Source organism: Cupriavidus sp. KB_39 (assembly GCF_052114485.1).
GTDB lineage: Bacteria > Pseudomonadota > Gammaproteobacteria > Burkholderiales > Burkholderiaceae > Cupriavidus.
In genome coordinates this window covers 1-87197 of record NZ_JBFREV010000026.1, presented here as the reverse complement: position 1 = coordinate 87197, position 87197 = coordinate 1, and the positions used below count along the sequence as shown (strand labels likewise).

The following is an 87197-nucleotide window of genomic DNA, read 5'->3' as shown; positions in this document are numbered from 1 at the left end:
ACAAGGAAATGGTCATGCCGGGCGACAACGTGTCGATCACGGTCAAGCTGATCGCCCCGATCGCCATGGAAGAAGGTCTGCGCTTCGCTATCCGTGAAGGCGGCCGTACCGTCGGCGCCGGCGTCGTGGCAAAGATCCTCGACTAAGCAATTGTTCCTGGGACATGTCCTCGGGCATGTCCCCTTTTATCTGGGCGCACGCGCTCATCGCTCTTTCAAGGAAATATCATGCAGAACCAGAAGATCCGTATCCGCCTGAAGGCTTTCGACTATCGCCTGATCGACCAGTCGGCAGCCGAAATCGTGGATACCGCCAAGCGCACGGGCGCGATCGTCAAGGGCCCGGTGCCCCTGCCGACCCGCATCCAGCGTTTTGACATCCTGCGTTCGCCGCACGTCAACAAGACCAGCCGCGATCAGTTCGAGATCCGCACCCACCAGCGCCTGATGGACATCGTCGACCCGACGGACAAGACCGTCGACGCGCTGATGAAGCTGGACCTGCCGGCCGGCGTGGACGTCGAGATCAAGGTGTAAGCTTGCCTGACCCGGGCCGGTCCTCCGGCCCGCTGCAGCACAGAACGGCGGACGCAAGTTCGCCGTTTTTGCTTCCGGGCAACACGTGTTCTGCCCGGATGGCGCCTGCATCGGCCCGCAACGTGCCGAAATTTACCGGGAAGTGCGGAAATCGTCCCCTTCCCGGCAAAAAAGGGCCAGCACCCTCAAGAAAAGGCGCCGTGCATGTTGCCCTTTCCAAACTACTGCGATATAGTGTAAGGCTACCCGTTTATCCGGGTAGTGGGGRCCGTTTTGGTCGTGCGCAATCCTTTTCGCGCAACCCGCACATCGCACAGTTTTCGTGTATCAATCAGCCCCGGCCAATCGCAGCTGGGAATGGAGCAAACCATGAGCCTTGGCCTTGTAGGTCGCAAGGTTGGCATGACCCGTATTTTCACGGACGACGGTGATTCGATTCCCGTTACCGTGGTCGAGGTCGGCGACAACCGCGTGACGCAAATCAAGACGGACGAGACCGACGGTTATACCGCCGTTCAAGTCACCTTCGGCAGCCGCCGCGCAAGCCGCGTTACCAAGCCGCTGGCGGGTCACCTCGCCAAAGCCGGCGTGGAAGCCGGTGAAGTCATCAAAGAATTCCGCATCGATGCAGCCAAGGCTGCCGAGCTGCAAGCTGGCAGCTCGCTCTCCGTCGACCTGTTCCAGGTTGGCCAGAAGATCGACGTGCAGGGCGTGAGCATCGGTAAGGGCTACGCCGGTACCATCAAGCGCTATCACTTCGCATCGGGTCGTGCCTCCCACGGTAACTCGCGTTCGCACAACGTGCCGGGTTCCATCGGTATGGCGCAGGATCCGGGCCGTGTGTTCCCCGGCAAGCGCATGACCGGTCACCTGGGTGATGTCACCCGCACCGTCCAGAACCTGGAAATCGCCAAGATCGACGCAGAGCGCAAGCTGCTGCTGGTCAAGGGCGCCATTCCTGGCTCCAAGGGCGGCAAGGTCGTCGTTACCCCGGCCGTCAAGGCCAAAGCCAAAGCTTAAGGAGCGCATGTAATGGAACTCAAGCTCCTCCAGGACAACGGCCAGATCGGCGCCGGCGTTGCYGCGTCGCCTGAAGTGTTCGGCCGTGACTACAACGAAGCCCTCGTTCACCAGATCGTCGTCGCTTACCAGGCCAACGCGCGTAGCGGTAACCGTAAGCAGAAGGATCGTGAAGAGGTCAAGCACACGACCAAGAAGCCGTGGCGCCAGAAGGGTACGGGCCGTGCTCGTGCCGGTATGTCTTCCTCGCCGCTGTGGCGCGGGGGTGGTCGTATCTTCCCGAATTCGCCGGAAGAGAACTTCACCCAGAAGGTCAACAAGAAGATGTTCCGTGCCGGTATGCGCTCGATTTACTCGCAGCTCGCACGTGAAGGTCGTATCAACGTGGTGGACGGTTTCACTGTCGACGCGCCCAAGACCAAGCTCTTGGCCGACAAGTTCAAGGCCATGGGCCTGGACTCGGTGCTGATCATCACCGACAGCCTCGACGAGAACCTCTACCTGGCTTCGCGCAATCTGCCCCACGTGGCAGTCGTGGAGCCGCGCCAGGCTGACCCGCTGTCGCTCGTGCACTACAAGAAGGTGCTCGTGACCAAGGCCGCCGTCGCGCAGATCGAGGAGTTGCTGAAATGACGCAAGTAGCCAAGAACGATCATCGTTTGATGCAGGTGCTGCTCGCGCCGGTGGTTTCCGAAAAGGCAACCCTGGTCGCCGACAAGAATGAACAGGTCGTGTTCGAAGTGGCTCGCGATGCCAACAAGGCAGAAGTGCGCGCAGCCGTCGAACTGCTGTTCAAGGTCGAGGTGCAGTCCGTTCAGATCCTGAACCAGAAGGGCAAGCAAAAGCGCTTTGGCCGCTTCATGGGCCGTCGCAACCACGTAAAGAAAGCTTACGTGTCGYTGAAGCCGGGTCAGGAAATCAATTTTGAAGCGGAGGCCAAGTAATCATGGCACTCGTCAAGACCAAGCCGACTTCCCCGGGCCGCCGCTCGATGGTGAAGGTCGTGAACAACGACCTGCACAAGGGCGCCCCGCACGCTCCGCTGCTGGAAAAGCAATTCCAGAAGTCGGGCCGTAACAACAATGGTCATATCACCACCCGCCACAAGGGCGGTGGTCATAAGCACCACTATCGCGTGGTCGACTTCAAGCGCAACGACAAGGACGGCATCCCCGCCAAGGTCGAGCGCCTGGAATACGATCCGAACCGTAGCGCCAACATCGCGCTCGTGCTGTTCGCCGACGGCGAGCGCCGGTACATCATCGCCACGAAGGGCATGGTGGCTGGCCAGCCGCTGATGAACGGCTCGGAAGCGCCGATCAAGGCCGGTAACAACCTGCCGATCCGCAACATCCCGGTCGGTACCACGATCAACAACGTGGAAATGCTGCCTGGCAAGGGTGCGCAAATCGCCCGCGCTGCTGGTGGTTCCGCTGTGCTGCTGGCCCGCGAAGGCGTGTACGCCCAGGTGCGTCTGCGCTCCGGCGAAGTGCGTCGCGTGCACATCGAGTGCCGCGCCACCGTTGGTGAAGTGGGTAACGAAGAGCACAGCCTGCGCGTCATCGGCAAAGCCGGTGCGACGCGTTGGCGCGGTATTCGCCCGACCGTCCGCGGCGTGGTGATGAACCCGGTGGATCACCCGCACGGTGGTGGTGAAGGCAAGACCGCCGCTGGTCGCGATCCGGTTTCGCCGTGGGGTACCCCGGCCAAGGGTTACCGTACCCGCAGCAACAAGCGCACTGCCAGCATGATCGTGCAGAAGCGCCACAAGCGTTAATCGGTAGGTAGGAGCCTAGAACATGACACGTTCCGCAAAAAAGGGTCCGTTCTGTGACGCCCACCTGCTGAAGAAGGTGGAAACGGCTGCAGGCGGCAAGGATAAGAAACCCATCAAGACTTGGTCGCGTCGCTCGACCATTCTGCCGGAGTTCATTGGCCTGACGATCGCCGTTCACAACGGCCGTCAACACGTGCCGGTGTACGTTACGGAAAACATGGTTGGCCACAAGCTCGGCGAATTTGCGCTCACGCGCACGTTCAAGGGCCACGCGGCTGACAAGAAAGCCAAGAGGTAAGGTGCCATCATGGAAGTGAAAGCGATTCATCGCGGTGCCCGTATCTCCGCCCAGAAGACGCGTCTGGTTGCTGACCAGATCCGCGGTCTGCCGATCGAGCGTGCGCTCAACGTCCTGACGTTCAGCCCGAAAAAGGCTGCCGGGATTGTGAAGAAGGTGGTCGAATCGGCCATCGCCAACGCCGAGCATAACGAAGGCGCCGACATCGACGARCTGAAGGTCAAATCGATCTTCGTCGACAAGGCAACCTCGCTCAAGCGCTTCACGGCACGGGCAAAGGGCCGCGGCAACCGCATCGAGAAACAAACCTGTCACATCACTGTGACGCTCGGCAACTAAGGAGTCACGATGGGACAGAAGATTCATCCGACTGGCTTCCGTCTGGCCGTCAGCCGTAACTGGGCTTCGCGTTGGTACGCCAACAACACGAAGTTCGCCGGCATGCTGAAAGAAGACATCGAAGTTCGCGAGTTCCTGAAGAAGAAGCTCAAGAACGCATCGGTTGGCCGCGTCGTGATCGAGCGTCCTGCCCGCAATGCCCGTCTCACCATTTATAGCTCGCGTCCGGGCGTGGTGATTGGCAAGAAGGGTGAGGACATCGAACTGCTCAAGGCCGAGCTGCAACGCCGCATGGGTGTGCCCGTGCACGTGAACATCGAGGAAATCCGCAAGCCGGAAACCGATGCGCAGCTGATCGCCGACTCGATCACCCAGCAGCTCGAGCGCCGTATCATGTTCCGCCGCGCCATGAAGCGCGCGATGCAGAACGCGATGCGCCTCGGTGCCCAGGGTATCAAGATCATGAGCTCGGGTCGTCTGAACGGTATCGAAATCGCACGTACCGAATGGTACCGTGAAGGTCGTGTGCCCCTGCACACCCTGCGCGCCGACATCGACTACGGCTTCTCCGAAGCCGAAACCACCTACGGCATCATCGGTGTCAAGGTGTGGGTCTACAAGGGCGACTACCTGGGCCGCAATGACGCGCCTGTGGTGGAAGAGCCTCAAGAAGACCGTCGTCGTCGCCCGGGTCGTCCGGAAGGCCGTCGCCGTGAAGGCGAAGGTGGCCGTCCGGGTGGCAACCGCCGCGGTGGTGCAGGTGCTGGCGCTGGTCGCCGCGCTGCGCCTGGCGATGCGAAGAGTGGAGAATAAGAATGCTGCAACCGAAGCGTAGGAAGTATCGCAAGGAGCAGAAAGGCCGCAACACGGGTAAGGCTACCCGTGGCAACGCCGTGTCTTTCGGCGAATTCGGCCTGAAGGCAATGGGCCGTGGTCGTCTGACCGCGCGCCAGATCGAGTCGGCCCGTCGTGCGATGACCCGTCACATCAAGCGTGGCGGCCGCATCTGGATCCGGATTTTCCCGGATAAGCCGATCTCGAAGAAGCCCGCCGAAGTCCGTATGGGTAACGGTAAGGGCAATCCGGAATACTACGTGGCTGAAATTCAGCCGGGCAAGATGCTGTACGAAATGGATGGCGTGAGCGAAGAGCTGGCACGTGAGGCGTTCCGCCTCGCGGCCGCCAAGCTGCCGATCGCCACGAATTTCGTGGTGCGTCAGGTCGGGACGTAAGGAGAGCAGGGATGAAAGCATCCGAACTTCGCGGCAAGGACGCCGCAGGGCTGAACCAGGAGCTCTCCGAGCTTCTGAAGGCCCAATTTAGCCTGCGCATGCAAAAGGCCACCCAACAGCTGCAGAACACCAGCCAGCTGAAGAAGGTGCGCAAGGACATCGCGCGTGTGCAAACCGTGCTGAGCGAAAAGGCAGACGCGAAATGACTGAAGCTGCAAAGACTGAAACGTCGCTTCGCCGGACTCTCGTAGGCCGTGTCGTTAGCGACAAGATGGACAAGACCGTTACGGTCCTGATCGAAAACCGCGTCAAGCATCCTCTGTACGGCAAGTACGTGCTGCGTTCGAAGAAGTACCACGCACACGACGAAGCCAACCAGTACAAGGAAGGCGACAAGGTCGAGATCCAGGAATCGCGTCCGCTGTCGCGGACCAAGTCCTGGGTGGTTTCCCGGCTGGTAGAAGCTGCGCGCGTCATCTAAGAACAACAGTTCTTCGCTGACTTGCAAGTCCAGGGTTATGTTGCTATAATCCTGGACTTCCGCTTTGTAGCGTTCGTCGAAGCTTCACCAACACGGCGTACCTCCGAAGCGAGCCAAGGCCTGGTGGTCCTGGAGTTGTCCGGGCTGCCTGGTGACTACCGACTTCCAAGTTGATCAACCCAAGCGGTACTGGCGCAAAGCCGGGGCCGACGGGACCAAGACTGACCGGCGGACTTCCATCTTGAGAAATCCGGCGGATTAAGTTGGGAAGATAACACCATGATTCAGACAGAAAGCCGGCTCGAAGTGGCCGATAACACTGGTGCGCGCGAAGTGCTGTGCATCAAAGTGCTGGGTGGGTCCAAGCGCCGCTATGCGAGCGTKGGCGACATCATCAAGGTGACCGTCAAGGACGCAGCGCCGCGCGGTCGCGTAAAGAAGGGCGATATCTACAACGCCGTCGTTGTACGTACCGCCAAGGGCGTGCGCCGTGCAGACGGTTCGCTCGTCAAGTTCGACAGCAATGCCGCTGTCCTGCTGAACACCAAGCTCGAGCCGATCGGCACCCGTATTTTCGGGCCGGTGACTCGTGAACTCCGTACCGAGCGCTTCATGAAGATCGTGTCGCTCGCACCGGAAGTGCTGTAAGGAGCCGCCATGAACAAGATTCGTAAAGGCGACGAAGTCATCGTCCTGACCGGCAAAGACAAGGGCAAGCGCGGTACCGTGCAAGCCATGCTCGGCGACAAGGTCGTTGTGGAAGGTGTGAACGTTGCCAAGAAGCACGCTCGCCCGAACCCGATGCTGGGCACCACCGGTGGTGTGGTCGACAAGGTCATGCCGCTGCATATTTCCAACGTTGCGCTCGTGGATGCCAATGGCAAGCCGTCGCGCGTCGGCATCAAGGTTGAAGAGGGTAAGCGCGTGCGCTTCCTGAAGTCGACCGGCGCCGTCGTGGCCGCTTGATTCTGGGCACAGATAGGAGTTGAGCATGGCAGCACGTCTGCAAGAGTTTTACAAAGAGAAGGTTGTGCCGGCGCTCATGGAGCAGTTCGGTTACAAGTCGGTCATGGAAGTGCCGCGTATCACCAAGATCACCCTGAACATGGGTCTTGGCGAAGCCATCAATGACAAGAAGGTCATTGAACTGGCCGTGGGCGACCTGACCAAGATCGCTGGTCAGAAGCCGGTTGTGACGAAGGCCAAGAAGGCCATCGCCGGTTTCAAGATCCGCCAGGGCTACCCCATCGGTGCGATGGTGACCCTGCGTGGCGAGCGCATGTTCGAATTTCTCGATCGTTTCGTGACCGTGGCCCTGCCGCGCGTGCGTGACTTCCGTGGTGTGTCGGGTCGTTCGTTTGACGGCCGTGGCAACTACAACATCGGTGTGAAAGAGCAGATCATTTTCCCCGAAATCGAGTACGACAAGATCGACGCACTGCGTGGTCTGAACATCAGCATCACGACGACGGCAAAGAACGACGAGGAAGCCAAGGCTCTCCTGAACGCGTTCAAGTTCCCGTTCCGCAATTAAGGGGTTACCGTGGCTAAACTGGCTCTGATTGAACGTGAGAAGAAGCGCGCCAAGCTGGTGGCGAAGTACGCCGCCAAGCGCGCAAACCTCAAGGCCATTATTGACGACCAAGAAAAGTCGGAAGAAGAGCGTTATCTGGCGCGTCTGGAGCTGCAACAGCTCCCGCGCAACGCGAATCCGACCCGCCAGCGTAATCGCTGCGCGATCACCGGTCGTCCCCGCGGTACCTTCCGCAAGTTTGGCCTGGCGCGTAACAAGATCCGCGAAATCGCCTTCAAGGGCGAAATTCCGGGTCTGACGAAAGCCAGCTGGTAATTACGCACAGGCTACAGGAGAAACAGTATGAGCATGAGCGATCCTATCGCCGATATGCTGACGCGCATCCGCAACGCCCAAGGCGTGCAGAAGGCGTCGGTGGTCATGCCCTCGTCGAAGCTGAAAGCGGCGATCGCCAAGGTCCTGAAGGACGAAGGCTACATCGACGACTTCGCAGTGCAGGAAGAAGGCGGCAAGGCACAACTGAGCATCGGTCTGAAGTACTATGCCGGCCGTCCGGTCATCGAGCGCATTGAGCGCGTCTCGAAGCCCGGCCTGCGCGTGTACAAGGGCCGTAGCGAGATCCCCCAGGTGATGAACGGCCTCGGTGTTGCGATCATCTCGACCCCCCAGGGTCTGATGACCGACCGCAAGGCACGTGCCACCGGCGTGGGCGGCGAAGTTCTCTGCTACGTCGCTTAAGGAGCAAACATGTCCCGTGTAGGTAAGGCTCCCATCTCGCTGCCGAAAGGCGCGGAAGTGAATGTGGCGGCTGGCGTGCTCTCCGTGAAGGGCCCGCTCGGYACGCTGTCCCAGCCGATTCACAACCTGGTCAAGGTCAGTGTCGAGAAYGACACGCTGACTTTCGCGCCGGTTGACGAATCGCGTGAAGCAAAYGCCCTGCAAGGCACCATGCGCGCCYTGGCGGCAAACATGGTCAAGGGCGTGACCACTGGTTTCGAGCGTAAGCTGAACCTCGTTGGCGTGGGCTATCGTGCCCAGCTGCAAGGCGCTGCGCTGAAGCTCCAGCTTGGTTTCTCGCATGACGTGATCCATGAGATGCCGGAAGGCGTGAAGGCGGAAACGCCGACGCAGACCGAGATCATCATCAAGGGTGCGGACAAGCAGAAAGTCGGTCAGGTTGCCGCTGAAGTTCGCGCGTACCGTCCGCCTGAGCCCTACAAGGGCAAGGGTGTTCGCTACGCTGACGAGCGCGTCATCCTGAAAGAAACCAAGAAGAAGTAAGGGGTGCAATGATGAACAAGAAAGACGCTCGTTTGCGCCGTGCACGTCAGACCCGCGCCAAAATCGCGGAACTGAAAGTCAATCGTCTGACCGTGTTCCGTACGAATTCGCACATTTACGCTCAGGTGTACTCGCCGTGCGGCACGCAAGTGCTGGCATCGGCCTCGACCGCCGAAGCAGAAGTGCGCAAGGAACTGACCGGCAGTGGCGCGACTGTTGCCGCCGCCACCGTGGTTGGCAAGCGCGTGGCCGAGAAGGCCCGTGCAGCCGGCGTGGAAACCGTCGCGTTCGATCGTGGTGGCTTCCGCTTCCACGGCCGCGTGAAGGCCCTGGCTGACGCTGCGCGCGAAGCCGGCCTCAAGTTCTAAGCGCACAAAGAGAGATACGTCATGGCAAAGATGCAAGCAAAAGTCCAGCAGGACGAACGCGACGACGGCCTCCGCGAGAAGATGATCTCGGTCAACCGTGTCACCAAGGTGGTGAAGGGTGGCCGGATTCTCGGTTTCGCTGCGCTGACCGTGGTCGGTGACGGCGATGGCCGCATCGGCATGGGCAAGGGCAAGGCCAAGGAAGTTCCGGTGGCCGTGCAGAAGGCAATGGACGAAGCCCGTCGCAAGATGGTGAAGGTTTCGCTCAAGAACGGCACGCTGCAACACGAAGTCATCGGCAAGCACGGCGCTGCCAAGGTGCTGATGATGCCCGCCAAGGAAGGTACCGGCGTGATCGCCGGCGGCCCGATGCGCGCAATCTTCGAAGTGATGGGCGTGACGAACGTGGTGACCAAGTCGCACGGTTCGACGAACCCGTACAACATGGTTCGCGCCACCATCGATGGTCTGCAAAAGATGAGCACGCCGGCGGAAATCGCTGCCAAGCGCGGCAAGTCGGTTGAAGACATCCTCGGCTAAGGTGAACGAAATGTCGCAACAAACCGTAAAAGTGCAACTCGTGCGCAGCCTGATCGGCACGCGCGAGGATCACCGCGCCACCGTTCGTGGCCTGGGCCTGCGCCGCATCAACTCGGTGTCGGAGCTGCAGGACACGCCCGCCGTGCGCGGCATGATCAACAAGGTCTCGTACCTGGTGAAGGTTCTGGCCTGATCCCGCGGACTTGGAGAGCAACATGCAATTGAATAACCTGAAGCCGGCCGACGGTTCGAAGCACGCCAAGCGTCGCGTCGGCCGTGGTATCGGTTCCGGCCTGGGCAAGACCGCCGGTCGTGGTCACAAGGGTCAGAAGTCGCGTTCGGGCGGCTTCCACAAGGTGGGTTTCGAAGGCGGCCAGATGCCGCTGTATCGTCGCCTGCCGAAGCGTGGTTTTACCTCGCTGACCAAGGCGTTCAACGCCGAGGTGACCCTGCGTGACATCGAACGCCTGGAAGCTGCTGAAGTGGACCTGCTGGTCCTGAAGCAAGCTGGCCTGGTGGGCGACCTGGTCAAGAACGCCAAGGTCATCAAGGCTGGCGAACTGACCCGCAAGGTAACGATCAAGGGTCTGGGCGCCACCGCTGGTGCCAAGGCCGCGATCGAAGCCGCTGGCGGCCAGATCGCTGAGTAATTCTGCAGCAGTATTCGCAGCATAGGCGAAGTCACAGTCGGAGCATCGTTTGGCCACGGCGAAACCCAATGCAAGCGCGCAGGCTAGGAACACGGCGAAGTACGGCGATTTGAAGCGTCGGCTGATGTTCCTGGTGCTGGCCCTGATCGTCTACCGCATCGGTGCACATATTCCGGTGCCGGGAATCGATCCGGAACAGCTCGCGAAGCTTTTCCAGAGTCAGTCGGGTGGCATCCTCGGGATGTTCAACCTGTTCTCGGGCGGTGCGCTGTCGCGCTTTACCGTCTTCGCGCTCGGCATCATGCCGTACATCTCGGCGTCGATCATCATGCAATTGCTGACGATCGTGCTGCCGCAGCTGGAGACGCTGAAGAAGGAAGGGCAGGCAGGGCAACGCAAGATCACGCAGTACACGCGTTACGGCACGGTGGTTCTGGCCACGTTCCAGGCGCTGTCGATTGCGGTCGCGTTGGAGTCGCAGCCGGGTCTGGTCATCGATCCGGGCCTGATGTTCCGGGCGACGGCGGTGATCACGCTGGTGACCGGTACGATGTTCCTGATGTGGCTGGGTGAGCARATCACCGAGCGTGGTCTGGGCAACGGCATCTCGATCATCATCTTCGGCGGTATCGCGGCGGGCCTGCCCAACGCGATCGGCGGACTGTTCGAACTGGTCCGCACGGGGTCCATGAGCGCGTTCGCAGCGATTGTCATCGTAGCGATCGTGGTCGGTGTGACCTTCGCCGTGGTGTTTGTCGAGCGGGGTCAGCGCAAGATCCTGGTGAACTATGCCAAGCGTCAGGTCGGCAACAAGGTGTACGGCGGTCAGTCGTCGCACCTGCCGCTGAAGCTGAACATGGCAGGGGTGATTCCGCCGATCTTCGCATCGTCGATCATCCTGTTCCCGGCGACGATCGCGGGCTGGTTTACGTCCGAGTCGACGGGCGCGGTGGGACGGTTCATCAAGGACCTGGCCGCTACGCTGTCSCCGGGCCAGCCGGTCTACATCCTGCTGTACGCTGCTGCAATTGTTTTCTTCTGCTTCTTCTATACGGCTCTGGTGTACAACAGCCGGGAAGTTGCGGATAACCTGAAGAAAAGCGGTGCCTTCATTCCGGGCATCCGTCCGGGCGAGCAAACGACGCGCTATATCGACAAGATCCTGGTGCGCCTGACGCTGGCTGGTGCGATTTACATCACACTGGTCTGCCTGTTGCCGGAATTCCTGGTGCTGCGCTGGAACGTTCCGTTCTATTTCGGCGGAACCTCGCTGCTGATCATCGTGGTCGTCACGATGGACTTCATGGCCCAGGTACAGTCCTATGTCATGTCGCARCAGTATGAGTCGCTGCTGAAGAAGGCGAATTTCAAGGGTAATCTGACCTTGCGTTGATGCCGGGTCGGAACAGGCTCTAGGTATGGCAAAAGACGACGTCATCCAGATGCAAGGGGAGGTCCTGGAAAATCTCCCCAACGCGACGTTCCGCGTCAAGTTGGAGAACGGCCACGTAGTACTCGGGCATATCTCGGGCAAGATGCGAATGAACTACATCCGGATACTTCCGGGTGACAAGGTGACTGTCGAGCTGACCCCATATGATCTGTCACGCGCACGCATCGTCTTCCGGACGAAGTGAAGCGAACAGGAATTGAAGGAAAGAGGAAAATCATGAAAGTGCTGGCTTCTGTGAAGCGCATTTGCCGTAACTGCAAAATTATCAAGCGCAACGGTGTCGTGCGCGTGATCTGCTCGTCGGATCCCCGCCACAAGCAACGCCAAGGCTAATCGGAAAGAGGATTGACGAATGGCACGTATCGCAGGGGTTAACATCCCGAACCATAAGCATACCGAAATCGGCCTGACGGCTATTTACGGTGTTGGCCGCTCGCGCGCTCGCAAGATTTGCGAGGCCACCGGTGTTCCGTTTGACAAGAAGGTCAAGGACCTGACCGACGCCGACCTGGAAAAGCTTCGTGACGAAGTGGGCAAGGTCACGGTCGAGGGTGACCTGCGTCGTGAAACCACGATGAACATCAAGCGTCTGATGGACCTTGGTTGCTATCGTGGCGTCCGTCACCGCAGGGGCCTGCCGATGCGCGGCCAGCGTACCCGCACGAACGCCCGCACCCGCAAGGGTCCGCGTAAGGCCGGCGTGGCTCTGAAGAAGTAAAGCCGAAGGCATAGGAAGAAACTAATGGCAAAAGGTCCGAACAACGCCGCCCAGCGCGCGCGTAAGAAGGTCAAGAAGAACGTTGCCGACGGCATTGCGCACGTCCACGCTTCGTTCAACAACACCATCATCACGATCACCGACCGTCAGGGCAACGCCCTGTCGTGGGCGACCGCCGGTGGCCAGGGCTTCAAGGGTTCGCGCAAGTCGACCCCCTTCGCTGCCCAGGTTGCTGCCGAGAACGCCGGCCGCGTGGCGCAAGACCAGGGTATCAAGAACCTGGAAGTGCGCATCAAGGGCCCYGGTCCTGGCCGCGAATCGGCTGTCCGCGCACTGAACGCGCTGGGCATCAAGATCGCCGTGATTGAAGATGTGACGCCGGTGCCGCACAACGGCTGCCGTCCGCCGAAGCGCCGCCGTATCTAAGCGCCCGGTTGGTCCGGAGGCGAGCAGGGTTTCTCGCTCGTCCCCCGAGATGTGGTAATATCRCGCGTTGACCTGCTGCAATTCATTGCGGCAGGTTTTCGTTTTGCGTTCACGCTTTGCAGGGTGCCAGGTAACCGGCGCACTCGGTGTGGGCGATCGTCATGCTTTTGCGTTGCCTCCGCGTGGCCCAGGCCGCTGYGGATGAAGAACCATAAGCCCACCGTCCGTCACATGCAGATGACGGACTCGCGGCGCGTCCGAATGGCGTCGCGATCGATCAAAGGAAGATAAAGTGGCACGTTATACCGGCCCGAAGGCCAAACTTTCCCGCCGCGAAGGCACAGATCTGTTCCTGAAGAGCGCCCGTCGCTCGCTGGCCGACAAGTGCAAGCTGGACAGCAAGCCTGGCCAACACGGCCGCACCTCGGGTGCCCGTACGTCCGACTACGGCAACCAGCTGCGTGAAAAGCAGAAGGTCAAGCGTATCTACGGCGTGCTCGAACGTCAGTTCCGCCGCTACTTCGCCGAAGCCGACCGCCGCAAGGGCAACACGGGTGAAAACCTGCTGCAACTGCTGGAATCGCGCCTGGACAACGTCGTGTACCGCATGGGCTTCGGCTCGACCCGCGCTGAAGCGCGTCAGCTCGTGTCGCACAAGGCGATCCTGGTGAACGGCATTGCCATGAACGTGCCGTCGGCCCAGATCAAGTCGGGCGACATCATCACCGTGCGCGAACAGTCGAAGAAGCAAGTGCGTATCGCTGAAGCACTGTCGCTGGCCGAGCAGTCGGGTTTCCCCACCTGGGTGGCCGTGGATTCGAAGAAGTTCGAAGGCACCTTCAAGCAAGCTCCGGATCGCACCGATATTTCGGGCGACATCAACGAAAGCCTGATCGTCGAATTGTATTCGCGTTAATCGCCGAACCGATCATCGGACGATTCAGCGCTTGCCCCTACCGCAAGGCTTCGCTTTCAGCCCGACGCGCCGTTTGGCGCGCCGGGCTTATTGCCCATCGTGCGATGGGATTTTCGGGTTCCAAACGTCAGCCTTATCGGTGTAACGAGCCGAGGGTATTGAAAAGGACAACCTAATGCAAACAGCACTCCTCAAGCCAAAAATCATCGCCGTCGAACCGCTTGGCGACCATCACGCCAAAGTCGTGATGGAGCCGTTCGAGCGCGGCTACGGCCATACGCTCGGTAACGCCCTGCGTCGCGTGCTGCTGTCGTCGATGGTCGGCTATGCCCCGACCGAAGTCACGATCGCTGGGGTGGTCCACGAGTATTCCACCATCGATGGCGTGCAAGAAGACGTCGTCAACCTGCTCCTCAACCTGAAGGGCGTGGTGTTCAAGCTGCACAACCGCGACGAAGTCACGGTGTCGCTGCGCAAGGATGGCGAAGGCGTTGTCACGGCTGCCGATATCGAGCTGCCGCACGACGTCGAGATCATCAACCCGGGTCACGTGATCGCCCATCTGTCTGCCGGCGGCAAGCTGGACATGCAGATCAAGGTCGAGCAAGGTCGCGGCTACGTGCCGGGCAACGTGCGCAAGTTCGGCGACGAGTCGGGCAAGGTCATCGGCCGCATCGTGCTGGACGCGTCGTTCTCGCCGGTCCGCCGCGTGTCGTACGCCGTGGAATCCGCTCGTGTGGAACAGCGTACCGACCTGGACAAGCTGGTGATGAACATCGAAACCGACGGCGTGATCTCGCCCGAGGAAGCGATTCGTCAGTCGGCCCGCATCCTGGTTGACCAGCTGTCGGTGTTCGCCGCGCTGGAAGGTACCGAGTCGGCCGCCGAGGCCGCCTCGAGCCGCACGCCGCAGATCGATCCGATCCTGCTGCGTCCGGTGGACGACCTCGAGCTGACGGTGCGTTCGGCCAACTGCCTGAAGGCCGAAAACATCTACTACATCGGCGATCTGATCCAGCGTACCGAGAACGAACTGCTCAAGACCCCGAACCTGGGTCGCAAGTCGCTGAACGAGATCAAGGAAGTCCTCGCCTCCCGTGGCCTGACGCTCGGCATGAAGCTCGAGAACTGGCCGCCCGCAGGTCTGGAGAAGTAATTGGCGGCGCGGGATTCCGGCAACGGGGTCCCGCCTGTCATCGCGCCAAGGGCATGTTGCCTGCGGCATTGAAGCACTACCGGCCCGCGCCCGTGCCTTTGCATTGGCGATAGAAGAGCTGGTCAAACACTGAAATCGAAAGGAATCATCATGCGTCACCGTCATGGTTTGCGGAAACTGAACCGCACCTCGTCGCACCGTCTCGCGATGCTGCGCAACATGTCCAACTCGCTGTTCCAGCACGAGCTGATCAAGACCACCCTGCCCAAGGCCAAGGAACTGCGCAAGGTTGTCGAGCCGCTCATCACGCTGGCCAAGAAGGACACCGTTGCCAACCGCCGTCTGGCTTTCGCCCGTCTGCGCGACCGCGACATGGTCACCAAGCTGTTCACCGAACTGGGCCCGCGCTACAACGCTCGTCCGGGCGGCTACACCCGTATCCTGAAGTTCGGCTTCCGTCAGGGCGACAACGCGCCGATGGCGCTGGTCGAACTGGTGGATCGTCCGGAAATCACCGAAGCCCCGGCTGAAGAAGCTGCGGAATAAGTGATAGCCGTGCCCGTCCTCGCTGACGGGCAATCGAGCACCGCTTTACAATTGAGCCAGGCTTTTGCCTGGCTCTTTTGTTTTTGGCGACGTTTTCCGAGAATGACATGACCGTTTCAGAATCCGCTCATATCCAGCCGGCCGGCGAGGCGGCAGAATCGGTGCTCGTGGCGATGACGAACCTGCCAGACGAGGCCTCGGCGGCGCGCCTGGCACGGGCAGTGCTGGCGGCCCGCGTGGCGGCCTGCGTGAACCGGCTCGCGCCGTGCCAGTCCGAGTACTGGTGGCAGGGCAAGCTGGAGCAGGCGCAGGAATGGCCGTTGCTGATCAAGACCACGCGCGCCCAGTATGCGGCCCTCGAGGCGGTGATCCGCGCCGAGCATCCTTATGATGTGCCGGAGCTCGTCGCGTGGCCGGTTGGCGCAGGATTTGCGCCGTATCTGGCGTGGGTGCGGGAGGAAGCCAGCGGCATGCCCACTGGCGACGCCAACGCGCCGCGCTAACACTTTGAAGAATCGGAAAAGCGACATGGGATCGACGGGAACGGGCATCGGCATGGGGTGGAACGCCGTTGCGGAATGGCAAATGCAGGGTCGGCGGGTGCGGCAAATCGTCGCAATGCTGCTGATGCTGTGCGCCTGCCTGATGCTCGGGCGCGTGGCCCATGCCGCGACCGAGGAGGATTTCCTGCCGCCCGAGAAGGCATTCCGGTTCGCGGCGAAGCAGGTGGACCCGCAGACCATCGAAGTCCGCTTCGATGTGGCCGATGGCTACTACATGTACCGCGAGCGGTTTGCGTTCGCCACCCAGCCGGCCACGATCAAGCTCGGGCCGCCGGTGTTGCCGCAGGGCCAGGTTCATTTCGACGAAACCTTCGGCAAGGACATGGAGACCTATCGCGGCAGCGTGGTGGTGCGCGTGCCTGTGGTCCAGGCCCCCGCCGATGGCCGCTGGTCGCTGGTCGTGACCTCGCAGGGCTGCGCGGACAAGGGGCTCTGCTATCCGCCGATGGAGAGCATTTACAAGGTGGGTGGGTCGGTGCTCGGCAACCTGTTCGGCGACCGTACGACACCCGCACCTTCCACGCAGGCGCCGGCAACGCCCGACCAGCCTGCTGCATCCGCTAAGGCGCCGCCGGTCACATCCGGGGCCGTCGCACTGCGGGATGACAACGATCGCATTGCCGGGGCGCTGGCAAGCCGCAATCTGGGCCTCATCGCCGCGCTGTTCTTCGGACTGGGGCTCCTGCTGACCTTCACGCCGTGCGTGTTGCCGATGGTGCCTATCCTGTCGTCGATCGTTGTGGGCGAGCATGTGACGCGCGGTCGGGCGCTGCTAGTCTCTCTGGCCTACGTGCTGGGGATGGCGGTGGTCTACACCGCTGTGGGCGTGGCGGCCGGCCTCGCCGGCGAAGGGCTTTCCGCCGCGCTGCAGAACCCGTGGGTGCTAGGCGCATTCGCCGCGCTGATGGTGGCGCTCGCGCTGTCGATGTTCGGCCTCTATGAACTGCAACTGCCCCAGCGCTGGCAGACACGGCTCACGGCATCCTCAAACCAGCGCCAGAGCGGCCAGATTTTCGGCGCGGCGGCCATGGGGGCGATTTCGGCACTGATCGTCGGCCCGTGCGTGACCGCGCCACTGGCCGGTGCGCTGGCCTATATCGCCCAGACTGGCGATGCGTTCACCGGCGGTGCGGCGCTCTTCGCAATGGCCATTGGCATGGGGGTGCCCCTCGTGCTGGTGGGCGTGGGTGCTGGCAACCTGCTGCCCCGTGCGGGCAAGTGGATGGAGGCTACCAAGCGCTTTTTCGGATTTCTGCTACTTGGCGTCGCGCTCTGGATGGTGACGCCCGTGGCGCCGGTGTGGGCCGTGATGGTTGCCTGGGCCGCGCTGCTAATCGTGGCGGCGGTCTATCTGGGAGCTTTCGATGCGCTTGGCCCCGACCCGCGCGGACTGATGCGGCTGGGCAAGGGCCTGGGCCTGCTGGCCGCGCTGGCGGGTGCGATCCAGCTGGTGGGGCTCGCCTCGGGCGGACGGGATCCGTTGCAGCCGCTGTCCCACCTCGGGGTGGTGACTTCGGGTACCGCACCGCAGGCGCGTGCGGATCACATTCGATTCGAGCGCGTCCGTTCGGTGGCAGAACTCGACGCCCACGTGGCGCAGGCAGCCGCCAGTGGTCGGCCGGTGTTGCTCGACTTCTATGCCGACTGGTGCGTGAGTTGCAAGGAAATGGAGAAACTGACTTTTCCGGATGCGAAGGTGCGCGCCAGGCTTACCGACGTCGTTCTGTTGCAGGCGGACGTCACCGCCAACAATGCCGACGACCGCGCGCTGCTGAAGCGTTTCGGGCTATTCGGGCCCCCTGGGATCATCCTGTTCGGCCCTGATGGGCGCGAGCGCCCGGTCCGCGTGATCGGCTATCAGACGGCCACGCGCTTCCTGGACAGCCTCGAGCGCGCGCTCGGCCCCAAGACGCGTACCTGAACCAGCGTCAGCGGTCCAGCCAGCGGCCAATCGCCCAGATCGTGCCGATGGTGGCCACCACGCCGCCCATCAGGCCGATCGACCACCAGAACCCGTTCGCCTCCCGCAGCCACGGCATTCGATCGAAATTCATGCCGAAGACGCCGGTAATCAGGGTCAGCGGCATGAACAGCGCGGTGATGACGGTCAGCGTGCGCATGGTGCGATTGGTCCGATGGGCCACTGCCGAGAAGTGGATCTGCACTGCCGACTCGATCGAGTCCTCCAGTCGCCGGGCGTGGGCCAGTACGCGCAGGATGTGCTCCATCAGGTCCGCGATGCGGACCAGCAGGACCTCATCGCGGCCCGCCACCACCGTGCCTTCGCCGCCGTCGCCGACGGCAGGATCATTACTGCTGTAGCGATTGTCGAGCAGGCTGTCGCGGAATTCCTGGAGCGCGTCGCGCTGCTCCTCGCTCAGGTGCTCGAGCCGGCGCAATTGGATCCGGGCGTCGAGCAGACCTTCCCAGCTCGAGAAGTTCTTCTGGGTGCTGAGCAGGGCGCGTTGCCAGCGGTCCAGCTGGCGAGTGAGTGGCGCGCGCAGGTCGAGGTAGCGGTCCACCATCGCATTGAGCAGCCGCAGCATCAGGTCCTCGGGTCGCGTGGGCGGCCGCACGCCATGCACGAGCGGCGTCTGGCCATTGGCGCGCGCGGAGACGGGGCGAGGGGCGCCGCATAGTTCGAGCAGCCGCTGCCGGACCTGGTCGACGGTCCGGGAGGGCCCGGGGCGCACCGTCACCAGCACGCTGTCGAAGACGAAGAAGGTCACGGGYTGGGTGTCGATGCGGGCCAGCGCCGGCAGGAAGCCGGCCGGATACTTGCGCGCGGGCTTCTGCGGCGCGGCGGCGGGTGGCGCAGCAGGCGCCACTGGCACGGTTGCCGCAGGCGAGCCCGCCACGGCAGCCATCCCCGCCGCCGGCATAACCGAGGCTCCGGGCGTACTCACTGCTGCGCCCAATGCAACCCCGCCGGCGCCAGCGTGCGCAGCGTCRGCTTCCGCGAAGAGCCTGCTCGTTTCAAACGTGAGCTTGCGGAAGATCATCATGTCGTACGCATTGGTCGTGTCGAAGAACGACGGATGCGTGGGATTGATGGCATCGACCAGGTGCAGGTCGTGGATCGGCGAGCCGGTCAGGCCCGCCAGACGATCGCGCCACGCGGCCGGCGCCGGGCTGACTTCGTCGAAGAGAAAGTCGGCCCAGACAAAGCGCGCGGCGRCGTTGCCGGCCAGGAAGTCGTGGGCCTCGTCCAGCGTGGCCAGTGGATGGACCTGGCTGGCCGAGAAGCCAAGCAGTTGCATGCGAGGGGATCAGCCGGCCAGCAGCCGCGCGGCGTCGCGCGCGAAATAGGTCAGGATGCCATCGGCGCCGGCGCGACGGAACGCCAGCAGCGACTCCATCATGACCTTGTCGTGGTCCAGCCAGCCGTTCTGCGCCGCCGCCTTGAGCATGGCGTACTCGCCGCTCACCTGATAGACGTAAGTCGGGAAGCGGAACTCGTCCTTCACGCGCCGCACGATGTCCAGGTAGGGCATGCCGGGCTTCACCATGACCATGTCGGCGCCCTCCAGGATGTCCTGGGCCACTTCGCGCAGCGCCTCGTCCGTGTTGGCGGGGTCCATCTGGTAGGTCATCTTGTTGCCCTTGCCCAGATTGGCCGCCGAGCCCACCGCGTCGCGGAACGGGCCGTAGAACGCCGACGCATACTTGGCCGAGTACGCCATGATGCGCGTGTGGATGTGCCCGGCGTCTTCCAGCGCCGCRCGCACGGCGCCGATGCGRCCATCCATCATGTCGGACGGCGCGACGATATCCACGCCGGCCTCAGCCTGCACGAGTGCCTGCTTGACCAGGATCTCGACCGTAATGTCGTTGATCACATACCCGTTGTCATCGAGCACGCCGTCCTGGCCGTGGCTGGTGTACGGGTCCAGCGCCACGTCGGTCAGCACGCCCAGTTCGGGGAAGCGGTCCTTCAGCGCGCGCACCGCACGCGGCACCAGGCCTTCGAGGCGCGTGGCCTCGATGCCATCAGGCGTCTTGATCGACGGATCGATCACAGGGAACAGCGCGATCACCGGAATGCCGAGCTTCACGCAGTCTTCGGCGATAGGCAGCAGCAAGTCCACCGACACGCGCTCCACGCCGGGCATCGACGCCACTTGCTGGCGCTGGTTCTGGCCTTCCAGGATGAAAACCGGGTAGATCAGGTTGTCGGGCGAGAGACGATTTTCACGCATCAGACGGCGCGAAAAGTCGTCGCGACGCATGCGGCGGGGGCGGTACTCGGGGAAAGTGGACATGTCGGGATCGAGGCAGATTTCTGAACGGAAGCGGGACGAATGCGGGGCGCGCGTCACCGCGAAACCCCGCGGCCAGCCATCTCGATCGCGCGCCGAAAGAAAAACTAAACTTTTGTGCCTGCCCGCTATCATACTCGCGGACACCTTGTGTTGCTTCGCGCAGCGCGGGTGTCCCCCGCTACTCCTCCCTGAGCGGGTACCCGCCCTGAACCGGTGGGAAAGTTCGTCCCCGTTGCTTGCAACGGGGCTTTTTTTTGCCGGTTCGATGGCGGCCCGCCGGCTCAGGCGGCGGGCGCCTCCGGGGCCACGGGCGGCTGGGCCTCGGGCAAGGACAACCATCCGGCCACTACGCGCTGGGCTTCCTCGATGCCGCGACGCTTGAGGCTCGAGAACAGCTGGGCGCTCATCGGCGGGGGATTGTCCATCTGGGTCGAGTACTCGGCCAGGATACGACGCGTCTCGCGCAGGGCGTTGGCGTTTTCATTGTTCGTGAGCTTGTCGGCCTTGGTCAGCAGCACATGGATCGGCCGCCGCGTGGGCAGGAACCACTCCACCATCTGGCAGTCGAGATCCGTGAAGGGGCGCCGCGCGTCCATCATCAGCACCAGGCCGGCCAGTTGCTGGCGCGTCTGGACGTAGTCGGACAGCAGGCCCTGCCAGTGGAACTTGGCCGAACCGGACACCTCGGCGTAGCCGTAGCCGGGCAGGTCGACGAGGAAGGCCTGCGGGTCCGGTACCTTCACCGGCGCCACCGAGAAATAGTTGATGTGCTGCGTGCGCCCGGGCGTGCGCGAGGAGAACGCGAGCCGCTTCTGGTTGCACAGGATGTTGATGGCCGTCGACTTGCCGGCGTTGGAGCGGCCGGCGAAGGCCACCTCGGGGACGGCCGTGGCGGGCAGGTCGCGGAGGTGGTTGACGGTAATAAAGAAGCGAGCCTGGTGTAGGAGCGACATGCGGGTGGTGCGTTGAAGCACGGTGAGGCGTTGAGGCGGACGAGCGCGCGCGCCGTGGGCGCGCGGGCGGAATGCTCGCGCCGCGGGAAGGGGAGCCGGGACGGCTGGTGCGCCGGTGCCACACGGGCAGGGCCAAGACCTGAGCCAAGTCAATCCGGAAAGCGATTTATTGTACAATAACCCGGTTTACGGTCTCCTGAGCGGGTGACGTGTGGCATCCTTGCGGGTTGTAGTGCAGGGTGTCCTGTCCGGTCCGGGGCACCTTCGTGTATCCCGTTCCATCATGATCGGATGCACGATGCTCAGGCCCTTGCAATAAGGCGCGTCCTCACCGCCAGCAGGGGCAGATCGGCATGCATTACGGTGTTCATAACAATTCTGACAAGGTGTGTGCGAATGAACCGCATTGCGAAACTTCTGGGAGTCATGGCGCTGGCTGTTCCGGCCGCCGCGATGACAGGGCTGGCATCTGCCGCAGAGCAGGCCGCCGCCAAGGCTGATCCCGCCAAGGGCGAAACGCTGTACACCCAGGGCGCGCCCGATCGCAATGTTCCCGCATGTCTCTCCTGCCACGGCGCCGCCGGCAATAGCGGCGCGGCCGCCAATCCCAAGCTGGCAGGCCAGCAGGCTGAGTACACCCACAAGCAACTCTCCGATTTCAAGGCCAAGACGCGTACTAACGCCATCATGACGCCGTATGCCTCCGCCCTGAGCGATCAGGAAATGAAGGACGTCGGTGCGTACCTGGCCAAGCAGCAGCTGAAGCCGGCCACGGCGAAGAACAAGGATACGATCGAGGCCGGGCAGAAGATCTACCGCGGCGGTATCGCGGCCAAGGGCGTGCCCGCGTGCGCGGCCTGCCATGGCCCGACCGGCGCCGGCATCCCGGCCCAGTACCCGCGCATCGGCGGCCAGTATTCTGAATACACCGAAGCGCARCTGGTGGCGTTCCGCCAGGGCACCCGTAAGAATAATTCGGTCATGAGCACGATCACAGCCAGGATGTCGGATGCCGAGATCAAGGCCGTGGCGGATTACGTCGCTGGCRTCCGTTAAAGTCGTACCGGCCCACGCGCCACGGCRCCTCCAGCGGTGAACCGGACGCGCGGGCAACAATCGAAGAGGGTGGCCCTGCCTGCAAGCGGGACCACCCTTTTTTCATGTTTTTGCGACGTCAGCCGCATGCTGCACCGGCATTACCCAGAAACCTGTCACMGCCCATGTCCACCCCATCCACTTCAGGGCTGCACCTGAAGACCCCCCACCGTGTGCTGCGCGACGGCGTGGAACTGCTGTCCTCGATGCGCTTCGCCATCACGCTGCTGACGGTGATCGCCATCGCCAGCATCATCGGTACGGTGCTCAAGCAGAACGAGCCGTATCCAAACTACGTCAACCAGTTCGGGCCGTTCTGGGCGGACCTGTTCCACGCGCTGTCGCTCCAGAAGGTCTACAGTTCCTGGTGGTTCCTGCTGATCCTGGCGTTCCTCGTGATTTCCACGTCCCTGTGCATCACCCGCAACGGTCCGCGGATGATTGCCGACATGCGCTCGTGGAAAGACCATGTGCGCGAACGCAGCCTGCGCGCGTTCCACCATCGTGCCGAGTACGAGGCCCCGCGCGGCCGCGAGGAGGCGGTGGGCAGGCTGACCGCGCTGCTGCGCAACCGTGGCTACCGCGTGAAGCCGGTGGCACACGAGGGGGCCACGCTGCTGGCGGCCAAGGCCGGGGCAGCGAACAAGCTCGGCTATATCCTGGCGCACACGTCCATCGTGGTGATCTGCATCGGCGGCCTGCTCGATGGCGACATGCTGATCCGCGCCCAGATGTGGTTCGGCGGCAAGAGCCCAATCGACGGCAACGCCATCATCAGCGAGATTCCGGCCAAGCACCGCCTGTCGGCCAGCAACCCCGGGTTCCGGGGTAATGCCTTCGTGCCCGAGGGCGCCACGGTGTCCACGGCCATCCTGAACATTGCCGATGGCGCGCTGGTCCAGGACTTGCCGTTCACGATCACGCTCAAGAAATTTTCGGTGGATTACTACACCACGGGCATGCCGAAGCTGTTCGCCTCGGATGTGGTGGTGACGGACCGCGCCACGGGCAAGCAGACCGAGGCAACGATCAAGGTCAATGAGCCGCTGATCGTCGATGGCGTGGCAATTTACCAGTCGAGCTTCGAGGATGGCGGCTCCAAGCTCAAGTTCGTGGGCTATCCGATGTCRGGCGCGGCGCACCGCACCTTCGCGCTGGCTGGCACGGTCGGCGGCAACGCCAAGCTGGCTGGCACCGGTACCGGGGCGGATCAGGAGGATCTGACCGTCGAATTCAGTGATTTTCGACTGATGAATATCGAGAACGTCACCGATGCCTCGGGCAAGCCCGACGCTCGGGGCGTGGCGCGCAAGTCGCTGAACCAGACGCTCGAGCAGCACCTGGGCGCGGCGGCCAGCACGGACAAGGAGAAGACGCTGCGCAACGTCGGCCCGTCGGTGCAATACAAGCTGCGCGACCGCACCGGCCAGGCGCGCGAATACAACAACTACATGGTGCCGGTGCAGCTGGAGGGCCAGTCGGTGTTCCTGGCCGGCATGCGGGAGTCGCCGAGCGAGGCGTTCCGCTACCTGCGCATTCCGGCCGACGACCAGAACGGCGTGGGCGACTGGATGCGCCTGCGCGCGGCGCTGCAGGACAGCGCGATGCGTGGCGAAGCCGCGCGCCGCTTTGCGGCCATCTCGATGCCTGGCGCCGATAAGGACACGCTGCGCAAGCRACTCGCCGAGAGCGCCCAGCGCGCGATGGACCTGTTCGCCGGCGCCACGCGCAGCGCGCCCGATGCGCCGCCGGGCGGCTTCACCGCCATCGCCGCGTTCCTCGAAAAGTCCGTGCCGCCCGCCGAGCAACAGAAGGCGGCCGATGTGCTGCTGAGGATTCTCAATGGCTCGATGTGGGAATTGTGGCAACTGTCGCGTGAGCGCGACGACCTGCCGGCCATCGCGAACGACGCGAAAAGCGGCGCTTTCCTGCAGCAGGCCATCAACACGCTGTCGGACAGTTTCTTCTACGGCGCGCCGGTTTTCCTGCAGCTCGATGACTTCCAGCAGATCAAGGCCAGCGTGTTCCAGATGACGCGTGCGCCGGGCAAAAACATCGTGTATCTTGGCTGTTTGCTGCTCGTTCTTGGCGTTTTTTCGATGTTCTACATCCGCGAGCGGCGCGTGTGGATCTGGATCAAGGACAGTGCCGCGCAGGGGCCRGACAATGCGGCGCAGCGGGCCGGCAGCCATGTGCTGATGGCCATGTCGACGCAGCGCCGGACGATGGATTTCGAGAAGGAGTTCAGGGCACTGCGCGACGATATCGGACGCGCAGCCGGCGCGGGGCCATCGCCGGGGACGCACCCGTCGCACCCCTCAGCCGATTCGTCGGCACATTGATGCGCACCGATCACCGGGATTCACGGCATCAATGCCCGGTGATATGCGGGTGCGATCGATATAGTACATATGCATAACTCCCAAAAGCGCAGGAAATAGAGCAGGAATGTCATGTCGTCCAATGTCAACCACGCCAACCCGGGCCTGAACCCGTCGCGCGCCAACGCTTCCAATGCCGCCAACGCCTCGATGGCGGATGCATCGGAGGCCTACCTCGAACCCTCGTTCCTGCGCCGGCTGGGCTGGCTCGACTGGGCCTTCGCGCTGTTGCTGGTGGTGGGCGCCGGGTTTGCGCTCACGCGCTACGGCGCCTGGATGAATGTCTACGACAAGGCCGTGCTGGTGGCCGCCGTGCCCACCTTCGCGCTGCTGGGCTGGCACTGGAAGGCGGTGCGGCCGCTGATGGTCGGCATGGCCGTGCTGGCGCTGTTCGCGATCCAGCTCTACCAGGGCGACCTCGCTCGCGCTGAGCAGGCCTTCTTCCTCAAGTACTTCCTGTCGAGCCAGTCGGCCATCCTGTGGATGAGCGCGCTGGTCTACCTGTCCACGCTGTTCTACTGGGTTGGTTTCCTCGCGCGGTCCGATACCGGCTCGAGTATTGGCAGCAAGCTGCTGTGGGCGGCCGTGGTGCTCGGCTTCACGGGCCTGCTGGTGCGCTGGTACGAGTCGTACCTGATCGGCGCGGACATCGGCCATATTCCCATCTCGAACCTGTACGAAGTCTTCGTCCTGTTCACGCTGATCACCTCGCTGTTCTACCTCTATTACGAACGCCGCTACGCCACGCGCGCGATGGGGCCGTTCGTGCTGCTGGTGGTGTCGGCGGCGGTGGGTTTCCTGCTCTGGTACACGGTCACCCGCAACGCGCAGGAGATCCAGCCGCTGGTGCCGGCGCTGCAAAGCTGGTGGATGAAGATCCACGTACCGGCGAACTTCATCGGCTACGGCACGTTCGCGCTGGCGGCGATGGTGTCGGTGGCGTACCTGCTCAAGGAGCGCGGGATCCTGGCTGAACGGCTGCCGTCGCTGGARCTGCTCGACGACGTCATGTACAAGGCCATCGCGGTCGGCTTCGCGTTCTTCACCATCGCCACCATCCTGGGCGCGCTCTGGGCCGCAGAGGCCTGGGGCGGGTATTGGAGCTGGGATCCGAAGGAAACCTGGGCGCTGATCGTCTGGCTCAACTACGCAGCGTGGCTGCACATGCGTCTGATGAAGGGCCTGCGCGGCACGATGGCGGCGTGGTGGGCGCTGGTCGGCCTGCTGGTCACGACGTTCGCGTTCCTGGGTGTCAACATGTTCCTGTCGGGGCTGCATAGCTACGGCGAACTCTGACGCTGAGGTCTCCCGCTTGATCGACGAAGGCCCGCTTTGCTCAAGCGGGCCTTTTTCTTTGTGGCTACCCGGTAGAAAGTGCTGCATTGGGCTTTTATTGACGCCTGCACCACATTTTTTTAACTTTTCGGGAATAAACGGATCACATCAGGTGTTTACTGAGGAAGTACGGCGTCGACTGGCGGCGCCGCCCTGGAGAAAAGGAGACCCAATGATGACCACTCATCGTCACACCGCTGCATCGCTGCTGCGTCCCGCCCTGCTGGCCGTGGCTTCCGCGTCCGTCGTGCTGCTGGGCGCGTGTTCCAGCATGGGCATGGGCGGCGGCAACATGCCTCCGACCGTCAAGGTGACGAACGGCGCGCTGACCGATCCGCAGGGCCTGACGCTGTACACGTTCGACCGCGACCCGGCGAATGGCGGCAAGAGTGTCTGTAACGCCACTTGCGCGACCAACTGGCCGCCACTGCTGGCGGAACCGGGCACCAGCGGCACGGGCAGCTACACCATCATCACGCGTGACGACGGCACCCGCCAGTGGGCCTACAAGGGTATGCCGCTGTATCGCTTCGCCAAGGATGCCAAGGCTGGCGACCGCGCCGGCGATAACCTCAATAACGTCTGGCACGTCGCCAAGCCCTGACCGTCTACACATTGCTCCCCGGGCCACGTCCGGGGAGATGTCGGACGGCAAACGGCGGGGAAATAGTTGTCAGGTTTCCCCGCACCATCCGACCAAGCCCCATGTCCAACAGAACATGCGGCCATCAGGAACGCTCCCATCATGTTGATCCCTTCCCCCAAATGGCTTCGTGGTGACGATATCGCCACGTCCGAAATCACCCCGCGCCATATTTTCGAGTCGCGCCGCCGCCTGCTCGCGATGGCCGCCGCCGGCGCCGCGGGCAGTGTGCTGACGCCGTGGTTCGCCCGTGAGGCGTTTGCACAGGGCAACCCGGGCAAGGGCCAGCGCCTGGCGGCCACGCCGAACAACACCTACGTGATCACCGAGAAGCGCACGCCTTACGAGGACGTGACCACGTATAACAATTTCTACGAGTTCGGCACGGACAAGTCGGACCCGGCCCGCAACGCCGGCACGCTGCGGCCCCGGCCGTGGCAGGTGTCGGTGGAAGGACTGGTCAAGCAGCCGAAGGTCTACGACATCGACGAACTCGTGAAGCTCGCCCCGCAGGAGGAGCGCGTCTACAGGTTGCGCTGCGTGGAGGGCTGGTCGATGGTGATTCCGTGGATCGGCTACCCGCTCGCCGAGCTGATCCGCCGCGTGGAACCGCTCCCCGGCGCGAAGTTCGTCCAGTTCATCACGCTGGCCGACAAGAAGCAGATGCCTGGCATCAGCAGTTCCGTGCTCGACTGGCCGTATAGCGAAGGGCTGCGCATGGACGAGGCGATGCACCCGCTGGCGCTACTCACCTTCGGCCTGTACGGCGAGGTGCTACCGAACCAGAACGGCGCCCCGGTGCGCATGGTGCTGCCGTGGAAATACGGCTTCAAGAGCGCCAAGTCGATCGTTAAGATCCGCTTCCTGGACAAGCAGCCGCCGACCAGCTGGAACCTGGCCGCTTCGAATGAATATGGCTTTTATTCGAATGTGAATCCAGACGTCGATCACCCGCGCTGGAGCCAGGCTACCGAGCGGCGCATCGGCGAAGAGAAGGGCGGCGGCGGGTTCTCCGCGCTGTTCGCGCCCAAGCGCAAGACGCTGCCGTTCAACGGCTACGGCGCGCAGGTGGCGTCGCTGTATCAGGGCATGGATCTGAAGAAGAACTTCTGATGGCGGAGCCGGACATGATCGCGAATCAAGCCACGGCGCCGCGTGCGTCGGCCGCCGCTGCGCCCGCCCCGCGCGCCGGCGGGCTGGCGACGCTGTCGCCGTCGGGCGTGCGCGCCGTCAAGGTACTGGTGTGGATCCTGGCGCTGCTGCCGTTCGCCCGATTGCTCTATCTCGGCGCCACGGCGCAGTTCGGCGCCAATCCGCTTGAATTCGTCACGCGATCCACCGGAACCTGGACGCTGGTCATGCTCTGCGTCACGCTGGCCATCACGCCGCTGCGCCGCTTCACGGGGTGGAACTGGCTGATCAAGCTGCGGCGCATGCTCGGGTTGTTTGCGTTCTTCTACGCCGTGCAGCACTTCCTGTTGTGGCTGGGCGTGGACCGCGGGTTCGACGTCGCGTACATGATCAAGGACATCGCAAAACGTCCATTTATCACGGTGGGGTTTGCTGCGTTCGTGCTGTTGGTGCCGTTGGCGGCTACGTCGACCAATGGCATGGTCAAGCGGCTGGGCGGCAAGCGGTGGCAGGCGCTGCACAAAGCGATCTATGCGATCGCCGTGCTCGGCATCCTGCATTTCTGGTGGCACAAGGCGGGCAAGAACGACTTCAGCGAAGTGTCGATCTACGCCGCCGTGGTGTTCGTGCTGCTGGGCCTGCGGATGTGGTGGTGGGCGCGCAAGCGCGCCGCGTAGCGAGGATGGCGCGCCCCCCGCCGTGCGGAGAGGGGCGCCGCTGGGTCAGCCCTTGAGCAGGTGCTCGCCCTTGAACAGGTCGGCCGGCAGTTCGCGCTCGCGCACCAGGTGCACGGTGTCGCCATCGACCATCACCTCGGCGGCGCGGCCGCGGGTGTTGTAGTTGGAACTCATCACGAAACCATAAGCGCCGGCGGACATCACCGCCAGCAGGTCGCCCGGCTGCACGGCCAGCGCGCGGTCGCGGCCGAGCCAGTCGCCCGATTCGCACACCGGGCCCACTACGTCATAGGTCACGGGCGCGTCGGCGCGCGGCGCCACGGGCTCGATCCGGTGGTAGGCCTCGTACATCGCCGGGCGCGCCAGATCGTTCATCGCCGCATCGACGATGCAGAAGTTCTTGGCCGCGCCGGGCTTCAGGAATTCCACCTGCGTCAGCAGCGCGCCGGCGTTGCCTACCAGCGAGCGGCCCGGCTCGAACAGCACCTCGCGGTGGCCATGGCCACGTGCTGCTACGCGGTCCAGCAGGGTGGTGGCGAAGCCGGTGATRTCGGGCGGGGTTTCATCGGCATAGGTGATGCCCAGGCCGCCGCCCACGTCGATGTGGTCCAGACGGATACCTTCGCGCTCAAGCGCTTCCACCACGTCGAGCACCTTGTCGAGCGCCTCCAGATAGGGCGCCACTTCCGTGATCTGCGAGCCGATATGGCAGTCGATGCCGACCACTTCGAGGTGCGGCAGCGCGGCGGCGGCACGGTAGGTCGGCAGTACGTCCTCGAACGCCACGCCGAACTTGTTGCCCTTGAGACCGGTTGAGATATAGGGATGCGTCTTGGCATCCACGTCCGGATTGATCCGCAGCGACACGCGCGCGCGCTTGCCCAGCCGGCCGGCCACGGCGTTCAGCCGGTCCAGTTCGGGGATCGATTCGACGTTGAAGCCGCGTACGTCGTGCTCCAGCGCCAGCGCCATGTCGGCCTCGCTCTTGGCCACGCCCGAGAACACCACCTTGCGCGGATCGCCGCCGGCGGCCAGCACGCGGAGCAGTTCGCCACCGGACACAATGTCGAAACCGGCGCCCAGCTGGGCGAACACCTGCAGCACGGCCAGGTTCGAATTCGCCTTCACGGCGAACTGCACATGCGCGTTGCGGCCCTTGCAGGCGGCGGCGTAGGCCTGGTAGGCCGTGGTCAGCGCGGCGCGCGAGTAGACGTAGGTCGGCGTGCCGAACTCGGCCGCGATACGGGCCAGCGGCACTTGTTCGACGGCCAGGGCGCCGTCGCGGCGGGTAAAGAAATCAGTCATGTTCTGCGTGCGGAGGGGCGAGGCGCCCAGGTTACTTCGTCGAATTCGTGTTCGTGGCCGGCTCGGCAGGAACCGGCGCGCTGGTGGCGGGTTCGCCCATCGGCCGTGCCGGTGCCACCGCGCCCGCCTGGCCCAGGCCCGGATCGGGCACCGTGGGCGGGGTCGGGGCGGGCGGTACCCGGGGCATGGTCAGCGGGCCGCGAACGCCGCATCCGGTCAGGGTCATCGCGAGTACGGCGGCAAACGCCGATACAATCGCACCACGACGCAGCTTCGGGGAGTCCTTCATTGTCTGAATGCCTTGGATGGCTTGGGGTGACTTTCTGGATGGCTGGCGAAACGGCCCGGAATCCGCAGGAATCCGTGGCAAGTCCCGACAATTTTCCATTTTTCCGCCAGCCGGATCGCGACCCGGGACGTCTGTCCGGGCGCGMTGCCGGCGGCCTTGGAGTGTAGCATGCCCCCCCTCACCGAAAGCGAGTTCCTGGTACTGGCCGGCAAGGCCCTGGACCGGCTGGAAGCCGACATCGAAACCGCCGCCGACGCGGCCGACGCCGATGTCGAGATCAACCGCACCGGCAATGTCATGGAGCTGGAATTCGAGGATGGCTCGAAGATCATCGTCAATAGCCAGGCGCCGATGCAGGAGCTGTGGGTGGCAGCGAAGGCCGGCGGTTTCCACTTCCGCCACGACGGCGCCAAGTGGATGGATACGCGCAGCGGCGCCGAACTGTACGCGGCGCTCTCCACCTATATGAGCCAGCAAGCGGGCGTCACGCTGACGCTCGGCTAAGGCAGCGCCGGCCCCAGCCRACAAAAAACCGGCCGAGTGGGCCGGTTTTTTGTTGGGGCGAAAATTACCGTCCGGATGCCGATCAGGCGCTCAAGCGCCGCCGAACATCTCCAGGATCTTGCGCTTCTCGGCTTCCGTATCCTGCGCCGGACGCGCGCTCTCGTCGGGTTTGCCGGGCCACGGATCGCCCAGTCCCACCGATGCCACGCCGGCACCCGCCGCGTTCTCCTCGAGCGTCCAGTCGCCGGCCACCATCACCACGCCTTCCGGCGCCTGCCGGTCGGGGCTCTCGGGCACGCCCTTGAGCGCCTTGCTCATATAGCTGACCCAGATCGGCAGCGCCAGGCCGCCACCGGTTTCGCGCACGCCCAGGCTCTTGGGCTGGTCGTAGCCCATCCACGCAATCGCCACGAGCTTCGGCGTGTAGCCGGCGAACCAGGCATCCACGGCATCGTTCGTGGTACCGGTCTTGCCGGCCAGGTCGTTGCGGCCCAGGCGCTGCTTGGCCGGGTTGGCCGTGCCGCTACGTACCACCTCGCGCAGCATGCTGTCGGCGATGAACGCGGTACGCGCATCCAGCACGCGCACGGCGTCCTGGCCAGCCTTCTGCGGACGGGTCTCGGAGATCACGTTGCCGCGCGAATCCACCACGCGCTGGATCAGGTACGGATTGACGCGATAGCCGCCGTTGGCGAACACCGAGTAGGCGCCGGCCATCTGGAGCGGCGTCACCGCGCCGGAGCCCAGCGCCATCGGCAGGTAGGCCGGGTGCTTGTCGGCCTCGAAGCCGAACCGCGTGATGTAGTCCTGCGCGTAYTGCGTGCCGATCGCGCGAAGAATTCGTACGGATACGAGGTTCTTCGACTTGGCCAGCGCGCGGCGCATCGTCATCGGGCCTTCGAACTTGCCGTCGTAGTTCTTCGGCTCCCAGACCTGGCCGCCGGTGTCGGGGCCGATCGTCAGCGGGGCATCGTTGATCACCGTGGCGGGCGAGAAGCCCTTCTCCAGCGCGGCCGTGTAGATGAATGGCTTGAAGCTCGAGCCCGGCTGGCGCCACGCCTGCGTCACGTGGTTGAACTTGTTGCGGTTGAAGTCGAAGCCGCCGACCATCGCCCGGATCTCGCCATCTTCAGGATTCAACGAGACGAAGGCGGCCGCCACCTCAGGCAGCTGGGTGACGGACCACGTGTTGTCCTTGGCRTCCTGCGTGACGCGGATGATCGCGCCGGGGCGGATCTTGACCTTGGGCTGGGCATTGGCCGACAGCGACGGTGCGATGAACCGCAGCGCCGTGCCTTCGATCGTCGCCACCTCGCCCGAGAGCAGCGTGGCGCGTACCTGCTTCGGCGTCACGCTGGTGACCACGGCCGAGCGCAGGTCGTCGCTGCCCGGGTGCTCCACCAGGGCGTCGTCGATGGCCTGCTCGCGTTCGGACGGATTCGACGGCAGGTCGACGAACGCCTCCGGGCCGCGATAGCCGTGCTTGCGCTCGTAGGTCATGATGCCGCCGCGCACCGCGTCGTACGCGGCGTCCTGGTCGGCCTTGTTCAGCGTCGTGTAGACGTTGAGGCCGCGCGTATAGGTCTCCTCGCGATATTGTGCGTACATGAGCTGGCGCACGATTTCCGCGACGTATTCGGCATGGGTGGAGAACTCGTTACCCTCGCCGCGCACCTTCAGCTCCTCGCGCACGGCCTGGTCGTACTGCGCCGGCGTGATGTAGCCGAGGTCGCGCATGCGCTGGAGGATGTATTCCTGGCGCACCTTGGCGCGGCGCGGGTTCACCACGGGGTTGTAGGCCGACGGCGCCTTCGGCAGGCCAGCCAGCATGGCGGCCTCGGCCGGCGTCACGTCCTTGATCGACTTGCCGAAGTAGACCCGCGCGGCGCTGGCGAAGCCGTAGGCGCGCTGCCCCAGGTAGATCTGGTTCATGTACAGCTCGAGGATCTGGTCCTTGGTCAGGTTCGCCTCGATCTTGTACGCCAGCAGCATCTCGTAGATCTTGCGCGTGTAGGTCTTCTCGCTCGAGAGGAAGAAGTTGCGCGCCACCTGCATGGTGATGGTGGAGGCGCCCTGCGACAGCCCGCCACGCAGGTTGGCCAGCCCGGCGCGCAGCACGCCCACGAAGTCGACGCCGCCGTGCTCGTAGAAACGGTCGTCCTCGATCGCGAGCACGGCCTTCTTCATGACGTCCGGGATCTCGGTGATCGGCACGAAGTTGCGGCGCTCCTCGCCGAACTCGCCGATCAGCACGTTGTCCGCCGTGTAGATCCGCAGCGGGATCTTCGGCCGGTAGTCGGTGATGGTGTCCAGCGATGGCAGGTTGGGCGCGGCCACGACCAGCGCGTAGCCCACCAGCAGCGCCACGGCGACCAGCCCGGCGACAAGCAGTCCAATCAGCCCGAACATGATCCGCGCCCAGAGCGGACGGCGGACGGGAAGGGACGGCTTCTGTTGTGCTGTGGCCATAAGGGTTTACCTAATCAGAGTGCCCGGATTATATCGTCGGGGATGGGGCGTCCCAGGTGCGCCGTGCCGCAAAAGGCGCTATCGCCCTGTTACAAGATGTAATCCTGTTGAGATCAGGTTGTCACGGCGCGCAGGTCTTCGGCGCAGGGCGGGTTGGCGGGTGTCGCGAAGGCGTGTTGGCCGGGAGACCGGATCGAGGGTGACCGATGCGGTGGCGCGACGCTCTGTAACGGGCTTGAGGTGGACCGTGGGATTTTGGCAACGCTTTCGCGCGGCCCGTCTGAAAAAGAAAGCGTGGTCAGATCGGCACATTGCGCGCGCCTCTGCTTTTTGTGAGAATCCACGAACATAAAAGAGCAAACGTTTCATCCAAGAAACTAATCTGGCTCGCCCCATTAGAGCAGTCATGCCGTGGGCGAGTTCAAATGTCAGGGGGTCACCTTGCGACGGGGCATCTTGTCGGGTCTTCTGCGCCGGACTACGGTCGGCGTAGATATCGGGTCGTCCAGCGTCAAGGTCGTGGAGCTGTCCGTTGGGGCGGGCAAACACGACTTCAGGCTGGAAAAATGCGCCAGCGAACTGCTGGACCGCAACGCCGTTGCCGATGGCAACGTCGTCAACATCGAGGCCGTGGGCATCGCGCTGAAGCGAGCCCTTGGCAAGGCCGGTATTCGTACCAAGGACGTTGTCCTTGGCGTGCCGTCCATGCTGACGGAATCTCAGACTGTCAGTCTTCCGGACAACCTGTCCGAGGACGAACTCTATTCGCAGGTCGAATCGGAGGCGCACCGCCTCTATCCGCCTTCCCAGGCGGTGAATTTCGACTTCGCGGTGATTGGCCCCAACGAGACCGAAGGCGGGATTGGCGTGCGCGTGACGGCCGCCAACAGCGATCGCGTGCAGGAGCGGGTGACGGCGGCCGAAATGGCTGGCCTGAAGCCGCAGGTGATGGATGTCGAGGAGTACGCCGTGCAGCGCTCGGTCGTACAGATGCTCGGCGTGCCGTCCTCCCTGACCGAGACCGATGCCAAGGATCTCCCCGTGGTCGCCGTCATCCACCTCGGTGGCAGTCGCTCCAAGGCGATCTTCTACCAGGGCTGGAAGGAACTCTACGAACAGCCACTGAACAGCTACGGCGACCAGCTCACGCAGAGCGCCGCGCGCATGTTCACGCTGGATGCCCTCAAGGCCGAGATCAAGAAGCGCAAGAACACGCTGCCTGAAGCGTGGCGCGCGCAATTGCTCAAGCCGTCGCTGGAAGCCCTGGCGATGGAAGTGCAGGGCGCCATCGGCAATTTCGTAGCCAGTTCCAGCCTGGGCCGGGTCGACGAGATCCTGCTCTCGGGCGGACATGCCTCGCTGCTGGGGGTGCAGGCCGCCATCCAGCAGCAGACGCAGATCACTACCACGCTGGCCAATCCTTTCGCCAACATGATGACCGCAGGCAACGTCAACGAGCGCTATCTCCAGCGCGACTTGCCGGCCTACATCGTCAGTGCGGGACTGGCATTGCGCGGGCTGCAATAACCCACGGGGGGAGAAGCATGTCCACGACGACGAACACCATCCCGTCGGTCAACCTGCTGCCGTATCACGAGGCCCGCAAGGCCGCGCGGCGCAAGAAGGTCTATTCGCTCCTGGGCGGCGCGGCAGCCGCCGGGGCGGTCATCGTGCTGATCGGCGGGTTCTATATCGACTCGCAGATCGAGGCCGTGACGGCGCGCAACGCCGTGCTGCAGCAGGCCAACACGCAGATGGATGGCCAGATCCGCGAGGTCAACACGCTCAAGAAGGATATCGAGGCCCTGCTGGACCGCCAGCGCGCCATCGAGAGCCTGCAGGCGGAGCGCAACCTGCCCGTGCAGCTGCTCGAAGAGCTGGTGCGCCAGGTGCCGGAAGGCGTCTACCTGACCAGCCTGAAGCAGACCGGCGACAGCTTTGTCATGGCTGGCGTGGCGCAGTCCAACGAACGCGTGTCCGAACTGCTGCGCAATATCGACCAGGTGACGTGGCTCGACCGCGCCGAACTGGTGGAATCGAAGGCCGTGACGATGACCAACAACCTGCGCGAGCAGCGCCGGCTGTTTGATTTCTCGATGCGGTTCTCCTATCGCGCGCCGGAAGTGCCTGGCGACAAGAAGAAGGGCGCCGCCTCCGATGCCGCGGCCAAACCTGCAGCGGGGAAGGTCTGATCATGGCACTCAATTCGGATATTTCCCTCAATGACCTGACCGCGCAGTTCCGCGGCCTGAACCTGAACGAGCCCGAGACCTGGCCGGCCGCGCCGCGCCTGCTGTTCTCGGCGCTGGCCGCCGTGATCGTGCTGGTGGTCGGCTGGCAGTTCTACTGGAGCGACAAGAACACCGAACTCGAACGCAAGCATGCGGAGCACGAGACGCTGAAGCAGTCGTTCAAGACCAAGGTGGCGCAGGTGGCCAATCTGGACGCGCTGCGCGCCCAGAAGACGGAGGTGGAAAAGCGCGTGGCGCTGGCCGAGCGCCAGTTGCCGAACAGCACCGAGATGGATGCGCTGCTGGCCGACGTGAACCACGCCGGCGTGGCGCGCGGCCTCCAGTTCGAGCTGTTCAAGCCGCAGGCCGCCGTGGTCAAGTCGTATTTCGCCGAAATTCCGGTGAACCTGAAGGTCACCGGCCGCTACCACGACGTCGCGCTGTTCAACGCGGACGTGGCGGCGCTCTCCCGGATCGTTTCGATGCGCAACCTGAACATGGCGGTGGCCAAGGACGGCACGTTGTCGATGGAAGCGCAGGCCATGGCCTACCGCGCCCTGGATCCGGACGAGCAGGCGGCCCAACGCCGCGCCGCCGCGGACGCTGCCGCCAAGAAGGCCAAGGGAGGTGCCAAGTGAGCCGGTTGACACATCGCCCCCCGCATCGCATTGCCATGATGTCACGCACGTCCCGCACGCCGCGCCGGCTGGCAGCCGCCGCTGTTGCGATGCTGGCCGCCACCACGCTGACCGCCTGCGGCGCCAGCGAGGACGAAGGGCTGCAGCAGTGGATGAGCCAGACGCGCGCCGCCAAGGCGCCGCCGCCGGAGCCGCTGCCCGAGGTCAAGCCGTACGTGCCGCGCGAATACGGCGGCCGCACGTCGCCGGAACCGTTCGCGCAGACCAAGATTGGTGAGCTGAACAAGACGATGTCTGAGTCGCCGGAGGCCGGACGGCGACGCGAGCCGCTTGAGGAATTCCCGCTGGAAAACTTCAAGATGCTCGGCATGCTGAAAAAAAACGGCGAGACCTACGGTGTCGTACGCGTAGATAACAAGATCCACCACGTCAAAGTGGGTCAGTATCTCGGCCAGAGTTATGGCCGGGTGGTCCGCATCAACGATCAAGAGATCGTGTTGCGCGAATTGGTTCGGGAAGGGGTCTCAGATTGGAAAGAGAAAATGACCAGCCTGAAGCTGGAGGCATCCGCATGATCACGGCACGATGGTACCGGGCGCTTGCGGGCGCAGCAGCGATGGCATTGGTGCTGGCCTCTCCGGCCGCACACGCTCAGACTAACCAGCTCAAGCAGGTGGAAGCCAACGTCGTTGGCGAGCAGACCGTGTTCACGGTCGACCTGCAAGGGCCGCTCACGCAGAAGCCTGCGGACTTCACCACGCAGAATCCGGCGAAGATCGCGATCGACTTCTTCGACACGGGCTTCCCTGCCGGCCGTGCGCAGTACGAGTACGCCGGCAAGGTGCTCAAGAGCGCCAATGTGATGCAGATCGGCGACCGCACCCGCGTGGTGCTGAACCTGAGCCGCTCGGCCACGTATCGCACGGAAGTGCGCGGCAACCAGTTCGTGGTGTTGCTGGACAACGTGGCGCAGACCAGCACGACGTCGGCACCGACGTTCGCGGCCAGCCCGGCGCCGGCACAGGCGGCCAACCGCCCGGCGCTGCGCAATATCGACTTCCGGCGCGGCACCGACGGTGCAGGGCGGGTGGTCGTGGACCTGTCCTCGCGCGACTCGGGCATCAATATCCAGCAACAGGGCCAGAACCTGGTGGTGGACTTCATGGGCACCGCGCTGCCGCAGGACCTGCGCCGCCGCTTCGACGTGACGGACTTCGGCACGCCGGTACAGGGCATGCGCGCCAGCGACGCCAACGGCAACGCCCGTCTGACCATCGAGCCGCGCGGTAACTGGGAGTACAGCTCGTACCAGACCGACAACCAGTTCGTGGTGGAAGTGCGTCCGGTCAAGGATGATCCGAACAAGCTGATCGCCGGCCAGGGTTACCGGGGCGAGCGCCTGTCGCTGAACTTCCAGAACATCGACATCCGCTCGCTGCTCCAGGTGTTCGCCGACTTCACGAACCTGAACATCATCACGAGCGACACGGTGCAGGGCAACCTGACGCTGCGTCTCAAGGATGTGCCGTGGGACCAGGCGCTCCAGATCGTGATGGATTCGAAGGGTCTGGCCTCCCGCCGCAACGGCAACGTGCTGTGGGTGGCACCCAAGGCGGAACTGGCGACCAAGGAGAAGCTGGAACTCGAGGCGGCGCAGCAGATCACCGAGCTCGAGCCGATCCGCAGCCAGGTCTACCAGCTCAACTACCAGCGGGCGGACGATGTGCGCCGCATGCTGCTGGGCCAGAGCACCGGCGGTTCGGGTGCCAGCTCGGGCGGCGTGGCCGCGGGCGGCGCGGCCGGCACGATGGGCGCGACGCGCATGCTGTCCAAGCGCGGCTCGCTGACGGCTGACCCGCGTACCAACCAGCTGTTCGTGTCGGACGTGGCGAGCAAGCTCGAGGAAGTGCAGAACTTCCTGACGAAGATCGACATCCCGGTGCGCCAGGTGATCATTGAGGCACGTATCGTCGAGGCCAGCGACACCTTCAGCCGGAACCTCGGCGTGAAGCTGGGCTTTGCCTCGCAGCGGTCGGGCGCTGGCTACGGCAACTCGTACACCAACGTGGTGAGCCCGATCACGCAGGACGCCACGTGGGATAACGGCCCGGCCCTGAGCCTGCCGGCCGCCGCGATCAACGGCACGAACCCGGCATCGGTGGCGTTCAGCATCTTCAACGCCGGTGCGGGCCGCTTCCTGGCGCTCGAACTGTCGGCGCTGGAAGCCGACGGCAAGGGCAAGATCATCTCCAGTCCGCGCGTGGTCACTGCCAACAACATCAAGGCGCTGATCGAGCAGGGCACGGAGTTGCCGTACCAATCCGCCACGTCGAGCGGTGCCACCTCGGTGCAGTTCCGCAAGGCCAACCTGAAGCTCGAGGTCACGCCGCAGATCACGCCGGAAGGCAACGTGCTGCTGGATGTGGACGTGAACAAGGACAGCGTGGGTATCCAGACCACCAACGGCTTCGCCATCGACACCAAGCACGTGCAGACGCAGGTGCTGGTGGAGAACGGCGGCACCGTGGTGATTGGCGGTATCTACAGCCAGGAAGAGAGCAACAACTACAACAAGGTGCCGTTCCTGGGCGATATCCCGGTGATCGGCTACCTGTTCAAGAACAACGCCAAGGTCAACAACCGCACCGAGCTGCTGGTGTTCCTGACGCCGCGTATCCTGAACGACAACGTGTCGCTGAAATAACCGCGCCGGGTGCAGTACCGGGCCCGGATGCAGTAGACTGAGAGGCCGCGTCGCTTGCCGACGCGGCCTTTTTTCATTGGCGGCGTCGTCAGGCAGCCAGGCCGGAAGCGCGCGATGCCGCGTGATGTATTGTCATCACCTGTTTGCGAAAGTCCCGGCCGGGGCGATAATGCGAAGCCGCCAGGCACCACGCCTGCTTGACCTCGATACCCCAGTGACCGCGCAAGCCACTCGCCCGAATCTCTTCTTCGTTGGCCTTATGGGCGCCGGCAAGACTACCGTCGGCCGCACCGTGGCCCGGCGTCTCAACTACCCGTTCTTCGACTCCGACCATGAGCTCGAGGCGCGTTGCGGCGTGCGGATTCCGATTATTTTCGAGCACGAGGGCGAGGCGGGCTTCCGCGACCGCGAGGCGCACATCATTGCCGAGCTGGCTTCGCGCCAGGGCATCGTGCTGGCCACGGGCGGCGGCGCCGTGCTGCGCCCGGAGAACCGCGAGGTGCTGCGCGCCAATGGCACCGTGGTCTACCTGCGCGCGAGCCCGCACGACCTGTGGCTGCGCACCCGCCACGACCGCAATCGCCCGCTGCTCCAGACCCAGGACCCCAAGGGCCGGCTCGAGGCGCTGTACGCCGAGCGCGACCCGCTCTACCGCGAAGTGGCGGATTTCATCATCGAAACCGGCAAGCCGTCCGTGGCACAGCTTGCTAATATGGTTCTGATGCAACTTGAGATGGCCGGCTTTGTGTTTCCGCCCGCGGAAGCCATCCCGGACGGCGATGCGGCCACGCCCGCGGCGCCGGACCAGCCGGCGCAGGACACCCATTCATGATTACGCTTGAAGTCGACCTCGGGACGCGCAGCTACCCGATCCATATCGGTGGCGGTCTGCTCGACCGCGCCGAATTGCTGGCGCCGCACGTGCGCGGCCAGCACGCCGTCATCGTCACCAACGAGACGGTCGGCCCGCTGTACGCCGCCCGGGTGGAAGCCACGCTGGCCGCGCTCGGCAAGACCGTGCGCGTGGTCACGCTGCCGGACGGCGAGCGTTTCAAGCACTGGGAAACCCTGAACCTGATCTTCGATGCGCTGCTGAGCGCCGGCGTCGACCGCAAGACCACGCTGATCGCACTCGGCGGCGGCGTGGTGGGCGACATGACCGGGTTTGCCGCCGCCTGCTACATGCGCGGCGTGCCGTTCGTGCAGATGCCGACCACGCTGCTGGCGCAGGTGGATTCCTCGGTGGGTGGCAAGACCGGCATCAACCACCCGCTCGGCAAGAACATGATCGGCGCGTTCCACCAGCCGAACGCGGTGATCGCCGACATCGACACCCTGCGCACCCTCCCGGCCCGCGAGCTGGCGGCCGGTCTGGCCGAGGTCATCAAGCATGGCGCGATTGCCGATACGGCCTACTTCGACTGGATCGAGACCCATATCGCCGGCCTGAACGCCTGCGATACCAGCCTGATGGCCGACGCCGTGCGCCGCTCCTGCGAGATCAAGGCCGCCGTGGTGGCCCAGGACGAGCGCGAGGGCGGCCTGCGGGCGATCCTGAACTTCGGCCATACCTTCGGCCATGCCATCGAGGCGGGCATGGGCTACGGCGAGTGGCTGCACGGCGAGGCGGTGGGCTGCGGCATGGTCATGGCTGCCGACCTGTCGCACCGGCTGGGCTTCATCGATACCGAGACGCGCGCGCGCATCCGCGAGCTGACCCGGGCGGCCATGCTGCCCGTGGTGGCGCCGGAACTCGGCATCGACCGCTATATCGAACTGATGAAAGTGGACAAGAAGGCCGAGGCGGGCAGCATCAAGTTCATCCTGCTGAAGAAGCTTGGCGATGCTTTCATCACCACCGTGCCCGACGCGGACCTGCGCGAGACGCTGCGCCACGCGACGTTGAAACCCCCAACCGAGGCACCGGTCGCCTGAACCCGCGATCGGCCATGCCTTGCAACCCCAAGCCCCGCCACCGGATTGCCGCATGACCGACCTCGAATCCCACCTCGCCCCGTACGCCGCCCACTCGTCGCAGTCGCGGGGGCGGGTGCATGCCGAACCGGCGTCGTCGTCGCGCAGCGAATTCCAGCGTGACCGCGACCGCGTGATCCACAGCACCGCGTTCCGGCGCCTGGAGTACAAGACCCAGGTGTTTGTGAACCATGAGGGCGACCTGTTCCGCACCCGGCTCACGCACAGCCTGGAGGTGGCGCAGATCGCGCGGTCCATCGCCCGTAACCTGCGCGTCAACGAGGATCTGGTCGAGGCGATCTCACTGGCGCACGACCTTGGACACACGCCGTTCGGCCATGCCGGGCAGGACGCGCTGAACCTCTGCATGAAGAACCACGGCGGTTTCGAGCACAACCTGCAGAGCCTGCTGGTGGTGGACGAGCTGGAGGAGCGCTACGGCGGCTTCAACGGCCTGAACCTGACGTTCGAAACGCGTGAGGGCATTCTCAAGCATTGCTCGCGGGTCAACGCGGCGGCGCTCGGGGAGCTGGGGCGGCGCTTCTTGGAGGGCGCGCAGCCGTCGCTGGAGGCCCAGCTGGCCAATCTGGCCGATGAGATCGCGTACAACAACCACGATATCGACGATGGCCTGCGCTCGGGGCTGCTGACGCTGGAACAGCTCGACGAAGTGCCGATGTGGGGCCGCCACCGGGCCGAGGTCACGGCCGCATTCCCGGGCATCAATGGCCGGCGCGCCATCAATGAGACGGTTCGCCGCATGATCAACACGCTGATCGTCGACCTGATCGAGACCACCGGGCGCAATATCGCCGCAGCCAACCCCAAGAATATCGATGCGGTGCGCGCCGCCGGGCCGCTKGTCGCCTTCAGCCCCAAGGTCCACGAGGAGGCCGCGGCGCTCAAGCGCTTCCTGTTCCGTCATCTATATAGGCACTATCTGGTGATGCGGATGTCCGCCAAGGCCCAGCGGATCATTTCGGACCTCTTCGGGGCCTTCATGCAGGACTCCCGCCTGTTGCCGCCGCAGTACCAGGCCAGCCATGGCGGCGACCAGCCGCGCCTGATTGCCCATTACATCGCCGGGATGACGGACCGCTACGCGATTCGCGAGCACCGCCGGATCTTCGCCGTCAGCGAGAGCGACTGATCCCGCCACGTCCCGAATTAAATGGGGACGGATCAGGCTATCATGCGGGGATTGCTGATTCACGTTCCTCGAATCCCCCGATGGCGCGCCTTCCCCGATTCTCCCCAGCCGGCTTGCCGGCGCTCGTGTTGCAACGCGGCAACAATCGTCAGCCCGTGTTCCTGGGCCCGGACGACTACCTCCATTACCTCGATTGCCTGCGCATGGCCGCGCGCGAGCATGAACTGGCCGTCCATGCCTACGCGCTGCGCCCAAACCATATCCATCTGGTGGCCACGCCCAAGGGGCTCGATTCCCTGAGCCTGGCGATGCAGGCCGTCGGCCGMCGCTACGCGCGGCACTTCAACCGGGTGGCCAATCGCACCGGCACGCTCTGGGAAGGGCGCTTCCGCTCGGCCGTGATCGAACCCAATGCCTGGCTGCTGCCGGCCATGCTCTATGCCGAAGGCAACGCGCTGCGTGCCGGCGAGGTGATGACGGCCGAAGCCGAYCGCTGGAGCAGCTACCGCCATCACGCSGGCATCGAGTCCAGCCCGCTTGTGAGCGATCACTCTGCCTACTGGGAGCTTGGCAACACGCCTTTCGAGCGCCAGTCGAACTATCGCGCGCTCACTGCCGAAGGGCTGTCCGGCAAGACGCTCGCCACACTGCGCAAACATGCCCATAGCGGGTGGCCGCTCGGCAACGAAGCCTTCCTGGCGCAKCTGGAGCGTCACGCCACGCGGCGCGTGCAGCCGTTGCCGAAGGGCCGGCCGCGCCGCGCCAGCGAGGAAGATCTCGACGAGGCWCCGGCCACCGATGCACCAGCCTGAAGAWYAAGTGCGCAAAAGTTAATGTGTCCCCATTAAAAATGCGCCCTGAACCGGGGCGATTTTTAATGTGTTCTGACCCCATTTAAAATTTTTGCGATACATTCCCGATTCTCATATAGTTGCTCCACCCACAGTCATTGTGCGGCGCGTCACGCTCGTGTACGCCGCTGCGGTCCCGCTGCCTGCCATCCGCCCGTCAAAGAGGCGCCTGCATCCAGCCACCCCCGTTCGGTCTGCCTTGCCGCGCGCGCTGCCTTCACCGGAATTCAGCCCGTGGACCACTCGCAACACCCCGCCGATCCCATCGATACCGCCGCCCGCCCGCAAGCGCAGGGCCTCTATGACCCGGCCAACGAGCATGACGCCTGCGGCGTCGGCATGGTTGCGCACATCAAGGGCCGCAAGTCGCACGAGATCATCTCGCAGGGCCTGAAGATCCTCGAGAACCTCGACCATCGCGGCGCCGTGGGTGCCGACAAGCTGATGGGCGACGGCGCCGGCATCCTGATCCAGATCCCGGACCAGTTCTACCGCGAGGAAATGGCCAAGCAGGGCGTGACCCTGCCGCCGAACGGCGAGTACGGCGTGGGCATGATCTTCCTGCCGAAGGAACACGCCTCGCGCCTGGCCTGCGAGCAGGAGCTCGAGCGCACGGTGCGCCTGGAAGGCCAGGTCGTGCTGGGCTGGCGTGACGTGCCGGTGGACTGCAACATGCCGATGTCCCCCACGGTGCGCACCACCGAGCCGGTAATCCGCCAGATCTTCATTGGCCGTGGCCGCGACATCATGACCACGGACGCGCTGGAACGTAAGCTCTACGTCATCCGCAAGACCGCCAGCCACGCCATCCAGGCGCTCAAGCTCAAGCACGGCAAGGAATACTTCGTGCCGTCGATGTCGGCCCGTACCGTGGTGTACAAGGGCCTGCTGCTGGCCACCCAGGTGGGCGAGTACTACCTCGACCTGCAGGACCCGCGCGCCGTCTCGGCCCTGGCCCTGGTGCACCARCGCTTCTCCACCAACACCTTCCCGGCCTGGGAGCTTGCCCACCCGTACCGCATGGTCGCCCACAACGGCGAAATCAACACGGTCAAGGGCAACGTCAACTGGGTCAACGCGCGCACGGGCGCCATCTCGTCGCCGGTGCTCGGCGACGACCTGCCCAAGCTGTGGCCGCTGATCTACCCGGGCCAGTCGGATACCGCATCGTTCGACAACTGCCTCGAACTGCTGACGATGGCCGGCTACCCGCTCGTCCACGCGATGATGATGATGATCCCGGAAGCSTGGGAACAGCACACGCTGATGGACGACAACCGCCGCGCGTTCTACGAGTACCACGCCGCCATGATGGAGCCGTGGGACGGCCCCGCCGCCATCTGCTTCACCGATGGCCGCCAGATCGGCGCCACGCTGGACCGTAACGGCCTGCGTCCGGCCCGTTTCTATGTGACGGAAGACGACGTGGTCGTGCTGGCCTCGGAAGCCGGCGTGCTGCCGTTCCCCGAGTCGCGCGTGGTGCAGAAGTGGCGCCTGCAGCCCGGCAAGATGTTCCTGATCGACATGGAACAGGGCCGCATCATCGACGACAAGGAGCTCAAGGACAACCTGGCCAAYGCCAAGCCGTACAAGAGCTGGATCGATGCCGTGCGCATCAAGATGGACGAACTCGAAGCCAAGCCCGAGGACGTGGCCGCCGAGAAGAAGCCCGTGGCGCCGCTRCTGGACCGCCAGCAGGCCTTCGGCTACACGCAGGAGGACGTCAAGTTCCTGATGGCGCCGATGGCGCTGGCCGGCGAGGAAGCCACCGGCTCGATGGGCAATGACTCGCCGCTGGCCGTGCTGTCGTCCAAGAACAAGACGCTGTACCACTACTTCAAGCAGCTGTTCGCCCAGGTGACCAACCCGCCGATCGACCCGATCCGCGAGAACATGGTYATGTCGCTGGTGTCGTTCATCGGCCCGAAGCCGAACCTGCTCGAACTGAACAACATCAACCCGCCGATGCGCCTCGAAGTGTCCCAGCCCGTGCTGGACTTCAAGGACATCGCCAAAATCCGCAACATCGAGCACTACACCGGTGGCAAGTTCCGCGCTTATGAGCTGAACATCTGCTATCCGACGGCATGGGGCAAGGAAGGCATCGAGGCGCGCCTGGCGTCGCTGTGCGCCGAGGCCGTTGATGCCGTGCGCTCGGGCTACAACATCCTGATCGTGTCCGACCGCCGCGTCGATGCCGATCATGTGGCGATTCCGGCACTGCTGGCGACGTCGGCCATCCACCATCACCTGGTGGAGAAGGGCCTGCGCACGTCCGCCGGCCTGGTGGTGGAAACCGGCTCCGCGCGTGAAGTGCACCACTTCGCGCTGCTGGCTGGCTACGGCGCCGAGGCSGTCCACCCGTACCTGGCSATGGAAACGCTGGCYGACATGGCCRCCGGCCTGTCKGGCGACCTGTCGCCGGAGAAGGCGGTCAAGAACTTCGTCAAGGCCATCGGCAAGGGCCTGTTCAAGGTGATGTCCAAGATGGGCATCTCCACGTACATGTCCTACACCGGCGCGCAGATCTTCGAGGCCATCGGCCTGTCGCGCGAACTGGTGCAGAAGTATTTCCACGGCACGCCGTCCAACGTGGAAGGCATCGGCATCTTCGAGGTTGCCGAGGAAGCCATCCGCCTGCACCGCGACGCGTTTGGCAACAACCCCGTGCTCGAGTCCATGCTCGAAGCCGGCGGYGARTACGCCTACCGCGTGCGSGGCGAGGAGCAYATGTGGACGCCGGAYTCGGTGGCCAAGCTCCAGCACTCGGTGCGCGCCGATGACGGCAAGGGTGCCTACCAGACGTACAAGGAATACGCGAACATCATCAACGACCAGAGCCGCCGTCACATGACGCTGCGTGGCCTGTTCGAGTTCAAGGTCGATCCGTCGCGCGCCATTCCGCTCGAGGAAGTGGAGTCGGCCAAGGACATCGTGMAGCGTTTCGCCACGGGTGCCATGTCGCTCGGCTCGATCTCGACCGAAGCCCACACCACGCTGGCCGTGGCGATGAACCGCATCGGCGGCAAGTCGAACACCGGCGAAGGCGGCGAGGACGAGAAGCGCTACCGGAACGAACTGCGCGGCATCCCCATCAAGCAGGGCGATACCCTCAAGGGCCTGCTGGGCGACCACGTGATCGAGCGTGACCTGCCGCTGCAGGCAGGCGACTCGCTGCGCAGCAAGATCAAGCAGGTGGCATCGGGCCGCTTTGGCGTGACCGCCGAGTACCTGGCGTCGGCCGACCAGATCCAGATCAAGATGGCCCAGGGCGCCAAGCCTGGCGAGGGCGGCCAGCTGCCCGGCCACAAGGTGTCGGACTACATCGGCAAGCTGCGTTACTCGGTGCCGGGCGTGGGCCTGATCTCGCCGCCGCCGCACCATGACATCTACTCGATCGAGGATCTGGCACAGCTGATCCACGACCTGAAGAACGTGAACCCGGTGTCGGACATCTCGGTCAAGCTGGTGTCCGAAGTGGGCGTGGGCACCGTGGCGGCCGGCGTGGCGAAGGCCAAGGCCGACCACGTGGTGATCGCCGGCCATGACGGCGGCACCGGCGCTTCGCCGTGGTCGTCGATCAAGCACGCCGGCACGCCGTGGGAGCTGGGCCTGGCCGAGACGCAGCAGACGCTGATGCTCAACGGCCTGCGCAACCGCATCCGCGTGCAGGCTGACGGCCAGATGAAGACCGGCCGCGACGTGGTGATCGGCGCGCTGCTGGGCGCTGACGAGTTCGGCTTCGCCACGGCACCGCTGGTGGCCGAGGGCTGCATCATGATGCGCAAGTGCCACCTGAACACCTGCCCGGTGGGCGTGGCCACGCAGGATCCGGCGCTGCGCAAGAAGTTCCAGGGCAAGCCCGAGCATGTGGTGAACTTCTTCTTCTTCGTTGCCGAGGAAGCGCGCGAGATCATGGCCCAGCTGGGCATCCGCACGTTCGATGAGCTGATCGGCCGCGCCGACCTGCTCGACATGCGCAACGGCATCGAGCACTGGAAGGCGCGTGGCCTGGACTTCGGCCGCATCTTCTATCAGCCGGCGTTCGCCGCCGACGTGCCGCGCTTCCATACGGACGTGCAGGACCACGGTCTGTCGGTGGAAGCCGGCAAGGCGCTGGACCATGTGCTGATCGCCAAGGCGCGTCAGGCCATCGACAAGGGTGAGCGCGTGTCGTTCATCCAGCCGGTGAAGAACGTGAACCGCACGGTGGGCGCGATGCTGTCCGGCGTGATCGCCAAGCAGTATGGCCACGAGGGCCTGCCCGACGACACCATCCACATCCAGCTGCAGGGCACGGCCGGCCAGTCGTTCGGCGCGTTCCTGGCGCACGGCATCACGCTGGATCTGGTGGGCGACGGCAACGACTACGTCGGCAAGGGCCTCTCCGGCGGCCGCGTGATCGTGCGCACGCCGCACGAGTTCCGCGGCGACCCGACGCGCAACATCATCGTCGGCAACACGGTGCTGTACGGCGCCATCGCCGGCGAGGCATTCTTCAACGGCGTGGCCGGCGAACGTTTCGCGGTGCGTAACTCGGGCGCCGTGGCGGTGGTCGAGGGCACGGGCGACCACGGTTGCGAGTACATGACCGGCGGCACGGTGGTCGTGCTGGGCGGCACGGGCCGCAACTTCGCGGCGGGCATGTCCGGCGGCGTGGCCTAYGTCTATGACGAGGATGGCCTGTTCGACAAGCGCTGCAACACGTCGATGGTGGCGCTGGAGGCGGTGCTCGCCTCGGCCGACCAGGAGAAGGGCCAGCCCAAGTCGCAGTGGCACAAGCAGGGCGGCAAGCGCGAGCTGGACGAGGTGATCCTGCGCAACCTGATCGAGCAGCATTTCCGCTACACCGGTTCGGAGCGCGCCAAGGCGCTGCTGGCGGACTGGACCACGGCGCGCCGCAAGTTCGTCAAGGTCTTCCCGACCGAGTACAAGCGCGCCCTGGGCGAGATGTACGCCAAGGAGCAGGCCGCCCGCGACAACGACCGCGAGGCGATTGCCGCCTGACGGCGCGCATCGGCCATCCCCACGAGACGACGCCGCGCGGCATGCCCGCGGCGCCAACAAGATACTGACCCCACGCGAGGCCGGCCCCGCCGCCTCGCGCCAGCTAGACCAAGGACGCAACATGGGTAAGGCGACTGGCTTTCTCGAATTTCCCCGCCAGAACGAAGGCTATGAGCCGGTAGTCAAGCGTGTGAAGCACTACAAGGAGTTCGTCTTCGCGCTGTCCGACAGCGAGGCGAAGATCCAGGGTGCACGCTGCATGGACTGCGGCATCCCGTTCTGCAACAACGGCTGCCCGGTCAACAACATCATTCCGGACTTCAACGACCTGGTGTACCGCCAGGACTGGAAGACGGCCATCGAGGTCCTGCACCAGACCAACAACTTCCCCGAGTTCACGGGCCGGATCTGCCCGGCACCGTGCGAGGCGGCCTGCACGCTCGGCATCAACGAGCTGCCAGTGGGTATCAAGTCGATCGAGCACGCCATCATCGACAAGGCCTGGGAAGAGGGCTGGGTGGCGCCGCAGGTGCCCGCGCACAAGACCGGCAAGACCGTGGCCGTGGTTGGCTCGGGCCCGGCTGGCATGGCTGCCGCGCAGCAACTGGCGCGCGCCGGCCATGACGTGACGGTGTTCGAGAAGAACGACCGCATCGGCGGTCTGCTGCGCTACGGCATCCCCGACTTCAAGATGGAGAAGACGCTGATCGACCGCCGCATCGAGCAGATGCAGGCCGAAGGCGTCACGTTCCGGGCTGGCGTGATGGTGACCGAAGGCGAACTGCCCGCCGGCATCGTGAACTACGCCCGCGAGACCATCTCGGCACAGTCGCTGATGGAGCAGTTCGACGCCGTGGTGCTGGCCGGTGGCTCGGAAGTGCCGCGCGACCTGCCGGTGCCGGGCCGTGAGCTGGCTGGCGTGCACTACGCGTTGGAATTCCTGATCCCGCAGAACAAGGAAGTGGCCGGCGACGCCCTGAACGACATCCGCGCGGACGGCAAGCACGTGATCGTGATCGGCGGTGGCGATACGGGTTCCGACTGCGTCGGCACGTCGAATCGCCATGGCGCGGTGTCGGTGACCCAGTTCGAACTGCTGCCGCAGCCGCCGGACGAGGAAAACAAGCCGCTGGTGTGGCCGTACTGGCCGATCAAGCTGCGCACGTCGTCCTCCCACGACGAAGGCTGCTCGCGCGACTGGTCCGTGGCCACCAAGGAATTCATCGGCGAGAACGGCAAGATCAAGGCCCTGAAGGCCTGCCGCGTGGAGTGGAAGGACGGCCGCATGCAGGAAGTGCCGGACAGCGAGTTCGTGCTGCCGGCAGACCTGGTGCTGCTGGCCATGGGCTTCACCAACCCGGTGGGCTCGATGCTGGAAGCCTTCGGCGTGGACACGGACGCTCGCAAGAACGCCAAGGCCTCCACCGAAGGCGACCGCGCGTACTACACCAACGTGCCGAAGGTCTTCGCCGCCGGCGACGTGCGCCGCGGCCAGTCCCTCGTGGTCTGGGCCATCCGCGAAGGCCGCCAGGCCGCCCGCTCCGTCGACGCCTTCCTGATGGGCCACACGGTACTGCCGCGCTGATTGCAGGCGTTCCAGGTAAAGAGCCCGCCCGGGGTTTCTCGGGCGGGCTTTTTGTTTTGTGGACGGGGTGGACTAGAGCGTCATGGTCCACGGTACAGCGGCGGCGGCGATCGTCAGCACCGCCATCCATCTCGCCGATGCGCGTCTCGCCCGGCATGCCATGCCGCTATCGCCAGGAAGACCATGGTTGCCAGGACCGCCTCGTTGCCTGAGGCGTCCTCGATTGCGCCACGCGGAATCGAGGGGGCCATCTCGTACATCCAGCTATACGAGTTGCCCGCTAGAGCCGCAAGGAGAAGCACTCCCCAGATGCAAGAAGCTTGGGCAAGCCAGCGGATCGCGGATCTCATGGCGTTTCCCAGGCGCCCGACTCGATCGCCCGTTCCAGCATGCCGACGGTCAGCGGCATCTTTTCGTACTTCAGACGAAGCTTCCGTGAGAACGGCATGGCGAGGATCTCGAGCRGGCTGAAGCCCTCTTCGCAGAAGTAACGCTGGAACGCATAGTCGCCACGCTCGATGCCGAAGTGCGTGAGAAATTCCTCCATGAAATCAAAGGCTTCGTCGCCGGTCAGGTCCAGATCGCGCTCAAGGCTGTCGGTGCGGGAAATGCGCTGGCCTTCCGGAAGGCCGGTGCTTTGCCGGATAAAGGCAGTAACTGCCGCAAGCGTGGCGTCTGTCATTAGAAGGCCCTGTCTTCGCTTTTGACCAAACGGTTGTACTGGCCCACTGAGTTAGCAGTGATGATGGCTACGTCTCGAGCGAAGAGTGCCCAGCCGAGAACCGGAACGGAGCGGCSGACGAAAGTGCCAAGGTTTCGCGTCATGAACACTTTGAGTTGTCTGACGCTCGCATTCGTGACAGTCGGCAAGATCYTTCGCTTCAGATCGTCATTCAGGTAGGTTCGCGCGAGTTTTGAAGCCACGGAGGTTCGCGGCGTGGCCCCGTGAAATTTACCTCGCATGGGCACCCAGTTCTGGCCCGCCAGAATCGCTCCAACAGTAGCGAAATCTTCAATCCCAAGCTGCTTGCAGGTTTCGTCGATGGTGACCAGCAGGAACAATTCTCCGGGCGAAAGGTTTTCGTGGATGCCATCGCGATAAGTGTTGCCCATACGTAGATCTCCAACTCTGTTGAGCTGGAAACCGTATCGCCACACCGCCGGTGAAGAAATCGGACTTCATCGAGTTCCCGGTCGGGCTTGCTGCACGTCAAACACGCGCGACGCGCTTGCCACCGCCCACCCTGTCAGCCTCCCGTCAGCCGCCAAACCTACGCTCCATGAGGATTGCATCTGCGCCGTAGGCGGCCAGTTTTTGGGCATGCGGGGTGGCGTCGTGTGCGGTCAGCGGGGCGTACCCGATCCTGCGCCACCAGGCGGCGGCGGACTGTACAGCGATGAGGCGTGACGACGTCAGGCCCAGCGCGCGGGCCGGTTGTTCGGCGGCGGCGTAGAGGMGGGCGGCCAGGCCGGAGCCTTGGCCGGCGGGGGCCACGGCCATGTCGTGGATGAACCAGGTGAGGGGCGCGGCGGGTGGCCAGTCGCGCGCCAGCACGCCGTCGAGCGGGGGCAGTGAGGCSTCCGGCCAGGCGTGGGTGAACAGGTAGGCGGCCAGCCGGCCTTCGGGCAGGGCGGCCACCCAGCAGGTTTCGGGCGACAGCGCGAGGCGGCTGGCGAGGGCGTCGGTGGATTCGATCAGCGTGGCGGCATAGCACTGCGCCTGGACGGCGAGCACGGCGGGCAGGTCGGCGGCCAGCATCCGCCGCAGGACAATTTCAGACATCGGGCGATTATAAAAGACCCATCCATTGCGCCCTGCGATCACCCATTGGGGTCCACCCGGCTATGGTTTACGTGGTCTGTGCCGTCCTGGGCATTGTTCGTACAATGCCCAAAAAACGATAACTAGAGACTGCCTCGAAATCCCTTTCAGCCGATTTGGTGCCATGRCCTTTGYGTCGTGGTCCGGAGGAAATTGATGCCCGAAGTGCGCAAAAGGTCGCGGCTTTGGCGAGGTAAAACGAAGTTGCCAACACTCGCTGCCTCCCCGGCGGCTCCGCGCCGTTCCTGGCGGGCCGTCCTGATGCTGCCCGCCTTCCTCGGTGCGGCAGTGGCATTCGCGCAGCCTCCCGTCGGACTGGCCACCGCACAATTCGCCAGCATTCCCAATGGCAGCCGCCCCGAGTTGCTGAACCGTTCCGTGTCGTTCCCGGCGCGGCCCATCCGCATGATCGTGCCGTTCCCGGCCGGCGGCGTGGCCGATGCCACGGCGCGATTGCTGGCCGAGCGTCTCGCGGTGCGCCTGGGCGTGCCGGTCGAGGTGGACAATCGCCCCGGCGCGGCGGGCACGATGGCCGGCGATGTCGTCGCCAAGTCCAGTTCCGATGGCCATACGTTGCTGTTCCATCAGGCCAACATGCTGATCCAGCCCGGCCTGGAGCCGGTGCCCTACGAYGTAGTGCGCGACTTCACGCCCGTGGCGCGCGTGGCCACGATGCCGCTGTTCCTCGTGATCGAYGGGCGCCTGCCGATGCAGACGCCGCAGCAATGGGTCACGGCGGTGCGGTCGAGCCCGGGCTCCTATAGCTATGGCTACGGCCAGCCCGGCAGCCCGTCCCAGTTCTATGCCGAATACGCCGTGCGCGGCATCCCAAGCGGCGTGCCGCTGGTGACGGCCAAGGGCGAGGCTGCCGTGGTCCTCGAAATGCTCGCCGGCCGGATCAGTGCCTGCTTCTGTTCGTATACAGCCGTGCAGAACCACGTGCGCAGCGGCGCGCTGCGCCTGCTCGGCGTGACCGGCGGCCAGCGCTCGCCGCTGGCGCCACAGGTGCCCACGCTGCAGGAAGCGGGTGTGGATGGCTATGGCGCCACCGCCTGGTATGGCGTGATGGCACCGGCCAAGACGCCGCGCGCCATCGTCGCCCGCCTGGCCACGGAGCTGGACAACGTCACCAACGAGCGCGAAGTGCGCGCGCGGCTGATGGCGTCCGGGCTCACGGCGGTGCGCGATTCGCCGGAGGCGTTCGCCACGGCCATCCGCGCCGACACCCTCCAGTGGCAGATGCTGGTGCGCCAGTCGACGCAGGGCGGGGAGCCCTGACCGGCCACTATCCGGCGATTTGTTCCATTTCGGGAACACTGTTGTCCGGACTGGAATGTAGTGGTCGCCACACAGCAACCCGCGCGTCTAGGTGGTAGCCCTTATAATGGCGCCCTGCCCAATCCGGTGCCAACGTGACCGCTACCGTACCGAACCTCCCTGCCCAGTCCCTGATCAGCCCGGACATCGTCGAACTCGCCGATGTCGATTTCGCCTATGCGGCGGGCGACAAACCGGTGCTTGCCGGCCTGTCGATGCGCTTCCCGCGCGGCAAGGTTGTGGCCGTAATGGGCGGCTCGGGCTGCGGCAAGACCACGGTCATGCGGCTGATCGGTGGCATGGTGCGCCCGTCCAGCGGGCGGGTGACCTTCAACGGCGCCGACATCGACGCCATGGACCAGTCCGGCCTCTACGCCGTGCGGCGCCAGATGGGCATGCTGTTCCAGTTTGGCGCGCTGTTCACCGACCTGTCGGTCTTCGATAATGTGGCGTTTCCGTTGCGTGAGCACGCGGACCTGCCCGATTCGATGATCCGCGACCTCGTGCTGATGAAGCTCAACGCGGTGGGCCTGCGCGGCGCGCGGGACCTGATGCCCGCGCAGATCTCCGGCGGCATGGCGCGGCGGGTGGCGCTGGCGCGGGCCATTGCGCTGGACCCGGCGCTGCTGATGTATGACGAGCCGTTCGCCGGCCTCGACCCGATCTCGCTCGGCCTCACCGCCAACCTGATCCGCAGCCTCAACGACGCGCTGGGCGCCACCACGATCATCGTCTCCCATGATGTGCAGGAGACGTTCCAGATCGCCGACTACGTCTATTTCATCGCCAATGGCCGGATCGCGGCCGAGGGCGAGCCGGCCGCGCTGCGTGCCTCGACCGATCCGTTCGTGCGCCAGTTCGTCCATGCCGAGGCCGATGGCCCGGTGCCGTTCCACTACCCGGGCCCCTCGCTGGCCGAAGACTTCGCCGCCGGAGGTAGCCGTTGACCGCCTTCTTCATCAGCATCGGCGCCGCCGTGCGCAATTTCGTGGGCGGCGTCGGCCACGCCACGCGCATATTCTTCGCGCTGCTGTCGCTGTCCCCGGCGCTGCTGCGCCGGCCCCGGCTGGTCAGCGACCAGGTGTTCTTCGTCGGCAACCTGTCGCTGGTGATCATCGCCGTGTCCGGGCTGTTCGTCGGCTTCGTGCTGGGCCTGCAGGGCTATTACACGCTGAACCGCTATGGCTCCGAGCAGGCGCTCGGGCTGCTGGTGGCGTTGTCGCTGGTGCGTGAACTGGGGCCGGTGGTCTCGGCGCTGCTGTTCGCGGGGCGTGCGGGGACGTCGCTGACGGCCGAAATCGGCCTGATGAAGGCGGGCGAGCAGCTCACCGCCATGGAAATGATGGCCGTGAACCCGTTGCAGCGCGTGATTGCGCCGCGCTTCTGGGCCGGCGTGATTGCCATGCCAGTCCTGGCGGCCATCTTCAGCGCCGTGGGCATCCTGGGCGGCTATCTGGTCGGTGTGCAGCTGATCGGGGTGGACGCCGGCGCGTTCTGGTCGCAGATGCAGGGCGGCGTGGATGTGCGCGCCGACGTGCTGAATGGCGTGATCAAGAGCTTCATTTTTGGCATCGCGGTGACGTTTATCGCCTTGTACCAGGGCTTCGAGGCCAGCCCGACGCCGGAAGGCGTCTCGCGCGCCACCACGCGTACCGTGGTGATGGCCTCGCTGGCCGTGCTGGGCCTGGATTTCCTGCTGACCGCGCTGATGTTCAGCTGACGCGGCGGCAAACGAAACGCATTCGACAAGAGACTCGCATGAAGAAAAAATCACTCGACTACTGGGTGGGGCTGTTCGTGGTGGTGGGGTTTGTCGCGCTGCTGTTCCTGGCGCTCAAGGCCGGCAACATGAGCAGCTTCTCGTTCCAGGAGACCTACTCGGTCCAGGCGCAGTTCGACAACATCGGCGGGCTGAAGGCGCGCGCGCCGGTCAAGAGCGCCGGCGTGGTGGTGGGGCGCGTGGCGTCCATCCGCTTCGATGACAAGTCCTACCTGGCCACCGTCGAGCTGAACCTGGACAAGTCGTACCAGTTTCCGAAGGACACCTCGGCCAAGATCCTGACGTCCGGCCTGCTGGGCGAGCAGTACATCGGCCTCGAGGCCGGCGGCGACACYGCCATGCTGGCCCAGGGCAGCAAGATCACGATGACCCAGTCGGCTGTTGTGCTCGAAAACCTGATCGGTCAGTTCCTGTACAACAAGGCYGCCGACGCCGGCTCCGGCGGGGGTTCCGGCTCCACGGCCGCGCCTGCCGCGCCGTCTTCCGGCGCCGCYGCGCTGCCGGCCGCACCGGGCACGGAGGGCGCGAAATGAGCCGCCGTGCCAGGCATCGGCGCCCGCGGGCGCCGGGACAACTGTGTGCCGCCGCCCTTGCCGCCCTGCTGCTGGCGGGCTGCGCCACCGGCCCCGACGCCAATCCGAAGGACCCGCTCGAACCCCTGAACCGGGGCGTGCAGACGGTCAACGAACAAGTCGACAAATACGCGCTGAAGCCGGTTGCCACGGTCTACGCGGACTACGTGCCGTCGCCGGTCCGAACCGCCGTCGGCAACTTCTTCTCGAATATGTCCGATGTCTACTCGGCGGCGAACAACCTGCTGCAGGGCAAGCCATCGCGCGCGGCGGAAGACACCATGCGGGTGGCCATCAACAGCGTGCTCGGCATTGGCGGGTTGATCGACATCGCCACGCCGGCCGGGCTGCCCAAGTACAAGGAAGACTTCGGCCAGACGCTCGGCGTGTGGGGCGTGCCGGCCGGCCCGTACCTGGTGCTGCCGCTGTTCGGCCCGAGCACCGTGCGCGACACCGGCGGGATGCTGGTGGACCGCCTGATGGACCCGTCCGCCTATATCTATCCGGTGTGGGCGCGCAATACGGCCGCCGGCGTGCGTATCGTCGATGGCCGCTCGCAGTTGATGGGCGCCTCGAACCTGATCGAGGCGGCCGCGCTGGACCGCTATGCCTTCCTGCGCGATTCCTATATGCAGCGCCGCCAGTACCTGATCTACGACGGCAACCCGCCGTCCCAGGATGACCCGGACCAGGAGGGCGCTTCACCGGCCAGCCCGGTGAGCCCGACCGCCCCGTCCGACGCGGCGCCGGCCCAGGACAAGCCCGCCAGCGAAGCCCCGGCCGACCAGGGCACCCAGCCGGCCCAGCCGATGCCGCTGCCGGCCCCGAACCTGATCGGGCCGGGCGGTGCATTGCGCTTCGGCCGGTAATTGATTAGCCAGCCCAGTGCTGGCAAGGGTTCGCGGCGACTGTGCCAGCGCTGTGAGCCCTGCAACAAAGTGTTTTAAAGCGGCGCAATAGACGCTCGGATGCTAAACGTTTCCAGAGCGCCTATGTTTCAATGAATGCGCGGTCTGGCAGCCCCACGCCTGCCGCGCTGGTTACCTGGGCACCTGACGTTGTGCGTTGGCCGACGCGAAGCCCTTGATAGATAAGGATATTTACGATGCTGAAGCGACTGTTGGTCCCCTTTGTTTCTGTCTTCACCGTGCTGGCTTTCACCGGCACCGCACAGGCCCAGCAGGCCACGGACACGTCCTCGCCGGACGCGCTGGTCAAGACCGTGGTGAACGAGGTCATGGCCACCGTGCGGTCAGACAAGGACATGCAGGCCGGCAACCTCGGCAAGATCACGGCGCTGGTCGAGCAGAAGATCCTGCCGAACGCCAACTTCGGCAAAACCACGCAGATCGCCATGGGCCGCAACTGGTCGAAGGCCACGCCGGAACAGCAGAAGATCATTACCGATGAGTTCAAGACGCTGCTGATCCGTACGTATGCCGGCGCCATCGCCCAGATCCGCGACCAGCAGGTGCAGTTCCGCCCGTACCGCGGCACGGCCGAGGACACCGACGCCACGATCCGCACGCAGGTCATCAACAAGGGTGAGCCGATCCAGATGGATTACCGCCTTGAGAAGACGCCGCAGGGCTGGAAGGTTTACGACATCAATGTGCTCGGCGCGTGGCTGACCGAAGCCTACAAGGGCAGCTTCAACACGATCGTGACGCAGCAGGGCGTGGACGGTGTCATCAAGACCCTGCAGGACCGCAATCGCCAGCTGGCCAACGCCAAGAGCTGATGCGGAATCTGGTTGCGGCGCAGCACGCCGCAGCCATTCCGGTCTACAATGGCCCCTCGGCGCCGACCTGTTTCTCGTAGAAATATGCGTGGGCGCCGGGTCTCCAAACCTCTGTTTTCCCTTCTTCGATCGATCTGATGCCTGCGCTCGGCACTTCGCTGACCAACCGCAACGCCGCCGCCGTGCTGCGTGAGGGGCTGTCGCGCATGTCCCAGGGCGACGTGGCCATCGATTGCAGCGCACTGGCGCAGGTCGATTCGGCTGCCGTGGCCGTGCTGCTGGCGTGGCAACGCGCCGCCGCCGCACAGGGTCAGACGCTGGCGCTGCATGGCGTGCCGCCACAGCTGGCCTCGCTGGCCACGCTCTACGGGGTGGACAGCCTGCTGGGCCTGCCGCCCGCGCCGATCTCCCACCCGGAACACCACCACCACCGACATTGAACCGGCATCCATGGCTGCGCGTGATTGGCGCGGCCGATGCGATGCCCCGGCGTCAGGCTGCGGCCGGCGCCGCGTCGGAACGGTAGCGGGCCAGTCGGGCCAAAGCGAGACACCCCCCGCATCCCCTATAATTCCGGGTTGTTCGTCCCCAAGTCGCCCCCAAGTGTCCTGATACGGCTCCACCAGGTGCTGCGCGGCTAACCTCAAGGACGTCCCCCCAAACTCCAGTGAGGCGGCCCGCCCAGGCGCCACTCACAAGACCATCGGCCATGAAAGCCATCGAAATTACCGATGTCCGCAAGCGCTACCGCAACCTGCAGGCGCTCAAGGGTGTCAGTTTCACCGTCGAGCGCGGCGAGTTCTTCGGCCTGCTCGGTCCCAACGGTGCCGGCAAGACCACGCTGATCTCGATCCTCGCGGGCCTGAACCGCGCCGATTCGGGCCGCGTGAGCGTGCTCGGGCACGATGTGGTGGACGACTACCGCATGGCGCGCCGCATGCTCGGCGTGGTGCCCCAGGAACTGGTTTTCGATCCGTTTTTCACGGTTCGGGAGACGTTGCGGCTGCAATCGGGCTATTTCGGCCTGACGCGCAACGACGACTGGATCGACGAAATCATGGCCAACCTGGACCTCACCAGCAAGGCGGACGCCAACATGCGCCAGTTGTCCGGCGGCATGAAGCGGCGCGTGCTGGTGGCGCAGGCGCTGGTACACCGGCCGCCCGTGATCGTGCTCGATGAACCGACCGCCGGCGTGGACGTGGAGCTGCGCCAGACGCTCTGGAAGTTCATCTCGCGCCTGAACAAGGAAGGCCACACGATCATCCTGACGACGCACTACCTCGAGGAAGCCGAGGCGCTGTGCGACCGCATCGCCATGTTGAAGTTCGGCGAGGTGGTGGCGCTGGACCGCACCAGCAGCCTGCTGACCCAGTTCGCGGGGCTGCAACTGGTGCTCACGCTGTCGCGCGGSACGCTGCCGCCGGCGCTGGAGGCGCTGCGCACYCCGTCCAACCCCGGGGAGCGCGCCCACCGGCTGCGGCTGTCCGGCTATGAAGCCGTCGAACCGATCCTGGCCGCGCTGCGCGAGGCTGGCTGCGAAGTGGAAGACATGGAAATCAGCAAGGCCGACCTCGAAGACGTGTTCGTCCAGATCATGCGCCGAGAAGGTCACATGCCGGGCGCGGTGCCTGATGCGTCGCTGGAGGCCGCGGCATGAACCAACCCATCGAGCATCTGGACAATCGCGCCTCGGAGGCGTCCGACCTGACCGAGAAGGCCCGGCTCGACACCATGGCCGTGGGCGGCTTCGTCGGCTTCCGCACGCTGCTCTATAAGGAAGTGCTGCGTTTCTGGAAGGTGGCGTTCCAGACCGTGGCCGCGCCGGTGCTGACCGCCGTGCTGTACCTGCTGATCTTCGGCCATGTGCTGGAAGACCGCGTGCGGGTGTACGACCAGATCAGCTATACCGCTTTCCTGGTGCCGGGGCTGGTGATGATGAGCATTCTCCAGAATGCGTTTGCGAACAGTTCGTCGTCGCTGATCCAGTCCAAGATCACCGGAAACCTTGTATTCATCATGCTGCCGCCGCTTTCCCACTGGGAGATGTACGGCGCCTACGTGGCGGCGTCGGTCATCCGTGGCCTGAGCGTGGGTCTGGGCGTGCTGCTGGTGACGGCGTGGTTCGCGAACCTGCATGTGTACAACGTCGGCTGGATCCTGGTCTTCGCGCTGGCCGGGGCCGGCATTCTCGGCACGCTGGGGCTGGTGGCGGGTATCTGGGCCGAAAAGTTCGACCAGCTGGCCACGTTTCAGAATTTCCTGATCATGCCGGCGACATTCCTGTCCGGCGTGTTCTATTCGATTCACTCGCTGCCGCCGTTCTGGCGGGCGGTGTCGCACGCCAACCCGTTCTTCTACATGATCGACGGGTTCCGCTACGGCTTCTTCGGCGTATCGGACGTGCCGCCGCTGCAGAGCCTGGCCGTGGTGGCCGTGTCGTTCGCGGTGCTGGCCGGGCTGGCGCTGCGGATGCTCAGCACCGGCTACAAGCTGCGCCACTGACGCTACCCCCTCACGCGATCGACACAAATTCACAAGAGACAGACATGCTGCCTACACCGGAACAAGTCAGGGAATACATTGCCCAAGGGTTGCCCTGCGACCATCTGGAAGTGGAAGGCGACGGCCAGCACTTCTTTGCCACCATCGTCAGCGCCGAGTTCGACGGCAAGCGCCTGATCCAGCGGCACCAGCGCGTCTACGCGGCGCTGGGCGACCGTATGCGCGCCGAGATCCATGCGCTGTCGATGAAGACGCTGACCCCGGCCGAATGGAAGTCCGGGTCGGGCGCCGCCTGATGTCCGTCCAGGGACGCATCACGCCGCCTAACGCTGCATAACGAATACCGACACAACATGGACAAATTCCAGATCGAGGGCAACGGCCCGCTCAAAGGCGAGATCCGGGTTTCCGGCGCCAAGAATGCGGCGCTGCCGATCCTGTGCGCCAGCCTGCTGACCGCCGATGCCATCACCATCGACAACGTGCCGAACCTGCAGGACACGCGCACGATGCTCAAGCTGCTGCGCCAGATGGGCACCCGGGCCGACATTGACGGCGCCACGGCCACGCTGGCCGCCGCCGACATCAACGCGCCCGAGGCACCGTACGAGCTGGTGAAGACCATGCGCGCGTCGATCCTCGTGCTGGGGCCGCTGGTGGCGCGCTTCGGCGAGGCCCGCGTCTCCCTGCCGGGCGGCTGCGGCATCGGTGCACGGCCGGTGGACCAGCACATCAAGGGCCTGCAGGCGATGGGCGCCGACATCACCATCGAGCACGGCTTCATCCACGCCCGCGCCAGCCGCCTGAAGGGCGCGCGCGTGGTGACGGACATGATCACCGTGACCGGCACCGAGAACCTGCTGATGGCCGCCACGCTGGCCGAGGGCGAGACCGTCCTCGAAAATGCCGCGCGCGAGCCCGAGGTGACCGATCTGGCCAACCTGCTGGTGAAGATGGGGGCCAAGATCGACGGCATCGGCACCGACCGCCTGGTGGTGCAGGGCGTGGACCGCTTGCACGGCGCGCGCCACGCCGTGGTGGCCGACCGCATCGAGGCCGGCACCTTCCTCTGCGCGGCCGCGGCCACGCTGGGCGACGTGACGTTGCGCGACATCCCGCCGACCATCCTGGACGCCGTGCTGATCAAGCTGCGCGAAGCCGGCGCCRCGATCGAGACCGGCGACGACTGGATCCGCCTGGCCATGCCGCGCCGCGCGCAGGCCGTGAGCTTCCGCACCTCGGAATAYCCGGCCTTCCCGACCGACATGCAGGCCCAGTTCATGGCGCTCAACGCCGTGGCCGAAGGCACCGCGCGGATCACCGAGACGATCTTCGAGAACCGCTTCATGCACGTGCAGGAACTGAATCGCCTGGGCGCCAACATCACCGCCGAAGGCAACACGGCCGTGGTGACCGGCGTGCCGCGCCTGTCCGGCGCGAGCGTGATGGCGACCGACCTGCGCGCCTCGGCCGGGCTGGTGATTGGTGGCCTGGTGGCCGATGGCGAGACCGTCATCGACCGCATCTACCATCTGGACCGCGGCTACGACCGCATGGAAGCCAAGCTGTCGGCCGTGGGCGCGAAGATCCGCCGCATTGCCTGAGACGGCCCCTGAAACACTGCACGACGAATTGAAGAACGTACGATGAGCCCAGCTTTCAACGCCTCGCCCGACCAGCTTACGCTGGCGCTGTCCAAGGGCCGCATCTTTTCCGAGACGCTGCCGCTGCTGGCGGCCGCCGGCATCCACGTGACCGAGGACCCGGAGACGTCGCGCAAGCTGATCCTGCCGACGTCGGACCCGGCGGTGCGCGTGATCATCGTGCGCGCCTCGGACGTGCCGACCTACGTGCAGTACGGCGCGGCGGACTTCGGCGTGGCGGGCAAGGACGTGCTGATGGAAACCGGCATGACCGGGCTGTACGCGCCGATTGACCTGAATATCGCCCGCTGCCGCATGTCGGTGGCGGTGCCGGCCGGCTTCGACTACGCCAACGCGGTGCGCCAGGGCGCGCGGCTGGCCGTGGCCACCAAGTATGTGCAGACCGCGCGCGAGCACTTCGCCAAGAAGGGCGTGCACGTCGACCTGATCAAGCTGTACGGCTCGATGGAGCTGGGCCCGCTGGTGGGCCTGTCCGATGCCATCGTCGACCTGGTGAGCACTGGCGGCACGCTGCGCGCCAACAACCTCGTCGAAGTGGAAGAGATCGTGCAGATTTCGTCGCGGCTGGTGGTCAACCAGGCCGCGCTCAAGCTCAAGCGGGAACGGCTCACGCCGATTCTCGAAGCATTTGAACGGGCCTCGGCGGCACTCGCCTGAGGCATTGCCGCACCCGGGGACCCGTGAGGAAGGAAGTCATGACCGAAAGCGAAATGGATAACCTGTCGATACGCCGGCTGGACGCSGCGGAGCCGGGCTTCGCGCACGCGCTGCGCCAGGTGCTGGCGTTCGAGGCGTCCGAGGACGAGGCCATCGACCGTGCCGCGGCCGAGATCCTGGCCGATGTGCGCCAGCGCGGCGACGAGGCCGTGCTCGAATACACGCGCCGCTTCGACCGCCTGGAGGCGGCCTCGATGGGCGCGCTGGARCTGTCGCARTCCGAACTGGAAGCGGCGCTGGAAGATCTGGAGCCGAAGCGCCGCGCCGCCCTGGAGGCCGCCGCCGCGCGCGTGCGGGCCTACCACGAGAAGCAGAAGATCGAATGCGGCAGCCATAGCTGGGAATACACCGAGGCCGACGGCACGATGCTGGGCCAGAAGGTGACCCCGCTGGACCGCGTGGGCCTGTACGTGCCGGGCGGCAAGGCCGCGTAYCCGTCGTCGGTGCTGATGAACGCCATTCCGGCCCGCGTGGCCGGCGTGAAGGAAGTGGTCATGGTCGTGCCCACGCCCGGCGGCGTGCGCAACGAACTGGTGCTGGCCGCCGCGCAGATCGCCGGCGTGGACCGCGTGTTCACGATCGGCGGCGCCCAGGCCGTGGGCGCGCTGGCCTACGGCACGGCTACGCTGCCGCAGGTGGACAAGATCGTCGGCCCGGGCAATGCCTACGTGGCGGCGGCCAAGCGTCGCGTGTTCGGCACGGTCGGCATCGACATGATCGCCGGGCCGTCCGAGATCCTGGTGATCTGCGACGGCACCACCGACCCGGACTGGGTGGCGATGGACCTGTTCTCGCAGGCCGAGCACGACGAGCTGGCGCAGTCGATCCTGCTGTGCCCGGACGCCGACTACCTGAACCGCGTGGAGGCGAGCATCCGCCGCCAGCTGCCGACCATGCCGCGCCGCGAGGTGATCCATGCCTCGCTGACGGGCCGGGGCGCGCTGATCAAGGTGCGCGATATGGAAGAGGCGTGCGAGATCGCCAACGCCATCGCCCCGGAACACCTGGAGATCTCCGCCGAGAATCCGCGCCAGTGGAGCGAGAAGATCCGCCACGCCGGCGCCATCTTCCTGGGCCGCTATACCAGCGAGTCGCTGGGCGACTACTGCGCGGGCCCGAACCACGTGCTGCCGACCTCGCGCACGGCGCGCTTCTCGTCGCCGCTGGGCGTGTACGACTTCCAGAAGCGCTCGAGCCTGATCGAGGTCAGCGAAGCCGGCGCCCAGATGCTGGGCCAGATCGCCGCCGAACTCGCCTATGGCGAGGGCCTCCAGGCCCACGCCCGCAGTGCGGAATACCGTTTCAAGCGCGGCTGATGTCAGCGCGCGCAACGCTTTGAACCAAAAGGACTTTTCATGTCGGCCGTAGACCCTTCCCTGATCGAACGCATCATCCGTGACGACGTACGCGCCATGGGCGCCTACCACGTGGCGGACTCGCACGGTCTGGTGAAGCTGGACGCCATGGAGAATCCGTACCGCCTGCCGCCCGTGCTGCGCGACCAGCTGGCCGCGCGGCTAGGCGAGGTGGCGCTGAACCGCTACCCGGTGCCGAGCAGCGAGGCGCTGCGCGCCCGGCTGCGCGACGTCATGGACGTGCCGGCCGGCATGGACGTGCTGCTGGGCAACGGTTCGGACGAGATCATCAGCATGCTGTCGCTGGCCGCCGCGCGCCCCGGCGCCAAGGTGCTCGCCCCGGTGCCCGGTTTCGTCATGTATGCGATGTCGGCGCAGTTCGCCGGGCTGGCGTTCGTCGGCGTGCCGCTGCGCGCCGATTTCACGCTGGACCGCGCCGCGATGCTGGCCGCCATGGCCGAGCACAAGCCGGCCATCATCTATCTCGCCTACCCGAACAACCCCACCGGCAACCTGTTCGATGCGGCCGACATGGAGGCCATCGTCCGTGCCGCCCAGGGCGAGGTCTGCCACAGCCTGGTGGTGGTGGACGAGGCCTACCAGCCGTTCGCCCAGGAAAGCTGGATGCCGCGCCTGACCGAATTCGGCAACCTGCTGGTCATGCGCACGGTGTCSAAGCTGGGCCTGGCCGGGATCCGCCTCGGCTACGTGGCCGGCGCGCCCGAGTGGCTGGCGCAGCTGGACAAGGTGCGCCCGCCGTACAACGTCAACGTGCTGACCGAGGCCACCGCGCTGTTCGCGCTCGAACATGTGGATGTGCTCGACGAGCAGGCGGCCCAGCTGCGTGCCGAGCGCGGCCGGCTGGCCGAGGCCATGGCCGCCCAGCCGGGCGTGACGGTGTTCCCGAGCGCCGCCAACTTCCTGTTGATCCGCGTGACGGATGCRGCACAGACGTTCGACCGACTGCTCGCGCGGAAGGTATTGATCAAGAACGTGAGTAAAATGCACGCATTGCTGGCCAACTGTCTGCGCGTGACGGTCAGCACACCCGAAGAAAACGCGCAGTTTCTTGAAGCATTTGCTGCTTCATTGCAGGATTAACCCCACCATGCGTGTAGCAGAGGTCACCCGCGATACCTCGGAAACGCAGATCCGCGTTTCGCTGAATCTTGATGGCACCGGTCGCCAGAAGCTGGCCACCGGCGTGCCGTTCCTCGACCACATGCTGGACCAGATCGCCCGCCATGGCATGGTCGACCTCGAGGTCGAGGCCCGTGGCGACCTGCATATCGACGACCACCATACGGTGGAAGACGTCGGCATCACGCTCGGCCAGGCCGTGGCCAAGGCGATCGGCGACAAGAAGGGCATCACCCGCTACGGCCACAGCTATGTGCCGCTGGATGAGTGCCTGTCGCGCGTGGTGATCGACTTCTCGGGCCGCCCGGGCCTGGAATTCCACGTGCCGTTCACCCGTGCCCGCGTGGGCAGCTTCGACGTGGACCTGACCATCGAATTTTTCCGAGGTTTCGTCAATCACGCCGGCGTGACGCTCCATATCGACAACCTGCGCGGCATCAATGCCCACCATCAATGCGAAACGGTGTTCAAAGCCTTCGGGCGGGCCCTGCGCATGGCGGTGGAGCTTGACCCGCGCGCGGGCAACACGATTCCATCGACAAAAGGGACGCTTTAAGGCATAAGGCGAGGGGCCCGCTGCCGGGCCCGACCCGAACCTGCAGGCGTGCCGGCCGGTTGCGGCGCCCGCTGACGCTCACCCGACCCCGCAACCGATGGATACGCTCAAGTCCTTTATCTCGCTGCTGGCGCTGATCAATCCGATCGGGGCGATCCCGTTCTTCATCAGCCTGACCAGTCAGCAGACGGAAGCGGAAAAGCTGCGTACCATCAAGACGGCGTCGATGTCGGTGGCGATCGTGGTGGCGGTTTCGGCGCTGCTGGGGCAGCAGATCATCGAGTTCTTCAATATCTCGGTGGCGTCGTTGCAGGTGGGTGGCGGGCTGATCATGATCATGATGGCCATGAACATGCTGAACGCGCAGACCAGCCGCACCAAGGCCACGCCCGAGGAAGAGGACGAGGCTGACGCCAAGGCCAGCATCGCGGTGGTGCCGCTGGCGATTCCGCTGCTGACCGGGCCAGGGTCCATCAGCACGGTGATTGTCTATGCCGGCAAGTCCGCGCACTGGTGGCAGTCGCTGGTGCTGGTGGGGATTGGCGTGTTGCTGGGGGCCGTGGTGTACCTGACGTTCCGCGCGGCGGACCCCATCGCACGGGTGATGGGGCGCACCGGGATCAATATTGGCACGCGTCTGATGGGTTTGATCCTGTCGGCGCTGGCCGTCGAGTTCATTGTGGACGGGCTGAAGACATTGTTGCCTGTTTTGAAATCATGACTACCATAGCAATTGTGGATTACGGCATGGGCAACCTGCGCTCGGTGGCGCAGGCGTTGCGCGCCGCGGCACCGGAAGCGGATGTCCAGGTGGTGGATCGGCCCGAGGCCATCCGCGCGGCGGACCGCGTGGTGCTGCCGGGGCAGGGCGCCATGCCCGACTGCATGGGCGCGCTGGGCGCATCCGGGTTGCAGGAGGCCGTGCTGGAGGCGGCCGCGAGCAAGCCGATGCTCGGCGTGTGCGTTGGCGAACAGATGCTGTTCGACCGTAGCACCGAAAGTCGCACTGGCAACGCGGCCACGCCGTGCCTGGCACTGATGCCGGGCGAAGTGGTCCGTTTCGAGCTGGAAGGGCTGACGCAGCCCGACGGCTCGCGCTTCAAGGTGCCGCAAATGGGCTGGAACCGCGTGCGGCAGTCGCGCGCGCACCCGCTCTGGCAGGGCATTCCGGACGATAGCTGGTTCTATTTCGTCCACAGTTACTATGTGCGCGCGCAGGATGCGTCGCACATCGCGGGCGAAACCGACTACGGCGGCGTGTTTACCAGCGCGGTGGCACGCGATAATATTTTCGCCACGCAGTTCCACCCGGAGAAGAGCGCCGCGATGGGTTTGCAGCTTTACCGGAATTTCGTGCACTGGAATCCGTAACGCGCCGAGAAGCGCGTGAGAAGCACCCGAGAACCGAAGCGCCCCGATACTGACCAGCGATCGTTCAGAGCCACCGACCAGACTGCGCATCCAACTGCCAAACTGACATGACCTGAGCCCACCGGCGCTCGCGCCGGCATCGCTGCCTTTTTCCTTTTACACAACCACCACGCTCGTCACGCTTATGTTGCTCATTCCGGCCATCGACCTGAAGGACGGTCAGTGTGTACGCCTCAAACAAGGCGACATGGACCAGGCCACCGTCTTTTCCGAAGATCCCGCCGCCATGGCACGTCACTGGGTCAACCAGGGCGCGCGTCGCCTGCATCTGGTCGACCTCAACGGCGCATTTGTCGGCAAGCCCCGCAACGAGGCCGCCATCAAGGCCATCATCGCCGAGGTGGGCGACGAGATCCCCGTCCAGTTGGGCGGCGGCATCCGCGACCTCAACACCATCGAGCGCTGGCTCGATGACGGGCTGTCGTACGTCATCATCGGCACCGCGGCGGTCAAGAACCCCGGCTTCCTGAAGGACGCCTGCTCGGCCTTCGGCGGCCACATCATCGTCGGCCTCGATGCCAAGGACGGCAAGGTCGCCACCGACGGCTGGAGCAAGCTGACCGGCCACGAAGTGGCGGATCTGGCACGCAAGTACGAGGATTACGGCGTCGAAGCCATCATCTACACCGATATCGGCCGCGACGGCATGCTGCAGGGCATCAATATCGACGCCACGGTGAAGCTGGCCCAGTCGATGTCGATCCCGGTGATCGCCAGCGGCGGGCTGTCCAACCTGACCGACATCGAGCAACTGTGCGCGGTGGAGCGCGAAGGCGTGGAAGGCGTGATCTGCGGCCGTGCCATCTACTCGGGCGACCTCAACTTCACCGAGGCGCAGGCGCGCGCGGACAAGCTGGGCGAAGAGTAAGCCGCCCCGGCGCGGGTGCGCCGGGCAACACGCCGCCACCCGGCAAGGGGCGGGCGGCAAGGAAACCCATGTTAGCCAAACGTATCATCCCCTGCCTGGACGTGACCAACGGGCGGGTGGTCAAGGGGGTCAACTTCGTCGAACTCCGCGACGCGGGCGACCCGGTCGAGATCGCGCGCCGATACGACGAGCAAGGTGCCGATGAAATCACTTTTCTCGACATCACCGCGACCAGCGACGGCCGCGACCTGATCCTCCACATCATCGAGGCTGTGGCTTCGCAGGTGTTCATTCCGCTGACCGTGGGTGGCGGCGTGCGCGCCGTGGAAGACGTGCGCCGGCTGCTCAATGCCGGGGCGGACAAGATCAGCGTGAATTCCTCGGCCATCGCCAATCCGCAACTGGTATCCGATGCCACGGGCAAGTACGGCTCGCAGTGCATCGTGGTGGCCATCGACGCCAAGCGCAGTTCCGCGCCGGGCGAGCCGCCGCGCTGGGAAGTCTTCACGCACGGCGGCCGCAAGGCCACCGGCCTGGACGCCGTGGCATGGGCGAAGGAAATGGCCACGCGCGGTGCCGGCGAGATCCTGCTGACCAGCATGGATCGCGACGGCACCAAGAGCGGTTTCGACCTCGAACTGACCCGCGCGGTCAGCGACGCGGTGCCGGTGCCCGTGATCGCCTCGGGCGGCGTGGGCGGCCTGCAGGACCTGGCCGACGGCATCCGCCTGGGCCACGCCGACGCCGTGCTGGCGGCCAGCATCTTCCACTATGGCCAGCACACGGTAGGTGAGGCCAAGGCATTCATGGCCCGCGAGGGCATTCCCGTCCGGATGTGATCATGGCGAAGAAGTGGCTGAACAAGGTGAAGTGGGACGACAACGGCCTGGTGYCGGTGATCGTCCAGGAAGTCGGCTCGAACGATGTGCTGATGTTCGCGTTCATGAACCGCGAGGCGCTCCAGCGCACCGTGGAGCTGGGCGAGGCCGTGTTCTGGTCGCGCTCGCGCAAGCGGCTCTGGCACAAGGGCGAGGAATCGGGCCACGTGCAGAAGGTCCATGAGATGCGTCTGGATTGCGACGAGGACGTGGTGCTCCTGAAGGTGACGCAGGTGGACAGCATCGCCTGCCACACSGGCCGTCACTCGTGCTTCTTCCAGAAATTCGAGGGCGATGTGGAGTCGGGCGACTGGCAGACCGTGGAGCCGGTGCTCAAGGACCCCTCCACCATCTACGCCAAATAACCATGAGCGACACCCCGAACCCCGCCGTCCCGGCAGATCTGGCCGACGTGCTGGCGCGCGTGGCCGCCACGCTCGAGTCCCGCAAGCCCGAGAACGGCGGCGATCCGGACAAATCCTACGTGGCCAAGCTGTTCCAGAAGGGCGACGACGCCATCCTGAAGAAGATTGGCGAGGAAGCGACCGAGACCGTGATGGCCGCCAAGGACGCGCGCGCCGCCGGCCTGAGCGCCGAGGCCACCGGCAAGGTGGTCTACGAGGTGGCCGACCTGTGGTTCCACACCATGGTGCTGCTGTCCCGCTTCGGGCTGAGCCCGGCGGACGTGGTGGGCGAACTGGCGCGGCGCGAGGGACTTTCCGGCCTGGCCGAGAAGGCGAGCCGCAAGGCGTAGCATAATGCGCATGTGGGCGCGGGAATCGTCCCGCGCCGCGCGCAATGCACGCAACGGACGCTGGAGGGCACGATGGCGACTGACACCACCACGCAAGTCACGACCACGGCTGAGGACGACAGGCTGAGCAGCCTGCGCAAGCTCACGCATATCCTGTATGCGCTCTACGCCATTTTTTGGCTGACGGGCGGGATCACGGCGCTGATCGCGATCGTGGTGAACTACGTGAAGCGCGACGATACGCGCGGCACGCTGTATGCCTCGCACTTCGCCTGGCAGATCCGCACGTTCTGGTGGTCGATCCTCTGGTTCGCGCTGAGCTGGGTCCTGTTCTTCACGATTTTGCTGGCGCCGGTAGCCTGGGTGATGTGGTGCGTGTTGTCACTATGGATGCTGTATCGTATCGTCAAGGGTTGGCTGTATCTGAACGATCGCAAGCCCATGTATCCGGACCAGCAGTTCTGAGAACGCGACGATCCGACATCACGCAACAAAAACGTCATGAAATCTCAGGACAATTGCATTTTCTGCAAGATCGTGGCCGGGCAGATCCCGTCGAACAAGCTGTACGAAGACAACGAACTGCTCGCGTTTCACGACATCCATCCCAAAGCGCCGGTACACTTCCTGCTAATTCCGAAGACTCACGTCGATTCGCTGGCGGATTGCGGACCCGGCGATGGGGATGTGCTTGCTAGAATAATGCTCAAGGTGCCTGAACTGGCGCGCCARGCCGGCTGCGATAACGGCTTCCGGACGGTGATCAACACCGGTCCGGACGGCGGGCAGGAGGTCTACCACCTTCATGTCCACGTGCTCGCCGGCCCGCGCGAACAGTGGAAGGCACCGGCGCCCTGAGCAATCGGGGCAGCCAGGGTATCAGCGGACCGGGACTCGCGTCCCGGCCACGTGCTGCGTCGGCAACCGTCGCCCGACGCGGCCTTTGAGGGACGGAACTACGGGGCCGGGCGGCCAATCTCCATCGCCCGCGGCTTCATCAGGAGCAAGAAATGGGTTCGTTTAGCATTTGGCACTGGCTGATCGTGCTGGTCATCGTCATGCTCGTGTTCGGCACCAAGAAGCTGCGCAATATCGGCACCGACCTGGGTGGCGCGGTCAAGGGCTTCAAGGATGGCATGAAGGACGGCAATGGCAACGCGGCCGAGGAGCCGGGTGCCCCGGCCAAGGAACTGCGCGATACCACCACGATCGACGTGGAAGCGAAGGACAAGTCGCGTCAGCAGTAAGCCGAATTGCCTGAATTCCTCATGGCGGCCGCGTTCGCGTCGGCCCGCCCCTCTCGTGTCCCTGGCTCCATGTCCGCATGATCGATCTCGGCATTTCCAAGCTGGCACTGATAGGCGCCGTGGCGCTCATCGTGATCGGTCCCGAACGGCTGCCCAAGGTGGCACGCACAGTGGGCGCGCTCGTCGGGCGCGCGCAGCGCTATATCAATGATGTGAAGGCGGAAGTCAGCCGCGAGGTGGAGTTGGACGAACTGCGCAAGATGCGCACGGAGTTCGAAGACGCCGCGCGCGATGTCGAGCGCACGATCCACAAGGAAGTGAACGAGCAGTCCCAGGCGCTGAACGAAGCCCTGGGCGGCACCGACACAGCGGCTTCCGACACCGGCAGCCCCGGCGTGGGTGGCGGCTACGTGCCGAGCTGGGACGCCGCGCACAAGTCGCACAACGGACGCAAGAGCTGGCGCGTCAAGCAGGGCGCGCGGCCGATCTGGTTCAAGCGCCAGCAGAACATGCGCGTGTGGGTGCAGTCAGGCGCCGCGCGCGTGAAGCGGCATCGCCCGCCCACCGGACGCTCCCGCTCGTTCTTCGAGTAACCATGCCGTGCAGCGCCGTCCCGCCGCCGTGCAGGCTGGCGGCGGCCGCCACGATAACTACGATGCCAGCCAGCACGGCTGAAGCGGCTACGCCATGAGCGACTCCCCCTCCCAAGACCCCAACGACGAAACCCAGCAGGAAACCTTCATCTCCCACCTGATCGAGCTGCGCGAGCGGTTGGTCAAGGCGGTGGCGGGGGTCATCATCGTCTTCCTCAGCCTGATCTACTGGGCGCCGCAGATCTTCAACCTGTTCTCCGCGCCGCTGATGGAATCGCTGCCGAAGGGCGGCAGGATGATCGTGACCGATGTCACCGGCTCGTTCTTCGTACCGATGAAGGTGACGATGCTCGTGGCGTTCCTGATCGCGCTGCCGTGGGTGCTCTACCAGGTCTGGCAGTTCGTGGCGCCGGGCCTGTATCAGCATGAGAAGAAACTGATCATGCCGCTGGTGAGCAGCAGCTACCTGCTGTTCCTGTGCGGCGTGGCGTTTGCCTATTTCCTCGTGTTTCCCACCGTGTTCCATTTCATGGCGCATTACAACGCGCCATTGGGTGCGGACATGTCCACGGACATCGATAAATACCTGAGTTTCGCCATGACGACGTTCCTGGCGTTCGGTATTACCTTCGAGGTGCCCGTGGTGGTCATCGTCCTCGTGCGATTTGGTGTGGTGGAACTCGAGAAACTGAAGCAGATCCGCCCGTATGTGATCGTCGGGGCCTTCATCGTCGCCGCCGTGGTGACGCCGCCCGATGTGATGTCGCAGTTGCTGCTCGCCGTGCCGCTGATCGCGCTATACGAATTGGGCCTGTTGCTCGCCCGATTTGTGACCAAGCAGCCGCTTGGTACGCCCGCGCCGGGCGAAAACCCCGCCGACTGAGTTCCCCGGTACTTGTAACGGAGATGTTTCTGCCACGTCCGAATGGGCGGTTTTGCACCAACATGGGGAAAAATGCTGCATTTGTTGTTGCTTGATGACAACAAACCACGTTGGTAAACCGTGTTTACGGCGAAAAAGTCTTCTGGCGGGGAGGGGGGGTGTCACATAATACGACGCAGACGTGAAGGTTAATGCGTCGCCCAAGCACTTGGGCAACCAAGATTTCCCAATCAGTTGACAAGGAAAGTGTCGATATGAAGATGAAACTGTTTGCAGCTGCCGTTGCCGCCATGGCCGCCGGTGGCGCGTATGCCCAATCGAGCGTAACCCTGTACGGTGTGGTTGACGCTGGTATCGAGTACCAGAACCACCAGCCGAACGTGGCTGGTAGCCACGACGTTGTGCGCCTGACCTCGGGCAACATGTCCGGCAGCCGTTGGGGCCTGCGTGGCGTGGAAGATCTGGGCGGCGGCCTGAAGGGCGTGTTCGTTCTGGAAAGCGGTTTCAACGTTGACACCGGTACGTCGGGCCAAGGTGGCCGTCTGTTCGGTCGTCAAGCGTTCGTTGGTCTGCAAAGCAACTACGGCACGCTGTCGCTGGGCCGTCACCAGACCCCGTTCTATGACTTCGGTCTGGCCTTCGACCCGATGGCCATCTCGACGAACTACTCGATCACGTCGCAAGACGCTGGTTTCAGCAGCCGCGCCGACAACTCGCTGAAGTACATCGGCAAGTTCGGTGGCCTGACCGCCTCGCTGCTGTACAGCACGGGCGCCAACACGGTTGGTACGGCTAACGCCTACACCGGCGTTGCTGGCGAAGTTCCGGGCTCGTACAAGACCGGCCGTGAGTACAGCGCAAGCCTGATCTACGCAGGCGGCCCGTTCTCGATCGGTGCTGTGTTCGACGAAACCAACCTGGGCAACCCGACGGGTGTGGGCATCGACACGACGCGCGCCAAGATCCAACGCGCTTCGCTGGCTGGTACGTACGCTTTCGGTCCGGCTAAGGTGTTCGCTGGCTACCGCTACGCGCACGCCCTGTCGAACGCTCGTCTGCCGGGCGGTACGCTGGCAAACGGTACGGTCGACGCCAACGTGTCGAACCTGTACTGGCTGGGCATGGGTTACCAGCTGACCCCGGCTCTGTCGCTGACGGGCGCCGCTTACTACCAAGACTTCCGTTCGTCGGGTGCTGATCCGTGGAGCTTCGTGGCTTCGGCTGACTACGCCTTCTCGAAGCGCACTGACGCTTACCTGAACGTGGCCTACACGAAGAACAAGGACGGCTCGACCCTCGGTCTGGGTAGCTCGGGCGCTGCTGGTTCGGGCTTCGGCACGACCAACGGCTCGGCTAACCAGTTCGGCGCTGTGGTTGGTGTGCGTCACAAGTTCTAATTKGACGCGGGTGTAAGCCCGCATCAGATTCGGCTTGATTCAAAACGCCGGCATCCGAAAGGATGTCGGCGTTTTGTTTTGTGGTGTGGGATGGGGTGGTGGTTGATRGCATGCCAGGTGCCCTGGCTTGATCGGCATGYCCCGTAAGGCCCCCCTACCTGGGAGCGGTGCGACGCGCGCTGCACGGCCTGCTCGTGGCTTGCAGCGGTCAGCCGGAGGTGCCCTCGGCGCCCGATCTCGACAATCGACCATCGATCCACACGCCCCAACAAAAAACCCCCGCCGGCTACCCGGCGGGGGTTTTTACATTCAGGCTACCTGGTCCTTCAGCTTCCGATCGACCTTCCAGCCAGTCCTACTCTTCCTCATCCAGCGGCATTGCGCGYCGTGGCGGGGGAGGGCGCTTCCCGATGGTCACCGTGACCTCGGCCGGCTTGCCACGCCGGATCACCTTCATCTTGGCCTCGGCCCCCGGTTTGAGCTGCGCAATCGCATTGAGCAGCGCGGTGGTATCGGAGATCACCTGGTTATCGACCGACACCAGCACATCGCCCGGCTTCACGCCAGCCTTGTCCGCCGGTCCGCCCTGGACTACGGCGGCAATCAGCGCGCCATCCTTGGCATCGAGCCCAAACGACTCGGCGATCTCGGGTGTCAGGTCCTGCGGCTCCACGCCGATCCAGCCGCGCGTGACCGTGCCGGAGGAGATGATCGATTCCATCACTTGCTTGGCCGTCGAGACAGGAATCGCGAAGCCAATCCCCAGCGAGCCACCCGAGCGCGAGTAGATCGCCGTGTTGATCCCGAGCAGGTTGCCCTGTGCGTCAACCAGCGCACCGCCCGAGTTGCCGGGGTTGATCGCCGCGTCGGTCTGGATGAAGTTCTCGAACGTGTTGATGCCCAGGTGGCTGCGGCCCAGCGCCGAGACGATACCCATCGTCACAGTCTGGCCGACCCCGAACGGATTGCCGATGGCCAGCACCACGTCGCCGACCTTCACATTCTCGATCCGGCCCAGCGTGATCGCCGGCAGGTCCTTGAGCGTGACCTTGAGCACGGCCAGGTCGGTTTCCGGGTCGGAACCCACGACCTTGGCGTTGGCCTTGCGCCCATCGGTCAGGGCGATCTCGATTTCGTCGGCGCCGTCCACCACGTGGTGGTTGGTTAGAATATAACCCTCGGCGCTGACGATTACGCCCGAGCCCAGGCTGGACACCGGTTCCTGGCGCTCCGGCAGCCGGTCGCCAAAGAAGAACCGGAACCAAGGATCCTCGGTTTGTGGATTGGGCGACCGCCGCGAGCCGTTCTTGCTCGTGAAGATATTCACCACCGCAGGCATGGCCTGGCGCGCCGCGTCACTATAAGAGCCCTCGGCCGCGGAACCCGTCACACTCGGCACCACTTCCTTCAGTGCCACGATTGGTGAGCCTGATTGCACGGCCACCCGCCCGCGCTGCAGCCACTCGGGTTTCAGCGTGGCCACGACGAACCACACGGCCAGCACCACGGTGACAGCCTGGGCGAAAAACAGCCAGAATCGGCGCAACATATTGGAGTTTTGAGCAGAAAATGAAAACAAAAGAGCTTGAATTGTACTTGAACGATCTACTGGAAGTTTCCCGTTTCAAGGACTATTGCCCGAACGGCCTCCAAGTGCAAGGTAGATCGGAGGTCACCCACGTCGTCACCGGCGTGACGGCCAGCCTGGCCCTCGTCGAAGCGGCGATCGAGGCCGGCGCCGACGCCATCCTGGTCCATCACGGCTATTTCTGGAAAAACGAGGATGCCCGGGTCATCGGCCAGAAGCATGCGCGCCTGAAACGGCTGCTTGGCGCCGACGTCAACCTGATGGCTTTCCACCTGCCGCTCGATAACCATCCCGAGCTGGGCAACAATGCGCAGCTTGGCCTGCAGCTCGGCTTCATGCCGAACGGCCGTTTCAGCGACGATCAACTGGGTTGGACCGGTACACTGCCGCAGCCGATGCCGCTGCACGCGCTGGCCGCGCATGTCGGTGCGGTGCTCCAGCGCGAGCCGCTGGCGATTGGCGACCCCGATCAGATGATTCGCAAGGTGGGCTGGTGCACGGGCGGTGCGCAGGGCTATTTCGACGCCGCCGTAGCGGCTGGCGTCGATGTGTACCTGAGCGGAGAGGTGTCGGAGCAGACCACCCACCTCGCGCGCGAGAGCGGCGTGGCCTACCTGGCCGCCGGTCATCACGCCACGGAACGCTACGGCATCCGCGCGGTGGGCGAGCATCTGGCGCAGCGTTTCGGGCTGCGCCATACCTTCATCGATATTCCGAACCCGGTCTGAGCCGGGCTCCGGGCGTGGCGCGCGGTCAGGCGCGCGGCGTCTTCAGGCTGTCGCGGATCTCGCGCAGCAGCACGATATCCTCGGGCGTGGCGGCCGGCGTGGCCGGCTCCTCGTGCTTCGCGGCCATCCGGTTGAAGGCGCGGACCATCAAGAAGATGATGAAGGCGAGGATGACGAAGTTCACCACGATGGTGAGAAAGTTGCCGTAAGCGAAGACCGGCACGCCGGCCTTCTTCAGTGCATCGAGGGTATGCGGCACGCCGGGAGGCGGGTCCGCAAGCACGACGAACATGTTCGAGAAGTCCAGTTTGCCGATGATGCGGCCGATCACTGGCATGATCAGGTCGTTGACGACGGAATCCACGATCTTGCCGAAAGCTGCGCCGATGATCACGCCGACGGCGAGATCRATCACGTTGCCGCGCATCGCAAAAGTACGGAATTCGCTGATCATGCTCATTGGTTATTCTCCGCTTTGTTGTTTCAGATTAACGTTTGCGTTTGACACAGACTGCATCATCGCACCCCTGAGCGCAAGCCCGCGGGCGGGATTCGCGCTGCCATGACCGATTATCGACCAGTCGGCTATCGGTAGTTCGCCTATCGTCGAGGGATGTGCCTCAGGTATAATTTTTGGTTGACGCAAGATCTAATTGATGACATCCCCTGGGGTTTGGAATGAGTGACCAGCAAAACGTGAAGAACGTGGACAAAGGTCGCCGCAATTGGTTGATCGCGACATCTGTCGCGGGCGGCGTAGGAGGCGTAGCAGTAGCAGTGCCCTTTGTCAGTACCTTTGCACCGTCGGAGAAGGCCAAAGCCGCCGGGGCACCTGTCGAGGCCGATGTCGGTGGCCTCAAGCCCGGCGAGATGATGACCGTGGAATGGCGTGGCAAGCCGGTCTGGATTCTTCGTCGCACCCCTGAAATGCTGGCCTCGCTCCAGAAAACCGATAGCGAGGTGGCTGATCCCAAGTCCGCTGTGCCATTCACGATGGAGACGCCGGACTACGCCAAAAACGAAACCCGCTCCCGTGCCGAGCACAAGGACCTGCTGGTGGTCGTCGGCATTTGTTCCCACCTTGGCTGCTCGCCGTCCGGTCCGTTCGTGTCTGGCGCCAACCCCCAGCTCGGCGCCGATCCCGGCTTCCTCTGCCCTTGCCACGGCTCGACGTTCGACCTGGCGGGCCGCGTGTTCAAGAACAAGCCGGCCCCGCAGAACCTTGACGTCCCCCCGTACCAGTTCCTGTCCGACACCAAGATCGTGATCGGCAAGGACGAGAAAGGAGAAGCCTGATCATGGCGGCCGAAAAAGAAGTCAAGACCACCGGGCTGCTGGGCTGGATCGACGCCCGTTTCCCTGCCACCCAGCTCTGGGAAGATCATCTCTCCAAGTACTACGCGCCGAAGAACTTCAACTTCTGGTACTTCTTCGGCTCGCTGGCGCTGCTGGTCCTCGTGATCCAGATCGTCACCGGCATCTTCCTGGTGATGAACTACAAGCCGGACGGCACGCTCAACGCGGCTGGCATTCCGGTGGCCTTTGCCAGCGTGGAGTACATCATGCGCGAGGTGCCGTGGGGCTGGCTGGTGCGCTACATGCACTCCACCGGCGCCTCGGCGTTCTTCGTCGTGGTCTACCTGCACATGTTCCGCGGGCTGCTGTACGGTTCGTACCGCAARCCGCGCGAGCTGGTCTGGATCTTCGGCTGCCTGATCTTCCTGTGCCTGATGGCCGAGGCGTTCATGGGCTACCTGCTGCCCTGGGGCCAGATGTCGTACTGGGGCGCGCAGGTGATCGTGAACCTGTTTTCGGCGATCCCGGTGATCGGCCAGGACCTGTCGCTGTTCATCCGCGGCGACTACGTGGTGAGCGATGCCACGCTGAACCGCTTCTTCTCGTTCCACGTGATCGCGGTGCCGCTGGTGCTGCTCGGCCTGGTCGTGGCGCACATCATCGCGCTGCACGAAGTGGGCTCGAACAACCCGGACGGCGTGGAGATCAAGGCGAAGAAGGACGAGAACGGCATCCCGCTGGATGGCATTCCGTTCCACCCGTACTACTCGGTGCATGACCTGCTGGGCGTGGGCGGCTTCCTGTTCTTCTTCTCGGCGGTGATCTTCTTCTTCCCGGAAGTGGGCGGCTATTTCCTCGAAGCCAACAACTTCTTCCCGGCCGATCCGCTGAAGACGCCGCCGCACATCGCGCCGGTCTGGTACTTCACCCCGTTCTATTCGATGCTGCGCGCTACGACGTCGAACTTCCTGCCGGTGCTGTGGCTGTTCTTCGCCATCGTGCTGGGCCTGGTGGTCCTGCGCAGCAAGGATGTGCGCGTGAAGATCGGCTCGGTGGCGATCCTCGTGATCCTGGCGGCAGGCTTCTACTTCATCGAAGCCAAGTTCTGGGGCGTGCTGGTGATGGGCGGCTCCGTGGTCGTGCTGTTCTTCATGCCCTGGCTCGACTGCTCGCCGGTCAAGTCCATCCGCTATCGTCCCGCCTTCCATAAGACAATTCTGATTGTCTTCGTGGTGGTGTTCCTGGTCCTCGGCTACCTGGGCGTGCAACCGCCGTCGCCGGTGGGTGAGAAGGTGTCGCAGCTCGGTACGCTGCTGTACTTCGCCTTCTTCCTGACCATGCCGCTGTGGAGCCGTTCCGGCGAGTTCAAGCCGGTGCCGGAGCGTGTCACGTTCCATCCGCACTAAGCGCCGCGCGACCCCCAAAAGAGGACAAGGACACAAGATGAAAAAGTTGCTTTCGATCTTCGCACTGGTCGGCGCGTGCTTCGCGGCCATGCCCGCGATGGCTTCCGAGGGGGGCTACCCCCTGGAGCCGGCGCCGCTCGACACCAGCGACGTGTCGTCGCTGCAGCGCGGTGCCAAGCTGTTCGTCAACTACTGCCTGAACTGCCATGGCGCGTCGATGATGCGCTACAACCGGCTCAGGGACTTGGCGCTGACGGATGACCAGATCCGTCAGAACCTGCTCTTCACGGCCGACAAGGTGGGCGAGACCATGACGATCGCGATGCCACCGAAGGACGCCAAGACGTTCTTCGGCGCCATGCCGCCGGACCTGTCGGTCATCGCCCGCGCCCGCGGCAACGACTGGCTGTACACCTACCTGCGTACCTTCTACCGCGACGACACGCGCGCCACGGGCTGGAACAACCTCGTCTTCCCGGCCGTCGGCATGCCGCACGTGCTGTGGGAGCTGCAGGGCCAGCGCACGGCCAAGTTCGCCGAAGTGGAAGAACACGGCCAGAAGGTGCACAAGTTCGCGGGCTTCGAGCAGGTCACGCCGGGCAAGCTGAGCACGCAGGAATATGACCAGGCCGCGGCCGATATCGTGAACTACCTGAACTGGATGGCCGAACCGGCGCAGAGCCACCGCAAGCGTCTGGGCGTCTGGGTGCTGCTGTTCCTCGGCGTGTTCACGGTCTTTGCCTGGCGCCTGAACGCGGCTTTCTGGAAGGACGTGAAGTAAGTTGTAACAGCCGTCAGCGGCTGCCGGCAGGGCCGGCGCGGAAGTTGCACTGTTGCAGCACCGCGCCGGCCCTTTTCCGTTGCGGATCGGCAGTCTAGGTGGCTCAAGCGTCTCTTTCTCTATTTGTAACTTATTTGCTTTTCGATGGGGCGTTCTGACAGAATGTTTGCCCTGTCCGATCTAGCGCTGCCAAGTTCGCCGTCATGCACTGCATCCGGCGACTTTACACCCAAGGAATTCAACCATGATGGTGTTGTATTCGGGTACGACTTGCCCGTTTTCCCAACGTTGCCGCCTTGTCCTGTTCGAAAAGGGCATGGATTTTGAAATTCGCGACGTTGATCTGTTCAACAAGCCGGAAGACATTTCGGTGATGAACCCGTACGGCCAGGTGCCGATTCTCGTCGAACGTGACCTGATCCTGTACGAATCGAACATCATCAACGAGTATATCGACGAGCGCTTCCCGCACCCGCAGCTGATGCCGGCCGACCCGGTGCAGCGTGCACGCGCCCGCCTGTTCCTCTTCAATTTCGAGAAGGAACTGTTCACCCACGTGTACGTGCTCGAGAACGAGAAGGGCAAGGCCGCCGAGAAGAATCACGAGCGCGCCCGCGCCGCGATTCGCGACCGCCTGACCCAGCTCGCACCGATCTTCGTGAAGAACAAGTACATGCTCGGTGAAGAATTTTCGATGCTCGACGTCGCCATCGCGCCGCTGCTGTGGCGCCTGGATCACTACGGGATCGAGCTCTCGAAGAACGCCGCGCCGCTACTCAAGTATGCGGAACGGATCTTCAGCCGCCCGGCGTACATCGAGGCGCTGACCCCGTCTGAAAAGGTCATGCGTCGTTAAGACGGTATCGACGCCACCGGAAGCGTAATGTCTGAAACATCCACCAAGCCTTACCTGATCCGCGCCATTTACGAGTGGTGCACGGATAACGGTTTTACGCCGTATATCGCCGTGTTTGTCGACGGGAATACGAACGTGCCGCGCGAATTCGTGAAGAACAACGAGATCGTGCTGAACGTGAGTTTCGACGCGACGAGCGGGCTGGACATGGGTAACGAGTGGATCGGATTCAGCGCGCGCTTTGGTGGTGTTTCCCGCAAGATCGACGTGCCCGTGGAAAACGTGCTGGCGATCTACGCGCGGGAAAATGGCCAGGGCATGGCGTTCCCGGTGGAGCGCAGCATCCCCGAGACGCAGGCCGCCACCGAGCGTGAAAACAATCCCCCGCCGAAGCTGGCACCGGTGGATGCAGACACGCCGGTCACGGCCGAACAGGGCGGCACGGACGACGATCCGACTCCGCCCCCGGTACCGCGAATCGGAGGCAAGAAGCCGTCGCTGAAGGTGGTGAAGTAGCCATCGTCAAAGTGGGTCGCATGCAGTAGAATCGCGGTCTGCAACAAAATGCCGGCTTAGCTCATCAGGTAGAGCAGTTGATTTGTAATCATCAGGTGGCGGGTTCGAGTCCTGCAGCCGGCACCAGATAAAACAAGGGGTTACAGCAAGCGCTGTAACCCCTTGTCCGTTGTAAACTGCTTGGTTTTTCGATCGGAAACCGGCGGTATGTCCCATCTGCCACGGCGCACTGCCCATAGCGGCCCGACGCTCGTTCGGCTCCTGTCTCGCCTGATCCACGTCGATGCTGCGGAACCTACCAGTTCCCTCTCCCACCRGCTAAGCCAATGGCTCGGGTGGACGGATGCCATCGCGCTGTCCGCCGCACTTACCAGCCATCCAGTGCCGGGATCGTCGCTGCCGCCGCGCCCGGGGAATGCCGAGGCGCGTGATGCCGTGCGCGTGCGCGCGGCGCTGGCCAATGCGATTGTCGATGACGGCACATCAAGCGCGCGGCGTCGTGGGCCGGGGCGCCCAGCCGTGCCGGCGGAGTCGCCTGACGCCACGGTCGATTTTGCTGTCTATCGCCACCGCTATCTGACCACGCAACAAACCATGGCGACGGAAATCGGCATATTGCGAGGCCGGCTACGCAAGGCGCTGACCGCCCGGCAGCCCGCGATGGCGAAGCTGGCGATGGTGGATACCGTCATGGAGCGCGTGGTGGGTGCGCGCGAGCAGAGCCTGCTGGCGAGCGTGCCGGCGCTGTTGGAAACCCATTTCGAGCACTTGCGCCAAGCCCATGAGCATGCGCCCGGCGCCTGGCTCACGCAGTTCCGCAAAGACATGCAGGCTGTCCTGCTTGCCGAACTGGACATCCGTTTTGAACCGGTCGAAGGGCTGCTCGCCGCCCTGCGCGCTGGCTAACTGCATAGACATGAACAGAATTCTTCCCCATATCGTCGCTTTTGTTGCCGGTCTCGCCGTGGTTTGCTGGATCGGTGCCGGCTACGCGGGCGCGAACGCGCTCGCCCTCGCCGTGACGTTGGTGATCGGTGCCTTCTACGTGACTGGCGCGTTCGAACTCCAGTGCTATCGGCAGGCGACGGCCTCGCTGGCGCATGCGGTCTCGAATTTGTCCGAGAAACCGGCGGGTCTCGGCCAGTGGCTGGACACGCTTCCAGCCGGTCTGCGCGATGCCGTCCGGCTGCGCGTCGAGGGCGAGCGCGTGACGCTCCCCGCGCCGACGCTGACGCCGTATCTCGTCGGATTGCTAGTCCTGCTCGGCATGTTCGGCACTTTCCTCGGCATGGTGGCCACGCTGCGCGGCACGGGCATGGCACTGGAAGGGGCGACGGACCTGCAAGCCATGCGTGCTTCGCTGGCGGCACCGGTGAAGGGGCTGGGTTTCGCGTTCGGTACCTCGGTCGCGGGCGTTGCCACGTCGGCGATGCTGGGCCTGATCGCGGCGCTGTGTCGGCGCGAGCGCATCGAAGCCGTGCGGCAACTCGACACCCGCATCGCCACCACGCTGCGCCCGTTCTCGCGCAGCCATCAGCGCGATGAGATGTTCCGGCTCGTGCAGCGTCAGGCCGAGGTTATGCCGACGCTGGTCGACCGTCTGCAAGACATGATGGCCACGATGGAGCGCCAGAGCCGGACCCTGGCCGAGCGCCTTGCCGCGAGCCAGGAGGCGTTTCATGGTTCGACCGAAGCGACTTACACGCGGCTGGCGTCCTCCGTCGAAGAAAGCTTGAAATCCAGTATTGCCGAGAGCGCGCGCGTAGTCAGCGCGGTGGTCGAGCCCGCCGTCAGGGAGACGATGGCCGGTCTCGCGCAGGAGATGTCGGCATTGCGCGAGACCGTCTCTGGGACGGTGCAGCAACAACTCGAAGGCATCTCGACCCAGTTCGCGACAACCACTGCCAATGTCGCCGATGTCTGGCAGCAGGCCTTGGGCGACCATCGACACGCAAGCGAAGCCCTGACGCGCGACCTCCGCCAATCGCTCGATACCTTCGGTGAAGCCCTGGTACGCGAGAACCAGCAAGCACTGGCTGGCACTTCGGCCAGTTTCGCATCGCAATCAGCATCGCTGGCGGCGACGGTGAGCCAGTCGCACGCTGATCTTCAGGCCCAGTTGCTGGCTCGCGACGAACAGCGCCTGGCCGCGTGGACCGATGCGCTCGGCGCCATGGCCGCCGCCATCGCCACGCAGACGCAAGCCCAGGCCAGTGAGACGATTGCGGAAGTGTCTCGCCTCGTCGAGGCCACGACGGCGGCCCCCAAGGCAGCGGCCGCCATCATCGAGGAACTGCGGGAGAAGCTCTCCGACGGCCTCGCGCGCGACAACGCGATGCTCGCCGAACGTGGGCGCCTGCTGGCATCGCTGGAAACGCTGCTCGATGCCGTGAACCATGCCTCCACCGGCCAGCGCGCCGCGGTTGACGGCCTCGTGACGACCACGGCGGAGCTGCTCGAGCGCGTCGGTGCCCGGTTTGCCGAGACGGTCGAGTCCGAATCCGGACGCATGGCGACGATTGCCGCGCAGGTGTCGTGCAGCGCCGTCGAGACCGCCAGCCTTGGCGAGTCGTTCGGCGCGGCCGTGCAGGTGTTCAGCGATGCCAACGGGCAGTTGGTCGCGCATTTGGAACGCATCGAGGCTGCGCTCGACAAGTCGATGACGCGCAGCGACGAGCAGCTCGCCTACTACGTGGCGCAGGCGCGGGAAGTGGTCGATCTCAGCATGCTGTCGCAGAAGCAAATCCTGGAAGACCTGCAACGGCTGGCAGCGCCGGGCGCGGCCAACGGACCGGGCGCGGAGGCCGCATGAGTGAGGACCTCGACGCCGGCGTGGAGTCAACGGCGCCCGTCTGGGCCGTCTTCGGTGACCTGATGTCGGTGCTACTGGGCGGCTTCGTGCTGATTTTGCTTGGGGTGATCGGCTTCCAGATGGAGCTGTCGGCCCGGCTCGAAGCCGAGGTCAAGCAACGGCAGGAGGAGATGCAGCGGCGCGAGACGCTCGAGAAGGCGCTGGCGGGGCCGCTTTCGGCGGGCCGTGTGACGCTCGTGAACGGGCGCATCGGCATCAGCGGGAACGTGTTGTTCGCGGTGAATTCGGACCAGTTGCAGCCAGAAGGGCGCGAGTTGCTGAAGGGGCTCGCTGCGCCGCTGGGGGCCTATCTGCATGCGCGCGACGAGATCCTGATGGTGAGCGGCTATACCGATGACACCCAGGTGCGCGACAGCAATCGCCGCTTTGCCGACAATTGGGAATTGTCTGCCCAGCGCGCACTGACTGTGACGCGCGCGCTAATCGATGCGGGCATTCCCGCCGCGATGGTGTTCTCTGCCGCGTTCGGCGCCGAGCAGCCGGTGGTGCCGAATGCCGACGTCGCGAGCCGCGCCAAAAACCGCCGCGTGGAGATCGCGCCGATTCCGAGAGTGTCCACGGGTGCGGCAAAGTCTCATGGCTGAATTGGACCCGCACCAGGACCCGCACCAGGACCCGCACCAGGACCCGCGCCAGGATCCGCGCGCCCGCCTCGCCGCCTGGCGCGAGCGCGGCGCCGAACGGATCGACCCGGTGCGCTTCCGATTCCTGGAAGCGCTGGCGCGGCGCTCGGCGACCCAGCATGGCGAAGCGCGCGAACTGCTCGATGCACGGCTTGCGCACCTCGTGGCGTCCTTTGGCGATGCCCTCACGCAAGCCGCCCCACGCGCTGACCGGCCGGCCAAGCCAGACGCCAGCCCGCTCGGCGGACTCGTGGAATACATCGCTGCGCGGTCCTCAGCCAGTGCGCTGCCACCTGTCGCTGGCGCGCAACGCGGTCCCGAGCCGGCGCCGGCCCTGATCGACTATTTCCGCGACAGTTGGGCGCGCGTCAGCGCCGACCGCCAGTTGCGCGAGGCACTGGACAGCGTGCCGGCGAACGCCGGGCCGCTCAATACGAATCATCTTGTGCATGGCGCACTTGCGCTGATGCAGGACGTATCGCCGGGCTATTTCCAGCGTTTCTTGTCCTATGTCGATGGCCTGGCGTGGCTCGAGCAGATGAGCCCCGGCGGCGCGCCCGCCGAGCCGACAGCACGCCGTGCCGCAAGCGCCCCAAAACGGCCGCGCGTCAAGCGCCGTGCCGCCGATGCCGACCCCCTTGCCTGATCGCCCATGCTTGCACGCATAATGTGCCGCATACAGTTGGGATAACAACAGGAAGGGTCAATGATGGATAACAATCAGGGCATGGGCGACCTCGCGCGCCTCGCCGCGGCGGTGGCCGTGGCAACGCTTGCCGCCTGCGGCGGTGGGGGCGATGACGACGGCGGTTCCGTCGTCCGCGTCTCGGAGGTGACCGCCACGACGAGCAAGGCTACCGCCAGCGCCAGCGCACTTCCCACCACACGCTGGATGCCGGCCGCCACGGACACGTGGCAGCTCCAGCTCCAGGGCAAGCTCAACACGTCGTACAACGCCGTCGTGTTCGATTTCGACCTCTTCGACACCCCGCAGGCCACCATCGACACGCTGAAGTCCCAAGGCAAGCGCGTGGTCTGCTACTTCTCCGCCGGTAGCAGCGAGAACTGGCGTTCGGATTACTCTCAATTCACGGCCGCCGACCAGGGCCATCMGCTCGATGGCTGGGCAGGCGAGCGCTGGCTCGACACCCGTTCCGCCAACGTCCGCAAGATCATGACGGCGCGGATGGATCTGGCGAAGGCGAAGGGGTGCGATGGCATCGACACGGACAATGTCGACGGCTACACCAACAACCCCGGCGTGCCGTTGACGGCCGCGACGCAGCTCGACTACAACCGCTTTCTGGTCACCGAGGCCCACGCGCGCGGGCTGGCCATCGGGCTCAAGAACGATATCGATCAGGTCGCCCAGCTTGCCGGCGATTTCGATTTCGCGGTCAATGAGCAGTGCTTCCAGTACAACGAATGCGGGGTCTACGCGGCGTTCACCACGCAGGGCAAGGCCGTTTTCAATGTGGAATATGCGGCGAAATGGAAGGACCCCGCGCGGCGCCCGACGCTCTGCGCGAAGGCTCAGGCGCTGAACCTGCGCACGGTGGTCTTGCCGCTGAAGCTGAACGATAACTTCCGCTACACCTGCGACTAGGCTGTTGCAATTCAGGCCGGGGGAGGCCGGCGAGCCGCCTCAGTCTGGCGTCTTGCCGGTTTTCTCCAGCTCGCGCCACGCCAGGAATAGCCGCGTGTCGAATTCGAGCTGGTGATAGCGTGGCTCCATGTGCTCGCAGAGCCGATAGAACGCCTTGYTGTGGTCGCTCTCTTTCAGGTGGGCCAGTTCGTGGACRACGATCATSCGSAGAAAGTCCGCCGGCGCCTCCTTGAACAGCGASGCCACGCGGATTTCCTTCTTGGCCTTGAGCTTGCCRCCCTGCACGCGCGAGATGGYGGTGTGCAGGCCGAGCGCGTGCTGCGCGGTGTCGAGGCGCGCGTCGTAGCCCACCTTGTGCAGCGGCGGCGCGCTGCGCAGGTATTCCTGCTTGATGTCCGACGTGTAGTCGTACAGCGCGCGATCCGTCTGGACCGTGTGCGGCGCCGGATAGCGCCGCGCGAGGTGATCCCCCAACCCGCCCGCCGCGATCAGCGCGCGCACCTGGTCGAGCACCCCGGGCGGATAACCACCCAGGAAGCGCATCGGATCCTTCACGCCGGGGCGCCAGCCTTCGCTCACAGACCCTTCCTATTTAGTGGTGATGATGGTGATGGTGCATCCAGCTGTTATCCACCGAGTTGACGAACGACTCGACGGCGTCCTTGTCCCCGGTGGCATGGCGCATCATCTCGCCGCACTTGCAGAAACCCTGGTACGGCAGGATGTGCGAGCAGGCCGACGTCTTTTGCAGATACAGTGTGACGGGTTTGGTGCACTTCTTGCACTTGAACTTGAGGGTAAGAGCAGCTTTCATGGCAATTCGGACCGAGTGTCGGAGGCCTCGCGGGATTCGCGGGACAAAGGCGACATTGTAACGATGCCCACGAATCAGCGTGGATCGCTGGTTTTCGACGGGGCAATCCGGAACGGCTCGATTTCGTACTGCTCGCCATGCTTGCGACAGTCATCGGCGATGGAGATCCACCAGTCCACCGTGACGATATACGTGCTGCCGTTGATGTCGTTCTCGGTGGCAACAGTGTCGCGGCCGAGTTTGAGATTTCGGCGGGCCATCGTCAGGGCTTTCAAGCGGGTGTCGGCGTAAAGGCTGGGGTCCCAGAGCATCATCAGCCGTTTTTCTTCCCAGACCACCCAGGCCAGTTCGTTGCCGCTGGGGAATTTATAGCCCACGACACAAAAGCGATTCCGCTCTCGGTTTGCTCTCTCTATCGCGAGGAGGTACTTGATTGTCGCCCTTGGGTCTAGGTAGCCCGGATCAGCGGAGACTCTGAATCGCCCGGAGGCATTGCCGGCAACAGCATCAGGTAGATCATGATTCGCTTGTGTACTGCTCCACCCTAGAAGTGCGAATAGCAGGAAGCCCCAAGGCGCTATTTTCATTGACGCGGCTCCCTGATCGCGAACGGCWCGATTTCGTACTGCTCGCCGTGCTTGCGGCAGTCATCGGCGATGGAGATCCACCAGTCGACTGTGACGAGATAGGTGCTGCCCTTGATGTCGTTCTCGGTGGCTACGGTGTCGCGGCCGAGCATTAGGCTGTGGCGCGCCATTGCCAAGCCGGCCAGCCGCATGTCCGCGTCAGAGCTTCCTCGCCAGAGCAGGAGGGTTCGCTCCTCCTCCCACAAGGTCCAGACCACCAAATATCCTTGCGGCATCCTGTAGCCAACAGTGCAAAATCGATTGCGCTGTTGGTTCTTGCCGCTACTGGCGACCAGATAGCGAATGGCTTTAGCGGGATCCCTGTAATAGGGGTTCGTCGAAGCTCTTGTGCGTCCCGTTGCGGTTTCCGAAACGGCGTCCGGTAGCTTGTCTTTGGCCATGGCATTTATCGAGCAGAAGGCCAAGAGAGCCAGGATTGTCTTTCTCATGGAAGTCGCCCTATTTTTTGGCATTCAACTGCGCAAGAAACGACTTGGTCAATGTGTAGAACTGCTGGCCTCCAAGTTGTTGAAATGGCTCGAAATTGGGCCCCGGTGGCTTTGACGGAAGCGTTCGCCATGCGTACATCTCGCCGGCAGATGGGTCGTTTCCAAAATGCTTTCCACTGGCGACCGCTATCGCATTTTCCACGTAGGTTCGGAAGGCCGCGTTTTTTGCGTGCGTACCGTCGTTCGCAATGTTCATGGTTTTGTTCAGCAGAAGCGCCGGACGGTCCGCAATGATCGGGTAGCTTTCGAAACCCTCTACCTGATTGGGTGCCTTGATAAGATCGGTCAAGCTGGTGGCACCGCGCGCTGCAAAATGTGTTGCCCCGAGGCGTAGCCGATTACGCATGACATGCACCATCCATTGCATGCACTTGAGCGCCTCATCCAGACTGCTGAATTTGTCGCTATCGGGGTTCGCGTTCTCCACCACCAACATCCGCGTCAAAATCCCCGCCTCGGTCCCCGCGTCTGGCAACTCAAGCCTTGGCAACACCTCCACCGTCAGCCTCGGCGTATTCGCATCCCGCTGGGTGGTGCCATATATATAGGCATCGACATGCACCACCCGCCGGCTCACGATGCCGGTTTCGCTGACTTCGATCTTCAGTTGTTGCTCGATATCCCGGTCATTGACCTTGAGCGGGAGGATTCTCAAGGTGGAGTCGCTGCTCCGGAAGGCGAGATGCCTGCGGTTCGGGCCCAGGCCCGAGACCCTGAAAGGGAGTTGGTTTCCAGCGA

At 64.3% G+C, this 87197-nt stretch carries 103 protein-coding genes, 1 tRNA gene and 1 pseudogene; 89 read left to right on the top strand and 16 right to left on the bottom strand.

Features of this window, described 5'->3' with window-relative positions:
• The 32 genes and pseudogenes from tuf to dsbD all read left to right on the top strand — a co-directional run.
• Positions 1-146 (top strand): annotated as a pseudogene (gene tuf, locus AB4Z27_RS19535) (elongation factor Tu); the annotation flags it as partial.
• Between the two features lie 81 nt (positions 147-227).
• Positions 228-536 (top strand): 30S ribosomal protein S10, encoded by a 309-nt coding sequence (gene rpsJ, locus AB4Z27_RS19530; protein ID WP_006160488.1) that lies wholly within the window; start codon positions 228-230, stop codon positions 534-536.
• A 369-nt stretch (positions 537-905) separates the two neighbouring features.
• Entirely contained in the window at positions 906-1556 is a 651-nt protein-coding gene (gene rplC, locus AB4Z27_RS19525) for a 50S ribosomal protein L3 (protein ID WP_092299452.1), read from the top strand.
• Between the two features lie 12 nt (positions 1557-1568).
• Positions 1569-2189 carry a 50S ribosomal protein L4 gene (gene rplD, locus AB4Z27_RS19520; protein ID WP_092299449.1) on the top strand — a complete coding sequence of 207 codons (621 nt, stop codon included), beginning with the start codon at positions 1569-1571 and terminating at the stop codon, positions 2187-2189.
• Entirely contained in the window at positions 2186-2500 is a 315-nt protein-coding gene (gene rplW, locus AB4Z27_RS19515) for a 50S ribosomal protein L23 (protein WP_092299446.1), read from the top strand. The genes rplD and rplW overlap by 4 nt, the downstream gene beginning before the upstream one ends.
• A 2-nt stretch (positions 2501-2502) precedes the next feature.
• Positions 2503-3333: a 50S ribosomal protein L2 gene (rplB, locus tag AB4Z27_RS19510; RefSeq protein WP_092299443.1), complete on the top strand. Its 831-nt coding sequence runs from the start codon at positions 2503-2505 to the stop codon at positions 3331-3333.
• Positions 3334-3355: 22 nt separating this feature from the next.
• Entirely contained in the window at positions 3356-3631 is a 276-nt protein-coding gene (gene rpsS, locus AB4Z27_RS19505; RefSeq protein ID WP_092299440.1) for a 30S ribosomal protein S19, read from the top strand.
• A 9-nt stretch (positions 3632-3640) separates the two neighbouring features.
• The gene (gene rplV, locus AB4Z27_RS19500) at positions 3641-3970 is read left to right on the top strand and encodes a 50S ribosomal protein L22 (protein ID WP_010812393.1); all 330 of its coding nucleotides are present in this window, start codon (positions 3641-3643) and stop codon (positions 3968-3970) included.
• A gap of 9 nt (positions 3971-3979) precedes the next feature.
• Positions 3980-4783: a 30S ribosomal protein S3 gene (rpsC, locus tag AB4Z27_RS19495; protein ID WP_092299437.1), complete on the top strand. Its 804-nt coding sequence runs from the start codon at positions 3980-3982 to the stop codon at positions 4781-4783.
• A gap of 2 nt (positions 4784-4785) precedes the next feature.
• Positions 4786-5202, top strand: a complete 417-nt coding sequence (gene rplP, locus AB4Z27_RS19490) for a 50S ribosomal protein L16 (protein ID WP_006576240.1) — start codon at positions 4786-4788, stop codon at positions 5200-5202.
• 11 nt (positions 5203-5213) lie between these two features.
• Complete coding sequence (gene rpmC, locus AB4Z27_RS19485; RefSeq protein ID WP_092299434.1) at positions 5214-5408, top strand: 50S ribosomal protein L29; 195 nt, start codon at positions 5214-5216, stop codon at positions 5406-5408.
• Positions 5405-5683: a 30S ribosomal protein S17 gene (gene rpsQ, locus AB4Z27_RS19480; protein ID WP_092299431.1), complete on the top strand. Its 279-nt coding sequence runs from the start codon at positions 5405-5407 to the stop codon at positions 5681-5683. The genes rpmC and rpsQ overlap by 4 nt, the downstream gene beginning before the upstream one ends.
• Before the next feature lie 279 nt (positions 5684-5962).
• On the top strand, positions 5963-6331 hold the full coding sequence (gene rplN / locus AB4Z27_RS19475) for a 50S ribosomal protein L14 (RefSeq protein WP_017225233.1): 369 nt from the start codon (positions 5963-5965) through the stop codon (positions 6329-6331).
• 9 nt (positions 6332-6340) lie between these two features.
• Entirely contained in the window at positions 6341-6649 is a 309-nt protein-coding gene (gene rplX, locus AB4Z27_RS19470) for a 50S ribosomal protein L24 (RefSeq protein ID WP_092299428.1), read from the top strand.
• 25 nt (positions 6650-6674) lie between these two features.
• Positions 6675-7217, top strand: a complete 543-nt coding sequence (rplE, locus tag AB4Z27_RS19465; protein WP_092299425.1) for a 50S ribosomal protein L5 — start codon at positions 6675-6677, stop codon at positions 7215-7217.
• A 9-nt stretch (positions 7218-7226) separates the two neighbouring features.
• Positions 7227-7532 carry a 30S ribosomal protein S14 gene (gene rpsN / locus AB4Z27_RS19460; protein WP_092141234.1) on the top strand — a complete coding sequence of 102 codons (306 nt, stop codon included), beginning with the start codon at positions 7227-7229 and terminating at the stop codon, positions 7530-7532.
• Between the two features lie 27 nt (positions 7533-7559).
• The gene (gene rpsH / locus AB4Z27_RS19455) at positions 7560-7955 is read left to right on the top strand and encodes a 30S ribosomal protein S8 (protein WP_092141231.1); all 396 of its coding nucleotides are present in this window, start codon (positions 7560-7562) and stop codon (positions 7953-7955) included.
• 9 nt (positions 7956-7964) lie between these two features.
• On the top strand, positions 7965-8498 hold the full coding sequence (rplF, locus tag AB4Z27_RS19450; RefSeq protein WP_092299420.1) for a 50S ribosomal protein L6: 534 nt from the start codon (positions 7965-7967) through the stop codon (positions 8496-8498).
• Positions 8499-8509: 11 nt separating this feature from the next.
• On the top strand, positions 8510-8866 hold the full coding sequence (gene rplR / locus AB4Z27_RS19445; protein WP_092299512.1) for a 50S ribosomal protein L18: 357 nt from the start codon (positions 8510-8512) through the stop codon (positions 8864-8866).
• Positions 8867-8887: 21 nt separating this feature from the next.
• The gene (rpsE, locus tag AB4Z27_RS19440) at positions 8888-9406 is read left to right on the top strand and encodes a 30S ribosomal protein S5 (RefSeq protein ID WP_092299417.1); all 519 of its coding nucleotides are present in this window, start codon (positions 8888-8890) and stop codon (positions 9404-9406) included.
• 10 nt (positions 9407-9416) lie between these two features.
• Positions 9417-9599 carry a 50S ribosomal protein L30 gene (gene rpmD / locus AB4Z27_RS19435; RefSeq protein WP_006160440.1) on the top strand — a complete coding sequence of 61 codons (183 nt, stop codon included), beginning with the start codon at positions 9417-9419 and terminating at the stop codon, positions 9597-9599.
• A gap of 22 nt (positions 9600-9621) precedes the next feature.
• Positions 9622-10056, top strand: a complete 435-nt coding sequence (gene rplO / locus AB4Z27_RS19430; RefSeq protein ID WP_092299411.1) for a 50S ribosomal protein L15 — start codon at positions 9622-9624, stop codon at positions 10054-10056.
• 49 nt (positions 10057-10105) lie between these two features.
• Positions 10106-11449 carry a preprotein translocase subunit SecY gene (gene secY / locus AB4Z27_RS19425; RefSeq protein WP_092299408.1) on the top strand — a complete coding sequence of 448 codons (1344 nt, stop codon included), beginning with the start codon at positions 10106-10108 and terminating at the stop codon, positions 11447-11449.
• Positions 11450-11474: 25 nt separating this feature from the next.
• The gene (gene infA, locus AB4Z27_RS19420; RefSeq protein ID WP_010812378.1) at positions 11475-11693 is read left to right on the top strand and encodes a translation initiation factor IF-1; all 219 of its coding nucleotides are present in this window, start codon (positions 11475-11477) and stop codon (positions 11691-11693) included.
• A gap of 32 nt (positions 11694-11725) precedes the next feature.
• Positions 11726-11842 carry a 50S ribosomal protein L36 gene (gene rpmJ, locus AB4Z27_RS19415; RefSeq protein ID WP_008642959.1) on the top strand — a complete coding sequence of 39 codons (117 nt, stop codon included), beginning with the start codon at positions 11726-11728 and terminating at the stop codon, positions 11840-11842.
• Between the two features lie 19 nt (positions 11843-11861).
• Positions 11862-12227, top strand: a complete 366-nt coding sequence (gene rpsM, locus AB4Z27_RS19410) for a 30S ribosomal protein S13 (protein WP_092299405.1) — start codon at positions 11862-11864, stop codon at positions 12225-12227.
• Between the two features lie 24 nt (positions 12228-12251).
• Complete coding sequence (gene rpsK / locus AB4Z27_RS19405) at positions 12252-12653, top strand: 30S ribosomal protein S11 (RefSeq protein WP_008642963.1); 402 nt, start codon at positions 12252-12254, stop codon at positions 12651-12653.
• A 292-nt stretch (positions 12654-12945) separates the two neighbouring features.
• Complete coding sequence (rpsD, locus tag AB4Z27_RS19400; RefSeq protein ID WP_092299402.1) at positions 12946-13569, top strand: 30S ribosomal protein S4; 624 nt, start codon at positions 12946-12948, stop codon at positions 13567-13569.
• Positions 13570-13744: 175 nt separating this feature from the next.
• Entirely contained in the window at positions 13745-14725 is a 981-nt protein-coding gene (locus tag AB4Z27_RS19395; protein ID WP_092299399.1) for a DNA-directed RNA polymerase subunit alpha, read from the top strand.
• Positions 14726-14875: 150 nt separating this feature from the next.
• A complete protein-coding gene (gene rplQ, locus AB4Z27_RS19390; protein ID WP_011299296.1) occupies positions 14876-15271 on the top strand; it encodes a 50S ribosomal protein L17 in 396 nt (131 codons plus the stop codon).
• Between the two features lie 107 nt (positions 15272-15378).
• Complete coding sequence (gene cutA / locus AB4Z27_RS19385) at positions 15379-15774, top strand: divalent-cation tolerance protein CutA (protein ID WP_441645040.1); 396 nt, start codon at positions 15379-15381, stop codon at positions 15772-15774.
• A gap of 52 nt (positions 15775-15826) precedes the next feature.
• Positions 15827-17755 (top strand): protein-disulfide reductase DsbD, encoded by a 1929-nt coding sequence (gene dsbD, locus AB4Z27_RS19380; RefSeq protein WP_441645044.1) that lies wholly within the window; start codon positions 15827-15829, stop codon positions 17753-17755.
• Positions 17756-17762: 7 nt separating this feature from the next.
• On the opposite strand, the gene AB4Z27_RS19375 is transcribed toward dsbD, so the two are convergent.
• The 3 genes from AB4Z27_RS19375 to yihA all read right to left on the bottom strand — a co-directional run bounded on the left by AB4Z27_RS19375 (position 17763) and on the right by yihA (position 21049).
• Positions 17763-19094, bottom strand: coding sequence for a magnesium transporter CorA family protein (locus AB4Z27_RS19375; RefSeq protein ID WP_441645039.1), 1332 nt, complete (start codon positions 19092-19094; stop codon positions 17763-17765).
• A 9-nt stretch (positions 19095-19103) separates the two neighbouring features.
• On the bottom strand, positions 19104-20096 hold the full coding sequence (gene hemB, locus AB4Z27_RS19370) for a porphobilinogen synthase (RefSeq protein WP_092299393.1): 993 nt from the start codon (positions 20094-20096) through the stop codon (positions 19104-19106).
• Positions 20097-20377: 281 nt separating this feature from the next.
• The gene (yihA, locus tag AB4Z27_RS19365; protein ID WP_092299390.1) at positions 20378-21049 is read right to left on the bottom strand and encodes a ribosome biogenesis GTP-binding protein YihA/YsxC; all 672 of its coding nucleotides are present in this window, start codon (positions 21047-21049) and stop codon (positions 20378-20380) included.
• A gap of 396 nt (positions 21050-21445) precedes the next feature.
• Between yihA and AB4Z27_RS19360 the strand changes: the two genes are divergently transcribed.
• The 6 genes from AB4Z27_RS19360 (at position 21446) to msrQ (ending at position 28311) form a co-directional block, all read left to right on the top strand.
• The gene (locus tag AB4Z27_RS19360) at positions 21446-22105 is read left to right on the top strand and encodes a c-type cytochrome (protein ID WP_441645038.1); all 660 of its coding nucleotides are present in this window, start codon (positions 21446-21448) and stop codon (positions 22103-22105) included.
• Positions 22106-22269: 164 nt separating this feature from the next.
• On the top strand, positions 22270-24486 hold the full coding sequence (locus AB4Z27_RS19355; RefSeq protein WP_441645037.1) for a cytochrome c biogenesis protein ResB: 2217 nt from the start codon (positions 22270-22272) through the stop codon (positions 24484-24486).
• A 111-nt stretch (positions 24487-24597) separates the two neighbouring features.
• Complete coding sequence (gene ccsB / locus AB4Z27_RS19350; protein ID WP_092299380.1) at positions 24598-25821, top strand: c-type cytochrome biogenesis protein CcsB; 1224 nt, start codon at positions 24598-24600, stop codon at positions 25819-25821.
• A gap of 214 nt (positions 25822-26035) precedes the next feature.
• Complete coding sequence (locus AB4Z27_RS19345; protein WP_092299503.1) at positions 26036-26464, top strand: COG4315 family predicted lipoprotein; 429 nt, start codon at positions 26036-26038, stop codon at positions 26462-26464.
• Between the two features lie 141 nt (positions 26465-26605).
• Positions 26606-27616 (top strand): protein-methionine-sulfoxide reductase catalytic subunit MsrP, encoded by a 1011-nt coding sequence (gene msrP / locus AB4Z27_RS19340; protein ID WP_092299377.1) that lies wholly within the window; start codon positions 26606-26608, stop codon positions 27614-27616.
• 14 nt (positions 27617-27630) lie between these two features.
• The gene (gene msrQ, locus AB4Z27_RS19335; RefSeq protein WP_092299500.1) at positions 27631-28311 is read left to right on the top strand and encodes a protein-methionine-sulfoxide reductase heme-binding subunit MsrQ; all 681 of its coding nucleotides are present in this window, start codon (positions 27631-27633) and stop codon (positions 28309-28311) included.
• A gap of 45 nt (positions 28312-28356) precedes the next feature.
• Here the strand turns inward: msrQ and lysA are convergent, their stop codons facing one another.
• Together lysA and lptM are read right to left on the bottom strand one after the other, a co-directional pair.
• Positions 28357-29616: a diaminopimelate decarboxylase gene (gene lysA, locus AB4Z27_RS19330; RefSeq protein WP_441593423.1), complete on the bottom strand. Its 1260-nt coding sequence runs from the start codon at positions 29614-29616 to the stop codon at positions 28357-28359.
• A gap of 31 nt (positions 29617-29647) precedes the next feature.
• Positions 29648-29905, bottom strand: a complete 258-nt coding sequence (gene lptM, locus AB4Z27_RS19325) for an LPS translocon maturation chaperone LptM (RefSeq protein WP_092299371.1) — start codon at positions 29903-29905, stop codon at positions 29648-29650.
• A 168-nt stretch (positions 29906-30073) separates the two neighbouring features.
• Between lptM and cyaY the strand changes: the two genes are divergently transcribed.
• A complete protein-coding gene (gene cyaY, locus AB4Z27_RS19320; RefSeq protein ID WP_092299368.1) occupies positions 30074-30409 on the top strand; it encodes an iron donor protein CyaY in 336 nt (111 codons plus the stop codon).
• A 90-nt stretch (positions 30410-30499) separates the two neighbouring features.
• On the opposite strand, the gene AB4Z27_RS19315 is transcribed toward cyaY, so the two are convergent.
• The gene (locus AB4Z27_RS19315; protein ID WP_092299365.1) at positions 30500-32878 is read right to left on the bottom strand and encodes a penicillin-binding protein 1A; all 2379 of its coding nucleotides are present in this window, start codon (positions 32876-32878) and stop codon (positions 30500-30502) included.
• 456 nt (positions 32879-33334) lie between these two features.
• Between AB4Z27_RS19315 and pilM the strand changes: the two genes are divergently transcribed.
• The 11 genes from pilM to AB4Z27_RS19260 all read left to right on the top strand — a co-directional run bounded on the left by pilM (position 33335) and on the right by AB4Z27_RS19260 (position 49018).
• A complete protein-coding gene (gene pilM / locus AB4Z27_RS19310; RefSeq protein ID WP_177219987.1) occupies positions 33335-34405 on the top strand; it encodes a type IV pilus assembly protein PilM in 1071 nt (356 codons plus the stop codon).
• Between the two features lie 17 nt (positions 34406-34422).
• Positions 34423-35070, top strand: coding sequence for a PilN domain-containing protein (locus tag AB4Z27_RS19305; protein WP_092299361.1), 648 nt, complete (start codon positions 34423-34425; stop codon positions 35068-35070).
• A 2-nt stretch (positions 35071-35072) separates the two neighbouring features.
• Complete coding sequence (locus AB4Z27_RS19300; RefSeq protein ID WP_092299358.1) at positions 35073-35747, top strand: type 4a pilus biogenesis protein PilO; 675 nt, start codon at positions 35073-35075, stop codon at positions 35745-35747.
• Between the two features lie 38 nt (positions 35748-35785).
• On the top strand, positions 35786-36322 hold the full coding sequence (locus AB4Z27_RS19295) for a pilus assembly protein PilP (RefSeq protein WP_177219992.1): 537 nt from the start codon (positions 35786-35788) through the stop codon (positions 36320-36322).
• Entirely contained in the window at positions 36319-38451 is a 2133-nt protein-coding gene (gene pilQ / locus AB4Z27_RS19290; protein ID WP_092299355.1) for a type IV pilus secretin PilQ, read from the top strand. The genes AB4Z27_RS19295 and pilQ overlap by 4 nt, the downstream gene beginning before the upstream one ends.
• A gap of 259 nt (positions 38452-38710) precedes the next feature.
• Entirely contained in the window at positions 38711-39283 is a 573-nt protein-coding gene (locus AB4Z27_RS19285; RefSeq protein ID WP_092299352.1) for a shikimate kinase, read from the top strand.
• Complete coding sequence (aroB, locus tag AB4Z27_RS19280) at positions 39280-40386, top strand: 3-dehydroquinate synthase (protein WP_441645036.1); 1107 nt, start codon at positions 39280-39282, stop codon at positions 40384-40386. The genes AB4Z27_RS19285 and aroB overlap by 4 nt, the downstream gene beginning before the upstream one ends.
• 52 nt (positions 40387-40438) lie before the next feature.
• Positions 40439-41575 (top strand): deoxyguanosinetriphosphate triphosphohydrolase, encoded by a 1137-nt coding sequence (locus tag AB4Z27_RS19275; protein ID WP_092299345.1) that lies wholly within the window; start codon positions 40439-40441, stop codon positions 41573-41575.
• Between the two features lie 80 nt (positions 41576-41655).
• A complete protein-coding gene (locus AB4Z27_RS19270) occupies positions 41656-42387 on the top strand; it encodes a transposase (protein ID WP_441645035.1) in 732 nt (243 codons plus the stop codon).
• A 378-nt stretch (positions 42388-42765) separates the two neighbouring features.
• Entirely contained in the window at positions 42766-47433 is a 4668-nt protein-coding gene (locus AB4Z27_RS19265) for a glutamate synthase-related protein (RefSeq protein ID WP_441645043.1), read from the top strand.
• A gap of 121 nt (positions 47434-47554) precedes the next feature.
• Positions 47555-49018, top strand: a complete 1464-nt coding sequence (locus tag AB4Z27_RS19260; RefSeq protein ID WP_441593421.1) for a glutamate synthase subunit beta — start codon at positions 47555-47557, stop codon at positions 49016-49018.
• Positions 49019-49364: 346 nt separating this feature from the next.
• Here the strand turns inward: AB4Z27_RS19260 and AB4Z27_RS19255 are convergent, their stop codons facing one another.
• The 3 genes from AB4Z27_RS19255 to AB4Z27_RS19245 form a co-directional block, all read right to left on the bottom strand.
• Positions 49365-49700, bottom strand: coding sequence for a DUF1493 family protein (locus AB4Z27_RS19255; protein ID WP_441645034.1), 336 nt, complete (start codon positions 49698-49700; stop codon positions 49365-49367).
• On the bottom strand, positions 49700-50131 hold the full coding sequence (locus AB4Z27_RS19250; protein WP_441645033.1) for an STM2901 family protein: 432 nt from the start codon (positions 50129-50131) through the stop codon (positions 49700-49702). The genes AB4Z27_RS19255 and AB4Z27_RS19250 overlap by 1 nt, the downstream gene beginning before the upstream one ends.
• 145 nt (positions 50132-50276) lie before the next feature.
• Positions 50277-50801, bottom strand: coding sequence for a GNAT family N-acetyltransferase (locus AB4Z27_RS19245; protein ID WP_441645032.1), 525 nt, complete (start codon positions 50799-50801; stop codon positions 50277-50279).
• Positions 50802-50996: 195 nt separating this feature from the next.
• Here AB4Z27_RS19245 and AB4Z27_RS19240 point away from each other — a divergent pair, with 195 nt between their 5' ends.
• The 27 genes from AB4Z27_RS19240 (at position 50997) to AB4Z27_RS19110 (ending at position 72238) form a co-directional block, all read left to right on the top strand.
• A complete protein-coding gene (locus AB4Z27_RS19240; RefSeq protein ID WP_092299324.1) occupies positions 50997-52118 on the top strand; it encodes a tripartite tricarboxylate transporter substrate binding protein in 1122 nt (373 codons plus the stop codon).
• Positions 52119-52252: 134 nt separating this feature from the next.
• Positions 52253-53104, top strand: coding sequence for an ABC transporter ATP-binding protein (locus AB4Z27_RS19235; protein WP_441645031.1), 852 nt, complete (start codon positions 52253-52255; stop codon positions 53102-53104).
• Positions 53101-53877 (top strand): lipid asymmetry maintenance ABC transporter permease subunit MlaE, encoded by a 777-nt coding sequence (gene mlaE, locus AB4Z27_RS19230; RefSeq protein ID WP_092299321.1) that lies wholly within the window; start codon positions 53101-53103, stop codon positions 53875-53877. Before AB4Z27_RS19235 ends, mlaE begins: the two co-directional genes overlap by 4 nt.
• Positions 53878-53915: 38 nt before the next feature.
• Positions 53916-54470 (top strand): outer membrane lipid asymmetry maintenance protein MlaD, encoded by a 555-nt coding sequence (gene mlaD, locus AB4Z27_RS19225; RefSeq protein WP_092299318.1) that lies wholly within the window; start codon positions 53916-53918, stop codon positions 54468-54470.
• A complete protein-coding gene (locus tag AB4Z27_RS19220; RefSeq protein WP_441645030.1) occupies positions 54467-55378 on the top strand; it encodes an MlaA family lipoprotein in 912 nt (303 codons plus the stop codon). The genes mlaD and AB4Z27_RS19220 overlap by 4 nt, the downstream gene beginning before the upstream one ends.
• A 236-nt stretch (positions 55379-55614) precedes the next feature.
• Positions 55615-56250: an MlaC/ttg2D family ABC transporter substrate-binding protein gene (locus tag AB4Z27_RS19215; RefSeq protein WP_092299312.1), complete on the top strand. Its 636-nt coding sequence runs from the start codon at positions 55615-55617 to the stop codon at positions 56248-56250.
• 137 nt (positions 56251-56387) lie between these two features.
• Positions 56388-56690: an STAS domain-containing protein gene (locus tag AB4Z27_RS19210; RefSeq protein WP_092299309.1), complete on the top strand. Its 303-nt coding sequence runs from the start codon at positions 56388-56390 to the stop codon at positions 56688-56690.
• A 269-nt stretch (positions 56691-56959) separates the two neighbouring features.
• Complete coding sequence (locus AB4Z27_RS19205; protein WP_092299306.1) at positions 56960-57910, top strand: ABC transporter ATP-binding protein; 951 nt, start codon at positions 56960-56962, stop codon at positions 57908-57910.
• A 74-nt stretch (positions 57911-57984) separates the two neighbouring features.
• Positions 57985-58755 (top strand): ABC transporter permease, encoded by a 771-nt coding sequence (locus AB4Z27_RS19200; RefSeq protein WP_369823521.1) that lies wholly within the window; start codon positions 57985-57987, stop codon positions 58753-58755.
• Between the two features lie 44 nt (positions 58756-58799).
• Positions 58800-59051 (top strand): BolA family protein, encoded by a 252-nt coding sequence (locus AB4Z27_RS19195; protein WP_092299300.1) that lies wholly within the window; start codon positions 58800-58802, stop codon positions 59049-59051.
• 57 nt (positions 59052-59108) lie between these two features.
• Positions 59109-60359 carry a UDP-N-acetylglucosamine 1-carboxyvinyltransferase gene (murA, locus tag AB4Z27_RS19190; RefSeq protein ID WP_441645029.1) on the top strand — a complete coding sequence of 417 codons (1251 nt, stop codon included), beginning with the start codon at positions 59109-59111 and terminating at the stop codon, positions 60357-60359.
• 42 nt (positions 60360-60401) lie between these two features.
• On the top strand, positions 60402-61076 hold the full coding sequence (gene hisG, locus AB4Z27_RS19185) for an ATP phosphoribosyltransferase (RefSeq protein WP_092299294.1): 675 nt from the start codon (positions 60402-60404) through the stop codon (positions 61074-61076).
• Between the two features lie 38 nt (positions 61077-61114).
• Positions 61115-62452, top strand: a complete 1338-nt coding sequence (hisD, locus tag AB4Z27_RS19180) for a histidinol dehydrogenase (RefSeq protein ID WP_092299291.1) — start codon at positions 61115-61117, stop codon at positions 62450-62452.
• Between the two features lie 39 nt (positions 62453-62491).
• On the top strand, positions 62492-63592 hold the full coding sequence (gene hisC, locus AB4Z27_RS19175) for a histidinol-phosphate transaminase (RefSeq protein WP_092299288.1): 1101 nt from the start codon (positions 62492-62494) through the stop codon (positions 63590-63592).
• A gap of 7 nt (positions 63593-63599) precedes the next feature.
• The gene (gene hisB / locus AB4Z27_RS19170; RefSeq protein WP_092299285.1) at positions 63600-64187 is read left to right on the top strand and encodes an imidazoleglycerol-phosphate dehydratase HisB; all 588 of its coding nucleotides are present in this window, start codon (positions 63600-63602) and stop codon (positions 64185-64187) included.
• A 97-nt stretch (positions 64188-64284) separates the two neighbouring features.
• Positions 64285-64908: a YchE family NAAT transporter gene (locus AB4Z27_RS19165; RefSeq protein ID WP_092299282.1), complete on the top strand. Its 624-nt coding sequence runs from the start codon at positions 64285-64287 to the stop codon at positions 64906-64908.
• Complete coding sequence (gene hisH / locus AB4Z27_RS19160; RefSeq protein WP_177219986.1) at positions 64905-65558, top strand: imidazole glycerol phosphate synthase subunit HisH; 654 nt, start codon at positions 64905-64907, stop codon at positions 65556-65558. The genes AB4Z27_RS19165 and hisH overlap by 4 nt, the downstream gene beginning before the upstream one ends.
• Before the next feature lie 184 nt (positions 65559-65742).
• Positions 65743-66486: a 1-(5-phosphoribosyl)-5-[(5-phosphoribosylamino)methylideneamino]imidazole-4-carboxamide isomerase gene (gene hisA, locus AB4Z27_RS19155; RefSeq protein WP_092299279.1), complete on the top strand. Its 744-nt coding sequence runs from the start codon at positions 65743-65745 to the stop codon at positions 66484-66486.
• A gap of 68 nt (positions 66487-66554) precedes the next feature.
• The gene (gene hisF, locus AB4Z27_RS19150) at positions 66555-67325 is read left to right on the top strand and encodes an imidazole glycerol phosphate synthase subunit HisF (RefSeq protein WP_092299276.1); all 771 of its coding nucleotides are present in this window, start codon (positions 66555-66557) and stop codon (positions 67323-67325) included.
• A 2-nt stretch (positions 67326-67327) separates the two neighbouring features.
• On the top strand, positions 67328-67729 hold the full coding sequence (gene hisI / locus AB4Z27_RS19145) for a phosphoribosyl-AMP cyclohydrolase (protein WP_441645028.1): 402 nt from the start codon (positions 67328-67330) through the stop codon (positions 67727-67729).
• A 2-nt stretch (positions 67730-67731) separates the two neighbouring features.
• A complete protein-coding gene (locus AB4Z27_RS19140) occupies positions 67732-68118 on the top strand; it encodes a phosphoribosyl-ATP diphosphatase (RefSeq protein ID WP_092299271.1) in 387 nt (128 codons plus the stop codon).
• Positions 68119-68190: 72 nt separating this feature from the next.
• On the top strand, positions 68191-68583 hold the full coding sequence (locus AB4Z27_RS19135; protein ID WP_092299268.1) for a DUF4870 family protein: 393 nt from the start codon (positions 68191-68193) through the stop codon (positions 68581-68583).
• Between the two features lie 36 nt (positions 68584-68619).
• Complete coding sequence (locus tag AB4Z27_RS19130) at positions 68620-68976, top strand: histidine triad nucleotide-binding protein (protein WP_441593415.1); 357 nt, start codon at positions 68620-68622, stop codon at positions 68974-68976.
• Positions 68977-69128: 152 nt separating this feature from the next.
• Positions 69129-69365: a Sec-independent protein translocase subunit TatA gene (gene tatA / locus AB4Z27_RS19125; RefSeq protein ID WP_092299262.1), complete on the top strand. Its 237-nt coding sequence runs from the start codon at positions 69129-69131 to the stop codon at positions 69363-69365.
• Positions 69366-69442: 77 nt separating this feature from the next.
• On the top strand, positions 69443-69958 hold the full coding sequence (gene tatB / locus AB4Z27_RS19120) for a Sec-independent protein translocase protein TatB (protein ID WP_092299259.1): 516 nt from the start codon (positions 69443-69445) through the stop codon (positions 69956-69958).
• Positions 69959-70052: 94 nt separating this feature from the next.
• The gene (tatC, locus tag AB4Z27_RS19115) at positions 70053-70841 is read left to right on the top strand and encodes a twin-arginine translocase subunit TatC (protein WP_092299256.1); all 789 of its coding nucleotides are present in this window, start codon (positions 70053-70055) and stop codon (positions 70839-70841) included.
• Between the two features lie 254 nt (positions 70842-71095).
• The gene (locus AB4Z27_RS19110; RefSeq protein WP_255370939.1) at positions 71096-72238 is read left to right on the top strand and encodes a porin; all 1143 of its coding nucleotides are present in this window, start codon (positions 71096-71098) and stop codon (positions 72236-72238) included.
• A gap of 355 nt (positions 72239-72593) precedes the next feature.
• Here the strand turns inward: AB4Z27_RS19110 and AB4Z27_RS19105 are convergent, their stop codons facing one another.
• The gene (locus AB4Z27_RS19105) at positions 72594-73787 is read right to left on the bottom strand and encodes a Do family serine endopeptidase (protein WP_092299249.1); all 1194 of its coding nucleotides are present in this window, start codon (positions 73785-73787) and stop codon (positions 72594-72596) included.
• A 20-nt stretch (positions 73788-73807) separates the two neighbouring features.
• Between AB4Z27_RS19105 and AB4Z27_RS19100 the strand changes: the two genes are divergently transcribed.
• A complete protein-coding gene (locus AB4Z27_RS19100) occupies positions 73808-74554 on the top strand; it encodes a Nif3-like dinuclear metal center hexameric protein (RefSeq protein WP_092299246.1) in 747 nt (248 codons plus the stop codon).
• A 25-nt stretch (positions 74555-74579) separates the two neighbouring features.
• Here AB4Z27_RS19100 and mscL read toward each other — a convergent pair whose 3' ends face one another.
• Complete coding sequence (gene mscL / locus AB4Z27_RS19095) at positions 74580-75014, bottom strand: large conductance mechanosensitive channel protein MscL (protein WP_092299243.1); 435 nt, start codon at positions 75012-75014, stop codon at positions 74580-74582.
• A 218-nt stretch (positions 75015-75232) separates the two neighbouring features.
• On the opposite strand from mscL, the gene petA reads away from it, so the two are divergent.
• The 11 genes from petA to AB4Z27_RS19040 all read left to right on the top strand — a co-directional run bounded on the left by petA (position 75233) and on the right by AB4Z27_RS19040 (position 84510).
• Positions 75233-75850, top strand: a complete 618-nt coding sequence (petA, locus tag AB4Z27_RS19090) for a ubiquinol-cytochrome c reductase iron-sulfur subunit (protein WP_092299240.1) — start codon at positions 75233-75235, stop codon at positions 75848-75850.
• Positions 75851-75852: 2 nt separating this feature from the next.
• On the top strand, positions 75853-77256 hold the full coding sequence (locus tag AB4Z27_RS19085) for a cytochrome b (RefSeq protein WP_441593413.1): 1404 nt from the start codon (positions 75853-75855) through the stop codon (positions 77254-77256).
• A gap of 37 nt (positions 77257-77293) precedes the next feature.
• The gene (locus tag AB4Z27_RS19080) at positions 77294-78037 is read left to right on the top strand and encodes a cytochrome c1 (protein WP_092299234.1); all 744 of its coding nucleotides are present in this window, start codon (positions 77294-77296) and stop codon (positions 78035-78037) included.
• A gap of 244 nt (positions 78038-78281) precedes the next feature.
• Complete coding sequence (locus tag AB4Z27_RS19075; protein ID WP_008643086.1) at positions 78282-78893, top strand: glutathione S-transferase N-terminal domain-containing protein; 612 nt, start codon at positions 78282-78284, stop codon at positions 78891-78893.
• 27 nt (positions 78894-78920) lie between these two features.
• The gene (locus AB4Z27_RS19070) at positions 78921-79409 is read left to right on the top strand and encodes a ClpXP protease specificity-enhancing factor (RefSeq protein ID WP_092299231.1); all 489 of its coding nucleotides are present in this window, start codon (positions 78921-78923) and stop codon (positions 79407-79409) included.
• Positions 79410-79459: 50 nt separating this feature from the next.
• A tRNA-Thr gene (locus tag AB4Z27_RS19065) sits at positions 79460-79535 on the top strand.
• 81 nt (positions 79536-79616) lie between these two features.
• Complete coding sequence (locus tag AB4Z27_RS19060) at positions 79617-80315, top strand: DUF3348 domain-containing protein (RefSeq protein WP_441645027.1); 699 nt, start codon at positions 79617-79619, stop codon at positions 80313-80315.
• Positions 80316-80325: 10 nt separating this feature from the next.
• Complete coding sequence (locus AB4Z27_RS19055) at positions 80326-82221, top strand: DUF802 domain-containing protein (protein WP_441645026.1); 1896 nt, start codon at positions 80326-80328, stop codon at positions 82219-82221.
• Positions 82218-82865: an OmpA family protein gene (locus tag AB4Z27_RS19050; protein ID WP_092299162.1), complete on the top strand. Its 648-nt coding sequence runs from the start codon at positions 82218-82220 to the stop codon at positions 82863-82865. The genes AB4Z27_RS19055 and AB4Z27_RS19050 overlap by 4 nt, the downstream gene beginning before the upstream one ends.
• Positions 82858-83550, top strand: a complete 693-nt coding sequence (locus tag AB4Z27_RS19045) for a DUF2894 domain-containing protein (RefSeq protein ID WP_441645025.1) — start codon at positions 82858-82860, stop codon at positions 83548-83550. The genes AB4Z27_RS19050 and AB4Z27_RS19045 overlap by 8 nt, the downstream gene beginning before the upstream one ends.
• 63 nt (positions 83551-83613) lie before the next feature.
• Complete coding sequence (locus tag AB4Z27_RS19040; protein WP_441645042.1) at positions 83614-84510, top strand: endo alpha-1,4 polygalactosaminidase; 897 nt, start codon at positions 83614-83616, stop codon at positions 84508-84510.
• Between the two features lie 39 nt (positions 84511-84549).
• On the opposite strand, the gene AB4Z27_RS19035 is transcribed toward AB4Z27_RS19040, so the two are convergent.
• The 5 genes from AB4Z27_RS19035 to AB4Z27_RS19015 form a co-directional block, all read right to left on the bottom strand.
• Positions 84550-85053 carry a YgjP-like metallopeptidase domain-containing protein gene (locus AB4Z27_RS19035; protein WP_441645041.1) on the bottom strand — a complete coding sequence of 168 codons (504 nt, stop codon included), beginning with the start codon at positions 85051-85053 and terminating at the stop codon, positions 84550-84552.
• 49 nt (positions 85054-85102) lie between these two features.
• Positions 85103-85324 carry a hypothetical protein gene (locus AB4Z27_RS19030; protein ID WP_092299156.1) on the bottom strand — a complete coding sequence of 74 codons (222 nt, stop codon included), beginning with the start codon at positions 85322-85324 and terminating at the stop codon, positions 85103-85105.
• Between the two features lie 74 nt (positions 85325-85398).
• The gene (locus AB4Z27_RS19025) at positions 85399-85701 is read right to left on the bottom strand and encodes a hypothetical protein (RefSeq protein ID WP_255370936.1); all 303 of its coding nucleotides are present in this window, start codon (positions 85699-85701) and stop codon (positions 85399-85401) included.
• A gap of 206 nt (positions 85702-85907) precedes the next feature.
• Positions 85908-86351 (bottom strand): hypothetical protein, encoded by a 444-nt coding sequence (locus tag AB4Z27_RS19020; protein WP_441645024.1) that lies wholly within the window; start codon positions 86349-86351, stop codon positions 85908-85910.
• A 58-nt stretch (positions 86352-86409) separates the two neighbouring features.
• The coding region (locus AB4Z27_RS19015) for a hypothetical protein (protein ID WP_441645023.1) at positions 86410-87197 on the bottom strand (788 nt) is incomplete at its 5' end.

Bases quoted from the DNA above. Each gene is read 5' to 3' on its own strand.
- rpsJ (WP_006160488.1), top strand. From the start codon at position 228: ATGCAGAACCAGAAGATCCGTATCCGCCTGAAGGCTTTCGACTATCGC.
- rplC (WP_092299452.1), top strand. From the start codon at position 906: ATGAGCCTTGGCCTTGTAGGTCGCAAGGTTGGCATGACCCGTATTTTC.
- rplB (WP_092299443.1), top strand. From the start codon at position 2,503: ATGGCACTCGTCAAGACCAAGCCGACTTCCCCGGGCCGCCGCTCGATG.
- rpsS (WP_092299440.1), top strand. From the start codon at position 3,356: ATGACACGTTCCGCAAAAAAGGGTCCGTTCTGTGACGCCCACCTGCTG.
- rpsC (WP_092299437.1), top strand. From the start codon at position 3,980: ATGGGACAGAAGATTCATCCGACTGGCTTCCGTCTGGCCGTCAGCCGT.
- rplP (WP_006576240.1), top strand. From the start codon at position 4,786: ATGCTGCAACCGAAGCGTAGGAAGTATCGCAAGGAGCAGAAAGGCCGC.
- rpmC (WP_092299434.1), top strand. From the start codon at position 5,214: ATGAAAGCATCCGAACTTCGCGGCAAGGACGCCGCAGGGCTGAACCAG.
- rpsQ (WP_092299431.1), top strand. From the start codon at position 5,405: ATGACTGAAGCTGCAAAGACTGAAACGTCGCTTCGCCGGACTCTCGTA.
- rplX (WP_092299428.1), top strand. From the start codon at position 6,341: ATGAACAAGATTCGTAAAGGCGACGAAGTCATCGTCCTGACCGGCAAA.
- rplE (WP_092299425.1), top strand. From the start codon at position 6,675: ATGGCAGCACGTCTGCAAGAGTTTTACAAAGAGAAGGTTGTGCCGGCG.
- rpsH (WP_092141231.1), top strand. From the start codon at position 7,560: ATGAGCATGAGCGATCCTATCGCCGATATGCTGACGCGCATCCGCAAC.
- rplR (WP_092299512.1), top strand. From the start codon at position 8,510: ATGAACAAGAAAGACGCTCGTTTGCGCCGTGCACGTCAGACCCGCGCC.
- rpsE (WP_092299417.1), top strand. From the start codon at position 8,888: ATGGCAAAGATGCAAGCAAAAGTCCAGCAGGACGAACGCGACGACGGC.
- rpmD (WP_006160440.1), top strand. From the start codon at position 9,417: ATGTCGCAACAAACCGTAAAAGTGCAACTCGTGCGCAGCCTGATCGGC.
- rplO (WP_092299411.1), top strand. From the start codon at position 9,622: ATGCAATTGAATAACCTGAAGCCGGCCGACGGTTCGAAGCACGCCAAG.
- infA (WP_010812378.1), top strand. From the start codon at position 11,475: ATGGCAAAAGACGACGTCATCCAGATGCAAGGGGAGGTCCTGGAAAAT.
- rpmJ (WP_008642959.1), top strand. From the start codon at position 11,726: ATGAAAGTGCTGGCTTCTGTGAAGCGCATTTGCCGTAACTGCAAAATT.
- rpsM (WP_092299405.1), top strand. From the start codon at position 11,862: ATGGCACGTATCGCAGGGGTTAACATCCCGAACCATAAGCATACCGAA.
- AB4Z27_RS19395 (WP_092299399.1), top strand. From the start codon at position 13,745: ATGCAAACAGCACTCCTCAAGCCAAAAATCATCGCCGTCGAACCGCTT.
- rplQ (WP_011299296.1), top strand. From the start codon at position 14,876: ATGCGTCACCGTCATGGTTTGCGGAAACTGAACCGCACCTCGTCGCAC.
- cutA (WP_441645040.1), top strand. From the start codon at position 15,379: ATGACCGTTTCAGAATCCGCTCATATCCAGCCGGCCGGCGAGGCGGCA.
- dsbD (WP_441645044.1), top strand. From the start codon at position 15,827: ATGGGGTGGAACGCCGTTGCGGAATGGCAAATGCAGGGTCGGCGGGTG.
- yihA (WP_092299390.1), bottom strand. From the start codon at position 21,049: ATGTCGCTCCTACACCAGGCTCGCTTCTTTATTACCGTCAACCACCTC.
- AB4Z27_RS19345 (WP_092299503.1), top strand. From the start codon at position 26,036: ATGACCACTCATCGTCACACCGCTGCATCGCTGCTGCGTCCCGCCCTG.
- msrP (WP_092299377.1), top strand. From the start codon at position 26,606: ATGTTGATCCCTTCCCCCAAATGGCTTCGTGGTGACGATATCGCCACG.
- msrQ (WP_092299500.1), top strand. From the start codon at position 27,631: ATGATCGCGAATCAAGCCACGGCGCCGCGTGCGTCGGCCGCCGCTGCG.
- lptM (WP_092299371.1), bottom strand. From the start codon at position 29,905: ATGAAGGACTCCCCGAAGCTGCGTCGTGGTGCGATTGTATCGGCGTTT.
- cyaY (WP_092299368.1), top strand. From the start codon at position 30,074: ATGCCCCCCCTCACCGAAAGCGAGTTCCTGGTACTGGCCGGCAAGGCC.
- AB4Z27_RS19305 (WP_092299361.1), top strand. From the start codon at position 34,423: ATGTCCACGACGACGAACACCATCCCGTCGGTCAACCTGCTGCCGTAT.
- AB4Z27_RS19300 (WP_092299358.1), top strand. From the start codon at position 35,073: ATGGCACTCAATTCGGATATTTCCCTCAATGACCTGACCGCGCAGTTC.
- AB4Z27_RS19295 (WP_177219992.1), top strand. From the start codon at position 35,786: ATGTCACGCACGTCCCGCACGCCGCGCCGGCTGGCAGCCGCCGCTGTT.
- pilQ (WP_092299355.1), top strand. From the start codon at position 36,319: ATGATCACGGCACGATGGTACCGGGCGCTTGCGGGCGCAGCAGCGATG.
- AB4Z27_RS19285 (WP_092299352.1), top strand. From the start codon at position 38,711: ATGGGCGCCGGCAAGACTACCGTCGGCCGCACCGTGGCCCGGCGTCTC.
- aroB (WP_441645036.1), top strand. From the start codon at position 39,280: ATGATTACGCTTGAAGTCGACCTCGGGACGCGCAGCTACCCGATCCAT.
- AB4Z27_RS19260 (WP_441593421.1), top strand. From the start codon at position 47,555: ATGGGTAAGGCGACTGGCTTTCTCGAATTTCCCCGCCAGAACGAAGGC.
- AB4Z27_RS19220 (WP_441645030.1), top strand. From the start codon at position 54,467: ATGAGCCGCCGTGCCAGGCATCGGCGCCCGCGGGCGCCGGGACAACTG.
- AB4Z27_RS19215 (WP_092299312.1), top strand. From the start codon at position 55,615: ATGCTGAAGCGACTGTTGGTCCCCTTTGTTTCTGTCTTCACCGTGCTG.
- AB4Z27_RS19210 (WP_092299309.1), top strand. From the start codon at position 56,388: ATGCCTGCGCTCGGCACTTCGCTGACCAACCGCAACGCCGCCGCCGTG.
- AB4Z27_RS19200 (WP_369823521.1), top strand. From the start codon at position 57,985: ATGGCCGTGGGCGGCTTCGTCGGCTTCCGCACGCTGCTCTATAAGGAA.
- AB4Z27_RS19195 (WP_092299300.1), top strand. From the start codon at position 58,800: ATGCTGCCTACACCGGAACAAGTCAGGGAATACATTGCCCAAGGGTTG.
- hisG (WP_092299294.1), top strand. From the start codon at position 60,402: ATGAGCCCAGCTTTCAACGCCTCGCCCGACCAGCTTACGCTGGCGCTG.
- hisB (WP_092299285.1), top strand. From the start codon at position 63,600: ATGCGTGTAGCAGAGGTCACCCGCGATACCTCGGAAACGCAGATCCGC.
- AB4Z27_RS19165 (WP_092299282.1), top strand. From the start codon at position 64,285: ATGGATACGCTCAAGTCCTTTATCTCGCTGCTGGCGCTGATCAATCCG.
- hisH (WP_177219986.1), top strand. From the start codon at position 64,905: ATGACTACCATAGCAATTGTGGATTACGGCATGGGCAACCTGCGCTCG.
- hisA (WP_092299279.1), top strand. From the start codon at position 65,743: ATGTTGCTCATTCCGGCCATCGACCTGAAGGACGGTCAGTGTGTACGC.
- hisF (WP_092299276.1), top strand. From the start codon at position 66,555: ATGTTAGCCAAACGTATCATCCCCTGCCTGGACGTGACCAACGGGCGG.
- AB4Z27_RS19140 (WP_092299271.1), top strand. From the start codon at position 67,732: ATGAGCGACACCCCGAACCCCGCCGTCCCGGCAGATCTGGCCGACGTG.
- AB4Z27_RS19135 (WP_092299268.1), top strand. From the start codon at position 68,191: ATGGCGACTGACACCACCACGCAAGTCACGACCACGGCTGAGGACGAC.
- tatA (WP_092299262.1), top strand. From the start codon at position 69,129: ATGGGTTCGTTTAGCATTTGGCACTGGCTGATCGTGCTGGTCATCGTC.
- tatB (WP_092299259.1), top strand. From the start codon at position 69,443: ATGATCGATCTCGGCATTTCCAAGCTGGCACTGATAGGCGCCGTGGCG.
- tatC (WP_092299256.1), top strand. From the start codon at position 70,053: ATGAGCGACTCCCCCTCCCAAGACCCCAACGACGAAACCCAGCAGGAA.
- AB4Z27_RS19110 (WP_255370939.1), top strand. From the start codon at position 71,096: ATGAAGATGAAACTGTTTGCAGCTGCCGTTGCCGCCATGGCCGCCGGT.
- AB4Z27_RS19100 (WP_092299246.1), top strand. From the start codon at position 73,808: ATGAAAACAAAAGAGCTTGAATTGTACTTGAACGATCTACTGGAAGTT.
- petA (WP_092299240.1), top strand. From the start codon at position 75,233: ATGAGTGACCAGCAAAACGTGAAGAACGTGGACAAAGGTCGCCGCAAT.
- AB4Z27_RS19080 (WP_092299234.1), top strand. From the start codon at position 77,294: ATGAAAAAGTTGCTTTCGATCTTCGCACTGGTCGGCGCGTGCTTCGCG.
- AB4Z27_RS19075 (WP_008643086.1), top strand. From the start codon at position 78,282: ATGATGGTGTTGTATTCGGGTACGACTTGCCCGTTTTCCCAACGTTGC.
- AB4Z27_RS19070 (WP_092299231.1), top strand. From the start codon at position 78,921: ATGTCTGAAACATCCACCAAGCCTTACCTGATCCGCGCCATTTACGAG.
- AB4Z27_RS19055 (WP_441645026.1), top strand. From the start codon at position 80,326: ATGAACAGAATTCTTCCCCATATCGTCGCTTTTGTTGCCGGTCTCGCC.
- AB4Z27_RS19050 (WP_092299162.1), top strand. From the start codon at position 82,218: ATGAGTGAGGACCTCGACGCCGGCGTGGAGTCAACGGCGCCCGTCTGG.
- AB4Z27_RS19045 (WP_441645025.1), top strand. From the start codon at position 82,858: ATGGCTGAATTGGACCCGCACCAGGACCCGCACCAGGACCCGCACCAG.
- AB4Z27_RS19030 (WP_092299156.1), bottom strand. From the start codon at position 85,324: ATGAAAGCTGCTCTTACCCTCAAGTTCAAGTGCAAGAAGTGCACCAAA.